General features: G+C 68.5%; 120 protein-coding genes and 2 pseudogenes (1 of these 122 only partly in view). 60 read left to right on the forward strand and 62 right to left on the reverse strand.

Features of this window, described 5'->3' with window-relative positions:
- Positions 1-208: 208 nt before the first annotated feature.
- Positions 209-979 (reverse strand): hypothetical protein, encoded by a 771-nt coding sequence (locus ABZ803_RS16365; protein ID WP_357038166.1) that lies wholly within the window; start codon positions 977-979, stop codon positions 209-211.
- A gap of 407 nt (positions 980-1,386) precedes the next feature.
- Between ABZ803_RS16365 and carD the strand changes: the two genes are divergently transcribed.
- The 6 genes from carD to ABZ803_RS16395 all read left to right on the forward strand — a co-directional run bounded on the left by carD (position 1,387) and on the right by ABZ803_RS16395 (position 6,071).
- Positions 1,387-1,875: an RNA polymerase-binding transcription factor CarD gene (carD, locus tag ABZ803_RS16370; RefSeq protein ID WP_011206964.1), complete on the forward strand. Its 489-nt coding sequence runs from the start codon at positions 1,387-1,389 to the stop codon at positions 1,873-1,875.
- 2 nt (positions 1,876-1,877) lie between these two features.
- Positions 1,878-2,603: a 2-C-methyl-D-erythritol 4-phosphate cytidylyltransferase gene (gene ispD, locus ABZ803_RS16375; protein WP_357038169.1), complete on the forward strand. Its 726-nt coding sequence runs from the start codon at positions 1,878-1,880 to the stop codon at positions 2,601-2,603.
- 2 nt (positions 2,604-2,605) lie between these two features.
- Complete coding sequence (gene ispF, locus ABZ803_RS16380; RefSeq protein WP_062968866.1) at positions 2,606-3,073, forward strand: 2-C-methyl-D-erythritol 2,4-cyclodiphosphate synthase; 468 nt, start codon at positions 2,606-2,608, stop codon at positions 3,071-3,073.
- A 64-nt stretch (positions 3,074-3,137) separates the two neighbouring features.
- A complete protein-coding gene (cysS, locus tag ABZ803_RS16385) occupies positions 3,138-4,544 on the forward strand; it encodes a cysteine--tRNA ligase (RefSeq protein ID WP_357038172.1) in 1,407 nt (468 codons plus the stop codon).
- Complete coding sequence (rlmB, locus tag ABZ803_RS16390) at positions 4,544-5,512, forward strand: 23S rRNA (guanosine(2251)-2'-O)-methyltransferase RlmB (RefSeq protein ID WP_357038175.1); 969 nt, start codon at positions 4,544-4,546, stop codon at positions 5,510-5,512. Before cysS ends, rlmB begins: the two co-directional genes overlap by 1 nt.
- Positions 5,513-5,792: 280 nt before the next feature.
- Positions 5,793-6,071, forward strand: a complete 279-nt coding sequence (locus ABZ803_RS16395; RefSeq protein ID WP_062968859.1) for a hypothetical protein — start codon at positions 5,793-5,795, stop codon at positions 6,069-6,071.
- A 90-nt stretch (positions 6,072-6,161) separates the two neighbouring features.
- Here ABZ803_RS16395 and ABZ803_RS16400 read toward each other — a convergent pair whose 3' ends face one another.
- From ABZ803_RS16400 to kstR, 7 genes and pseudogenes are all read right to left on the reverse strand, one after another.
- Complete coding sequence (locus ABZ803_RS16400) at positions 6,162-6,968, reverse strand: enoyl-CoA hydratase-related protein (protein ID WP_357038178.1); 807 nt, start codon at positions 6,966-6,968, stop codon at positions 6,162-6,164.
- A gap of 55 nt (positions 6,969-7,023) precedes the next feature.
- Entirely contained in the window at positions 7,024-8,196 is a 1,173-nt protein-coding gene (locus tag ABZ803_RS16405; protein ID WP_357038181.1) for an acyl-CoA dehydrogenase family protein, read from the reverse strand.
- A gap of 93 nt (positions 8,197-8,289) precedes the next feature.
- Positions 8,290-9,159 carry a metal ABC transporter permease gene (locus ABZ803_RS16410; RefSeq protein ID WP_357038184.1) on the reverse strand — a complete coding sequence of 290 codons (870 nt, stop codon included), beginning with the start codon at positions 9,157-9,159 and terminating at the stop codon, positions 8,290-8,292.
- Between the two features lie 254 nt (positions 9,160-9,413).
- Positions 9,414-10,277, reverse strand: a pseudogene (locus ABZ803_RS16415) (ATP-binding cassette domain-containing protein); the annotation flags it as partial.
- Between the two features lie 4 nt (positions 10,278-10,281).
- Positions 10,282-11,163 (reverse strand): zinc ABC transporter substrate-binding protein, encoded by an 882-nt coding sequence (locus ABZ803_RS16420; protein ID WP_357038187.1) that lies wholly within the window; start codon positions 11,161-11,163, stop codon positions 10,282-10,284.
- A gap of 161 nt (positions 11,164-11,324) precedes the next feature.
- Positions 11,325-13,898, reverse strand: a complete 2,574-nt coding sequence (otsB, locus tag ABZ803_RS16425) for a trehalose-phosphatase (RefSeq protein WP_357038190.1) — start codon at positions 13,896-13,898, stop codon at positions 11,325-11,327.
- 256 nt (positions 13,899-14,154) lie between these two features.
- Positions 14,155-14,805, reverse strand: coding sequence for a cholesterol catabolism transcriptional regulator KstR (gene kstR, locus ABZ803_RS16430; RefSeq protein ID WP_040864563.1), 651 nt, complete (start codon positions 14,803-14,805; stop codon positions 14,155-14,157).
- A gap of 144 nt (positions 14,806-14,949) precedes the next feature.
- On the opposite strand from kstR, the gene ABZ803_RS16435 reads away from it, so the two are divergent.
- The 7 genes from ABZ803_RS16435 to ABZ803_RS16465 all read left to right on the forward strand — a co-directional run bounded on the left by ABZ803_RS16435 (position 14,950) and on the right by ABZ803_RS16465 (position 22,505).
- Positions 14,950-17,100, forward strand: coding sequence for an acyl-CoA dehydrogenase family protein (locus tag ABZ803_RS16435; RefSeq protein WP_357038194.1), 2,151 nt, complete (start codon positions 14,950-14,952; stop codon positions 17,098-17,100).
- A gap of 22 nt (positions 17,101-17,122) precedes the next feature.
- Positions 17,123-18,190, forward strand: coding sequence for an acyl-CoA dehydrogenase family protein (locus ABZ803_RS16440; RefSeq protein WP_357038197.1), 1,068 nt, complete (start codon positions 17,123-17,125; stop codon positions 18,188-18,190).
- Complete coding sequence (locus tag ABZ803_RS16445) at positions 18,175-19,413, forward strand: acyl-CoA dehydrogenase family protein (RefSeq protein WP_357038200.1); 1,239 nt, start codon at positions 18,175-18,177, stop codon at positions 19,411-19,413. Before ABZ803_RS16440 ends, ABZ803_RS16445 begins: the two co-directional genes overlap by 16 nt.
- An 18-nt stretch (positions 19,414-19,431) precedes the next feature.
- On the forward strand, positions 19,432-20,367 hold the full coding sequence (locus tag ABZ803_RS16450) for an OB-fold domain-containing protein (RefSeq protein ID WP_357038203.1): 936 nt from the start codon (positions 19,432-19,434) through the stop codon (positions 20,365-20,367).
- On the forward strand, positions 20,364-20,783 hold the full coding sequence (locus ABZ803_RS16455) for a MaoC family dehydratase (protein ID WP_357038206.1): 420 nt from the start codon (positions 20,364-20,366) through the stop codon (positions 20,781-20,783). The genes ABZ803_RS16450 and ABZ803_RS16455 overlap by 4 nt, the downstream gene beginning before the upstream one ends.
- Positions 20,776-21,954, forward strand: coding sequence for a lipid-transfer protein (locus ABZ803_RS16460; protein ID WP_357038209.1), 1,179 nt, complete (start codon positions 20,776-20,778; stop codon positions 21,952-21,954). The genes ABZ803_RS16455 and ABZ803_RS16460 overlap by 8 nt, the downstream gene beginning before the upstream one ends.
- Positions 21,955-22,067: 113 nt before the next feature.
- The gene (locus ABZ803_RS16465) at positions 22,068-22,505 is read left to right on the forward strand and encodes an NUDIX domain-containing protein (protein ID WP_357038212.1); all 438 of its coding nucleotides are present in this window, start codon (positions 22,068-22,070) and stop codon (positions 22,503-22,505) included.
- 9 nt (positions 22,506-22,514) lie between these two features.
- On the opposite strand, the gene ABZ803_RS16470 is transcribed toward ABZ803_RS16465, so the two are convergent.
- Complete coding sequence (locus ABZ803_RS16470; protein WP_357038215.1) at positions 22,515-23,093, reverse strand: TetR family transcriptional regulator; 579 nt, start codon at positions 23,091-23,093, stop codon at positions 22,515-22,517.
- Between the two features lie 62 nt (positions 23,094-23,155).
- Here ABZ803_RS16470 and zapE point away from each other — a divergent pair, with 62 nt between their 5' ends.
- The 6 genes from zapE to ABZ803_RS16500 all read left to right on the forward strand — a co-directional run bounded on the left by zapE (position 23,156) and on the right by ABZ803_RS16500 (position 28,587).
- Entirely contained in the window at positions 23,156-24,172 is a 1,017-nt protein-coding gene (zapE, locus tag ABZ803_RS16475) for a cell division protein ZapE (RefSeq protein WP_357038218.1), read from the forward strand.
- Between the two features lie 178 nt (positions 24,173-24,350).
- Entirely contained in the window at positions 24,351-25,271 is a 921-nt protein-coding gene (locus ABZ803_RS16480; protein WP_357038221.1) for a DUF4129 domain-containing protein, read from the forward strand.
- 34 nt (positions 25,272-25,305) lie between these two features.
- Entirely contained in the window at positions 25,306-25,791 is a 486-nt protein-coding gene (locus tag ABZ803_RS16485; protein ID WP_357038973.1) for a hypothetical protein, read from the forward strand.
- A gap of 29 nt (positions 25,792-25,820) precedes the next feature.
- Positions 25,821-26,783, forward strand: a complete 963-nt coding sequence (locus tag ABZ803_RS16490; RefSeq protein ID WP_357038223.1) for a MoxR family ATPase — start codon at positions 25,821-25,823, stop codon at positions 26,781-26,783.
- Positions 26,780-28,054: a DUF58 domain-containing protein gene (locus ABZ803_RS16495; RefSeq protein ID WP_357038226.1), complete on the forward strand. Its 1,275-nt coding sequence runs from the start codon at positions 26,780-26,782 to the stop codon at positions 28,052-28,054. The genes ABZ803_RS16490 and ABZ803_RS16495 overlap by 4 nt, the downstream gene beginning before the upstream one ends.
- On the forward strand, positions 28,051-28,587 hold the full coding sequence (locus ABZ803_RS16500; RefSeq protein ID WP_357038229.1) for a hypothetical protein: 537 nt from the start codon (positions 28,051-28,053) through the stop codon (positions 28,585-28,587). The genes ABZ803_RS16495 and ABZ803_RS16500 overlap by 4 nt, the downstream gene beginning before the upstream one ends.
- Here ABZ803_RS16500 and ABZ803_RS16505 read toward each other — a convergent pair.
- Entirely contained in the window at positions 28,553-28,852 is a 300-nt protein-coding gene (locus tag ABZ803_RS16505; protein ID WP_357038232.1) for a hypothetical protein, read from the reverse strand. The two genes, ABZ803_RS16500 and ABZ803_RS16505, sit on opposite strands and share 35 nt — an antisense overlap.
- On the opposite strand from ABZ803_RS16505, the gene ABZ803_RS16510 reads away from it, so the two are divergent.
- Together ABZ803_RS16510 and ABZ803_RS16515 are read left to right on the forward strand one after the other, a co-directional pair.
- On the forward strand, positions 28,851-29,723 hold the full coding sequence (locus ABZ803_RS16510) for an SDR family NAD(P)-dependent oxidoreductase (protein WP_357038235.1): 873 nt from the start codon (positions 28,851-28,853) through the stop codon (positions 29,721-29,723). The two genes, ABZ803_RS16505 and ABZ803_RS16510, sit on opposite strands and share 2 nt — an antisense overlap.
- Before the next feature lie 19 nt (positions 29,724-29,742).
- Positions 29,743-30,216: a MerR family transcriptional regulator gene (locus tag ABZ803_RS16515; RefSeq protein WP_357038238.1), complete on the forward strand. Its 474-nt coding sequence runs from the start codon at positions 29,743-29,745 to the stop codon at positions 30,214-30,216.
- A 70-nt stretch (positions 30,217-30,286) separates the two neighbouring features.
- Here ABZ803_RS16515 and ABZ803_RS16520 read toward each other — a convergent pair whose 3' ends face one another.
- The 4 genes from ABZ803_RS16520 to kstD all read right to left on the reverse strand — a co-directional run bounded on the left by ABZ803_RS16520 (position 30,287) and on the right by kstD (position 33,843).
- A complete protein-coding gene (locus ABZ803_RS16520) occupies positions 30,287-30,760 on the reverse strand; it encodes an NUDIX domain-containing protein (protein ID WP_357038241.1) in 474 nt (157 codons plus the stop codon).
- Positions 30,744-30,941 carry a hypothetical protein gene (locus ABZ803_RS16525; RefSeq protein ID WP_357038244.1) on the reverse strand — a complete coding sequence of 66 codons (198 nt, stop codon included), beginning with the start codon at positions 30,939-30,941 and terminating at the stop codon, positions 30,744-30,746. The genes ABZ803_RS16520 and ABZ803_RS16525 overlap by 17 nt, the downstream gene beginning before the upstream one ends.
- Before the next feature lie 90 nt (positions 30,942-31,031).
- Positions 31,032-31,898 (reverse strand): MaoC/PaaZ C-terminal domain-containing protein, encoded by an 867-nt coding sequence (locus tag ABZ803_RS16530; RefSeq protein WP_357038247.1) that lies wholly within the window; start codon positions 31,896-31,898, stop codon positions 31,032-31,034.
- 232 nt (positions 31,899-32,130) lie between these two features.
- Complete coding sequence (kstD, locus tag ABZ803_RS16535; protein WP_357038250.1) at positions 32,131-33,843, reverse strand: 3-oxosteroid 1-dehydrogenase; 1,713 nt, start codon at positions 33,841-33,843, stop codon at positions 32,131-32,133.
- Between the two features lie 105 nt (positions 33,844-33,948).
- On the opposite strand from kstD, the gene ABZ803_RS16540 reads away from it, so the two are divergent.
- Genes ABZ803_RS16540 through dmpG form a run of 4 tightly spaced genes read left to right on the forward strand, consistent with a single transcriptional unit; the run spans position 33,949 to position 38,327 of the window.
- Positions 33,949-35,571, forward strand: a complete 1,623-nt coding sequence (locus ABZ803_RS16540; protein WP_357038253.1) for an FAD-binding protein — start codon at positions 33,949-33,951, stop codon at positions 35,569-35,571.
- A 1-nt stretch (position 35,572) separates the two neighbouring features.
- Positions 35,573-36,358, forward strand: coding sequence for a 2-keto-4-pentenoate hydratase (locus tag ABZ803_RS16545; RefSeq protein ID WP_357038256.1), 786 nt, complete (start codon positions 35,573-35,575; stop codon positions 36,356-36,358).
- Positions 36,359-36,368: 10 nt separating this feature from the next.
- Positions 36,369-37,277, forward strand: a complete 909-nt coding sequence (locus ABZ803_RS16550; protein WP_357038259.1) for an acetaldehyde dehydrogenase (acetylating) — start codon at positions 36,369-36,371, stop codon at positions 37,275-37,277.
- Positions 37,278-37,289: 12 nt separating this feature from the next.
- Positions 37,290-38,327, forward strand: a complete 1,038-nt coding sequence (gene dmpG / locus ABZ803_RS16555; RefSeq protein WP_062968815.1) for a 4-hydroxy-2-oxovalerate aldolase — start codon at positions 37,290-37,292, stop codon at positions 38,325-38,327.
- A 100-nt stretch (positions 38,328-38,427) separates the two neighbouring features.
- Here dmpG and ABZ803_RS16560 read toward each other — a convergent pair whose 3' ends face one another.
- The 4 genes from ABZ803_RS16560 to ABZ803_RS16575 form a co-directional block, all read right to left on the reverse strand.
- Positions 38,428-38,835 carry a hypothetical protein gene (locus tag ABZ803_RS16560; RefSeq protein ID WP_357038263.1) on the reverse strand — a complete coding sequence of 136 codons (408 nt, stop codon included), beginning with the start codon at positions 38,833-38,835 and terminating at the stop codon, positions 38,428-38,430.
- 12 nt (positions 38,836-38,847) lie between these two features.
- Positions 38,848-39,402 (reverse strand): YdeI/OmpD-associated family protein, encoded by a 555-nt coding sequence (locus ABZ803_RS16565; RefSeq protein ID WP_357038266.1) that lies wholly within the window; start codon positions 39,400-39,402, stop codon positions 38,848-38,850.
- Positions 39,403-39,490: 88 nt separating this feature from the next.
- Entirely contained in the window at positions 39,491-39,895 is a 405-nt protein-coding gene (locus tag ABZ803_RS16570; protein ID WP_357038269.1) for a type II toxin-antitoxin system VapC family toxin, read from the reverse strand.
- On the reverse strand, positions 39,892-40,167 hold the full coding sequence (locus tag ABZ803_RS16575) for a type II toxin-antitoxin system prevent-host-death family antitoxin (RefSeq protein ID WP_357038272.1): 276 nt from the start codon (positions 40,165-40,167) through the stop codon (positions 39,892-39,894). Before ABZ803_RS16575 ends, ABZ803_RS16570 begins: the two co-directional genes overlap by 4 nt.
- Positions 40,168-40,585: 418 nt before the next feature.
- On the opposite strand from ABZ803_RS16575, the pseudogene ABZ803_RS16580 reads away from it, so the two are divergent.
- From ABZ803_RS16580 to ABZ803_RS16590, 3 genes and pseudogenes are all read left to right on the forward strand, one after another.
- Positions 40,586-41,442, forward strand: a pseudogene (locus ABZ803_RS16580) (3-hydroxyacyl-CoA dehydrogenase).
- 118 nt (positions 41,443-41,560) lie between these two features.
- On the forward strand, positions 41,561-41,776 hold the full coding sequence (locus ABZ803_RS16585) for a type II toxin-antitoxin system VapB family antitoxin (protein ID WP_357038275.1): 216 nt from the start codon (positions 41,561-41,563) through the stop codon (positions 41,774-41,776).
- Positions 41,773-42,186, forward strand: coding sequence for a PIN domain nuclease (locus ABZ803_RS16590; RefSeq protein ID WP_357038278.1), 414 nt, complete (start codon positions 41,773-41,775; stop codon positions 42,184-42,186). The genes ABZ803_RS16585 and ABZ803_RS16590 overlap by 4 nt, the downstream gene beginning before the upstream one ends.
- On the opposite strand, the gene ABZ803_RS16595 is transcribed toward ABZ803_RS16590, so the two are convergent.
- The 5 genes from ABZ803_RS16595 to hsaA form a co-directional block, all read right to left on the reverse strand.
- On the reverse strand, positions 42,094-42,402 hold the full coding sequence (locus ABZ803_RS16595; protein WP_357038282.1) for a DUF433 domain-containing protein: 309 nt from the start codon (positions 42,400-42,402) through the stop codon (positions 42,094-42,096). The genes ABZ803_RS16590 and ABZ803_RS16595 overlap by 93 nt on opposite strands.
- Positions 42,403-42,488: 86 nt before the next feature.
- The gene (hsaB, locus tag ABZ803_RS16600; RefSeq protein WP_357038285.1) at positions 42,489-43,061 is read right to left on the reverse strand and encodes a 3-hydroxy-9,10-secoandrosta-1,3,5(10)-triene-9,17-dione monooxygenase reductase subunit; all 573 of its coding nucleotides are present in this window, start codon (positions 43,059-43,061) and stop codon (positions 42,489-42,491) included.
- A gap of 20 nt (positions 43,062-43,081) precedes the next feature.
- Positions 43,082-43,987, reverse strand: coding sequence for an iron-dependent extradiol dioxygenase HsaC (gene hsaC / locus ABZ803_RS16605; protein WP_357038288.1), 906 nt, complete (start codon positions 43,985-43,987; stop codon positions 43,082-43,084).
- A complete protein-coding gene (gene hsaD / locus ABZ803_RS16610) occupies positions 43,987-44,865 on the reverse strand; it encodes a 4,5:9,10-diseco-3-hydroxy-5,9,17-trioxoandrosta-1(10),2-diene-4-oate hydrolase (protein WP_062968805.1) in 879 nt (292 codons plus the stop codon). Before hsaD ends, hsaC begins: the two co-directional genes overlap by 1 nt.
- 9 nt (positions 44,866-44,874) lie before the next feature.
- Positions 44,875-46,038, reverse strand: coding sequence for a 3-hydroxy-9,10-secoandrosta-1,3,5(10)-triene-9,17-dione monooxygenase oxygenase subunit (gene hsaA / locus ABZ803_RS16615; RefSeq protein ID WP_040864585.1), 1,164 nt, complete (start codon positions 46,036-46,038; stop codon positions 44,875-44,877).
- A gap of 198 nt (positions 46,039-46,236) precedes the next feature.
- On the opposite strand from hsaA, the gene ABZ803_RS16620 reads away from it, so the two are divergent.
- From ABZ803_RS16620 to ABZ803_RS16630, 3 genes are all read left to right on the forward strand, one after another.
- Positions 46,237-47,508 (forward strand): Rieske 2Fe-2S domain-containing protein, encoded by a 1,272-nt coding sequence (locus ABZ803_RS16620; protein WP_357038293.1) that lies wholly within the window; start codon positions 46,237-46,239, stop codon positions 47,506-47,508.
- On the forward strand, positions 47,508-47,840 hold the full coding sequence (locus ABZ803_RS16625) for a hypothetical protein (protein ID WP_357038297.1): 333 nt from the start codon (positions 47,508-47,510) through the stop codon (positions 47,838-47,840). The genes ABZ803_RS16620 and ABZ803_RS16625 overlap by 1 nt, the downstream gene beginning before the upstream one ends.
- Before the next feature lie 170 nt (positions 47,841-48,010).
- A complete protein-coding gene (locus tag ABZ803_RS16630; RefSeq protein WP_357038300.1) occupies positions 48,011-48,829 on the forward strand; it encodes an MBL fold metallo-hydrolase in 819 nt (272 codons plus the stop codon).
- Between the two features lie 6 nt (positions 48,830-48,835).
- On the opposite strand, the gene ABZ803_RS16635 is transcribed toward ABZ803_RS16630, so the two are convergent.
- Together ABZ803_RS16635 and ABZ803_RS16640 are read right to left on the reverse strand one after the other, a co-directional pair.
- Positions 48,836-49,246, reverse strand: a complete 411-nt coding sequence (locus ABZ803_RS16635) for a cupin domain-containing protein (RefSeq protein WP_357038303.1) — start codon at positions 49,244-49,246, stop codon at positions 48,836-48,838.
- Positions 49,247-49,253: 7 nt separating this feature from the next.
- Positions 49,254-50,324, reverse strand: a complete 1,071-nt coding sequence (locus ABZ803_RS16640) for a saccharopine dehydrogenase NADP-binding domain-containing protein (RefSeq protein WP_357038306.1) — start codon at positions 50,322-50,324, stop codon at positions 49,254-49,256.
- A 96-nt stretch (positions 50,325-50,420) separates the two neighbouring features.
- On the opposite strand from ABZ803_RS16640, the gene ABZ803_RS16645 reads away from it, so the two are divergent.
- Complete coding sequence (locus tag ABZ803_RS16645) at positions 50,421-51,338, forward strand: AraC family transcriptional regulator (protein ID WP_357038309.1); 918 nt, start codon at positions 50,421-50,423, stop codon at positions 51,336-51,338.
- A 54-nt stretch (positions 51,339-51,392) separates the two neighbouring features.
- Here the strand turns inward: ABZ803_RS16645 and ABZ803_RS16650 are convergent, their stop codons facing one another.
- From ABZ803_RS16650 to ABZ803_RS16665, 4 genes are all read right to left on the reverse strand, one after another.
- Positions 51,393-52,145, reverse strand: a complete 753-nt coding sequence (locus ABZ803_RS16650) for a DUF427 domain-containing protein (RefSeq protein ID WP_357038312.1) — start codon at positions 52,143-52,145, stop codon at positions 51,393-51,395.
- Between the two features lie 92 nt (positions 52,146-52,237).
- Positions 52,238-53,485, reverse strand: a complete 1,248-nt coding sequence (locus tag ABZ803_RS16655; protein WP_357038315.1) for an MFS transporter — start codon at positions 53,483-53,485, stop codon at positions 52,238-52,240.
- On the reverse strand, positions 53,485-53,940 hold the full coding sequence (locus ABZ803_RS16660; protein ID WP_357038318.1) for a MarR family transcriptional regulator: 456 nt from the start codon (positions 53,938-53,940) through the stop codon (positions 53,485-53,487). The genes ABZ803_RS16655 and ABZ803_RS16660 overlap by 1 nt, the downstream gene beginning before the upstream one ends.
- Positions 53,941-54,113: 173 nt before the next feature.
- Positions 54,114-54,578 carry a cupin domain-containing protein gene (locus tag ABZ803_RS16665; protein ID WP_357038321.1) on the reverse strand — a complete coding sequence of 155 codons (465 nt, stop codon included), beginning with the start codon at positions 54,576-54,578 and terminating at the stop codon, positions 54,114-54,116.
- A 77-nt stretch (positions 54,579-54,655) separates the two neighbouring features.
- On the opposite strand from ABZ803_RS16665, the gene ABZ803_RS16670 reads away from it, so the two are divergent.
- Positions 54,656-55,249, forward strand: a complete 594-nt coding sequence (locus tag ABZ803_RS16670) for a helix-turn-helix domain-containing protein (protein WP_357038324.1) — start codon at positions 54,656-54,658, stop codon at positions 55,247-55,249.
- Between the two features lies 1 nt (position 55,250).
- Here ABZ803_RS16670 and ABZ803_RS16675 read toward each other — a convergent pair whose 3' ends face one another.
- The 6 genes from ABZ803_RS16675 to ABZ803_RS16700 form a co-directional block, all read right to left on the reverse strand.
- A complete protein-coding gene (locus tag ABZ803_RS16675) occupies positions 55,251-56,648 on the reverse strand; it encodes an FAD-binding oxidoreductase (protein ID WP_357038327.1) in 1,398 nt (465 codons plus the stop codon).
- A 211-nt stretch (positions 56,649-56,859) separates the two neighbouring features.
- Positions 56,860-57,915, reverse strand: coding sequence for an acyl-CoA dehydrogenase family protein (locus ABZ803_RS16680; protein WP_357038330.1), 1,056 nt, complete (start codon positions 57,913-57,915; stop codon positions 56,860-56,862).
- 220 nt (positions 57,916-58,135) lie between these two features.
- Positions 58,136-59,164 (reverse strand): acyl-CoA dehydrogenase family protein, encoded by a 1,029-nt coding sequence (locus ABZ803_RS16685; RefSeq protein ID WP_357038333.1) that lies wholly within the window; start codon positions 59,162-59,164, stop codon positions 58,136-58,138.
- The gene (locus tag ABZ803_RS16690) at positions 59,161-60,303 is read right to left on the reverse strand and encodes an acyl-CoA dehydrogenase family protein (RefSeq protein ID WP_357038336.1); all 1,143 of its coding nucleotides are present in this window, start codon (positions 60,301-60,303) and stop codon (positions 59,161-59,163) included. The genes ABZ803_RS16685 and ABZ803_RS16690 overlap by 4 nt, the downstream gene beginning before the upstream one ends.
- Positions 60,303-61,208 carry an enoyl-CoA hydratase gene (locus ABZ803_RS16695; RefSeq protein WP_062968774.1) on the reverse strand — a complete coding sequence of 302 codons (906 nt, stop codon included), beginning with the start codon at positions 61,206-61,208 and terminating at the stop codon, positions 60,303-60,305. Before ABZ803_RS16695 ends, ABZ803_RS16690 begins: the two co-directional genes overlap by 1 nt.
- Positions 61,208-62,761 carry a FadD3 family acyl-CoA ligase gene (locus ABZ803_RS16700; RefSeq protein ID WP_357038340.1) on the reverse strand — a complete coding sequence of 518 codons (1,554 nt, stop codon included), beginning with the start codon at positions 62,759-62,761 and terminating at the stop codon, positions 61,208-61,210. The genes ABZ803_RS16695 and ABZ803_RS16700 overlap by 1 nt, the downstream gene beginning before the upstream one ends.
- Before the next feature lie 75 nt (positions 62,762-62,836).
- On the opposite strand from ABZ803_RS16700, the gene ABZ803_RS16705 reads away from it, so the two are divergent.
- From ABZ803_RS16705 to ABZ803_RS16725, 5 genes are all read left to right on the forward strand, one after another.
- Complete coding sequence (locus ABZ803_RS16705) at positions 62,837-64,054, forward strand: acyl-CoA dehydrogenase family protein (RefSeq protein WP_357038342.1); 1,218 nt, start codon at positions 62,837-62,839, stop codon at positions 64,052-64,054.
- Positions 64,051-64,848 carry an SDR family oxidoreductase gene (locus tag ABZ803_RS16710; protein ID WP_357038345.1) on the forward strand — a complete coding sequence of 266 codons (798 nt, stop codon included), beginning with the start codon at positions 64,051-64,053 and terminating at the stop codon, positions 64,846-64,848. Before ABZ803_RS16705 ends, ABZ803_RS16710 begins: the two co-directional genes overlap by 4 nt.
- Positions 64,849-65,047: 199 nt before the next feature.
- Positions 65,048-65,821: a hypothetical protein gene (locus ABZ803_RS16715; RefSeq protein ID WP_357038348.1), complete on the forward strand. Its 774-nt coding sequence runs from the start codon at positions 65,048-65,050 to the stop codon at positions 65,819-65,821.
- Positions 65,822-65,866: 45 nt separating this feature from the next.
- The gene (locus ABZ803_RS16720; RefSeq protein WP_357038351.1) at positions 65,867-66,475 is read left to right on the forward strand and encodes a TetR/AcrR family transcriptional regulator; all 609 of its coding nucleotides are present in this window, start codon (positions 65,867-65,869) and stop codon (positions 66,473-66,475) included.
- 49 nt (positions 66,476-66,524) lie between these two features.
- Positions 66,525-67,679 (forward strand): acetyl-CoA C-acetyltransferase, encoded by a 1,155-nt coding sequence (locus ABZ803_RS16725; protein WP_357038976.1) that lies wholly within the window; start codon positions 66,525-66,527, stop codon positions 67,677-67,679.
- A 121-nt stretch (positions 67,680-67,800) separates the two neighbouring features.
- Here the strand turns inward: ABZ803_RS16725 and ABZ803_RS16730 are convergent, their stop codons facing one another.
- The 6 genes from ABZ803_RS16730 to ABZ803_RS16755 form a co-directional block, all read right to left on the reverse strand.
- Positions 67,801-68,412, reverse strand: coding sequence for a hypothetical protein (locus tag ABZ803_RS16730; RefSeq protein ID WP_357038354.1), 612 nt, complete (start codon positions 68,410-68,412; stop codon positions 67,801-67,803).
- Positions 68,413-68,565: 153 nt separating this feature from the next.
- Entirely contained in the window at positions 68,566-69,345 is a 780-nt protein-coding gene (locus tag ABZ803_RS16735) for an ESX secretion-associated protein EspG (RefSeq protein WP_357038357.1), read from the reverse strand.
- Complete coding sequence (locus tag ABZ803_RS16740) at positions 69,338-70,636, reverse strand: hypothetical protein (RefSeq protein ID WP_357038360.1); 1,299 nt, start codon at positions 70,634-70,636, stop codon at positions 69,338-69,340. Before ABZ803_RS16740 ends, ABZ803_RS16735 begins: the two co-directional genes overlap by 8 nt.
- On the reverse strand, positions 70,633-71,013 hold the full coding sequence (locus ABZ803_RS16745; RefSeq protein ID WP_357038363.1) for a hypothetical protein: 381 nt from the start codon (positions 71,011-71,013) through the stop codon (positions 70,633-70,635). The genes ABZ803_RS16740 and ABZ803_RS16745 overlap by 4 nt, the downstream gene beginning before the upstream one ends.
- Before the next feature lie 9 nt (positions 71,014-71,022).
- On the reverse strand, positions 71,023-71,631 hold the full coding sequence (locus tag ABZ803_RS16750) for a DUF3558 domain-containing protein (protein WP_357038366.1): 609 nt from the start codon (positions 71,629-71,631) through the stop codon (positions 71,023-71,025).
- 336 nt (positions 71,632-71,967) lie between these two features.
- Positions 71,968-72,273: a DUF4254 domain-containing protein gene (locus ABZ803_RS16755; protein WP_357038369.1), complete on the reverse strand. Its 306-nt coding sequence runs from the start codon at positions 72,271-72,273 to the stop codon at positions 71,968-71,970.
- Between the two features lie 38 nt (positions 72,274-72,311).
- Between ABZ803_RS16755 and ABZ803_RS16760 the strand changes: the two genes are divergently transcribed.
- Genes ABZ803_RS16760 through ABZ803_RS16770 form a run of 3 tightly spaced genes read left to right on the forward strand, consistent with a single transcriptional unit; the run spans position 72,312 to position 73,051 of the window.
- A complete protein-coding gene (locus ABZ803_RS16760) occupies positions 72,312-72,584 on the forward strand; it encodes a Scr1 family TA system antitoxin-like transcriptional regulator (RefSeq protein WP_357038372.1) in 273 nt (90 codons plus the stop codon).
- Positions 72,581-72,787: a DUF397 domain-containing protein gene (locus tag ABZ803_RS16765; RefSeq protein WP_357038375.1), complete on the forward strand. Its 207-nt coding sequence runs from the start codon at positions 72,581-72,583 to the stop codon at positions 72,785-72,787. Before ABZ803_RS16760 ends, ABZ803_RS16765 begins: the two co-directional genes overlap by 4 nt.
- Positions 72,788-72,832: 45 nt before the next feature.
- The gene (locus ABZ803_RS16770; RefSeq protein ID WP_357038379.1) at positions 72,833-73,051 is read left to right on the forward strand and encodes a DUF397 domain-containing protein; all 219 of its coding nucleotides are present in this window, start codon (positions 72,833-72,835) and stop codon (positions 73,049-73,051) included.
- Positions 73,052-73,172: 121 nt separating this feature from the next.
- On the opposite strand, the gene ABZ803_RS16775 is transcribed toward ABZ803_RS16770, so the two are convergent.
- A complete protein-coding gene (locus ABZ803_RS16775; protein ID WP_357038382.1) occupies positions 73,173-73,397 on the reverse strand; it encodes a hypothetical protein in 225 nt (74 codons plus the stop codon).
- Between the two features lie 24 nt (positions 73,398-73,421).
- Positions 73,422-73,904: a MarR family winged helix-turn-helix transcriptional regulator gene (locus ABZ803_RS16780; RefSeq protein WP_357038385.1), complete on the reverse strand. Its 483-nt coding sequence runs from the start codon at positions 73,902-73,904 to the stop codon at positions 73,422-73,424.
- A 111-nt stretch (positions 73,905-74,015) separates the two neighbouring features.
- On the opposite strand from ABZ803_RS16780, the gene ABZ803_RS16785 reads away from it, so the two are divergent.
- From ABZ803_RS16785 to ABZ803_RS16805, 5 genes are all read left to right on the forward strand, one after another.
- On the forward strand, positions 74,016-74,858 hold the full coding sequence (locus ABZ803_RS16785) for an NAD(P)H-binding protein (RefSeq protein ID WP_357038388.1): 843 nt from the start codon (positions 74,016-74,018) through the stop codon (positions 74,856-74,858).
- 50 nt (positions 74,859-74,908) lie between these two features.
- Positions 74,909-76,297, forward strand: coding sequence for an MFS transporter (locus ABZ803_RS16790; protein WP_357038391.1), 1,389 nt, complete (start codon positions 74,909-74,911; stop codon positions 76,295-76,297).
- Between the two features lie 262 nt (positions 76,298-76,559).
- On the forward strand, positions 76,560-76,907 hold the full coding sequence (locus ABZ803_RS16795) for a hypothetical protein (RefSeq protein WP_357038394.1): 348 nt from the start codon (positions 76,560-76,562) through the stop codon (positions 76,905-76,907).
- Between the two features lie 62 nt (positions 76,908-76,969).
- Complete coding sequence (locus ABZ803_RS16800; RefSeq protein ID WP_357038397.1) at positions 76,970-77,884, forward strand: hypothetical protein; 915 nt, start codon at positions 76,970-76,972, stop codon at positions 77,882-77,884.
- A complete protein-coding gene (locus ABZ803_RS16805; protein ID WP_357038400.1) occupies positions 77,860-78,084 on the forward strand; it encodes a hypothetical protein in 225 nt (74 codons plus the stop codon). The genes ABZ803_RS16800 and ABZ803_RS16805 overlap by 25 nt, the downstream gene beginning before the upstream one ends.
- Positions 78,085-78,176: 92 nt before the next feature.
- Here ABZ803_RS16805 and ABZ803_RS16810 read toward each other — a convergent pair whose 3' ends face one another.
- The 5 genes from ABZ803_RS16810 to ABZ803_RS16830 form a co-directional block, all read right to left on the reverse strand.
- Positions 78,177-78,641 carry a YbhB/YbcL family Raf kinase inhibitor-like protein gene (locus ABZ803_RS16810; RefSeq protein ID WP_357038402.1) on the reverse strand — a complete coding sequence of 155 codons (465 nt, stop codon included), beginning with the start codon at positions 78,639-78,641 and terminating at the stop codon, positions 78,177-78,179.
- Positions 78,642-78,902: 261 nt separating this feature from the next.
- Positions 78,903-79,997 carry a nitronate monooxygenase gene (locus tag ABZ803_RS16815; RefSeq protein WP_357038405.1) on the reverse strand — a complete coding sequence of 365 codons (1,095 nt, stop codon included), beginning with the start codon at positions 79,995-79,997 and terminating at the stop codon, positions 78,903-78,905.
- The gene (locus ABZ803_RS16820) at positions 79,994-80,752 is read right to left on the reverse strand and encodes a CoA-transferase (RefSeq protein ID WP_357038408.1); all 759 of its coding nucleotides are present in this window, start codon (positions 80,750-80,752) and stop codon (positions 79,994-79,996) included. Before ABZ803_RS16820 ends, ABZ803_RS16815 begins: the two co-directional genes overlap by 4 nt.
- Positions 80,752-81,627 carry a CoA-transferase gene (locus tag ABZ803_RS16825; RefSeq protein WP_157113875.1) on the reverse strand — a complete coding sequence of 292 codons (876 nt, stop codon included), beginning with the start codon at positions 81,625-81,627 and terminating at the stop codon, positions 80,752-80,754. The genes ABZ803_RS16820 and ABZ803_RS16825 overlap by 1 nt, the downstream gene beginning before the upstream one ends.
- Positions 81,628-81,639: 12 nt before the next feature.
- A complete protein-coding gene (locus ABZ803_RS16830; protein ID WP_039794869.1) occupies positions 81,640-82,404 on the reverse strand; it encodes an enoyl-CoA hydratase family protein in 765 nt (254 codons plus the stop codon).
- 62 nt (positions 82,405-82,466) lie between these two features.
- On the opposite strand from ABZ803_RS16830, the gene ABZ803_RS16835 reads away from it, so the two are divergent.
- From ABZ803_RS16835 to ABZ803_RS16855, 5 genes are all read left to right on the forward strand, one after another.
- Positions 82,467-83,249, forward strand: coding sequence for an SDR family oxidoreductase (locus ABZ803_RS16835; protein WP_357038413.1), 783 nt, complete (start codon positions 82,467-82,469; stop codon positions 83,247-83,249).
- A gap of 231 nt (positions 83,250-83,480) precedes the next feature.
- On the forward strand, positions 83,481-84,392 hold the full coding sequence (locus ABZ803_RS16840) for an SDR family oxidoreductase (RefSeq protein ID WP_357038416.1): 912 nt from the start codon (positions 83,481-83,483) through the stop codon (positions 84,390-84,392).
- Positions 84,393-84,525: 133 nt separating this feature from the next.
- Positions 84,526-85,824: a hypothetical protein gene (locus tag ABZ803_RS16845; RefSeq protein WP_357038419.1), complete on the forward strand. Its 1,299-nt coding sequence runs from the start codon at positions 84,526-84,528 to the stop codon at positions 85,822-85,824.
- A gap of 11 nt (positions 85,825-85,835) precedes the next feature.
- Positions 85,836-86,351 carry an ImmA/IrrE family metallo-endopeptidase gene (locus ABZ803_RS16850; protein ID WP_357038422.1) on the forward strand — a complete coding sequence of 172 codons (516 nt, stop codon included), beginning with the start codon at positions 85,836-85,838 and terminating at the stop codon, positions 86,349-86,351.
- The gene (locus ABZ803_RS16855) at positions 86,348-87,358 is read left to right on the forward strand and encodes a hypothetical protein (RefSeq protein WP_357038425.1); all 1,011 of its coding nucleotides are present in this window, start codon (positions 86,348-86,350) and stop codon (positions 87,356-87,358) included. Before ABZ803_RS16850 ends, ABZ803_RS16855 begins: the two co-directional genes overlap by 4 nt.
- Before the next feature lie 291 nt (positions 87,359-87,649).
- Here the strand turns inward: ABZ803_RS16855 and ABZ803_RS16860 are convergent, their stop codons facing one another.
- Positions 87,650-88,066, reverse strand: coding sequence for a helix-turn-helix domain-containing protein (locus ABZ803_RS16860; protein ID WP_011207048.1), 417 nt, complete (start codon positions 88,064-88,066; stop codon positions 87,650-87,652).
- Positions 88,067-88,425: 359 nt separating this feature from the next.
- The gene (locus ABZ803_RS16865; RefSeq protein ID WP_357038428.1) at positions 88,426-89,589 is read right to left on the reverse strand and encodes a steroid 3-ketoacyl-CoA thiolase; all 1,164 of its coding nucleotides are present in this window, start codon (positions 89,587-89,589) and stop codon (positions 88,426-88,428) included.
- Positions 89,590-89,691: 102 nt separating this feature from the next.
- Between ABZ803_RS16865 and ABZ803_RS16870 the strand changes: the two genes are divergently transcribed.
- Positions 89,692-90,993, forward strand: a complete 1,302-nt coding sequence (locus ABZ803_RS16870; protein WP_357038431.1) for a cytochrome P450 — start codon at positions 89,692-89,694, stop codon at positions 90,991-90,993.
- A gap of 54 nt (positions 90,994-91,047) precedes the next feature.
- Here the strand turns inward: ABZ803_RS16870 and ABZ803_RS16875 are convergent, their stop codons facing one another.
- The 5 genes from ABZ803_RS16875 to ABZ803_RS16895 are packed head-to-tail and all read right to left on the reverse strand — an operon-like array spanning position 91,048 to position 95,546.
- Positions 91,048-91,467 (reverse strand): nuclear transport factor 2 family protein, encoded by a 420-nt coding sequence (locus ABZ803_RS16875; protein ID WP_357038434.1) that lies wholly within the window; start codon positions 91,465-91,467, stop codon positions 91,048-91,050.
- A 25-nt stretch (positions 91,468-91,492) separates the two neighbouring features.
- Complete coding sequence (locus ABZ803_RS16880; protein ID WP_357038979.1) at positions 91,493-92,377, reverse strand: TIGR03619 family F420-dependent LLM class oxidoreductase; 885 nt, start codon at positions 92,375-92,377, stop codon at positions 91,493-91,495.
- A 5-nt stretch (positions 92,378-92,382) separates the two neighbouring features.
- On the reverse strand, positions 92,383-93,549 hold the full coding sequence (locus ABZ803_RS16885; protein ID WP_357038436.1) for a thiolase domain-containing protein: 1,167 nt from the start codon (positions 93,547-93,549) through the stop codon (positions 92,383-92,385).
- On the reverse strand, positions 93,546-94,583 hold the full coding sequence (locus ABZ803_RS16890) for a thiolase domain-containing protein (protein WP_357038438.1): 1,038 nt from the start codon (positions 94,581-94,583) through the stop codon (positions 93,546-93,548). Before ABZ803_RS16890 ends, ABZ803_RS16885 begins: the two co-directional genes overlap by 4 nt.
- Before the next feature lie 12 nt (positions 94,584-94,595).
- Positions 94,596-95,546: an OB-fold domain-containing protein gene (locus tag ABZ803_RS16895; RefSeq protein WP_357038440.1), complete on the reverse strand. Its 951-nt coding sequence runs from the start codon at positions 95,544-95,546 to the stop codon at positions 94,596-94,598.
- Between the two features lie 130 nt (positions 95,547-95,676).
- Here ABZ803_RS16895 and ABZ803_RS16900 point away from each other — a divergent pair, with 130 nt between their 5' ends.
- The gene (locus ABZ803_RS16900; protein ID WP_357038443.1) at positions 95,677-96,714 is read left to right on the forward strand and encodes an LLM class F420-dependent oxidoreductase; all 1,038 of its coding nucleotides are present in this window, start codon (positions 95,677-95,679) and stop codon (positions 96,712-96,714) included.
- A gap of 82 nt (positions 96,715-96,796) precedes the next feature.
- Positions 96,797-98,335 (forward strand): acyl-CoA synthetase, encoded by a 1,539-nt coding sequence (locus tag ABZ803_RS16905; RefSeq protein ID WP_357038446.1) that lies wholly within the window; start codon positions 96,797-96,799, stop codon positions 98,333-98,335.
- A gap of 108 nt (positions 98,336-98,443) precedes the next feature.
- Here ABZ803_RS16905 and ABZ803_RS16910 read toward each other — a convergent pair whose 3' ends face one another.
- Entirely contained in the window at positions 98,444-99,442 is a 999-nt protein-coding gene (locus tag ABZ803_RS16910) for a sigma-70 family RNA polymerase sigma factor (RefSeq protein WP_040864632.1), read from the reverse strand.
- A gap of 183 nt (positions 99,443-99,625) precedes the next feature.
- Between ABZ803_RS16910 and ABZ803_RS16915 the strand changes: the two genes are divergently transcribed.
- On the forward strand, positions 99,626-100,045 hold the full coding sequence (locus ABZ803_RS16915; RefSeq protein WP_357038451.1) for a VOC family protein: 420 nt from the start codon (positions 99,626-99,628) through the stop codon (positions 100,043-100,045).
- Positions 100,046-100,111: 66 nt separating this feature from the next.
- On the opposite strand, the gene ABZ803_RS16920 is transcribed toward ABZ803_RS16915, so the two are convergent.
- The gene (locus ABZ803_RS16920) at positions 100,112-100,894 is read right to left on the reverse strand and encodes a crotonase/enoyl-CoA hydratase family protein (RefSeq protein WP_357038454.1); all 783 of its coding nucleotides are present in this window, start codon (positions 100,892-100,894) and stop codon (positions 100,112-100,114) included.
- 60 nt (positions 100,895-100,954) lie between these two features.
- Between ABZ803_RS16920 and ABZ803_RS16925 the strand changes: the two genes are divergently transcribed.
- The gene (locus tag ABZ803_RS16925) at positions 100,955-102,604 is read left to right on the forward strand and encodes an acyl-CoA synthetase (RefSeq protein ID WP_357038983.1); all 1,650 of its coding nucleotides are present in this window, start codon (positions 100,955-100,957) and stop codon (positions 102,602-102,604) included.
- Between the two features lie 178 nt (positions 102,605-102,782).
- On the opposite strand, the gene ABZ803_RS16930 is transcribed toward ABZ803_RS16925, so the two are convergent.
- On the reverse strand, positions 102,783-103,970 hold the full coding sequence (locus tag ABZ803_RS16930; protein ID WP_357038457.1) for an FAD-dependent monooxygenase: 1,188 nt from the start codon (positions 103,968-103,970) through the stop codon (positions 102,783-102,785).
- A 101-nt stretch (positions 103,971-104,071) separates the two neighbouring features.
- On the opposite strand from ABZ803_RS16930, the gene ABZ803_RS16935 reads away from it, so the two are divergent.
- Positions 104,072-104,698 carry a TetR family transcriptional regulator gene (locus ABZ803_RS16935; protein ID WP_357038460.1) on the forward strand — a complete coding sequence of 209 codons (627 nt, stop codon included), beginning with the start codon at positions 104,072-104,074 and terminating at the stop codon, positions 104,696-104,698.
- Here the strand turns inward: ABZ803_RS16935 and ABZ803_RS16940 are convergent.
- The 4 genes from ABZ803_RS16940 to ABZ803_RS16955 form a co-directional block, all read right to left on the reverse strand.
- Positions 104,683-105,120: a type II toxin-antitoxin system VapC family toxin gene (locus ABZ803_RS16940; protein ID WP_357038463.1), complete on the reverse strand. Its 438-nt coding sequence runs from the start codon at positions 105,118-105,120 to the stop codon at positions 104,683-104,685. The genes ABZ803_RS16935 and ABZ803_RS16940 overlap by 16 nt on opposite strands.
- Positions 105,110-105,349 (reverse strand): AbrB/MazE/SpoVT family DNA-binding domain-containing protein, encoded by a 240-nt coding sequence (locus tag ABZ803_RS16945; RefSeq protein WP_357038466.1) that lies wholly within the window; start codon positions 105,347-105,349, stop codon positions 105,110-105,112. Before ABZ803_RS16945 ends, ABZ803_RS16940 begins: the two co-directional genes overlap by 11 nt.
- A gap of 175 nt (positions 105,350-105,524) precedes the next feature.
- The gene (locus ABZ803_RS16950; RefSeq protein ID WP_357038469.1) at positions 105,525-106,619 is read right to left on the reverse strand and encodes an acyl-CoA dehydrogenase family protein; all 1,095 of its coding nucleotides are present in this window, start codon (positions 106,617-106,619) and stop codon (positions 105,525-105,527) included.
- A gap of 19 nt (positions 106,620-106,638) precedes the next feature.
- Positions 106,639-107,832 (reverse strand): acyl-CoA dehydrogenase family protein, encoded by a 1,194-nt coding sequence (locus ABZ803_RS16955; RefSeq protein ID WP_357038472.1) that lies wholly within the window; start codon positions 107,830-107,832, stop codon positions 106,639-106,641.
- 207 nt (positions 107,833-108,039) lie between these two features.
- Between ABZ803_RS16955 and ABZ803_RS16960 the strand changes: the two genes are divergently transcribed.
- The 3 genes from ABZ803_RS16960 to ABZ803_RS16970 form a co-directional block, all read left to right on the forward strand.
- Positions 108,040-108,228, forward strand: a complete 189-nt coding sequence (locus ABZ803_RS16960; protein WP_040864641.1) for a ferredoxin — start codon at positions 108,040-108,042, stop codon at positions 108,226-108,228.
- A gap of 43 nt (positions 108,229-108,271) precedes the next feature.
- On the forward strand, positions 108,272-109,174 hold the full coding sequence (locus ABZ803_RS16965) for a 3-oxoacyl-ACP reductase (protein WP_357038477.1): 903 nt from the start codon (positions 108,272-108,274) through the stop codon (positions 109,172-109,174).
- A gap of 292 nt (positions 109,175-109,466) precedes the next feature.
- Positions 109,467-109,473: the beginning of an ABC transporter permease gene (locus ABZ803_RS16970; RefSeq protein ID WP_040864643.1), read on the forward strand. Its footprint extends 758 nt past the window's final position; only the first 7 of its 765 coding nucleotides appear in the window; its start codon is at positions 109,467-109,469; the stop codon falls past the right edge of the window.

Below are 109,473 nucleotides of genomic sequence, written 5' to 3' on the forward strand. Positions count from 1 at the left end.
CGCCGCGTACGCGACGAAGGAGCAAGCGGCGGCCGCGCAAACGCGAGCCGGGCCGCGAACGGCGCATGCTCGGTCTCGCTTCGCTCGAAACCGGGAGTTGAGGTGCGCCGGGCGCGTTGGTGACGGGCCTCGACACATAGTGCCGCGAACACGCAGCGACGAAGTCGCTGCGAATCGAACGCAGCGACGAAGTCGCTGCGAATTCGACTCAGTGGCCGCCGGTGTGCTCGGCTTCGGCCGGGCCGGACTTGTCGGACTCGTGGCGCTCGGTGTGCAGGCCCGCGTCGACCGGGACCTGGACCTGGACGGTGCCGTTCTGCTTGAAGTTGAACGAGACGTTGTAGGTGAGGCCGGGGGTGACGTCCCTGGTGAGGCCGGTGATCTCGATCAGGATCGGGTTGGTCTCGGGGTCGGTGGCTGCGGGCTGGGAGCCGTGCTCGCCCGCGCCGTGCGAATCGGCGGCGGTGGTCGGCGCGGCGGAGCGCTGCGCTGAGGTGGGGGCCGCGGCGCTCGTGGTCGGCGCGGCGCTGCTGCTGGGCGTGGCGCTGCTGCTGGGGGTGGACTCGTGCTTGACCGGCTGGTTCGCCGCGACGACGGTCTGCTGCGGCGCGAGCTCGACCACGGACTTGCCGGAGGCCGGGGTGATCTTGACGGTGCCCAGGTCGGTGGTGATGCTGGTCAGCTCGTCGGGGACGGACTCGCCGTTGTTGATGATGGACAGCGCGATGAGCGCCTTGCCGCCCTTGGCGTTGTTGTAGGCGGTGCCTTCGCCCGGGTACACGATGTGCACGTTGCGCAGCGCGATGCGGCCGACGTCGGCATGGTTGCCGTTCACGGCGGCGACCTGCTCCGCGGTCTGCGAGATCTGGCCCGCGCCGCAGCCGGACAGCGCGATCGCCGCTCCGGCGGCGAGTGCGGCAACCGTCACCATGCGACGTCGCGCCCCCTTCGGGGCGGTCACAGCTTTCAGGGCAGTCACGGGTTGTCCCTCCATGTCGACCGGGCTCTGCTCCGCGCGGGAGCGTAGTAACTAGGCAGCGTAGTAGTTCCCTCGGCGGACCGGGCGCGGGGGCTGGGACAAACGCGGAGTCCGCGCGGCACGCGCACGCGCGGTGTGCGGTGGGCCACGACACGTCCGAGCCGACACCCGGTACTTCGGTAACGGTTCGGTCGAGCTTTGGATGGTTGCCGCGAAGGTGCCGGCGCGCGGGAGGCGAGCGGCGCCGAACGAGCCGGGAGATAACCCCTTCTGGCACAACGTAATGCACACCACCTGGCATCTGTCAAGCCCCACGGTCGCCTCGTTGTGGCCCTGACCTGCACAGTTGATCGCGCCGTTATCGAGTCGCATGTTAAACTGTGAACATCGAAAGGGGCACGGGACACATGATTTTTAAGGTCGGAGACACCGTCGTTTACCCCCACCACGGAGCGGCGTTGATCGAAGCAATCGAGACTCGCACCATCAAGGGTGAGCAAAAAGAGTATCTGGTCCTGAAGGTCGCCCAAGGCGATCTCACTGTTCGGGTTCCCGCGGAGAACGCCGAATACGTCGGCGTGCGTGACGTCGTGGGTCAGGAGGGTCTCGATCGGGTCTTCCAGGTGCTTCGTGCGCCGCATACGGAGGAGCCGACCAACTGGTCCCGCCGCTACAAGGCCAACCTCGAGAAGCTCGCCTCCGGCGATGTGAACAAGGTGGCCGAGGTCGTCCGCGATCTGTGGCGCCGGGAGCAGGACCGCGGGCTGTCCGCGGGTGAGAAGCGCATGCTCGCCAAGGCTCGGCAGATTCTTGTCGGTGAACTCGCGCTGGCCGAAGGAACCGATGACGGCAAGGCCGAGACCCTGCTCGATGAGGTCCTCGCAGCGGCTTCCTGACCGTGAACAAACCTGACAACGGTGTCCGTCCCACCGACGGGCCCGTCGTTGCTCTGGTGCCTGCCGCCGGCCGTGGCGTGCGTCTGGGTGAATCGACACCCAAGGCGTTCGTCCCGGTCGGCGGCACACCTATGGTCCGGCTCGCCGTCGAAGGCTTGATCGCCTCCGGCGCGGTCGACCGGATCATCGTGATGGTTCCCACCGAACTCGTCGACAGCGCCGTTGCCCTGCTGCCGCCCACGGGTTCGGTTCAGGTGGTCGTCGGCGGCGCCGAACGCATCGACTCGGTGCGGGCGGGTATCGCCGCGGCGCCCGACGCCGCCTACTTCCTGGTCCATGACGCCGCCCGAGCGCTCACGCCACCCGAGCTCATCGCCCGGGTGACGGCGGAACTGCGCGCGGGCCGTCCCGCCGTGGTTCCCGGACTTCCGGTGACCGACACCATCAAGTCCGTCGACGCGGCGGGCGCGGTGACCGGCACTCCCGAGCGCGCCGGGTTGCGCGCCATCCAGACGCCGCAGGGTTTCGCGGCCGACCTGTTGCGCTCCGCCTACGCCACCGAGGGCATCCAGGCGACCGACGACGCGGGGCTGGTCGAGCGGCTCGGCGTCGGCGTGCACACCATTCCCGGCGATCCGCTGGCGTTCAAGATCACCACTCCGCTCGACCTCCGGCTCGCCGACGCGGTACTGGACGGCGCTGGCATCGGACGGGCGGTGGCGCCGTGACCATGCGCGTCGGTATCGGCAGCGACGTCCATCCGATCGAAGCGGGCAGGCCGTGCTGGATGGCCGGTCTGCTGTTCGACGGCGACGACGGCTGCGCGGGTCACTCCGACGGCGACGTCGCCGCGCACGCGCTGTGCGACGCGCTGCTGTCCGCGGCCGGCCTCGGCGATGTCGGCGCGGTCTTCGGCACCGGACGCCCGGAATGGGCGGGTGTCTCCGGTGCGGCCATGCTGAAGGAAGTGCGCAGGCTGCTGGACGAAGCGGGCTTCGAAGTGGTCAACGCCGCGGTGCAGGTGATCGGCAATCGCCCGAAGATCGGGCCGCGGCGCGCCGAGGCGCAGCAGGTGCTCGGCGAGTTGCTCGACGCCCCCGTGTCGGTGTCCGGCACCACCACCGACGGACTCGGCCTGACCGGTCGCGGCGAGGGTGTCGCCGCCGTGGCGACGGCCCTGCTGCAAGCTTGTCGTTGATCCTGCTCCGGCGGACCCGAGCCGGTCCGTGAACGACCTTATACACCAGCTAGGATCGACTGCCGTGACCCTGCGCCTCTTTGACACCGACACGCGGACCATGCGCGATTTCGCGCCCCTGGTCCCCGGCCGTGCTTCGGTGTACCTCTGTGGCGCCACCGTGCAAGGTGAGCCGCACATCGGCCATGTGCGCAGCGGAGTCGCGTTCGACGTACTGCGGCGCTGGTTGCTGGCGCACGACTTCGACGTCTGGCTCATCCGCAATGTCACCGATATCGAGGACAAGATCCTGACCAAGGCCGCCGAAGCGGGCAGGCCGTGGTGGGAGTGGGCCGCCACGCACGAGCGTGCTTTCGATCGCGCCTACGAACGGCTCGGTGTGCTGCCGCCGTCCGCGGAGCCCCGCGCCACCGGCCATATCACGCAGATGGTCGACATGATGCAGCGTTTGATCGACCGCGGTCACGCCTACGCCTCGGCGGGCAACGTCTACTTCGACGTGGTCAGCTATCCGGACTACGGCAAGTTGTCCGGCCACAAGCTCGACGACGTGCACCAGGGTGAGAGCGCGGGCGAGGGCAAACGCGACCCGCGCGACTTCACCCTGTGGAAGGCGGCCAAGCCGGGCGAGCCGACCTGGCCGTCGCCGTGGGGGCCCGGCCGCCCCGGTTGGCACCTGGAGTGCTCGGCGATGGCCGAGTTCTACCTCGGCCCGGAATTCGACATCCATTGCGGCGGTATGGATCTGGTGTTCCCGCACCACGAGAACGAGATCGCCCAGTCGAAGGCGGCCGGTGACGGCTTCGCCAGGTACTGGCTGCACAACGGCTGGGTGACCATGGGCGGGGAGAAGATGTCCAAGTCGCTGGGCAACGTGCTGTCCGTGCCGAACGTCCTCAAACAGGTGCGGGCCGTCGAACTGCGGTTCTACCTGGGCAGCGCGCACTACCGCTCGATGCTGGAGTACTCGGAGAAGGCGCTGCACGACGCGGCGCAGTCCTATCAGCGCATCGAGGCCTTCGTGACCCGGGTGGTGGACCGGGCCGGTGAGATTCCGGTCGGCAAGTGGACCGACGCGTTCGCCGCCGCCCTCGACGACGATCTCGCGGTGCCGAAGGCGCTGGCGGAGATCCACCGGGCGGTGCACGAGGGCAACAAGGCGCTCGAGGTCGGCGCGATCGACTCCGCGCGCGACCTGGCGAGCCAGGTGCGTGCGATGCTCGGCGTGCTCGGCGTCGATCCGCTCGATCCGCACTGGTATGCCCCGAGCGATTCCTCCGCCGCGCTCGGCGCTCTCGACGTGCTGGTGCGTGCCGAACTCGACCGCCGCCAAGAGGCGCGGGCCACGAAGGACTGGGCGACCGCCGACGGCGTGCGCGACCGTCTGCAGGCCGCGGGCATCGAGGTCACCGACACCGCCGATGGTCCCGAATGGGCGCTCGGCGAACCGCAATCCGGAAAGGCCGAGTAATGGCAGGCAATTCGCAGCGTCGGGGTGCGGTTCGCAAGAGCGGCAGCAAGAAGGGCGCCGTCGTCGGCTCGGGCGGCAAGCGCAGGCGCGGGCTCGAGGGTCGTGGCGCGACCCCGCCCGCCGAGATGCGGACCAAGCATCCCGCCGCCAAGCGCGCGGCCGCGAAAGCCAAAGCAGCGCAGGGGCGTTCGTCCTCGTCGGGCCGGCCCGCCGGGCGCAAGAGCGACGACGGCCCGGAATTGGTGCTCGGGCGCAATCCGGTGGTCGAGTGCCTGCGTGCGGGGGTGCCCGCGACGGCGCTGTACGTCGCGGTCGGTACCGAGAACGACGACCGGTTGACCGAGAGTGTGCGGATGGCCGCCGACACGGGCATCTCCATCCTCGAGGTACCGCGCACCGACCTGGATCGGTTGAGCGCCAATGGATTGCACCAGGGTGTCGCCCTCCAGGTGCCGCCGTACCGCTACGCCCATCCCGACGACCTGCTCGACCGGGCACGCGGCGCCGCCGAGCCCGCGCTGCTGGTCGCGCTGGACAACATCTCCGATCCGCGCAATCTTGGCGCGGTCATCCGTTCCGTGGCGGCCTTCGGTGGCCACGGCGTGCTGATCCCGCAGCGGCGCAGCGCGAGCGTCACCGCGGTGGCCTGGCGTACCAGCGCGGGCGCCGCCGCTCGGCTCCCGGTCGCGCGCGCGACGAATCTCACCCGCACGCTGAAGGATTGGGCGTCGCAGGGTGTTCAGATCGTCGGCTTGGATGCCGGGGGCGACACCACGCTCGACGACTTCGACGGCGGTGAGCCGACCGTGATCGTGGTCGGCTCGGAGGGCAAGGGCCTGTCCCGCCTGGTCCGGGAATCCTGTGACGCGATCTTGTCGATCCCGATGGCCGGCCCGGTGGAATCGCTGAACGCGTCGGTCGCCGCCGGCGTGGTGCTCTCCGAAGTCGCCCGGCAGCGCCGCGCCTGATCATTTGCGCCGGTCGCTCGATCACTCGGGTGTCCGCGTGCCGAGGCTGTGCCGTATTCGACGGATAACTTGCCGTCGATACCCAGCCTGCCTTCCGAGGTCACGATCTCGTGGGAAAGACAAAGCGCGCCAACTGGTCTCGCAAGGGCAAGGCCAACTCCCAGGGTGCGCCCCGGCGTGCGCGTCACCGAACGCAAGAGGCGCCCCGCAAATCTCGTCAGCCCCGACGCGTACGGCTTAAGAACACGGAGAGGCGGCACGGCACAGTAGAATTCGGCTGGTGGTGATACCCAATCAGCCCATCGGTCAGCCGGTCGAGCATCCGAACGCGACGGCGGTGTTGTTTCTCGGCGCGGCGAGCGTCCTCTGCTGCGGGGTGCTGGGGCCGGTGGCGTGGGCGCTGGGGAGGCGCGCGCTCGACCAGATCGAGGAATCCGGTGGCGCGTACGGTGGCCGCACCCAGGTGCTGGTCGGCTATGTCCTCGGCGTCGTCGGCACCGTCTTCATGATCATCTTCGCGGTGCTGTTCCTGTTCATCCTGCTCGGCGGTAACGCTTGAGCGGTGCCGCCGGACGGAGCCTGTCCACCTCGCCGGGTATGGGTTGGTACGCAGGCCGGCGGAGCGTCTGAAGCGCTGTCCTCGGCGGACCTAATCCAAACTGGGGCGTTCGCGCCCCGCGGCGTCCCACGCGGGCCATTCCGTGCTGACGCTGCCCGACCAGCTGGGCTGCCTGCGGTCGCGGAACGCGGCCATGGCCTCGCCGCCGTCGATGCTCTTGGTCGCGTGCTGGTTGAGGTCGGTTTCCAGTTGACCGACCACGGCCGGGCTCATCCCGAGCCCTTCCCAGAGCAGCCGCTTGGACAGGGCCACCGGTAGCGGCGCCGAGCCGTTCGCGATGTCGTGCGCGACGGCCAGCGCGGTGGGTAGCACCTCACCCGCGGGCAGTGAGCTGTTGGCCAGACCCATCGCCTTCGCCTCGTCACCGTCGAACGTGCGCCCGGTCAGCATGATGTCGGCGGCGTTGGCCATGCCGACCAGCCTGGGTAGGGTCCAGTGCGCGTAGCCGTCGGCCAAGACGCCGCGGCGCACCTGGTTCAGCCCGTACACCGCGTCGCGCGCCATGTACCGCAGATCGCATTGCAGGGCCAAGGCGAGGCCGATGCCGACCGCGTGACCGTTCACGGCCGCGATCACCGGTTTGCGCACTCGCCACGGCGGCGGATCGATGGTGGCGCTGACTTCGCCCACCCGGTTGGATAGGTCCGCGCCCGCGCAGAACGCGGGCGGGGTGCCGGTGACGATCACGGCACGGATGGCGTCTTCCGAATCGCAGCGCCGCAACGCGGCGCCCAATTCGGCGGCCATCGTGGGGGTGAAGGCATTCTGCTGGGCGGGCCGGTTGAGCGTGAGCACGGCGACGCCCTGAGAGACGTCGACGTGCAGTTCCGAACTCATGCCACAGGATGTTAGCCGACGGACGCGGAGCTGACCCGGGGCCGAAAGTCCTCGGCTATCCGCGCAGCACCTTGCGCCCGATGGCGTACTTGTGCACCTCGGTCGGGCCGTCGTAGAGCCGGAAGGCACGCATGTCCCGGAAGATCATCTCGACCACGGTCTCGTCGCTGATGCCGATGCCGCCGAGCACCTGCACGCACCGGTCGGCGACCTTGAACAGTTCCTCGGACACGAACGACTTCGCGATCGAACTCTCGTGCCGCGCCTTCTCGCCGTTGTCCATCAGCCAGCACGCGTGCCAGATGGTCAGCCTGCACTGGTGCAGCGCGATCTCGTTGTCGGCCAGCATGAACGACACGCCCTCGTGTTCGCCGATCGGCTTGCCGAACGCGGTGCGGGTGCGCGCGTGCTCGACCGCGATGCTCTGGGCGCGTTCGGCGGCGCCGAGCCACCGCATGCAATGGGTCAGCCGGGCCGGGGCGAGCCGGAGCTGGGCGTAGCGCAGCGCCTGGCCCGCCTCGCCGAGCAACGCCTCCCTGGGCAGGACCAGGTTGTCGAAGCGGACCACACCGTGCCCGGCGACGTAATTGCGGTCCATCGTGTTCATCGTGCGTTCGATGACGATGCCGGGCTCGTCGCCGTCGGCCAGGAACAGGGTGGGGCCTTCGGGCAGGTGCGGGTTCGAGGCGAGCCGCGCCATGATGATCCAGGTCTTCGCGCCGTTCGCCCCGGTGATCAGCCACTTGCGGCCGTTGACGGTGAAGTTCTCGCCGTCGAAGGTCGCCGCGGTGGACAGCTGGGCCGGGTCGGAGCCCGCCCCGTCGGGCTCGGTCATGGCGAAGACCGAACGCTGGTGGCCCGCGACCACCGGGGCCAGGAAACGCTGGACCTGGTCGGGGTCGGCCACCTTGGACAGCAGGAACATGTTGCCCTCGTCGGGCGCCGCGCAGTTCATCGCCACCGGGCCGAGCGTGGACCAGCCCGCCGCCTCGTAGATCACCGCCTGCTCGATGTGGGTCAGGCCGCGCCCGCCGAGCGACTCGGGCGCCTGCACGGTGAGCAACTTCTCGGCACGGGCGAGTTCGACGAGTTCCTGCCGCAGCTCATCGGTCGGGCCGTGCGCGGTCAGGCGCGGGTCCCGCTCGTACGGGACGATCTTGTCGATGACGAATCGGCGTACTCGGTTGCGTTCGGCGGCGAGGTCGGCGGGAATCGCGAAGTCGATCATCGTTGGTCACCATTCGTTCGGGGTCGCGGCGCCTCGAGCATACGAAAGCGCCCCGGGAGGACTGAAGGCGGCCGCCATCAAGTTCGCGGCCGCTCAGCGGGCGCGGGCGAGTCTGCGGTTGCGGGCGCCGAGCAGGCGGCAGGCGAGGTAGATCAGAAACGAGATGGTGGTGACGAAGGTCGAGACGGGCACGCCGGGCGCGAGCGACAGCAGGATGCCGCCCACGGCGGCGATCTCCGCGAACAGCACGGCGAGCACCGTCGCCCGGATCGGGTCCGCGGTGAGCTGCGCGGCCGCGGCGGCCGGCGTGATCAGCAGGGCGAGGACCAGCAGCGCACCGACGATCTGCACGCCGAACGCCGCCGTGATGCCGAGCAGCACGGCGAACACGATGGACAGCGCCCGCACCGGAACTCCGCGCGCCACCGCCACCTCCGGATCGGAACTGGCGAACAGCAGCGGCCGGTAGACGAACGCGAGCACCGCGATCACCCCGGCGGTGCAGACGGCGAGCAGGCCGAGGCCGTTGTTGCCGACGCTGACCACCTGACCGGTCAGCAGCGAGAACTTCGATCCCGCGCGGTCGGGGCCCAGCCACAGGAAAAGCACCGAGAGACCCAGGCCGAACGAAAGCACCACCGCGATCACCGAATCGCGCTCGCGCGCCCGGGTGCCGAGCAGGCCGAACAACACCGCCGCGACCACCGACCCCGCGATGGCTCCCAGGCCGACCCCCACACCGGCCAGCAGCGCGGCGGCGGCCCCGGTCAGGGACAGCTCACTGGTGCCGTGCACGGCGAACGACATCTGCCTGCTGATGATCAGCGGGCCGATCACACCCGACAGCAGGCCGAGCAGGGCCGCGGCGAGCAGCGCCTGCTGGACGAACCCGTAGGACAGCAGGTTCGCCGTGGTGCCGAAGTCCAGCATCTTGCCGAGGACGCTGGACAGCTTGTCGGTCACGAGCGCACTCCACTCTCGTCGGGATCGGCGGCCGACCGATCGCCGTTGCCGTTCACGAGGTCCGTCGGCACGGAGGGCGCCGAGGACGTAGCGACCGAACCCTTGCCGTTGCCGGAAATAGTGCGGTTGGACGCCGAGTCGGCCGAGTCCGCGTGCCCCCTCTGCGCCGAGTCGTTCGCGTCGCTCGGCGCCGTTGACCCATCGTGCGCGGCGCCACCGGGTGCGAACTCGTCGCCCGCGGGTCCGTGACAGTGACCGCCCGCGGTGCCCAGCGCGTCCATGGTGTCGCCGGTGCCGACGACCACCAGGCGACCGCGGACCCGCAGCACGTCCACCTGGGTGCGGTAGAGCTCCGACAGCACCGGCGAGGTCATCACTTCCTCCGGCGTCCCGATCCGGAACCGTCCGTCGACCAGGTACAGCACCCGGTCCACCAAGGGCAGGATCGGATTGATCTCGTGCGTCACGAAGAGCACCGCGGTGTCGTGGGTGCGCCGACGGCGATCGATCAGCTCGGCGACCAGTCGCTGATTCGCCAGGTCGAGGCTGAGCAACGGCTCGTCGCACAGCAGCACCTTCGGATCACCGACCAGCGCCTGCGCCACCCGCAAGCGCTGCTGCTCACCGCCGGACATGGATTCCAGCGGCGCGTGGGCGAAGTGCTCCGCTCCGACGTCGGCGACGGCAGCGGCCACCTTGCGTCTGCGTTCGGCGCGGGAGCGCAGACCGAGGCCCCAGCGATGCCCGTCGACGCCGAGTCCGACGAGGTCGACGCCGCGCAACTGCACCCCGGCATCGATCGTCTTCTGTTGCGGTACATAGCCGATGTCTGGGTTGCCGGTACGCGCGGGAGAGCCCGCGATCCGGGCTGTGCCGGAACTCAGGCCGACCTGGCCCAGCAATACTTTCAGCAGTGAAGTCTTGCCGGAGCCGTTCGGTCCGAGCACCGCGACGAATTCACCCCGTGCGACGGTGAGATCCAGCCCCTCCCAGAGGGTTCGGTCCCCGAACGACAAGCGGGCGGCCGCCAGCCGCACCGCGGCCGAGTCCGCACCGATGTTCGATCGCCGCCGTTCCACCGCGGCGGTGTGCTCGGTCAGCGCGGCTCCCTCGTTCATCTGCTCAGCCCAGCGCGGCGGCCAGCGCCTGCGCGTTCTTCGTCTGCCACTGAAGATAATCCACGCCCTCGGGCAGGGTCTCGGTCACCTCGACGACGGCGACGCCCGCGTTCCGCGCGGTGCCGCGCAGATCCTTGGTGATCTTGTCCTCGGTCTGCACGTTGTAGATCAGCGCGCGGACCCGCTTACCGGTGAGCAGGTCCTGGGTCGCCGCGACGGCCGCGGGCGCCGGGTCGGTCTCCTGCTCGATGGCTTCCTGGAACTCGTGCGGAGTCAGGTCATCCGCCCCGGCGGCGGCCACGAGGTAGTGCGCGAGGGGCTCGGTCTGCAACACCGGAGTTCTCGGGTGTTCGGCGGCGATTTTGCCGGTGATGGCGGTGACCGCCGCGAGCCCGTTCTCGAACGTCCTCGCGCGCTCGGCGTAGGCCGCGGCCTTGTCCGGATCCAGTTCGCCGAGCTGGGCGGCGATCCGGTGGGCGACCACGCCGACGGTGCGCACGTCGTACCAGACGTGCTCGTTCTGGTCGCTCTGGTCCACCCGCGAGGCGAACGCGTCCACCGTGCGCTTGTTCGTGCCCGCCACCGCCTTCTCGGCGAACTCGTCGTAGCCGCCGCCGTTGTAGACCACGAGGTCGGCATCGCTGAGTTCGGCCGACTCGACGGCGGAGGTCTCGTGCGAGTGCGGGTCGGCGGACGGATCGGTGATCAGCGACCGGACGGCGGCGTCGGGGCCCGCGATGGCGGCGGCGATATCGCCCCACACGTCGGTGGAGGCTACGACGGACGGCCTGCCGTCGTCGGTCGAGCTGCCGCAGGCGGTCAGCGTCAGGGCGGAGGCGACCCCCACGGCGATGCCTGCGCAGGTGATGGCAAATCCGGTTCTCACGTGGGGGTACTCCTGGCAGTGCTCTAGATCATAATGGAAATCGTTCCCGTTTAACTCTAGCAGGGATCGTCGCAGGCTAGGATGCGAAGCCCTCGAAAAGGCGAAATACGAAGGGCCCGTGAACGATTCCTCGTTCGCGGGCCCTCGTCGCGATGCGCGGGTCAGACCAGCGCGGCCTCCACCGGCTGGCCGAGCAGCTGCGCACAGCGCAACAGGCCGAGGTGGCTGTAGGCCTGCGGGTGGTTACCCAGCGAGCGTTCGGCCACCGGGTCGTACTCCTCGCTGAGCAACCCCGTCGGGCCCGCGACGTCGACCAGCTGGGCGAACAGCGCCTCGGCGTCGGAGCGCTTCCCGATCAGCAGGTACGCCTCGACCAGCCAGGCCGCGCACAGGTGGAAGCCACCCTCGCCGCCGGGCAGGCCGTCGTCGTGGTGGTACCGGTACACGGTCGACCCGCTGCGCAGCTCGGCCTCGGTCGCCACGACGGTCGCCGCGAAGCGCGGGTCGGAGGGGTCGATCAGGCCGCTCAACCCGATGTGCAGGGTCGCCGCGTCCAGGTCGGTGCCGTCGTAGGCCGCGGTGTAGGACTGCACCTCGTCGTTCCAGCCCTTCGCCTTCACCTCGTCGGCGATGGTGTCGCGCAGCACCGGCCAGGCCGGGTCGATCTCGCGGTCGAATTTCTGCGCCAGGGTCAGCGCCCGATCGACGGTCAGCCAGCCCATCACCTTCGAGTACACGTGGTGGCGGGGGTTGCCGCGGATCTCCCAGATGCCGTGGTCGGGCTCCTGCCAGCGCCTTTGCACCGCCGCGACCATGGCGCACACCAGGTCCCAGTCGGCGTCGGGCAGCACGTCCGCCGCGGCGGTGACGCCCCGCAGCTCCCTGGCGTGCGCCAGGGTGGCGATGAGGTCGACGATCGGGCCGAAGACGTCCAGCTGCACCTGCATGTTGGCCGCGTTGCCGACGCGCACCGGGCGCGAGCCCGCGTAGCCGGGCAGCTGGTCGATCGAGGCCTCCGGCGGCAGCGTCTCGCCGTAGAGCGTGTACAGCGGGTGCAGGCGCTCGGGGCCGGGCAACGTCTCCAGCACCCCGTGCACCCAGCCGAGGTAGGCCTCGGCCTCGGTGAGCGAGCCGAGCGAGACCAGCGCCTGCGCGGTGAGCGCCGCGTCACGCAGCCAGCAGTAGCGGTAGTCCCAGTTGCGCACGCCGCCGATGTCCTCCGGCAGCGAGGTGGTCGCGGCCGCGAGGATCGAACCGGACGGGGCGTGCACCAGGCCGCGCAGGGTCAGCGCGGAACGCTTCATCAGGTCGGGCTTCAGCGGCGGCAGCGTGAGTTTCGAGGCCCACTCCGACCAGTACCGCTCGGCTTCCCGTCGCCGCTCCGTCTCACCCGCGGCGGCGGGGTCGAGATCGCTGGTGCCGCAACGTAGTTCGAGCACGATGGGACCCTTGGACGGATCGACCACGGCCCGTGCCGATTCGTGGGTGCCGTCCGAGACGATCTCCCACCGCACGCCCGGGGAGCGCAGCACGATCGGATCGTTCGTGCCGTGCACGCGCAGCCCGCCCTCCTGCGCTTCGAGGTTCACCGGCACCTGGCCGAACTCGGGCCGGGGGGCGAAGGTGACCACGGCTTTCGCGTCGCCGGTGATCACCCGGGTGAGGTCGGTGCGGTTGGACGCCACATCGTGCGGCAGGTAGTCGGTGACCTGCAGCTTCGCCCAGCGGGTTTCGACGGTCATCGTGCCGTCGACGTAGCGCTGCGAGAGCGGCAGTCCGGGGCGCTCGGGCTCGATGGTGAAGTGACCGCCCTGCGGGCCGCCGAGCAGGTGGGCGAACACCGCGGCGGAATCCGGCTCCGGGTGGCAGAACCAGGTGACCGTGGCGTCCGGGGTGAGCAGCGCGACCGAACGCGGGCTGGCCAGCATGGTCAGCCGTTCGATGCGCGGCGCGCTCGCGCCCGCCAGCCAGGTCCGGCGCTCCTCCAGCAGGTAGGCAAGCGCCCAGGCGACGGCCTCGGTGCTGTCCACGCGGAACTTGGCCAGGCTCTCGCCCTCGCCGACCTTGATGCCGACGTCGGGACCCGACAGCACCCGGAACGCCTTCTCGTCGGTGACGTCGTCACCGAAGAACACCGCGGCCGAGGCCCCCGCCTGATGCCGCACCGTGTCCAGCGCCGTGCCCTTGTCGGTCTGCACCACGGCCAGCTCGATGACCGACTTGCCCTCGGTGACCTGCACGCCGAACCAGCACGCCGGACCGAGCCGGACCTGCGACAGCGCGCGATGACCGATCTCCGGGCTGGCGTTGCGCACGTGCAACGCGACGCTGGCCGGCTTGATCTCGACGGTGACCCCCGGATTGTCCGAGGCGACCTGGTTCAGCGCCGTCTGCACCTCTTGGAGCAGATGCTTGGCGTCGTTGTCGATCGCGTGCACGAAGCCCACGTCGAATTCCGAGCCGTGGCTGCCGATCAGTTGCACCTCGACGGGCAGTCTGGACAGCGCCGCGAGATCTCGCAGCGCGCGACCGGAGATCACGGCGGCCGTAGTCCCGGTCAGGCCGGCGAGGGCTCGTAACGCGCTCACCGATTCCCGATGGGGAAAGGCTTTGGCCGGGTCGGACACGATGGGCGCGAGTGTCCCGTCGTAGTCCGATGCGACCAGCAGCCGTGGCACGCGCGCGACCGTCGACAGTGCACGGCGAAGTTCCAGTGGCAGATCCTGTGCGCTCACGCATCCAACCTAGTGATCGGAGGATTTTTTCAGGGGGCGGGCAAAACAATACTGTGTTGAATTTGCCGCACAGAAGCGCGCCGGTCCGCGTGCGCACGATAACGCAGGTGCTGAACCGGTGTCCGGTGGATCTGCCCAGCTAACGGCGACGGGATCGGAGCGGGTGAGCTTCGTCCCAGCACAGGGGAGATCTTCGGGCCCGGCGGGTGGCCGGGGCCGAATTCGCTCGATGTGCGCTGAGAGATCCCGACAGAGCTTACTGGTTGCGTTCGCCGAGCAGGAGGTCGACGGTCAGTTCGAGTCGTTCGGTGACGTCGGTGGCCGAGGCGCGCCGAGTCAGCCAAGCGACCAGATTCGACAACCACACATCGCTGATCACCCGCGCGATGGCCAGCTGCCGTTCGGTGGGCTCGCCGTCGTTCATGGCCCGCGCGAAGACGCGGTCCATCACCTTGCCCACGCGGTCCACCTCGGCAGCGGCGGAGGCGTCGGCGAACATGAACGCCCGGGTCATGGCCTCGGTGAGCAGTGGGTCGCGCTGCATCATCCGGGTGATCTGGGTGAGCAGCAGGTGCATGCGCTCCTGCGGGGACTGCCCGGCAAGCGGCTTGCGTTTGCCTTCGATCTGCTCGAATTCGCGCGACAGCGCCGAGACCAGCAGGTGCACCTTGGACGGGAAGTAGCGGTACAGCGTGCCGACGGCGACGTCGGCGCGCTCGGCCACCGCGCGCATCTGGACCGCGTCGTAACCGCCTTTGGACGCGAGTGCCAAGGTCGCGTCCAGGATCCGCTTGCGTCGTTCACGCTGCGCCGCCGAACTCAGCTCGTCCTCGCTGAGCGTGGTGACCGTGGCCGCGGGCCGGGCCGCGCTCGAGTCGGCTGGCTGCGATCGGGACGGACTGGCCATTGATGAAAGTCCTTTCCGGAAACGTCGTTTCGTCGGCTGCGTGCGCGGTGTCGCCGCGGCGTGATGGTCTCTTGACTTCCGCCCGGCTAGGATATTAGAACATGTTCTAGGTGTGGGAGTCACGCCGGAAAGGCGGTATGGAGTGTGACCATCGCCACCACTGACGAGCATAAAGCCGTCCAGGAGTCGATGCGCGGATGGGCGGCGTCGGTCCGTCCAATTGCAACAATGCGGACCGGCGCGGCCGACTTCTGGCGGGCCTACTGGCCCGCCCTGGCCGAGATCGGGATCTTCCGGGTCGCGGTGGCCGAGGACGCGGGCGGTGCGGGCGGGTCGGTCTCCGATCTGGCCGTGCTGGTGGAGCAGGCGGCCCACGACCTGGTCGGCGGCCCCGTGCTCGCAACGGCTCTGGCCAATCTGATCACCGCGGGCAGGCTCGACGAGGACCTGCCCTGCGGGGTCGCGCTCGACTTCGTCGTCGGTTCGACGGTGAGCGTACCCGCCGCAAGCGACGGTGTGTTGCTCACGGGTGCCTGGGATTCCGTGCTCGGCGCCGCCCCCGGCACCGCCGTACTGCTGCCGATCGACCAGCCGCAGGGGCAACGGTGGTGCCTGGTCCGGCCCGATGCCGTCGGCCTGCGCGTGGAGGCGCTCGCGCCGCTGGATCCGAGCACGCCGCTGGCCCGGGTGCACTGCGCCGATCTGCGCGTGCCCGCCGAAGACGTGTTCGTCGCGCCGCACGCCGCCGGGGATCTGCTGGTCGCGCTGGTCGCCGCCGAACTGTCCGGCCTGGCGGGCTGGTGCCTGGAGACCGCGGTCGAGTACGCCAAGGTGCGCGAGCAGTTCGGACGCAAGATCGGTTCGTTCCAGGCGGTCAAGCACATCTGCGCCTGGATGCTGTGCCGCACCGAGCTCATCCGCGCCGTAGCGGCCGACGCCGCGGCCGCCGTGGACGACGGCGGCGCCGAACTGCCGATCGCCGCCGCCATCGCGGCCGCGATCGCCCTGGACGCCGCGGTCGAGACCGCCAAGGACTGCATCCAGGTGCTCGGCGGTATCGGCTTCACCTGGGAGCACGACGCGCACCTGTACCTGCGCCGGGCGACGGCACTGCGGCAACTGCTCGGCGGCTCGGCGCGCTGGCGGGCGCGGGTCACCGAGTTGACCCGTCAGGGCCTGCGGCGCACCACGGGGGCGGACCGGGTCTTCGCCGAGGAGGGCGTGGCCGTCGACGGCGACAGCGCGCAGGAGCTGGCCGCCGAAGTCGCGCGGATCGCCGCCCTGCCCGCCGATCGGCAGCGCGACGCGTTGGTCGAGGCGGGTCTGGTCATGCCGCATTGGCCGCGGCCGTATGGACGCGCCGCGGACCCGATGACCGGTCTGGTGATCTCCGAGGAGCTGCGCCGCGCCGGGCTCACCGCGCCGGATCTGACCATCGGCGGCTGGGCGATTCCGACGCTGTTGCAACACGGGACCCCGGAGCAGATCGAGCGCTTCGCCTGGGCGACCTTGCGCGGCGAGGTGGTCTGGTGCCAGCTGTTCAGCGAACCCGAAGCGGGCTCCGATCTGGCGGCGTTGCGCACCACCGCGAAGAAGGCGGACGGCGGCTGGGTGCTGCGCGGCCAAAAGGTGTGGACTTCGCTGGGGGATAAGGCGAATTGGGCCATCTGCCTGGCGCGCACCGATCCGGATGCGCCCAAACACCGTGGCATCACGTATTTCTTGGTCGACATGCACAGCGCCGGACTCGAAGTGCGGCCGCTCGTGCAGATCACCGGGGAGGCGCGTTTCAGTGAGGTGTTCCTCGACGACGTGTTCGTGCCCGATGATTGCGTGGTCGGCGCGTTGAACAATGGATGGAAGATCGCCCGCTCGACCTTGGCGACCGAGCGGGTCGCCATGGGTGGAAATGGGATCGGTCCGGTGCTCGAAGAGCTGATCGCGAAATCGCCCGCCACCGGCCCCGGCGCCGAAATGGTGAACGACCGGCTCGGCGGATTCGTCGCCGAGGCCGTCGCCGGGCTTCTGCTCGAGCAACGCGCGGCAGTGAAGTTGCTGGTGGGGGGTGATCCCGGCGCGCAGAGTAGTGTTCGCAAATTGGTCGGGGTGCGCCACCGTCAAGCGGTCGCGGAATTCGCTGTCGAGACGACAGGGCCTTCCGGCGCTCAGGATTCCGAAGCAGCGAAGGAATTCCTGCTGACGCGCTGTCTATCGATCGCTGGTGGAACTGAGCAGATCTTGCTCACCGTTGCTGGTGAGCGGATTCTCGGGCTGCCTCGCGACGTGAACAGCTAGTCGCCGACAACCGGGAGAAAACATGGATTTCACCAGGGACGAGGGCCAGGACGCGGTGGCCGAAGTCGTCGTGAGTTTGCTGGAGCGGGAACCCGCTCGCGATATGGAACTGTGGCCGAAATTGGTCGACTCCGGATTGCTTGTCGTCGCGGTACCGGAGCGGCACGGCGGTGACGGCATGGGGCTGCTCGAGGTGGCGGCTCTCCTGACCGAGCTGGCGACGGACGCGGTCGCGGTACCCGCCCTTCCGACGCTGGGCTTCGGCGTGCTGCCGCTGGTGGCGAGCGCGCCGGAGAGCGTCGGGGCGCGGGTGCTGCCCGACATCGCCAAGGGAACGGTGGTCACGGCGGCGCTGAGCGAAGCCGCGGCGCCGTTCACCGTCGAACCGAAGACCAGCGCGGTCACCAGCGGCGGGAACACCGTGCGCATCAGCGGGCGCAAGGTCGCCGTGCCCTACGCCGAGCAGGCGAGCTGGCTGCTCGTGCCGACCGATTCCGGGATCGCCCTCGTCGACGCGCAGGCCGAAGGCCTCACGCTGACGCCGACTCCCGCCTCCGGCGGCATCCCCGAATACACCGTTCAGCTGGACGGAGTGGAGATACCCGCCGAACAGTTGTGGCCGAACGGCCTGGCCGAACTGCACCGGTTGGCGCTCGCTTCCATCGGCTCGGTGGCCGATGGTCTGCTCAGGGGGGCGATCACGCTCACCGCGGAACATCTGCGCACCCGTCACCAGTTCGGCAGGCCGCTGGCCGAGTTCCAAGCGGTGGCCCAGCAGATCGCGGACCTGTACGTCGTCTCGCGGACCCTGCACGTCGCCGCGGTCTCGGCGAACTGGTCGCTCGCACAGGACGACACGAGCCAGGAGCACCGCGAGCGCACCGACGACGACCTGGCGGTCTTGGCCTACACCGTCGCCGAACAACTGCCCGCGGCCATGCAGAAGTGCCATCACCTGCACGGCGGTCTCGGCGTGGACGTGACCCACCCGATGCACCGCTACTACTCACAAGCCAAGGACATCGCCCGCTGGCTGGGCGGCGCGTCGTTCCGGCTCGATCGATTGGGGGCCGGATGTTCATCGACCTGACCAGTGAGCAACGCCGGCTGCGCGACGAACTGCGCGCCTACTTCGCCGATCTCGTGACTCCCGAGGAGGAGGCCGAGATGGCGGTGAACCGGCACGGCGACGCCTACCGCGCCGTCGTGCGCCGGATGGGGCGCGACGGGTGGCTCGGCGTCGGCTGGCCCAAGGAATACGGCGGCCAGGGTTTCGGGCCGGTCGAGCAGCAGATCTTCTTCAACGAGGCGGTCCGGGCCGACGTCCCGCTGCCGCTGGTGACGCTGCTGACCGTCGGACCCACCTTGCAGCAGTTCGGCACCGACGAGCAGAAGCAGCGGTTCCTGCCCGGGATCCTGGCCGGTGACATCCATTTCGCGATCGGCTACTCCGAGCCGGAGGCGGGCACCGACCTGGCCTCGCTGCGCACCTCGGCGGTGCGCGACGAGTCCGGGGACTGGATCGTCAACGGGCAGAAGATCTTCACCACGGGCGCGCACGAGGCCGACTTCGTCTGGCTGGCCTGCCGCACCGGTTCGACCGAGTCACGCCACCGCGGCATCACGATCCTGATCGTGGACACCACCGATCCCGGCTACTCGTGGACGCCCATCATCACCTGCGACGGCGCGCACCACACCAACGCGACCTATTTCGACAATGTGCGCGTCCCGGCGAACATGCTGGTCGGCGAGGAGAACCGGGGCTGGAAGCTGATCACGACGCAGCTCAACCACGAGCGGGTGAGCCTGGGGCCGTCCGGCAAGATCGAGCAGCTCTACGACCGGGTGCGCGACTGGGCGCAACCGCGCGGCGTGCTCGCCGAACCGGACGTGCGGCGCGCGCTGGGCCGCATTCACGCCATGGTGCGGCTGAACGAACTGCTGAACTGGCAGGTGGCCGCCGCGTCCGATGGGCGGCGTTCGCAGGGCCCTGCGTGGTCACGCTCCGCTACCGCCTCCGGGCCCGGCGCGACCGCCGCCGGCGTGGATGGTGACCAGGCCCAGGTGATCGCCGACGCGTCGGCCACCAAGATCTACTCGACCGAATCGCTCCAGGAGGCGGGCAGGCTCGCCGAGGAGATCATCGGCCGCTACGGCGACCCGGCCGACCCGGCCACCGGCGAACTGCTGACCTGGCTGGACCGCAGGACCAAGCAGAACCTGGTGGTCACCTTCGGCGGTGGCGTCAACGAGGTGATGCGCGAACTGGTCGCCTCGTCCGGACTGCGGTTGCCGCGAGTACCCCGATAACGAGTGAAGGAGCCGCGCGTGCCGGAAACCACTACTCCGGAAGCGATCATCGCCGCAGCCGAGGCCATTCGGGCGGCGGGTGAGTGCGCGCCCCGTTTCGGGCGTGATCCGGTGAACCAGCCGATGATCAACAACTGGGTGGAGGCGCTCGGCGACGCCAACCCGATCTATGTCGACGAGGAGGCGGCCCGTGCGGCGGGTCATCCCGGCGTCGTCGCGCCGCCCGCCATGGCCCAGGTGTGGACGATGTTCGGGCTCAACGGCTCCCGCCCCGCCGACGACCCGATGGGCGCGGCCACCGAGCTGCTCGACGCGGCGGGTTACACCTCCGTGGTCGCCACGGATTGTCAGCAGACCTACCACCGCTACCTCGAAGTCGGCGAGCAGGTCTCGGTCACCAGCACGCTGTCGGATATCCGCGGCCCGAAGCGCACCGCGCTGGGCGAGGGATGGTTCGTCACCTTCCGGACCAGTTGGCGGGTGGGTGACGAGGTGGTCGCCGAGATGCTGTTCCGCCTGCTGAAATTCGCCCCCGGCACCGCGGCGCCGAAACCCGCCGCGGGTGAGCGGGTCAAGCCGCTGGTCTCCTGGGACACCGAATTCTTCTGGGAGGGAACGAAAGCGGGCGAGCTGCGCATCCAGCGGCTGCCGGACGGATCGTTGCGGCATCCGCCCATTCCGGCCATCTGGCAGGACAAGTCGAAGCCGACCGACTACGTCGTCGCCTCCGGGCGCGGCACCGTGTTCAGTTACGTCGTGCACCACGCGCCGAAGGTGCCGGGGCGGCAGCTGCCGTTCGTGGTGGCGCTGGTCGAATTGGAGGAAGGCGTGCGCATGCTCGGTGAACTGCGCGGCATCGACCCCGCCGAGGTGCGGGTCGGCCTGCCGGTCGAGGTGGGCTTCGAGAAGCTCGACGACGAGGCGAGCCTGCCGGTCTGGCAGGTGGTCTCATGACCGCCGCCGTGACACCGGACGCCGTGCGCGTCGGCACGGTGCTGCCCGAGCTGGTGATCCACGCCGACCCGACGTTCGTGATCAGCACCGCCTTGGCCACCAGGGACTTCCAGGACGTGCACCACGACCGGGACAAGGCTGTCGCTCGCGGCTCGAAGGACATCTTCGTCAACATCCTGACCGACACCGGTTTGGTGCAGCGTTTCGTCACCGACTGGGCGGGCCCGCGCGCCGTCGTCAAGTCGATCGCGCTGCGCCTGGGCGTGCCGTTGTACGCCGGTGACACGCTGACGCTCACCGGCGCGGTGACCGCGCTGGAGGGCGACGACATCCACATCGACGTGGTCGGCAAGGACAGTCTCGGCGACCACATCACGGCCACGGCCGTCATCGCATTGCGGAGGGCCGATGTCTGAGCAGAGCATTTCCGGCCGCGCCGCCATCGTCGGCATCGGGGCCACCGACTTCTCCAAGGACTCCGGCCGCAGTGAACTGCGACTGGCCGCCGAGGCGGTCACCGCCGCGCTGGCCGACGCGGGCCTGACGCCCGCCGACGTGGACGGCCTGACCACGTTCACCATGGACACCAACACCCAGGCCGCCGTCGCAAGGGCGGTCGGCATTCCGCAGCTGAAGTTCTTCAGCCACATCGGCTACGGCGGCGGCGCGGCCTGCGCCACCATCCAGCAGGCCGCCATGGCGGTGGCCACCGGAATCGCCGATGTGGTGGTGGCCTATCGCGCGTTCAACGAACGGTCGGTGTCGCGGTTCGGGCAGTTCTCCACGGCGCTGGCCACCGCGCCCACCTCGTCGGGCATCGACGCGGGGTGGTCCTACCCGCAGGGGCTCGGCACGCCGGCCGCGCAGGTCGCGATGGTCGCCCGGCGCTACATGCACGTCTACGGGGCCACCAGCGAGGACTTCGGCCGAGTGGCCGTGGCCGATCGCAAGCATGCCGCGGTGAACCCGGCCGCCTTCTTCTACGGCAAGCCGATCACGCTGGAGGAGCACCAGAATTCCCGGTGGATCGCCGAGCCGCTGCATCTGCTGGACTGCTGCCAGGAGTCCGACGGCGGCGTCGCGATCGTGGTCACCAGCGCCGAGCGGGCCCGCGATCTGCCGCAGCGTCCGGCCGTGATCGCCGCTGCCGCCCAGGGGTCTGGAGCCGACCAATACGTGATGACCAGCTACTACCGCGACGCCATGACCGGTCTTCCGGAGATGGGTCTGGTCGGTGACCAGCTGTGGGCGCAGAGCGGATTGCGCCCGCAGGACATGCAGGCCGCGATCCTCTACGACCACTTCACCCCGTTCGTCCTCATGCAGCTGGAGGAGCTCGGCTTCTGCGGCCGGGGCGAGGCGAAGGACTTCATCGCCGGCGGCACCATCGAGGCAGGCGGCCGCCTGCCGCTCAACACCCACGGTGGCCAGCTCGGCGAGGCGTACATCCACGGTATGAACGGCATCGCCGAGGCCGTGCGCCAGATTCGCGGCACCTCGGTCAACCCGGTCTCCGACCTGACCAACATCGTGGTCACCGCGGGCACCGGCGTCCCCACCTCCGGCCTGGTCCTCACCACCGGCTGATCCTCGCTTCGCGCACTCGGGTCTCGCTCCGCACCCGCTACGGCGGGTGCGAAGTGCTGACCGGGTGTCGGTCCCGCCTCGGGTGAATCGCGGCGGCGCGTAGGTTGGGGCCGGTGGTGGTCCGGCATGTAGTGGACGTGCATGTGCTGTTGCTGCGCGGCGCGGAGTTGTTGCTGAGCAGGCGGCGCAGCGCGGACGAGTTCGACGGGTTGTGGCACCTGCCCGCCGGGAAGTTGGAGGCGGGGGAGTCAGCGCTCGCCGCGGTGGTCCGCGAGGCGGGCGAGGAGGTCGGCGTGCTGATCGATCCGGCGGATCTGCGGCACGTCCATTCCGCGCACGTCGTCGATACCGGGCGAGAAGCCCGGATCGGGTTGTTCTTCGAGACTCGCCGCTGGGCGGGTGAGCCGATCAACCGCGAGCCCGACAAGTCCTACGAGCTACGGTGGTTTCCGCTCGCGCGGCTGCCGGAGAATCTCATCCCGTATCCGGCCGCCGGTATCCGCGGCTACCTCACCGGCGAGACCTACAGTCAGCGGGGCTGGCCGCGCTGACGGCGGCGGTCACGCGCTCAGGTGTGCGGCGAGGATGCGGGCGAGCTGCCGCACGCTTTCCGGTGTGTCCGGTCGCAGGGCGGTGCGGTTGCCCGCGAAGCGGTCGAAGACGGCTCCCTCGACGACGGCGACGAAGTCGTCCGCCCGGGTCTCCGGGTCGGCCGCACCTATCGCGCGGAAGAGGTCTCGGGCCCGGTCGGTGGAGAACAGACTGCGTACGAGCCGGGGATGCAGGTCCCGATCGTCCAGCAAATCGATGAGCAGAGCGTGCCGGGTGATCAGGTGCGCGCGCCGTTCGGCCAGTAGCCGGTCCAGCCAGGAGGCGATGGCCACGGCGATCGATTCCGGCGCCATGGCACCGGTCGGCGCGAGTGCGGCGGCGGCGAAATCGTCGCGGGATCGGGTGGTGATCCGGTCCACGATGGCTTCGATGAGCGCGCGTTTGCTGCGGAAGTAGTAGGAAGCCGATCCGGCGGGCAGGCCCAATTCCGCGTCCAGCGCGCGGTGCGTGAGCGCGCGCAGGCCCCTCGCCGCGATCAGTTCGATAGCCGTGTCGACAAGGAGCACGCGCCGGTCGCCTGTGGACATGATCACCCTTCCTGCCGCGAAGCGGACTCGTCCTCTACAAATGTAGAGGACGAGGAGGTGTCATGGAACCCGAGATCATCCAGTGGGATTCCGATCAGGCGCGGGCGGCGGCGCGGTTGCGCGAACTGGTGGATCGGCGCGGCCGGCCGGCCCGGCGCCGCCGCGGCGTCTATCTGCACGGCAGACCCGGTCGCGGCAAGACCATGCTGATGAATCGGTTCTTCGCCGAGGTCGCCTCGGAACGTAAGCGGCGCTACCACTTTCACCAGTTCTTCGCCGGTCTGCACGCCGCGGCGCATGCGTCCGGCTCGATCGACGCCGCGGTGGACGCGCTGCTCGGCGATGCGTTGCTGGTCTGCTTCGACGAATTCCACGTGCACGACATCGGTGACGCGATGCTGATCGCGCGACTGCTCGACGCGCTGTTCGCCCGCCGGATCGCACTGGTGGTGACCTCGAACTATCCGCCGGGCGAGCTGTTGCCGAATCCGCTGTTCCACAACCGGTTCGTGCCGACGATCGAGCGGATTCTCGCGAACATGGACGTCGTGGCCGTAGACGGCGCGACCGACTATCGCTCCTTGGGCTCCCGTTGTTCCCGTACCGGATTCGCCGCCGGTCGATATCTCGTGGATCCCGCGGCTCGCAAGACGCTGTCGACGGCGGCCACCGGTGTCTGGAAACGTGCTGCGGCACAACGCCTCGATGAATCACCGGTCGAGATTTCCATCGGCACGCGGAGATTGCGCGCCATTGCCGTAGACGGCGGCGCTCTCGTCATCGACTTCGCCGAATTGTGCGGTGTCCCAACATCCGCGGCGGATTATGTGGCGCTGGCCCAACGATTTCCGCACTGGGAAATACGAGATGTACCCCCGCTGCGCGAAGTTCCGCCCGCCTGGTCGATGCGTTTCGTGAACCTCGTCGACGTTCTCTACGACACCGATCGCGAACTCGTCGTCGTCGCGTCTTCGGTGCTCGATGAGCTGGTGCGGGACGTCCGGGAAGTGCCGGATATCTCACGTTTGGCGAGTCGGCTTTGTGAATTGTCCCAGTCCTCGACCGAAATGGCCCGGTAGTCGCCGCCGCTCCGGAGTGCCCGCCGGAGCCCCACACAGGTGCGGTTTAAGAGGAGGGACTCCGAAGTATTCCATTCCATCCCGAGCGGACCGCCCGGCATGTAACTATGTGGCTGTTTTGTGCAGTACTCAGATTTGGTGGTAGCCAGTGGCCCGGGCGCGAGCGCCGATATCGCGCGTGATCGTCCTGATCACGCTGCTGGCTTTTGCCGCCATCGCTCTGCACGGATACATCCCAGGAATTGCCGAATCCGGGCCGCGCAGGCACATACCGTCGGCGTTGTCGGTCGCGCTGATGCCGGTGCTGCTCAGCGTGTCGATCGTGATCCTGTTGGCGGGGGTGATCGCCAGTCAGCACCGGTTGCCGCTGGCCATGCCCGAGCCGGAACGGGAGGAGGAGCGCAGGCAGTGGCGTCTCGGGCGGACCGGCCTGGTGGTGCTCGGCGCGCTCGCGCTGCTCGGGGTGCTGTTCGCGGCGGCGTCGGCGATCTACTTCATCGGCGCGAGCAGGCCGAGCGAGCCCGCGCGCCCGGCGGCGCCCGCCACCACCACGGGCGCCGCCCCGGAGCCGGGGACACCGGCGCCGCCCACCGAATACGACCCGAGGTCGGCGGAGCTGACCGGGACGGCGCTGGTGCTGGCCGGAATCGCGGCGGCGGGCCTGGTGACGGTGGCGATGAGCGGTTTGGTCGTGGTCGCGGTGTCGTCGCGGCGCAAGCCCGCGCCCGCGGCCGCGCCCGCGGCTCCGGCGGCTCCCACCGTGGCGGACTCGCTGGCCCGCGCGGCCGAGATGGGCTTGGCCGCGATGAACGCCCCGGGCCAGGATCCGCGCACCGCGATCATCGCCTGCTACGTCGCGATGGAGCGCGGCTTGGCCTCCGACCGCTCCGCCGCTCCGCTCGCCTCGGACACCCCGATGGAGGTGCTGGCCCGCGCGTTCGAACGCGGCGCGCTGCACGACGCGTCCGCCCGCGAGCTGGTCGCGCTGTTCGAGGAGGCCAGGTTCAGCCCGCACGCCATGCTCGAATGGCAGCGCATGCGGGCCGAGCAGTTACTGCGCATCGTGCTCGCCGACCTGCAAGGGGAGGTGCCCGCGTGACCGGGCGGGCGAGGAAGGACATCCCGTGAACCGGATGGGGGTGGTGATCACCGGCGTGATCGTCGTCGCGGTGATCGAGCTGGTGGCCGTCGAGCGCGCCCGCGGGCTGCTGCTGATCGTCGCCGGGATCCCGGTGGCGGTGGCGCTGGGCTGGTTGGTCTGGTCGCTGTTCGAGCGTTCCGAGGCCGGGGACGACGAGGTCGAGGACATGGAGAACGGTCCGGCGGAGATGCTGCAACGCTGGCACGCCAGGGCGCAGATGCTCGCCGACCGCGCGGACGGTACCCGTGCCGATTGGGACCGGCACCTGCGTCCGCTGCTGGCCAAGGAGTTCGAGCTCTCCAGCGGCCAGCGCGTGGCGAAGAACCGCCGAGCGGTCGAGGCCGCGGGCATCCACCAGTTCGGGCCCGAATTGTGGCGCTGGGTGGATCCGGCCAATTCGGCCCTTCGTGATCAGACCAGCAGGGCACCGGGACGTGCGGCGCTGGACGAGATCCTGAGCCGCCTGCAGAGAATGTGAAATGGGTTGAGGCAAGTGCGGGTACACAAATGACCATGCCGATGGACGTGACCATCCAGCGCAGCGAGGCCGTGCTCCGGGAGCTGTCCCGGGTCGTGGTCGGCAAGCAGGACGAGTTGCAGTTGATCATGATCGCCGTGCTGTCCGGTGGGCACGTGCTGATCGAGGACTTACCCGGCCTCGGTAAGACGCTCATCGCGAGATCGTTCGCGGCCGCGCTCGGGCTGCAGTTCAACCGCGTGCAGTTCACCCCCGACCTGCTGCCCGCCGACCTGCTGGGGTCGACGATCTACGACATGTCCACCGGCCGGTTCACCTTCCGCCGCGGGCCGGTGTTCACCAACCTGCTGCTGGCCGACGAGGTGAACCGCACCCCGCCCAAGACGCAGGCCGCGCTGCTGGAGGCGATGGCCGAGGGACAGGTCAGCATCGACGGCGAGACGTTCCTGCTGCCGCAACCGTTCGTCGTGCTGGCCACCGACAACCCGATCGAGTACGAGGGCACCTACCCGCTGCCGGAAGCCCAGCTCGACCGGTTCGCCATCCAGCTGCGGCTGGGGTATCTGTCCGAGCAGGACGAGACCACGATGATCCGCCGCAGGCTGGAGCGCGGCTCGCAGCAGCCGCAGGTCAACCAGGTCGTGGACGCGAACGGACTGCTGGAGATGCGGCAATCGGTCGAATACGTGACCGTGCACCCCGACGTGGTGAGCTATGTCGTCGCGCTGGCGTCGGCCACCAGGGGGCACCCGCAGGTCGAAGTCGGCGCGAGCCCGCGCGCGGAACTCGATCTGGTGCAGATGTCCCGGGCGCGGGCGTTGCTGCTCGGCCGCGACTACGTGATCCCCGAGGACGTGAAAGCGCTGGCGATACCGGCCATGGCGCACCGGATCACGCTGCGGCCGGAGATGTGGGTGCGCCGCATTCGCGGCGAGGACGTGATCACCGAGCTGCTGCGCCGTCTGCCGGTCCCGCGCGCCACCGTGACATGAGGCACCGCGACGCCAGCTCCGCGGTCGACGCCGAATTGCGGTGGCGGCCCGCACCGCTGGTCTTCATGCTCGCCGGGTGCGCGGCGGTCGCCCTGGTGCTCGCGGTGGTCTTGGGCAGATGGCAGCTGCTCGTGTTCGCCGCGCCGCTGCTGGGCGTGCTGGCCACCGCGCGGTTCCAGCAGTCCTCGACGAGGATCCAGGTGGACGGCGGCGGCACGCTGCGCTGTTTCGAGACCGAGGAGGTGCTGCTCACCGTCGCCGCCTTCGTCGAGAAGGGGCACGCGCTGCTGCGCCTGAAACCGCAGAGCTGCACCGGGCTGGCGATGCAGGTCGAGGAGGCCAGCGATTCCGGAATCGCCCCCGCCGGGTTGCGGCTCGCGCTCTCGGCGAGCAGATGGGGGCGTTACCCGGTGTCGGTGCGGGTCTCGGCGCTGAGCCCGGCCGGGCTCGCGGTCGCCACCGTAGTACTGCCCGCGGGTCAGCTGTTCGTGTATCCGATCACCGATCCGCAGCGAATGCGTCTGCCGCGCACCGAACTTCCCGAGCGGCTCGGCACCCACCTGACCCGCAGGCACGGCCCCGGTGTCGAGTACGCCGACATCCGCGCCTACGCGCCCGGCGACCAGTTGCGCATCGTGAACTGGCCGGTGAGCGCGCGGCGCGGGCGGCTGTATGTCACCGAGCGGCTGACCAACCGTTCCGCGGACGTCGTTGTGCTGGTGGACACCTCACAGCAGGCGCCGGGGCCGGCCACCGACTCGCTGGAGCTGTCGGTGCGCGGCGCGGCGCAGGTGGTGCAGTCGACCTTGCAGGCCGGCGACCGGACCGCGGTGGTCTGCCTCGGACAGGCGCCGCGCTGGCTGCGCCCGGACATCGGACGCCGTCAGTTCTACCGCATCGTCGACACCGTGCTCGACGTCGGCGACGAGCACATTCCGACCACCGGCACCCTCGCGCCGCACGCGGCCGTACCGCTCGGTGCCATCGTGGTGGCCTTCTCCACGCTGCTGGACACCCAGTTCGCGCTCGCGCTGATCGACCTGCGCAAGCGCGGCCACGTGGTGGTCGTGGTGGACGTGCTACGCGGCACGCCGTTCCGGGACGACCTCGACCCGATCCTGGCCAAGATGTGGCAGCTCGAGCGCGCGGCCATGTACCGGGACATGGGCACCGTCGGCGTCGACATCGTGGCGTGGCCGCAAGACTCGCGCCTGGACCAGATCATGCGGGCGCTTCCCGAGCACCGCAGGACCGTGCGGGTGCGCCGATGACCAAATTCCTCGCCGTTCTCTCCGGCGTGCTGCTGGCGACGTCGGTGGCGCTGCTGGAGCCGTGGATCGGCGTTCCCGCCCTCGTCGTCGTCGGGCTCGGCTGGTGGCTGCGGTCGCTGGCGGTCTGCGCGGTGCTGCTCGCGCTCGGCGTGCTGGTCATCGCCGACGCGGGTGTGCTCGCCTCCGCCGCAACGGGATTGGTGGCCACGACCTACCTGCTCAACGCCGCCACGGTGACCGCGCCGCACGGCGTGGTACCCACCACGATCCCGTCGGTGGCCGGCGCGGTCGGCTTCACGGCGGCCGCTGTCCTCGCCGCCCTCGTACCCCTGCGCCTGGCCTGGGCGCCGCTGGCCGCCCCGGTGCTCGTGCTGGTGCTGTACGCCCTGGTGATCCAGGGCGTCGCCGCCCGACGCGGGCGTGGCGATCGGGAACTAGGGCAAACAACGAAGTTGCCTGGACCAGCGGGTCCGGCGGATGTCAGTAAGCGGCGGGATGCTACTGGGGGTGGTCGGGGCCGAGCAGGCTGGTGACGCCGCGCATGGCCGCTGCTGGCTGACGTGCACTCCGCCGCGACGACCACGGCGTCACTCGCATCCTGCGTTCCTCGAGCTCGCCGACGGCGGCCACCTGCACCGGCACCTCGCTGAGCGCATCTGCGCGCTCCCCGGCGTGCACCGTGCCGAGATCGAGATCGAGATCGTCGCAGTGGATCAAGCGGGCCGACCGCTCGTCGCCTCGCCGAGCCTGAGCGCGACTTGCCTTCGAGCGCGCTCGAAGCTTTAGCGTCGGGGTCATGACCACGACGAGCGAGACAAAGACATGGATCATCACGGGTGCGAGTTCGGGCCTCGGCCTGGCGCTCGCCGAGGCGGCACTCGCGGCCGGCGAGCATGTGATCGGGACCGCGCGGCGGGCCGGCCGGTTCGACGGGCTCCAGGCGCGGTACGGGGATCGGTTCCTCGCCATCGAGCACGATGTGCGCGACACGGCGGGAGCGGCTGCGGTGGTGCAGCGGGCGCTGGAGGTGTTCGGGCGCGTCGACGTGCTCGTCAACAATGCCGGTGCCGGACAGGTCGGTGCCGCCGAAGAGATCACGGATGCCGAGCTGCGGGCCATGCTCGAGCAGCACCTGTTCGGCCCGGCCGCCTATGTGCGTGCCGTGCTGCCCCACCTGCGGGAGCGTCGCTCGGGTGCGATCGTGCAGATGAGCAGCCAGGGCGGGCGGATGTCGTTCCCCGCCGTCGGCAGCTACTCAGCTGGCAAGTTCGCGCTCGAGGGCTGGTCGGAGGCGCTCGCGGGCGAGGTCGCACCGTTCGGCATCCGCGTCCTCATCGTCGAGCCCAGTCGCTTCCGCACCGCGTTCAATGCCGCCGACGTGCTCAACACAGCGCAGCAGAGCTCTATCTACGATCAGGTGATCGATGCCGTGCGCGCGAACATGGCCGAGGCCGACGGCATCCAGGAGGGCGATCCGGCACGCGCCGCCCGGGTGATCCGCGACATGCTCGACACCCCCGGCGCGCCGCTCCGGCTTCCGCTCGGTGCCGAGGCGGTTCGCAATCTCACCCGCGTCTACCGTGGTGCGCTCGAGGACGTCGAAAAATGGGCGTCTGTGAGCGAGTCGGCGGACTTCCCGGGCATGCCGCCCGCGGTGCGCGCGTTCTGATCGCCGTACGCTGTGGGCCATGGCCACCGAAGCGCTGATCGAAAGCATCCTCGCTGCCGGCGACGGGCCATCCTCGTCGGCGATCGATGCGCTGCATGAGCTGTTCGACGACGCCACGATCGAGGCCGCGGCGGTGCCCAAGGGTATCGCCGCAGCCGCCAGGCTGGTCGGACTGTCGACACACACCCTCCGGTACTACGAGCAGGAGGGACTCGTGCGGCCCGCTCGCAACGCCTCCGGGTACCGCGAGTACTCCGCGTTCGACCTGCGCCGCCTCATCTTCCTCACTCGGATGCGCCTGTCCGGCATGACCATGACCGACCTCAGGCGCTACATCCTGCTCGTCGAGCAGGGCCCGAGCACCATCCCGGCACGCCGCCGCATCATGCTCGACCAGCGAGACCGAATCACGCGGCAGATCCGTGAGCTCGGCCTGGCGCTGGAGACCACCGAATACAAAATCCGCGTCTACGACGGACACCCGGAAGGCTGACGCCCGCGGCCGCTTCGCGACGACATCGAACGCGCGGCCGTAGAAAGTGATCTCTCGGCTGAACTCGCGGTCAACCCAGATACGGAGTCGTGCGCTGTTCGGCGTGGTGCTGCAACCGGAGCCGAACAGTCTCGTGTACGGGCAGCGTCTCGAGTTCTTCGAGTCGTAGGAATTCGACAGAGGTCGATTCATCAGACACGGAGATCCTCCCACCGGTCACTCTGCCGTAGTAGACCACTGCGAACTCTTGCCGGACCTCACCGTCCGCGTGTTCGATCACGTGCTCAGGGTCGGTGTAGATACCGAGCAAGCCGGTGATCTCGATGTCCAGTCCGGTCTCTTCGCGGGTCTCCCGAACCGCGCAACCCTCCAGAGTCTCGCCCACCTCCATGATTCCACCGGGTAGAGACCAATTACCCGAGTCGCCACGGCGTTGCATCAGCACCCGCCCGTCCTCGTCGGTCACCAGCGCGGAAGCTCCCGGCTTCAGCGAGTTCGGCCGTGGCGCGTTCGGATCTCGGTAGTAGTCACGCCGTGAGCCCATTGGGAAATCCTTGCGTCGTCGAGTACGGGGTGACAGTGCCCCATATCTGTTCGAACTGGTCGGCGAACGACTCGAATATCCCGTGCTGCGACAACTGGCGCAGATGCAGCGCCGTGTGCTGGTAGCCACGGGCACGGAACAGGTACGGCGTCACGATCATCTCGGAGTCGAACCGGAACACAGAGTTATACAGATGGGTCGAGTGAAGTCCCACGGTGCAGCCGGGGGTATCCGCAAGCGGTCCCAGCATCGACAGCGCGCTGCGTATGGCTCAGGCGGGGCCGATCCGTAGGGAGACGTCGCCGAGGACAGGTGCGTCGTCGCGTTCTACTACGGTCGCGGCGATGGTGAGTACGTCGTCCTGCCGCCAGATCCGGGTGCGGATCGTCTCGCCTGGGTAGAGCACGCCTGCGAACCGGGCGCGGAATCCGATGACGCGGCCGGCGTCGGAGTCGAGCACGGTGTCGGTCGCGGTCTTGCAGACGATGCCGTAGCTGCACAATCCGTGCAGGATGGGCGCGGGAAACCCGGCCGCGCGGGCGAATTCCGGGTCGGAGTGCAGCGGGTTGCGGTCGCCGGACATCCGGTAGAGCAGCGCCTGCTGCGGCAGCGTCGGCGTGGTGACGTCGAAATCCGGTGCCCGGTCGGGCAATTCCGACTTGGTGCCGGGGCCGCGCTCGCCGCCGAAGCCACCCTCGCCCTTGGCGAAGATCGAGGAGCGCTCGGTCCACAGCGGCGCTCCGTCCGAACCGGTCACCGTGTGCTCCTGGACGATGACCGCCGCCGAGCCCTTGTCCCAGATCTCGGCGATCCGGCTGACCTTGGTCGCCTTGCCCGCCGCCGGGATCGGCCGGTGCACCTCGACCTCCTGATGACCGTGCACCACCTTCGCCAGGTCGATCTCGATGCCGGGGAAGCTCACCCGCGGCGGCTCGGTCTCGCGCACCGTCGCCGCCACGGTGGCGAAGGTCGGCAGAACCTGCGGGTCCCGATCGTCGAGATAGCGCAGCTCGGCGGAGTCGGTCCAGCGCGTGCCCGCTCCGAGGCCCAGCTGGTAGAGCTGCACGTCCGAGGGGGTCCAGGCGAACTCCCGGCTCGGCAGCTGCGCGCCGAGCGCGATCTTCGGGTCGATGGGCATCAGTTCTCCTTGTGCATGAGTGTGGATGGATCCGGACCGCCCGCGCCGCGAGCGAGGCCGGGGCCGGAACCCGCCGGCGCCTGGGTCCGATCCTGCGCTTCCGGGACACCGGCCCGCCAGTGCGTCGTCCGTTCCGCGGGATCGTTCAGCGGCTACGCATCGGCCTGTGGATGGATCGCGGGCCGAGCGCACTCCGGCGGGCACTGCCTGTGAGCCGTGGTTCGTACCGCGGTCACGCCTCCGCGGTGGCGGTGGCGGCGGGCTGGTCCTTCTTGCGCTCGACGATATCCAGCACGGCGAGGTAGCCGAAGGCGATCGCGGGGCCGATGGTGGCGCCGGGCCCGGCGTAGGTGTGGCCCATCACCGGCGTGGAGCAGTTGCCTGAGGCGTACAACCCCTCGATGGCGCTGCCGTCCTCGCGCAGCACCCGCCCAGCGATGTCGGCCACCAGCCCGCCCTTGGTGCCCAGATCGCCCGGCACGATCTTGGCGGCGTAGTACGGGCCATCCACCAGCGCGGCCAGGCACGGGTTGGGTCGTACGGTCGGATCGCCGTAGTACCGGTCGTAGTGGCTGTCGCCGCGGCCGAAATCCTCGTCCTTCCCGGTCTCGGCGAAGCCGTTGAACCGGGTGACGGTCGCGGCCAACTGGTCGGCGGGCACGCCGATCTTGCCTGCCAGTTCCTCGATGGTGTCGGCCTTGACGATGAAGTCGTTTTCCATCCACCGGGATGGAAAACGCTGACCGGGCTGTAGCCCGGCGAAGATGTAGCGGTTCCGGTAGCGCTGGTCGAACACCAGCCACGCGGGGATGTTCTCGCCCGGTCCCTCACCCTGCCCGTACTCGCCGCCGTACATGGTGTGCACCGCCTCGACGTAAGGAGCGGACTCATTTCCGAATCGCTTGCCGTCGGCGTTCACCATGATGCTGCCGGGCAGATTCCGTTCGGCCAGCGCGAACCACGGTTTGCCGCCCTTGAAGATGGTCGGCCCCCACCAAGCGTCCTCCATGAAACCGATGGCCGCGCCCGCCGCCATGCCCGCTTGGATGCCGTCGCCGGTATTGGCGGCCGCGCCGGTGGTCCACTCGGTGGTGATGGGCTGGCGCTGGTATTTGGTGCGCATCTCCGCGTTGTGCTCGAAACCGCCGCTGCCGAGGACGACCCCGTAGCGCGCGGTGAAGGTGACCGGCTCGCCCTCGTGCAGCGCGTGGACGCCGGTGACGACGCCATCGGTCACGACGAGGTCGGTCATCGGGGTGTTCAGCAGAAGCGGCACGTTCGCGTCCATGAGCCCCTTGCGCATGCCCGCGATGATGGCCTGCCCCATGCCGACGATGTGCTTGCGGGTGAACTTGGCCCAGTAGGTGCGCGCGCCGACGCGCATCGCCCGGAGCATGCCCTTCGGATGACGCCGGATCAGATTGAGCCGGACGAAGTCGGCCTGCATGACCACTACGTTCAGCGGAGCCTTCGCGTACGGCGGCTCCAGGTTGAAGCGCTCGTCGCCCAGGATCTTCGTGTCGAACGGCCTCGGCTCGCACGAGCGACCCTCGGGCCGCCCGCCCGGCGCCTCCGGATGGTAGTCGGAGTAGCCGGGCACCCATGTCATCTTCAGCGGCGAGTGATCGAGCACGAAGTCCAGCGCTTCGGCGCCGCGATCGATGTAGGTGTCGATCCGTTCGGAGGGCACGACGTCGCCGATGATGCTGTGCAGGTAGGTGCGTGCTTCCTCGCGGTCGTCGGGCCGACCGGACGCGCGCAGCGCCTTGTTGCCCGGGATCCACACGCCGCCGCCGGAGCGCGCGGTCGACCCGCCGTAGTGCGCGGCCTTTTCGATGACAACCACGCTCAGGCCGTTGTGGGCCGCGGTGAGGGCGGCGGTCATGCCGGCGGCGCCGCTGCCGACCACCACCACGTCGTATTCCCGATCAGTCATGTAGAACACGTTATAGAATGGACGCGCCATTGGTCTATGTTGTGTGGCAGAAGACTTGCTCGACGTTCCGTTTGTCGAGGAAACTTGTTTCAGTTTCAGACCGGAGTTAAGGACATGGGCCTCGAATGGGACCTGGCCACCGACGTTGTGGTGGTCGGATACGGCGCCGCGGGTGCGGCGGCCGCGCTGGAAGCGACCGCGGCGGGCGCGCAGGTGCTCGTGCTCGAGCGGTTCGCCGGAGGTGGGACGTCGGCGCTGTCCGGCGGCATCATCTACGCGGGCGGCGGCACCTCGGTGCAGCGGGAGGCGGGGGTCGAAGACACCCCGGAGGCGATGTACGCCTACCTGGAGCGCGAGGTCGGCGACGCGGTGGCCCCGGAGACGCTGCGCAAGTTCGTCGACGAGAGTCCGCAACTGATCGAGTGGCTGAAGTCGCACGGCGTCCCGTTCGAAGCCTCGCTGTGCCCGTACAAGACCTCCTACCCCAACGACCGCTACTACCTCTACTACTCCGGCAGCGAGATCTCCGGCGCGTTCCGGGACATCCCGGCCGCCCAGCGCGGCCATCGGGTGAAGGGCAGGGGCACCTCGGGCAAGAAGCTCACCGGACCGCTCGCCGCCGCGGCGTCCCGCGCGGGCGTCCGGGTGGAAACCCTCACCCGGGTGACCCGATTGATCACCGATGCGGCGGGCGCGGTGATCGGCGTCGAGTGCAACACGCTGCGTGACGCGACCGGCCGGGTCCGCGACCGCTACACCCGCATGGCGAAGGTCGCTGCCAAGCCGGGCATCTATTACCCGCCGCTGCGGCGGGCGCTGGAACAGCGGCTGGACCGGCTGGAACGCCGATACGGCAGCACGATTCGCGTTCTCGCGCGGCGCGGGGTGGTGCTCAGCGCGGGCGGATTCATCGCCAATCGCGACATGGTTCGGCAGTACGCGCCCGCCTTCCACGGTGGTCTCGCCCTGGGCACCAGCGCCGACGACGGCAGCGGCATCCTGATGGCCCAGCAGGCCGGCGCGGCGGTGGACCACATGGACAATGTCTCCGCCTGGCGTTTCCTGCTCCCGCCCAGTGCTTTCACCGGCGCGCTGCTGGTGGACGCCGCCGGTCGCCGGGTGATCGACGAGACGCGCTACGGCGCCGCGGTGGGCAACGCGCTGATCACCGAGCACGACGGCAAGGGCTGGCTGCTGGCCGACGACCCGCTGATGCGCACCGCGATCGGGCAGATCGGCAAACAGGGCGCCTGGTTCCAGCGCGGGCAGTTCGAAACGATGCGGCGCACCGCGATTCGCGGCGCCACCTTGGAAGAGGCCGCCGCGAAGGCGGGCATCGACCCCGCAGGGCTGCGCGCGACGGTCGAGGCGCACAACACCGCGATCGAGACCGGAGCCCCCGACCCGGTCGGCAAGCCCGCGGAGTTCACCAATCCGGTCCGCACCGGCCCGTTCTGGCTGTTGGATGTGGGCATCAAACCGAGCCTGACCAACCCGTGCCCCATGCTCACCCTCGGCGGCGTCGTCGTGGACGAGCGCACCGGCGCGGTCAAGACGGCCGAGGGCGACGACATCCCAGGGCTCTTCGCGGCCGGACGCACCGCGATCGGTATCTGCTCCAGGTCCTACGTCAGCGGGCTGTCGCTGTCGGACTGCGTCTTCTCCGGCCGCAGGGCAGGCCGGTCCGCCGCCGGCGAGCAGGTCTCGGCGCTCGAAAAAGCAACGGAAGGAAACTAGCGTGCTGTCCGACGCGGTACGAACGGAACTGGCCGACGAACTCGAGCGCGCCGAGCGCGAACGGGTGGCGATCGATCCGCTGATCGCCCGCCACCCCGACATCGATGTGGTCGACGCCTACGAGATCCAGCTGATCAACATCCGGCGCAGGCTCGACGCGGGCGCACGCGTGGTCGGGCACAAAGTGGGCCTGTCCTCGAAGGCCATGCAGCAGATGATGGGCGTGGACGAACCCGATTACGGGCATCTTCTCGCGGAAATGGAAGTCTACGAAGACGTTCCGGTCGAGGCGGGCCGCTACCTGTTTCCCCGGGTGGAGGTGGAGGTCGGGTTCGTGCTCGGCGCCGACCTGCCCGGCGCGGAATGCACCGAAGCCGACGTGCTCGCCGCCACGGTCGCCTTCGCACCCGCGATCGAACTGATCGACTCGCGGATCAAGGACTGGAACATCGGCTTGGCCGACACCATCTCCGACAACGCGTCCTCCGCCGGTTTCGTGCTCGGCGCCGAGCGCGTCGCGCCGGCGGACATCGACATCAAGGCCATCGACGCGGTGCTCACCCGCAACGGCGAGGTGGTCGCCGAGGGCCGCAGCGACGCCGTGCTCGGCGACCCGGTGATCGCGGTGGCCTGGCTGGCGCGCAAGGTCGCGAGCTTCGGCGTCCGGTTGAAGGCCGGTGACATCGTGCTGCCCGGCTCGTGCACCCGCGCGATCGACGCCCGTCCGGGCGAGGAGTTCCACGCCGAGTTCGCCGGACTCGGCTCTGTCCGTCTGCAATTCACCTAGGGAGGCTGTCGTGTCCAACGGGACCGTCACCGCCGCGATCGTCGGGTCCGGCAATATCAGCACCGATCTGCTCTACAAACTGCTGCGCTCGGAGAAGATCCAGCCGCGCTGGATGATCGGGATCGACCCGGACAGCGAGGGCCTGAAGCGGGCGCGCGGGCTCGGGCTGGAAACCTCGCACGAGGGCGTGGACTGGCTGCTCGGGCAATCCGAGCTGCCGGATCTGATCTTCGAGGCGACCTCGGCGTACGTGCATCGCGCCGCCGCCCCGCGCTACGCCGAAGCCGGAATCCGCGCCGTCGACCTCACTCCCGCCGCCGTCGGCCCCGCCGTCGTGCCGCCGGTGAACCTGGGCGCGAATCTCGACGCGCCGAACGTCAACATGATCACCTGCGGCGGCCAGGCGACGATTCCGATCGTCGCCGCGGTGTCACGTGTCGTCCCGGTGCCGTACGCGGAGATCGTCGCGTCGGTGTCATCGGTCTCCGCGGGCCCCGGCACGCGGGCGAACATCGATGAGTTCACCAAGACCACCAGCCGCGGCGTCGAGACCATCGGCGGAGCGCAGCGCGGCAAGGCCATCATCATCCTGAATCCGGCCGAGCCGCCGATGATCATGCGCGACACCATCTTCTGCGCCATCCCCGACGACGCCGACACCGACGCGGTCGCCGACTCGATCCACCGGATGGTCGCCGACATCCAGCAGTACGTCCCCGGTTACCGCCTGCTCAACGAGCCGCAGTTCGACGAGCCCTCGGTGGTCTCCGGCGGGATGGCCAAGGTGTCGGTGTTCGTCGAGGTGGAGGGCGCGGGCGACTTCCTGCCCCCGTACGCGGGCAACCTCGACATCATGACCGCCGCCGCCACGCAGGTCGGCGAGGTCATCGCCGAACAGATCGTCACGGCCCGGGTGTAAGGAGCTTTCGACATGGCCTACTCAGCAGAACTCGACATCCGCGTCACCGATACCTCGCTGCGCGACGGATCCCACCACAAGCGCCACCAGTTCACCGCCACCGAGGTCCGTGACATCGTGGCCGCGCTCGACGGCGCGGGCGTCCCGGTCATCGAGGTGACCCACGGCGACGGCCTCGGCGGCTCGTCGTTCAACTACGGCTTCTCCAAGACGCCGGAGCAGGAACTGGTCACCATCGCGGCCGAGACGGCGAAGCGGGCGAAGATCGCCGTGCTGATGCTGCCCGGCGTCGGGGTGAAGGAAGACATCAAGATCTCGCAGGACAACGGCGCGTCCATCTGCCGCATCGCCACCCACTGCACCGAAGCCGACGTGTCGATCCAGCACTTCGGCCTGGCACGCGAACTCGGGCTGGAGACCGTCGGGTTCCTGATGATGTCGCACACGCAGCCGCCGGAGGTGCTGGCCAAGCAGGCACGCATCATGGCCGACGCCGGATGCCAGTGCGTCTACATCGTCGATTCGGCCGGAGCGCTTGTGCTGGAACAGGTTTCCGACCGGGTCGCGGCCGTGGTCACCGAACTCGGCGACGACGCGCAGGTCGGCTTCCACGGCCACGAGAACCTCGACCTGGCCGTCGCCAACTCGGTCTACGCCATCCGCGCGGGCGCCACCCAGATCGACGGCAGCGCACGCCGTTTCGGCGCGGGCGCGGGCAACACGCCGGTCGAGGCGCTGGTCGGGGTGTGCGACAAGCTGGGCGTCAAGACCGGCATCGATTTCTTCGCGATCGCCGACGCCGCCGAAGACGTCGTCCGCCCCGCCATGCCGCAGGAATGCCTGCTCGACCGGCAGGCCCTGATGATGGGCTACGCGGGCGTCTACTCCAGCTTCCTCAAGCACGCCGAACGGCAAGCGGAGCGCTACGGCGTCTCGGCCGCCGAAATGCTCGTCCGCGCGGGCAAGCGCAAGCTCGTCGGCGGCCAGGAGGACCAGCTGATCGACATCGCCCTGGAATTGCAGCGAGAGAAGGCGACCGTCACCGCCTGACCGGACGGTCTCGGGCCGCGAACGGGAACTACCCGTTCACGGCCCGGTCCGCCCAGAAAGCGAGTTGTGTGTCGGTGACAATGTACGAGTGCGGCTCGGGCTAATCGGCGGAGTTTCCTAGCTGTCCGTACTGGACGAGATACGCCCGGTCCGCCAAACTTTGCCAACCGCGTTCGGTCGGTTCCAGCGATCGCCCACTCGCGGTCGGGTCCTTGGGCCACGGCTCCCGGATATGGATCTGGATATCATCCTGCAGAATTTGAGCCAGTTCCATCGCGAACTCCTCTGCGGTCGCGCTGCCTGGTTCGGTGGGGTCAAGGGCCGCGGCAGTGCCGACATCAGGCACAGCAACGCGCACCAGAGCCTTCGGTTCTGGGCGTCCGGTCCGCTCGGCGAACCTGCGCCACTTATCGGTAGTTCCGGTTTCTACATCCACCGCAAATCCGAGCGAAGTTTCGATGTCGGAGGCGAGCAGCCTTGCGCCTCGAACGGCGTCATCTAAGTCCACGTGTCGAGACTGTCATCCGCTCAGCTCCGCGACGATCCGGCGCAGCTGGGTGGCGCGCTCGGCGGACGTCCGCGCCTTCATCAGCCGTAGGAACACCGCGTATCGCGCAGTGCGGTCGAGTTGATCGAAACGGGCGCGTGCGCGGGGGTTCTCGGTGAGAGCGGCGGTCAGATCACCTGGGCAGGTGGCGGTGCGCTGGGGCGCGTAGGCGGCCTGCCACCGGCCATCGGAGCGAGCCGCGGCGATGGTGGCCGAACCCGGCGCACGCATGCGGCCCGCGGCGATGAGCGCTTCGGCTTTGGCGACGTTGACTTGCGACCAAGGACTGTTCGAACGCCGCGGCGAGTATCGCTGAAGGTAATGCTCGGCGTCGAGGCCGCGGCGGTGACTGTCGATCCAGCCGAAGCAGAGCGCGCCGTCGAGCGCCTCGCCATTGCTGATCGTCCTGCCCGCCGCCCCCTTCTTGGCGATCTTCAACCAGGCCTCGGCAGCCCGGTGGTGATTGGCCGCGAGCCACTCCTCCCACTGCGCGACGTCGGCGCAAACGAGGATTCCTGCTACGTCCAACTGACCCACGATGCCCTCCGGAGATGCGGTGTTGTTCTACACCTCATCCTCCGACCCGAAGTGCTCATCAACTGAGCACTTTTGTGCACTAAACCGCGACGACCTCGAGCATGCCTTCGAGTCCGCGGAAATCAGCACTGTTGCGGGTGTACAGCGGTAGCCCACGTGCTGACGCGATCGCCGCGATGAGCAAGGCCATCCGGCGGGGCCGCGGGTCACGCTTCGCGGCCAGAGTGAGTGCTACCAGGGTGCCGTAGCGTGTCGCGGCGTCTTCATCGAAGGGCAGCGGATCGAAATCCACGATGGCGGCGCCGAGTTGCTCGGATCGTGCTGCCCGAGTGGCGGTGTCTTTCGCCATGGCAACGCCCTGGTGCAATTCGGCCAGCGTGATCGCCGTGATCTCGGGTAACTGCGGCAAAGAAGCGGGATCGAGCGCGTATAGGTCGATGTAGGTGCAGGTGTCCAATACGCCCGATGCGTGCCGCTCGGTCATGAACGTGAGCCCCAAGCATCGTCGTCGCCAACTCGATCTTCCGTTCCGAAGAAGTCGTCGGCTTCCTGTCGCATTCGGGTGTAGTCGACCCGCGGCAGTTTGCGATGCCGTTCGACGAGTTCTTCCGCGGCACGGCGGCGCTGTCGGCCGACCGGCCGGACCTCCGCAACCTCGACGCCGTTGCGGGTGACGCGGAAGGTCTCCCCAGCCTCGACCGCGTTCATCACCGCCGCCGAATTATTGCGGAACTCGCGCTGCGTGATCACCTTCATGACGACATTGTAGCCATATGTAGCACGTGGGGCTACATGCTGTTCGCCGGTCAGGTCTACCGAGGTTGGGCTTGCTGGAGTCGGCCATCTATCTCGAGATCGTTCATGACTCCAAGCGGGTCGAAACGCGCTCTACGGGAGAGTGAAGCCGATTGCGGGATCGCGGTGAGTCGGCACGCCTGATCGGTCGGATTGCAAGTCGGCTAGGGTGGTTTCGTTGGTGAATTATGGTCCTCGACATACGCCTGAGCGGTCTCTCCGGAGCTGTGAACAGCGATGTCGCGAAAGCCATCATGCCGACGGCAGCGCGACAGTCGCCGGTCGGAACCTCCGGCTGCCCCACGCCACCGCAGACCTGCGGGCGCAGATCGCCCAGGCCGTCGCGGGCCTTCTGTACGACGGTCGAGAGGAGAAACGAATGACCATCGACATTCGCAAGGTGGCCGTTCTCGGCACCGGGGTGCTCGGTTCCCAGATCGCCTTCCAAACCGCCTTCCGCGGTTTCGAGGTGACGGCCTACGACATCGACGACAAGGCGCTGACCGCCGCCAGGGAGCGACTGGACAAGCTCGCGGCGGTCTATCGTGAGCAGGTGCCCGGCGGCGGGGACGACAAGGCGGAGCAGACGGCGGCAGGCATCGCGCTGACCTCCGATCTGGCTGAAGCGGTGCAGGACGCGGACCTGGTCATCGAGGCCATTCCCGAGGTGCTGAGCATCAAGCAGCAGACCTATGAGAAGCTCGGCCAGGTGGCGCCGGAGCGCACGATCTTCGCCACCAACTCCTCCACCCTCCTGCCCAGCGCCATGAAAGACTTCACCGGCCGCCCGGACCGGTTCCTCGCGGGCACTTCGCGAATCAGGTGTGGCACTTCAACACCGCCGAGATCATGGGCACGGCCGACACCGACCCGGCGGTGTACCAGGCCGTGGTCGACTTCGCCTCGAACATCGGCATGGTGCCGATCGAAATCCACAAGGAGAAGGCCGGTTACGTCCTGAACTCACTGCTGGTGCCGTTGCTCAACGCGGGCATGGGCCTGGCGGCGGGCGGCTACGCAGATCCCGAAGCGGTGGACAAGACGTGGCAGATCGGCACCGGCGCACCGGCCGGGCCGTTCCGCATCCTCGACATCATCGGCCTGACCACGCCTTACAACATTCTCGTCAACAACGACGACGAGGACTCCCAGCGGCTTGCCCAGTGGTTGAAGGAGAACTACATCGACAAGGGCAAGCTCGGCATCGCCACCGGCGAGGGCTTCTACAAGTACTGACCGGCGAGGACGCCTAGCATCACGGACGACTCGGGATAGCACCCCTCACGTCCTGCAATGGTGTTGCCTGGCGGTGATATCATTTATTCAGTTTCAGATATCATTCGGGAGGTGCCGCATGACTCGGACCGTGATAGACCTCGATGACCAGCTCGTGGCCGATGTCTCCAAGGCGCTGGGCACCGGAACGAAGAAGGAGACGGTGAACGCAGCGCTTCGTGAGGTTCTGGAAACTCGTCGCCGCGCGTTGGCTCTTACTCGTCTCCAGGATGCCGCCGCAGACGGTGCGTTCGACCTGGATGTCCTCGGGGACAAGCGGAAATACCGTCGGTGAGCGCGGCCCAGTTCCTCATCGACACGAGCGCTCTCGTCCCCCTTCTCAGGCGCGATGCCGACGCGCTCGGGTGGCAGCGCGCCGCTGCGGCCGGACTGATTGCGGTCTGCCCGATCACCGAACTCGAGTTCTTCTTCAGTGCGCGCTCCATGGCCGACCGTGAGCGAGCGGTCGAAGACATGCGGGCGATCTTCGGCTGGGAGCCCGTCGATGACCGCGCGTATGACCGAGCCTGGACAGTCCAAGGAGAATTGACGAAACGAGGTTTACACCGCAGCGCTGGCCCGGTCGATCTGGTCGTGGCGGCTACCGCCGAGCTACGTGGGCTGACATTGCTGCATCGAGACCACGACTTCGACTGCATCGCCGCGGTGACCGGCCAGCCCCACCAGTGGCTCGGTTCCAGCTAGTGCGCCGGAATTGCTCCGGACGACAGCGGCAGCGTATTCGAGCGCTGCCAGAATGTCCTCGTGTTCTAGATCCGGATAGTCGCCCAAGATCTCATCGGGCCGCATCCCTGAGGCGAGAAGCTCCAGCAGCATCTCGACCGGATACCGCAAACCCCGCACCACGGGCTTGCCGTGGCAAATTTCGGGGTCCGTGGTGATACGGCCTGACAGCGACATGTCTCGACTGTATCCAGTGCCCTCGATCAGCGGGTCCATCGCCGATCGCGGCGCGGGCGAAGGACGCGAGCCGCATCGGATTGCAGCTACAACCAGGTGTCCAACGTCGTCGTGGTGAGGAAGTGTTCGAGGTCGGCACGCCACGGCGCGGGGGTGGTCTTCTCCGGTTCGATGGCGGTGTACTGGCCGCGGTAGAACAGCAGGGGGCGGCCGGTGGTGGTCGTTTCGGAGAGGGCTTGGACCCGGCCGATCACGATGTAGTGGTCGCCGCCGTCCACCACGCTGTCGACGGTGCACTCGATGGTGGCGAGGGCCTCGTCCAGGACCGGGAGGTCGCGCTCGGAGGTGTGCCACGCCGCGCCGGCGAACTTGTCGGGTTCGCGGGAGCCGAAGCGGGCGCACAGTTCGCGCTGCTGTTCGGCCAGGACGTTCACGCAGAAACGCCCGGTCTTCTCGATCGCCGCCCAGGACCGGGACGCCTTGGTGGGGCAGAACAGCACCAGGGGCGGTTCGAGGGAGAGGGCGGCGAACGATTGGCAGGCGAAGCCGACCGGGGCCTGATCGCCGTCGAAGGTGGTGATCACGGTGATCCCGGTGCAGAACTGCCCCAGCACATTCCGGAACTGCCGTGGATCGATCCCGGATCCGTCCGCGGTCATCGTTTCGCTCGCCCTCTCGGTCACTGCTGCCGCTGTCCGACGGTGAAGTCGTGGCCCCACAGGCTCACCGCGGTGGATTCCCGCGCGATCCAGTCGTGATCGTCCACTTCCAGTCCCTCGCAACCGAATTCGACGTCGAATCCGCCCGGTGTCTTCATGTAGAAGGAGAGCATCTTGTCGTTGACGTGCCGTCCGAGCGTCGCCGACATCTTGACCTTCTTGCGCAGCGCGCGGTCCAAGGCCAGCCCCACGTCGTCGGCGTTCTCCACCTCGATCATCAGGTGCACGATGCCGCTCGGCGTCGGCATGGGCAGGAAGGCCAGCGAGTGGTGGCGCGGGTTGCAGCCGAAGAAACGCAGCCAGGCCGGCTCGCCGTCGGCCGGGCGCCCGACCATCTGCGGTGGCAGCCGCATCGAGTCGCGCAGCCGGAAGCCGAGCACGTCGCGGTAGAACTCCAGCGCCGCCTTGTCGTCCTTGGTGCTGAGCACCACGTGCCCGAGCCCCTGCTCCTCGGTGACGAACTTGTGCCCGTAGGGACTGACCACCCGGCGATGCTCCAGCGCCGCGCCGTGGAACGCCTCCAGTGTGTTGCCGGAGGGGTCGTCGAACCGGATCAGCTCGTACACCCGGCGATCGGCCAGTTCGGCGGCGGTGCCCTCCTTGAAGGGCACGCCCGCCGCGTCCAGCCGGTTGCGGATGTCTTGCAGCTCTTCGGCATTGGCGGTTTCCCAGCCCGAGATCTGCAACCGGTCCTTCTCGCCGGGGACGATCACCAGCCGGGCCGGGAACTCGTCCATGCGCAAGTACAGCGCGTCGGGGTGGGTGCCTTTGCCCTCGACCATGCCGAGGACCTTCAGGCCGTACTCCCGCCAGGCGGCCATGTCGGTCGCCTCGATGCGCAGATATCCCAGTGAACGGATGCCCATCACTTCTCCTTGACGCCCGCGAGGAAATCGATCGCGAGCCGGTTGAATTCGTGGAACTTCTCCAGCTGTGCCCAGTGTCCGCATCCGCCGAAAACATGCAACTGCGCCCTGGGGATCACCTTGGTCGCCACCAGCGCCCCGTCGAGCGGGTTGACCCGGTCCTCGCGACCCCAGATCAGCAACACCGGCTGGCGCAGCTTGTAGGCGTCGCGCCAGAGCATGCCCTTCTCGAAGTCCGCGCTCGCGAACGACTTGCCCATCGCCCGGGTCGCGGCCAGCGCTTCGGGCGTGCTCGCCGAGGCGAACCGCTCGTCGATCAATTCTTCGGTGATCAGCGACTGGTCGAAGACCATGATGCGCAGGAACGCCTCCAGGTTCTGCCTGGTCGGCTCGTAATTGAACTTGGAAAGCAGCTTCACGCCCTCGGTCGGGTCGGGCGCGAACAGATTGGTGCTCAGCCCGCCCGGACCCATCAGGATCAGCTTGCCTGCCCGATCCGGATAGTCCAGCGCGAACCGGACCGCCGCGCCGCCGCCGAGCGAGTTGCCCAGCAGGTGCACCCGCGTGGTGATCTCCAGGTGGTCGAGCAGATCCTTCAGGGCCGAGGCGCTGTGCACGAAGTACTGCGGATGCTCGGTCGGCTTGTCCGAGCGGCCGTAGCCGGGCTGGTCCACCGCGATCACGTGGAAGTGCTCGGCCAGCACCGGGATGTTGCGCGCGAAGTTCGACCACGAGGACGCGCCGGGCCCGCCGCCGTGCAGCAGGACGATCGTCGGCCCGTTGCCCACGCCCGCTTCGTGATAGTGCAGCCGCAGGTCGGGCCGCACCTGCGCGTAGCGCGAGGTCGATTCGGCGGTGAGTTCCGCGGTAGAGGTCACGCCGTCCTCCTAGACCATGCCGTCGGTGACGGGCAGGCCGAATTCGTGGGTGCCGTACATCAGGTACGCGCGCTCGGGATCGTTGGCCGCGTGCACCCGGCCCGCGTGCGCGTCGCGCCAGAACCGTTGCAACGGAGTGCCGTTCGACAGCGCGGTGGCCCCGGAGCTCTCGAACAGCTTGTCGATCGCCGCGATCGAACGACCGGTCGCGCGCACCTGGTCGCGCCTGGCCCGCACGCGCAGGTCGAACGGGATCTCCTCGCCCGCCACCAGCAGCGCGTACTCGTCGGCGACGTTGCCCGACAGCTGCCGCCACGCGGCGTCGATATCGCTGGCCGCCTCCGCGATGCGGACCTTGGCGAACGGATCCTCCTTGGCCTTCTCGCCCGCGTAGGCCGCGCGCACCCGCTTGCCCTGGTGCTCGACGTGCGCCGCGTAGGCCCCGTAGGCCATGCCCACGATCGGGGTGGAGATGGTGGTGGGATGGATGGTGCCCCAAGGCATCTTGTAGACCGGGTCCGGATTCTGTTCCAGGCCGGGCGACTTCAGCTCGCTCATGGCACGGAAGCTGAGGAACCGGTGCGACGGCACGAAGACGTCCTTCACCACGACGGTGTTGGAACCGGTGCCGCGCAGGCCGACGACGTTCCATACGTCATCGATGCGGTAGTCGTCGCGCGGGATGAGGAAGCTGCCGAAATCCACCGGCTTGCCGTCCTTGATCACCGGGCCGCCGAGCACCGCCCAGGTGGCGTGATCGCAGCCCGACGACCAGGCCCACGCGCCGTTGACCAGGTAACCGCCGTCGACGACCGTGCCGGCGCCCATCGGTGCGTAGGAGGAGGAGATCCGCACTTCGGTGTCCTCGCCCCAGACGTCTTCCTGCGCCTGCTGCGCGAACAGCGCGAGGTGCCAGTTGTGCACGCCCACAATGCCCGCCACCCAGCCGGTGGACCCGCACGCACTGGCGATCTTGCGCACGGTGTCGTAGAAGACCACCGGATCGGCGGCGTGACCGCCCCACTGCTTGGGCTGGAGCAACCGGAAGAAGCCGGTCTCCTGCAACGCCTTCATGCTTTCGTCGGGGATGCGCCGCAGGTCCTCGGCCTCCTGTGCGCGTTCGCGCAACGTCGGCAACAGCGCTTCGACCCGTTCGGTCACTTCTTGCGTCATCTCGGGACCTGCTCCTGCCTGGTCGGTTGATGTCCGAAATCTCATTTGCCTCTGAGACTAGAACAGGTTCCTATTTATGTCGAGAACCGGTGTTCACCCCCACCCGGACATGCGCTCATGCAGGAAGTGAGGTGAATCGCTGGCGTCGAGGGCGTCAGTTTTGTAACGTGTTCTAGTACAGAAGGAGGAGGAATCGCGATGGCAGTTACCCCACCGCCGCCGAGCGACGGGCCCGGAGGCGGCAGCGTGCGTCACCACGGAGGGCACCGGGAGGCGGCTCAATCGACGCGGAGCGGTGCGAAGGTCCGGGAGCTGGATGTCGGCACCGCACCGACCCGGTATGCGCGGGGATGGCATTGCCTGGGTCTGGCCAAGACGTACCGGGACGGCAAGCCGCACGCGGTGAACATCTTCGGCACCAAGCTCGTCGTCTGGGCCGACAGCAACGGTGAACTGCGGGTGCTCGACGCCTACTGCAGGCACATGGGCGGCGACCTGAGCATGGGCGAGGTCAAGGGCGACGACATCGCCTGTCCGTTCCACGACTGGCGCTGGTCGGGCACCAACGGCAAGTGCACCGCGATTCCGTACGCGCGCCGGGTGCCCCCGCTGGCGCGCACCAGGAAGTGGACCACGCTGGAGCGCAACGGCCAGCTGTTCGTCTGGCACGATCACGAGGGCAGCCAGCCGCCGCCGGAGATCACGATTCCGCACATCGAGGGTCCTTATACCGACGCGGACGGCAACCCCACCGAGCAGCTCGACAGCGGGTGGACCGACTGGACCTGGAACTCGATGCTGATCGAGGGCGCCAACTGCCGCGAGATCATCGACAACGTGGTCGACATGGCCCACTTCTTCTACATCCATTTCGCCTTCCCGACGTACTTCAAGAACGTCTTCGAGGGGCACATCGCCACCCAGTTCCTGGAGACCAAGGGCAGGCCGGACATCGGCATGGCCTCCAAGTACGGGGGTGACACGCTGCTCAAGTCCGAGGCTTCCTACTTCGGACCCTCGTACATGATCAACCCGCTGATCAACATCTACAGCGGTTACGAGGTGAAAAGCGTCCTGATCAACTGCCACTACCCGGTCACCCAGGACTCCTTCGTCCTGCAATGGGGCATCACGCTGGAGAAGCCCAAGGGTGTCGAGGGCGAGATGGCGACCAAGCTGGCGGAGAAGATGACCGAGGGCATCAGCGTCGGCTTCCTGCAGGACGTCGAGATCTGGAAGCACAAGTCCAAGGTCGAGAATCCTCTGCTGTGCGAGGAGGACGGGCCGGTCTACCAGCTGCGTCGCTGGTACGACCAGTTCTACGTCGACCTGGCCGACGTCACCGAGAAGATGACCCAGCGTTTCGAGTTCGAGGTGGACACCACCAAGGCGAACGAGGCATGGGAGGCCGAGGTCGCCGAGAACCTGCGGCGCAAGCGCGAGTCCGAGGAAGCCGAGGCAAGCGTCTGATGTCGGCCACCTGGGCGAAGGCACCCGATTTCGCCGACCAGCCCGCTCGGCGAGCCGAAGTGCGCGCCCAGACGGTGGTCGACCAGCAGCGCTACCTGGAGGACGGCCTGACCCCGCTGCGGTGTCAGGCCTGCCACAGTCAGGTGCTGGTGCGCAAGAGCAGCCCGCACCAGACCTCGGTGCAGTGGACCGGCGATCCGGCCGAGCGCTGCCCGGTTTTCGCCGAACTCAGTGCGAGCGGTCACGGGCCGGGCCGCCCCGACTCGTGTCCGAACCTCGAGCGCACCATCGCCTGGGCCGTGGACGAGGGCGTGCTCGAAATCCCCGAGTAGGCGGGGTATTCCGGGGCGGTCGGCGCTGCCCGGTTTGCCCGCCGATCGCCGTGGCGGTGACCGTGCTGTCGCGGGCGAGTCGTGCTCGGGCTACGTTGACGGGAACAAAAAGGACCTTCGTGCCGGAACGGACCGCGTCCGATCCGGCGCCGTAGGAGGGAGTTTCCGCGATGCTGGTGCGGCATCTGGACTGCGCGACCATGTGCCCGGTCGGCGGGCGCGCGCTGCTGGGCAGCGGTGGGCTGCTGACCGGCGGGCTGGTCGGCCATTGCCTGCTCGTCGAATCCGATGACGGGCTGGTGCTGGTGGACACCGGGTTCGGCATGGCCGACGTGCTCGACCGCGGCAGGCTCGGTGCAGGCACCGCGCAACTGCTGCGACCCCGGCTGCGTCCGGAACTCACCGCGCTGCACCAGATCCGCGGACTCGGCTATCGGCGCGAGGATGTCCGGCACATCGTGCTGACCCATCTCGATATCGATCACGCCGGGGGGCTGTCCGACTTCCCCGACGCGACAGTGCACGTCTTCGCCGACGAACTCGACGCGGCGATCCAGCGCCCCACCCTCGGGGAGAAACTGCGTTACCAGCCGCGCCAGTGGGAGCACGGCCCGCGCTGGCTGGCCCACGAAACCGGCGCGGACACCTGGTTCGGTTTCACCGCCGTCCCGGTGCTGGAGGACATCATGTTGATTCCGCTGGTCGGGCACACCCGCGGGCACAGCGGCGTCGCGGTCCGGCAGAGCGACGGGTGGTTGCTGCACTGCGGTGACGCCTATTTCCACCACCGGCAGCTGGCGGCGGGAAGGTCGCGCCCGCCGGTCGGGCTGGGCGTCTTCGAGATCCTCGCGAGCACGCTGGGCCGCGAGCGGGTGGAGAATCTGGAGCGGCTGCGCACGCTGCGCGCCGACCACGGTGACCGGGTGCGGATGTTCAGTGCCCACGACCCGCACGAACTCGCCCAATTCGCCACCATGCCGGTGCGCTGAACCAGCTCAGTCCAGCCGGAAGTCCGCGAAGTCGAATCCCGGCGCGACGATACAGCTGACCAGCACGTATTCCGCGCCGGCCGGTCGCGCCGACTGACTGACGCCACCCGGCACGACGGCGTGGAGCGCCTGACCGCGCTCCAGGTCGGGGCCGAGGATCACCACCTCGCCGCCGATGTCCAGCGCCAGCGGCCCGCCGCGATGCCAGAGCCACAGCTCGTCGGAGCGCACGGTGTGCGGGGCCGACTGCTCGCCCGGCAACAGCAGGAAATGGATCGCCGTGGCGGCGGCGCGCGGGCCCGGGTAGCCCTCCGGGGTGAATTCCACCGGGCTGCGCCAGGTTTCGCGATACCAGCCGCCCTCCGGGTGCGGCGCGAGATCGAGTGCGACGGCGAGCGGTGGCCGGTTGTCGGTCATCGTTCGACTATGCCCGATCACCGGCGCGATCGGTTTCCTCGATACGCCAGGTGATGCCGAAAGGAGCGAGCGCGTCGAGGAAATCGGTCGCGTCGAACGCCTCGGCGGCCGCGAGCGCCCCCGCTGCGGTGGCGCCCTCGGTCAGCCGGACGGCTGTCTCCACCGCCATCAGCGCCGAATCCCGGTAGGAGTCGACGCCGCTGAGCACGCCCCGGACGCGACGTCCGTCCGCGCCGAACGCGTCGACGACGAGGTCGTAGCGCAGGTCCGCGCTGGGCGCGTCGGGTAGCGCGTCGATGAGTTCGGCGGTGAACCCGCCGAGCGTGTCGAGGATCGAGGTGGCGAGGACGCCTTCGACGTAGGAGACGTCCGAGTGCCGGGGGATGGTGAGGACCGGGGGCTGCGGGAATTTCGCGACCGCGGTCGGCTCGGTGTGGCCGGGGAAGGTGATTTTGTCGTGGCGTGCGGTAGCGCCGGTGCGCAGTTCGCCATCGGCGTAGTGCCAGCCGCCGCCGCGGAACCAGTCCAAGCTGGCGAAGACCGTCTTGGCGCTGCCTTTCGAGCCGTTGCCGCCGCTGTTGCTCAGGTGGCTCAGCACCACCTCGGCCGGGCCGGTCACCCGGCGCGTGGCGAGGTGAGCGAGCAGGTCGCCGGGGAGATTGCTGTCGGTGATGCCGGACACCACGGTGACGCCCGCCGCCGCCGCGCGCGGGCCGAACTCGTCGAAGACCCGCTTCAGGAACAGTTGTTCGCCGGACATGTCGGTGTAGTGGGCACCGGCCTCGATGGCCGCGGCGAGCACCGCCGAGCCGTGCTCCACGTAGGCGGGCAGGCTGCTGATCACCACGTCGGCTCCGGTGACCGCGGTGACGAGGGCCGCGTGGTCGGTCAGATCGGCCACCCGGACATCGGCGCCGGGCAGATTCACCGCATCGGCGGCGGCGCGAATGCGATCGGCATCCCGGCCGACCAGGATCGGAGCGAGGTTGCGGCGGCGCAGTTCCGCGAGCAGGTAGCCGCCGGTGTGTCCGGTGGCTCCGTAGACGGCGATGGTGGGGGAGGCTTTGGTTGATGTCATGAGAACGAATCTATTGCCATCAGTCGAGTAGACCAATGCTTATGAGGCGCAATAATTTGTCTCAAACGCTCACAGAAAGAGTGTTACGGTTTGCAAGTGGACATCCTCAGCGAAGCCATCGCGGCCATCCGCACCGGCAGCCCCACCTCCGGCCTGTTCATCCGGCACGCCCCGTGGGGCCGCCGGTATCCCGTGGTGCCCGGCGCGGGTTTCCACGTCGTCTTGCAGGGCTCCTGCTGGGTGGTCCCGACCGGCGGCGAGCCGATGGCGCTCGGTGTGGGGGACGTGTTGTTCATGCCGCGCGGAGCCGACCACGACCTGGTGGACAGCTTGGACAGTCCGGTCACCGAGACCGCGCTGCCCGGCGAGCCCAGGGAGATCGTGGGGCCCGGCGTCCGGACCGCGCTGCTGTGCGGCGCCTATGAGCTGGGACGCGGGCGCAGCCACCCCATCCTCGACGAATTGCCCGAGTTCATTCATCTGCCCGCGCGTCCGGGGCGTCATCCGGCGCTGCGCGGCGCCGTCGACCTGCTGGCCGCCGAGATCGCCGAGCCGCGTCCGGGCAGCGACGCGGCCGTGCCCGCGATCCTCGAGACGTTGCTGCTGTTCATCCTGCGCGCCTGGTTCGACGAGCAGGCCGATGTGCGATCCTCCGGCTGGGCAGGCGCTTTCGCCAACCCCGCGGTGGCCGCGGTGCTGCGCGCCGTGCACGAGCAGCCCGCGCGCGCATGGACCGTGACGGATCTCGGCGACATCGCGGGCGTCTCCCGCGCGACCCTCGCCCGCCGCTTCACCGCGACGGTCGGCGAACCGCCGTTGGCCTACGTCACCCGCTGGCGCATGCTCACCGCCGCCCGCCTGCTCCGCGACACCGACAGCAGTCTCGGCGCCGTGGCCCGCCGGGTCGGTTACACCTCGGAGTTCGCCTTCGCGAAGGCTTTCAAGCGCGAATACGGCCTGGCCCCCGGGCAATACCGCCGCGCGGGCGACAACACGCCGCTGGTCGCGGTCTGATCCGGCGCGCATGCCCCGCAGGGTGCGAGCGAGCCGGGCGGGCTGTCGCCGAACTCAGCTGAACGGCGAGCGCGGGCGTTCCTGGAGTTCACCGTCCACGTAGATGTCGACCTTCTCGTTGTAGAAGCAGACCAGCCCGGCGACCTTCTGGCTCTCCGGAAGCGGCGTGCGGTAGCCCCACACGTAGTCGGGATACTCTTTGCCCTCGACGCGGACGGTCCAGTAGTCGGCGGTGCCCTTGTACGGGCAGCTGGTGTGGGTGGCCGACGGGTACAGCAAATCCATGCGGACATCGGTCATCGGCAGGTAATACCGTGCGGGCAAACCGGTTTCGAAGAGGATGCGCGGCGCACGGGAGTCGGCGACGGTGACGCCGTCGATCTCCACCCGCACATGCCGTGAGCTGGCCAGGATGTCGACGCGCGAGTACGGGTTGCGCGGATGGACGTAGATCGGCTCGTCCTCCTCGAACCACTCGTCCATCGCGTTCCACTCCAACCGCACCAGATCGCGCAATTCGGTGAGCGGCGAGTCGTGATATCGCAGCGCGGCGCCGCCCGCCGTGGTGCCGTCGACCATGACGTCGTAGACGGTCGCGTCGCCGCGGCTGGCGGAGTGCTGGGTATGTCCGTTCGGTTCCAGCTTCGCGCGCAGATCCGCGACCGGCAGGTAGTAGGCGGGATAGTGCGGGTTCTCCCACACGAGCACCGGCCGCGCGCTGTCGGCCACGAGATGACCGCCCAGATAGACGCGCACCCGCTTCCGACTGGTCTCGACGCTGACGCGGCCCCGCTTCGCTTCGGTCATATTTCTCGACCGTACTCCTCGCACCGGCAGGCGCCAGGGGTGGAAACGCCGGAGGCGGCCACGCTGATGGCTGCCTCCGGCGGGGTATCGGGTCAGTCGTCGCCGACCGTGATGGCCTGGGCTTCCTCGACGCTGTGCGGTGCGGGATCGTGGTCGTCGAGGTGGGCCAAGGCGGTGCGCCCTGCCAGCAGCACGACCACCGCGGCGGCGGTGCATGCCGCGCCCACCCAGAACGGCAGCGCGATGCTGTGCTCGCCGAGCTTGCCCGCGAGGTAGGGCGCGGCTGCGCCGCCCGCGAAGCGGACGAAGCTGTAGGCCGCCGAAGCGGTGGACCGCTCGACCGGCGCCGAGATCATCACGGCCTCGGTGATCAGCGTGTTGTTCACGCCGAGGAACAGGCCCGCCAGCACGGTGCCGATGATCAGCACCGGTTTGTGCTCGGCGAAGACGGCCATCATCGCCAGATCCGCCGCGAACAGCCCCAGCGACAGTCCCATCATCGGCAGCGAACCGAACCGGCGCTGCAACCGGGGAGCCAGGAACACCGACGCGATCGCCAGCAGCACTCCCCAGCCGCAGAAGATGAAGCCGATCGCGTAGGTGCCCATGTCCAGCGGGAACGGGGTGTAGGCGAGCAGCGTGAAGAAGCCGAAGTTGTACAGCAGGGCGGTGATGCTCACGATCAGCAGACCGCGGTGACGCAACGCGCGAAACGGCGCGGCGATCGAGGTGCGGTGGGCAGGTTTGGGGCCTTCCGGAAGCAGGACGACGATGCTGACCAGCGCGACGGCCATCAGCGCCGAGACACCGAAGAACGGTCCGCGCCAGCTGATTCCGCCGAGCACGCCGCCGACCAGGGGGCCGGTCGCGATGCCGATGCCCAGCGCCGCCTCGTACAGGATGATCGCGCGGGCCACGCCGCCGCTGGCCGCGCCGACGATGGTGGCCAGCGCCGTGGCGATGAACAGCGCGTTGCCCAGACCCCAGCCCGCGCGGAAGCCGACGATCTGCGCCACCGTGTCGGACATGCCGGCCAGCGCGGCGAACACGATGATGATCGCCAAGCCCGCCAGCAGTGTCTTCTTGGCGCCGAAGCGACTGGACACCACGCCGGTGATCAGCATGGCCACGCCCGTGACCAGCATGTAGCTGGTGAACAGCAGCGACACCTGGGAAGGTGAGGCGTGCAGCTGTTCGCCGATCGGTTTGAGAATGGGATCGACCAGGCCGATGCCCATGAACGCGATCACGCTCGCGAACGCGACCGCCCAGACGGCTTTCGGTTGCTTGGTGTCGTCCGCGGCGGGTGCCGCGGCGCGGGTGGGAGCCAAAGTGCTCATCAATGTCCCCTCGAGATCGGATCGTGCTGTCGCGTAGCCGTTTTCAAGGCCTCCAGCAAGTCGTGTAGTTCGGTGTCCAGCCGCGCCAGGCGTTCGGCATCGAAGCCGGGAAGATGTCCGCCGATCGCGGCGGCGAATGCTCGGCGGAATTCGGCCAGACGGGCCCGCCCGGCCGGGGTGAGTTCGACGATCACGGCCCGGAAGTCCTCCGGGTCCTTGCGCCGGCTCGCGAAACCTTCCGCGACCAGCTTGCCGATCAGCGCCGTTGCCGCCGGCTGTGAGCATCGGTCGATCCTGGCGAATTCGCTGACCCGCAGCGCTCCGTGTTCGTCGAGCACCGCCAGTGCCCGCAACATCGCGCGCGGCAGGTCGTCGCCGCTGATCACCCCGGCCAGCCGAGTGAGCCTGCCCGCGGTGACGAGAAGGTCGACGACGATGTCATCCGCTGTGTTCACCTGAGCTTGCTGCACAGGAAATATTATTACATAGGCTAACTATCTATTGCGGTGAAGTCGGCCACATGATCCGAAGCGGGGTGCCCCCGGTGGAGCGGCCTGCTCCATCGGGGGCTATCGCAGGTGAACCGACTGACGTCAAAGCTGTTGTCCGACAGGCTCGATCGGACGGATCAAACCGTTTCCTCGTAGCGGATGTCGTATTTCGCCGCGATCGGATTGATCTTCACCGGGTCCAGCGCTCCGTCGGTCAGCACCGACGCACCGGCTTCGAAGAGGTCCTCGAGGTAGCACTCCCAGCCGCCGGGTGAGGAGATCTGGAGTACCCGTGGCGGTGGCTGTGATCCGCAGCGCAGAGCGTGGGGAACGCCGTGCGGCAGCAGTACGAACATGCCTCGGGTCGCGGAGAGTGTCCGATCGTCGAATTCGACGTCGAGCGTGCCTTCGAGTACGTAGACGCACTCGTCGGCGACGTGATGGGTATGCCGGGGGATGTCGCGGGCGAGGGTCACCTCCAGCAAGGAGAACCTGCCTTCGGTGTCGGCGGTGGTGGCTTTCACCGCGAAGGCGGGCGGCAACGGCACCCGGCCGGCCTGTGCCTCGCCTGGGTCCAGGACGCGGAAACGATTGTGGGACATGAACTGCTACCCTTCGATGAGATGAAACGGAATCGGATTCCGCTTCCGATTGAAGGGTAAACATGGAGGGATCGCCGGTGTCAAGGCCACCATCGCCCAGTCCGCGGCGCGCGGACGCCGCGCTCAACCGCGCTCGCATCCTGGCAGCGGCTCGCGCGCTGTTCGCCGAGCGCGGCAGTGCGGTGCAACTGCCCGAGATCGCTCGCGCCGCGGGAGTCGGAATCGGTACCGTCTACCGTCATTTCCCCACCCAGGCCGACCTCATCGAGGCAGCGGCCGCGCAGCGCTTCGCCGAGATCGAGGAATTCGCCCGCACCGAATGCCTGCGTGCCGCGCCAGGGGAAGGGCTCGCCCGCTACCTGCGCCATGTCGGCGAGGTGCTGACCGCCGATCGGGGCTTGTCGGCGGCCATCGAGGCGGCGCGACAGTCGGCGGGCAGCGCGCCGCGCGGCGAATCGCGCAGCAGGCTCGAGGAGGTGATCGGCGAACTCGTCGAACGGGATCGGGCGGCCGGGATGGTGCGCGACGACTGTACCGTGACCGACGTCTACATGATCGTCGGCGCGATGTCCGCGACCATCGGCTCTGGTAGCGGTGATTGGCGGCGGCTCGTGGAGATCGTTCTGGACGGCCTGCGCCCCGGCGCGGCCGGTAGACGCTCGAACGAGTGAGTCAGCCGGGGGCGATGTTCGCGTTGCGGTGGAAGACGTTGCACGGGTCGTAGGCGGCCTTGATTCGGGCCAGCTTCGCGTATTTGACGCTTCCGTAGGACTCGCGGACCCGGTCGCGGTCCGTGTCCGCCATGAAGTTCACATACCCGCCTCGGTTGGAAGCCATCGGGCGCAACGCTTCCCACGTTCTGCGCACCCAGTCCCGGTCGAGGGCCAGCGTTTCGGCGTCGGGAGCCATCGCGGTGATATTGCACCCGTAATGCGGTGTGCGCGCGCCGCCGAATGCCGTGTCGTCCTCACCGACGGTGCTGAACGCGCCGCTGAGCGGAAAGATCGGCATGAACGACAGCGGCGCGGTCTTCTCGGCGGCGTTCGCGGTCAGGACCGCGATCACGTCGTTCGAGAAATCGCCGAGGTCGAGTGCCTTCTCGTATCCGCGCAAGCCCCACGGCGCCGCGCCGTCGAGCATCCGTTGCAGCCCGGCGTACGGGACGGGGCCGAGGAATTCGAACAGCGGCGGCAGTGCTTCGCGGATCGGTGCCGCCGCGGCGGTGTGCTCCTCGGCTGTGCCGAAACCCGCGACGATCAGGGCGTGTCCCGCTCGGCCGTGGTATCGCTCCGGAACGAAAGGCGCCGACGGCGCCGACATCGCCAGCGCTATCAACGCGCCCGACCGACGCGGCAGAGTGGGAATGAACTCCCGGATCAGGCGCAGAGCATCCGTCCCGTCCGGCATATCCCAGAAGAACAGGCCGAGGTGCACTTCCGGCCCGACGTGATGCAGGCGGTATTCGAATTCGGTGACGACGCCGAAATTGCCGCCGCCCCCGCGCAATGCCCAGAACAAATCCGCGTTCTCGTTCTCGGACGCCCGCAGCACCTGGCCGTCGGCGAGCACCACCTGCGCCGAGACGAGGTTGTCGATGGCCAGTCCGGCCATGCGGGTCAGCCAGCCCATTCCGCCACCGAGGGTGAGGCCGCCGACGCCGGTGTCGCTGACCACCCCGCCGGTCACCGCCAGCCCGTATGCCTGGGTGGCGGCATCCAGATCCGCCATCGTCGCTCCGCCGCCGACCCGGGCTCGCTCGGCCTCCGGATTCACCACGACGCCCTTCAGCGCGCTGAGGTTGATCATCAGCCCGCCCTCGCCGACCGCGGTCCCGCTGTAGGAGTGGGCGCCGCCGCGAACGGATATCTCCAGCCCGCGGTCCCGGCCGAAGGCCAGCGCCGCGGCCACGTCACCGGGCGACACGCACTGGGCTATCACCGCGGGGTGCCGGTCGATGTCGGCGTTCCAGATGGCGCGAGCCCGGTCGTACCCGGTGTCGCCGGGGCCGAACACCGGCCCGTCCATCGTGGAACGTAGTACCTCGAGATCGGAATTCACTGTTCGCGTCATGGCATCCTCCCAGCTGGTGGGCCCCGACGACTTGTTGGGTGACGAGCAGGCAATTCGACTCGTGACGGCACCGATCCCGACCTGCGGTGCCACTGAAAACGCACCCCCGCCTATGCGCATGTGGCGCGTGTCACATCTTAGTTCATCGGCTCAGCCGCCGACAGCCACTCGGGACGGGGCGCGCCGTCGACCCGGCGCGCCCTGCCCCGGCTCAGGCGGGCTGCGCCACCGGACGGTGCGCGGCGCCGAACAGTTGCGCGTCCCCGTGGGCGCGCTTGAAGAACAGATGCGCGTCGTGTTCCCAGGTGATCGCGATGCCGCCGTGCAGCTGAACGGTCTCGGCCGCGATCGCGGTGAGCGCCTCCGAGCAGTGCACGCGGGCGGCCCAGACGTCTTCGGCGGCCGACGGGCTGTCCGCCGCCACCGCCGCGGTCGCCGCGATGGACGCGGACCGGGCCGATTCCAGCAGCACGTACATGTCCGCCATCCGGTGCTTGAGCGCCTGGAAGCTGCCGATCACCCGGCCGAACTGCACCCGGGACTTGGCGTATTCCACCGTCATCTCGAGGCAGCGGTCGGCGGCCCCGACCTGCTCGGCGGCCAGCGCCGCCCACGCGATGCGGCGCAGCCGGGCGACGGCCGCCGCCTGGTCGCCCGAGCCGAGCCGTCGGGCGTGCACGTCGGCGAAATCGACTTCGGCCAGCTTGCGGGTGGGGTCCATGGTGGGCGCGGATCGCCGGGTGACACCCGGCGCGGCGGGCTCGACCTCGAACAGGCCGGTCCGGGTGACGACGACGAGGGTATCCGCCGACATCCCGTCGAGCACGTAGTGCGCGGTCCCGGTGAGGGCGCCGTCCGTCTCCCGCACGCCCGGTTCGTCCCAGCCGCGCTCGTCCGCCCAGCAGACCGCGATGGTGCGCGTGCCCTCCGCCGCCTCGGGCAGCAGCCGCGCGCAGGCTTCGGCGTCGCCCGACAGCAGCACGGCCTGCGCGCCCAGCACGGCCGAGCCGAGCATCGGCACCCCCGCGAGCGTGCGGCCCAATTCGCCCACCACCAGCGAGGATTCGACCAAACCCGCGCCGAAGCCGCCGAACTCCTCGGGGATCGCCAGCGCGGCGACGCCGATCTGCTCGCACAGCAGCCGCCACAGGGCCGGGTCGTAGCCGAGTTCGGTGTCCATCGCGGCGCGCACCGCCGCCGACCCGGCGTGCTTGGTCAGCAGCGCCCGCACCGAGGCGAGGAATTCCTGGTGTTCGGCGGTGCTCATCGGTGTCCTTTCGCGCATGAGGGGGAGCCTTGCGTGGTGACGCTTCGCTGCCGCCTCCGGGCCTGACCGCTCATCGGTGTCCTTTCGCGCATGAGCGGGAGCCCTGCGTGGTCACGCTTCGCTGCCGCCTCCGGGCACTGACCGCTCATGCTGTGGTTGTTGGTCGCATGAGCGGGGCCCTGCGTGGTGACGCTGCGCTGCCTCCTCCGGGCCTGACCGCTCATGCGATGCCTCGCGCGGCGCGATCGGAGTCGGTGTCCTCCCGCAGCGCCCGTGCGATCCGGGCACGGTGCAGATCCGGTGTGCCCCAGGCCGAACGCAGTGCGGTCACCTTGGTCAGCCACAGGGAGAGGTCGTACTCGGCGGTGTAACCGATCGCGCCGTGCACCTGGAGGGCGGCGCGAGCCGCGCGGTAGGCGGCGTCGCCGCAGGCGATCACGGCGGCCGACACGTCCCGGCTCCGGGTGGGGCCTGCCATGGTCAGCGCGGCACGGTGGAGCAGCGGCTCGGCCAAGTCCAGCGCGATCAGCACGTCCGCCAGCTTCTGCTTCACGGCCTGGAATTCGCCGATCGGCTTGCCGAACTGCTTGCGTTGCTTGGCGTATTCGGTCGACGCGTGCAGCAGTGCCTTTCCCGCGCCGAGCAGCTGAGCCGCGCAGGCCAGCGCGCCGGTGTCGAAGCCGGCGGCGGCGGCCGCGCGGACCCGATCGCCCTCGGCGACGGTCTCGGCCGCGGCGACCGTGAACAAGCGGCGGGCGGGATCGACCGATCGCACCAGGCCGGTGCGGTTCCCGGTGGACAGCTGATTCTCGCCGGCCAGCAGGACCACCTCGGCGGTGTCGGCGTCCAGGGCGACGCCGGGGCCGGGCGGCGCGAAGGCGACGGTGCCGAGCGCCGCGCCCTCGGCGAAGCCGGGCAACCACCGTGCCGCCAGATCCTGGTCCGGAAGCGCTTGCAGCAGGGCCGGAATCGCCGCGGCGGTCTCCACCAGCGGTCCGGGCACGGCTGCGCGCCCGAGTTCCTGGAACGCCACGACCAGATCGATCGGCTCGGCGCCGATGCCGCCGTGCTGCTCCGCGACGGCCAGCCCGAGCACACCGGCATCGGCCAGCTGCCGGATCAGCGCGCGACCCGGCCCGCTGTCGCCCGATGCCCACGCGCGCACGGCGGAGGGCACGCGGCCCGCCTCCAGCAGTTTGCGCAGGCTGGCGCCGAAATCGAGTTGTTCGGGGCTGAGCGCGAATCTCATCGGCTGCTTCCTCTCGGTAGTCCGAGCAGCCGCTCGGCGATGATGTTGCGCTGGATCTCGTTGGTGCCCGCGTAGATCGGGCCGGACAGCGCGAACAGGTATCCGTCGGTCCACGGCCCGGAACGTTCCGCGGCCGCGCCGAGCACGTCGAGCGCGGTCTCGTGCATGGCGATGTCCAGCTCGGACCAGAAGACCTTCGTGATCGAGGATTCCGCGCCCAGCTTGCCGCCCTCGTCCAGGCGGGTGACCGTGCCGAAGGTGTGCAGCCGGTAGGCCTCGCTGCCGATCCACGCGTCCACCACGGCGTCGCGTTGTGCGGTGTTGTCCTCGTCGCCCGCCTCGCGCCAAAGATCGATCAGCCGCTGGGTGGTGGCGCTGAACCGGCCGGGGCTGCGCAGCGAGAGGCCGCGTTCGTTGCTGGAGGTGCTCATCGCCACCCGCCAGCCCTCGCCGGGTGCGCCGATCACGTCGCGGTCGGGCACGAACACGTCGTCGAGGAAGATCTCCGCGAAGCCGGGTTCGCCGTCCAGCTGCGGGATCGGGCGCACCGACACGCCGTCGGCGGTCAGCGGGAACATCACGTAGGTGAGTCCCTTGTGCCGCTCGGCCTCGGGATCGCTGCGGAACAGCCCGAACGCCCAGTCCGCGAAGGAGGCACGCGAACTCCAGGTCTTCTGGCCGCTCAGCAGCCAGCCGCCGCTGGTGCGCCGGGCCGTCGAGCGGATACCGGCCAGGTCGCTGCCCGCCTCCGGCTCCGACCATGCCTGCGCCCAGATGTCGTCGCCGCGCGCCATCCGCGGCATGATCCGCTCCAGCTGTTCGGGCGTGCCGTGTTCGAACAGCGTCGGGGCCAGCAGGAATATGCCGTTCTGGCTGACCCGCCCCGGCGCGCCCGCCGCGTAGTACTCCTGCTCGAACAGCACCCATTCCAGCAGCGAGGCGTCGCGCCCGCCGAACTCCTCCGGCCAGGCGACCACCGAGAGCCGGGCGTCGGCGAGGGTGCGCTCCCAGGCGCGGTGCGCCTCGAATCCGGCCTTCGTGTCCATCGAGGCCAGCGGTTTCGCGGGTTTGTTCGCGGCGAGGAATTCGCGGACCTCCCGCTGGAATTCCTGGGTCGCCTGGTCGAGATCCAGATCCACTACGTCGTTCCGTTCTGTTCTGCGGTACCCGCCGACGCCTTCATCGACTTGGCGTTCATGCCGCCGAGGGAGTCGGCGCCGACTTCGGCGTTGTGCGCGTGCGCGAAGTGGTGCAGCCCGAAGACCGAGTCCATGCCCGACCGCATGCCCATCAGATCCTCGGCCTGGTTGACCGCCTTCTTCGTCAGCGCGAGACCGAACTGCGGCATCATGGCGATCTTCTCGGCCAGCGCCAGCGTCTCGGTCTCCAGCTCGGCGCGGGGCACGACCCGGTTGACCATGCCCCATTCCTTGGCCTGCGCGGCGCCGAACCGGTCGCCGGTGAACAGGAATTCCTTGGCCGCGCGCGGGCCCATCACCCACGGGTGCGCGAAGTATTCGACGCCCGGAATGCCCATGCGCACCACGGGATCGGAGAAGAACGCGTCGTCGGAGGCGATGATCAGATCGCACACCCAGGCCAGCATGAGCCCGCCCGCGATGCAGGCGCCCTGCACCATGGCGATGGTCGGCTTCGGGATCTCCCGCCAGCGCCTGCACATGCCGAGGTAGACCTCGAGCTCCCGGGCGAAGCGCTGATCGCCGCCGGCGCGGTCCACGTGGTCCCACCACAGCGCCGCTTTGTTCTGGTACCGCACATGGTGATCGCGGCCCGGCGTGCCGATGTCGTGCCCGGCGCTGAAGTGTTTACCGTTGCCCGCCAGCACGATCACGCCGACCTCGGGGTCCTCCACGGCGCGCTCGAAGGCGGCGTCGATGGCGTAGGTCATCACCGAGTTCTGCGCGTTGCGGTAGTCCGGCCGGTTCAGCGTGACGATCGCGACACGACCGCGCCGCTCATAGGTGACGACTTCACCTTCGTCCGGGATCGCCGGACCCTCGTTCGGGGTTGCCGGTTCCGACATTACGACTTCTCCTCACGTAGTTGACGCTTGAGCACTTTCCCGGCGGCGCTGTAGGGCAGCTGGTCGCGGAATTCGACGACTCGCGGCACCTTGAAGTTGGCCAGCACGGTCGCCGCGTGGGCGCGCACCTGCTCCTCGGTGAGCGCCGAGCCGGGTTTGCGCACCACGTACGCCTTGCCCACCTCGCCCATCCTGGTGTCGGGCACGCCAACCACCGCCGACTCGGCCACGCCGTCCAGCCGGGCCAGCGCCTGTTCGACCTCGGCGGGATAGACGTTGAAGCCACCGGAGATGTACATGTCCTTGAGCCGGTCGGTGATCTTCAGGTACCCGCGCTCGTCGATCGTGCCGATGTCGCCGGTGTGCAGCCAGCCGTCGGCGTCGATCGTCTGCGCGGTGCTGTCCGGGTCGTCCAGGTAACCGAGCATCACGTTCGGCCCGCGCAGCAGGACCTCGCCCGCCTCGCCGAGGCGCAGCTCGAAATCCGCGATCGGCCTGCCGCAGGTGTTCGCGATGGTCTCGGCGTCGTCATCGATCCGGCACATGGTGCCGAAGCCTGCGCTCTCGGACAGGCCGTATGCGGTGATGACGACGTCGAAGGCCAGCTCCGAGCGCATCCGCTCGATCAGCACCACCGGCACCGTCGCCGCGCCGGTGACGGCCACCCGCAGCGAACTCAGGTCGAATTCGGCGCGGCGCGGGAAATCCAGGATCGTCTGATAGATCGTCGGCGGGCCGGGCAGCACGGTAACCCGCTCCGCGCCGATCAGCCGCATCGTCTCCGGCACGTCGAAGGTGGCCTGCGGAATGATCGTGGCCCCGGTGACCAGGCAGGCGAGAATGCCCGCCTTGTATCCGAAGTTGTGGAAGAACGGGTTCACCACCAGATACCGGTCGTCGCCGCGCAAGGTGGCGCACTCGGCCCAGGCCCGCACCACCGACAGCGCCTGCCGGTGGGCGACTAGGGTGCCCTTGCTGCGGCCGGTGGTGCCCGAGGTGAACAGGATGTCGGAGATGTCGTCGGGGCGCACCGACTCGGCGCGCTGCTCGGCTTCGGCCACCGGCACCGGCGCGGCGACGGTCGCGAGTTCCGACCAGTCCAGCGCGGCGATGTCGGTGTTCTCGGTGCCCGGCTCGACCGGGATCACCACCACGGTATCGATGGCCAGCTCAGGCGCGGTCGTGCGCAATTCGGCGAGCCGGTCGCGGCCGAGGAACGGCCCCGCGATGAACAGCGCCTTCGCGTCCACTCGTCCGAGCACGTCGGCGGCCTCGTCGGCCACATAGCGGGTGTTCAGCGGTACCAGTGCCGCTCCGGCGTAGTGCGCGGCCAGCGCGGCGACCACCCAGTGGTGCGTATTGGGCGCCCACATGGCCACGCGGTCGCCCACCCGCACGCCACGCGCGATCAGCGCCCGCCCCACTTCCTGGACCGCCTCCAGCAATTGGGTCCAGTCCAGCCGGACCTCGCCGTCGGCGATCGCCGGGGCGTCGCCGAAGGTCCGAGCGGCGTGGTGCAGTGCCATCGGTGTCGTCTGTGCAGGGGTTGTCACGGTTGTCCTCACCGTCCGCGAGTCACTTATGCGAGTGCTCTACAAAGCAAGTGCTTGGTAGGTTATCCTACCGGCGTGGGTGCGATCCAGACCTCAGAATCCGACACCGCCGCTCCGGACGGGCGGTTTTCCGCTGCGCAGGACGAGCGATTCGCCGCCGAAGTGCGCGAGTGGCTGGAGGAGAATCTCAACGGAGACTTCCGCGAGCTGCGCGGCCTCGGCGGTCCCGGCCGCGAACACGAGGCGTTCGACGAACGCCTCGCCTGGGACCGGCACCTGGCCGCGGCCGGGTGGACCTGCCTGGGCTGGCCGAAGCAGTACGGCGGCCGCGAGGCCACGGTGCGCCAGCAGGTGATCTTCCACGAGGAGTACGCCAAGGCGAACGCGCCCGCGCGGGTGTCACACGTCGGCGAGGAACTGCTCGGCCCGACCCTGCTCGCGTTCGGTACCCAGGCGCAGAAGGACCGGTTCCTGCCGGGCATCCGCGATGTCAGCGAGCTGTGGTGCCAGGGCTATTCGGAACCGGGCGCGGGCTCCGACCTGGCCGCGATCACCACCGCCGCGCACCTGGACGGCGACGAGTGGTCGATCAACGGGCAGAAGATCTGGACCTCGCTCGCGCACGTCGCGGACTGGTGCTTCGTCGTCGCCCGCACCGAGCGCGGGTCCGCCAGGCACAAGGGCCTGTCCTACCTGCTGGTTCCGATGAAGCAGCCGGGCATCGACGTGCGCCCGATCATCCAGCTGACCGGCACGTCGGAATTCAACGAAGTCTTCTTCGACAACGCCCGCACCGCGGCCGACCTGGTGGTCGGCGAGCCGGGTGACGGGTGGCGCATCGCCATGGGCACGCTCACCTTCGAGCGCGGCATCTCCACTTTGGGCCAGCAGATCCGGTTCGCCCGGGAGCTGGCCGACATCGAGGCATTGGCCCGCCGCACCGGCGCGGCCGACGACCCGCTGATCGCCGACCGGATCGATCGGGCCTGGGTCGGGCTGCGAGTGCTGCGCGCGCACGCCATGCGCACGATGGAAGGCGCGGGCGTGGACGACGGCGCGGGCCAGGCCTCGGTGGCGAAACTGCTCTGGGCCAATTGGCATCGCGGCCTCGGCGAGCTGGCGATGGCCGTGCTCGGCGCCCGCGGCCTGGTGGCGGGCGAGGACGATCTCAACGAATGGCAGCGGCTGTATCTGTTCACCCGCGCCGACACCATCTACGGAGGTTCGAACGAAGTGCAGCGCAACATCATCGCCGAGCGCGTGCTCGGCCTGCCCCGCGAGGCGCGCGCGTGACCGGCCCGCTGTCGGTCGCCCCCGCGCCCGTCGCCGGGCACGGCCTGCTGACCGGGCGCGCCGCCGTGATCACCGCGGCCGCGGGCACCGGCATCGGCTCGGCCACCGCGCGCAGACTGCTGGCCGAGGGCGCGGACGTGGTGGTCTCCGACTGGCACGAGCGGCGTCTGACAGAGACCGCGGCCGAGCTGGCCGGCGAGTTCCCGGACCGGCGGGTCGCCTCGATCCCGTGCGACGTGCAGCGCACCGAACAGGTGAACGCGCTGGTCCGCGGTGCCGCCGAAGCACTCGGCCGGATCGACGTCATGGTCAACAACGCCGGGCTCGGCGGGGAGACGCCCGTGGTCGACATGACCGACGAGCAGTGGGACCGAGTCCTCGACATCACCCTCAACGGCACCTTCCGCTGCACCCGCGCCGCGCTCGGCTACTTCCGAGACGCGGGCCACGGCGGCGTCATCGTGAACAACGCCAGCGTGCTGGGCTGGCGCGCGCAGCACGGTCAGGCGCATTACGCCGCGGCGAAGGCGGGCGTCATGGCGTTGACCCGATGCAGCGCGGTCGAGGCCGCCGAGCTCGGCGTGCGGATCAACGCGGTGGCCCCGAGCATCGCCAGGCACGCTTTCCTGGACAAGGTCAGCTCCACCAAGCTGCTCGACCACCTGTCGGAGCGGGAGGCGTTCGGCCGCGCGGCCGAGCCGTGGGAGGTCGCCGCGACGATCGCCATGCTTGCCAGCGACTACACCACCTACCTGACCGGCGAGGTGGTCTCGATCAGCAGTCAACGCGCCTGAGCCGCAGCGATTCCCGGGCTCGTCCGCGCCGCGCCGGGCGGGCGAGCCCGCCCGGCGACCACCGAGCAGCCGGTTGCCCGCCGCCCCGGGCGAGTCTCCGCGCGCCGTATTGCGATCGCCTTCTCGCATCGCGCACGCCACCCGAAATGGGCGGCTGATCAGGTAGAAAAGGGCAAGCCGCGAGGGGTCGGGGTGTGCCATGCTGGATGAGATCGGATCCGCGCTCGACAAGGGGGCGATGGCTATGGGCCTGGATCGCCCACCTGCCCGCGAACAACTGGAACTCGATGTGGTGCGCGAAGTCGTGCTGGCCAGGCGACGGCTCGACAGCCTCGTCCTCTCGGCGCTCACCCTCGGCGCCGAACTCATCGAGCACACTTCCGCGAGGGCCGTCGCCACGGCCGCCATGCGCATTCTCGCGCAGCACGCCGTCGACGAGGGGGAGGTCGCCCGCGACCCGCGCCGCGCGCTGCGCGCCGATCTGGCGCGCGATCGCGAGCGTGCCCGGCGCATCGGCCTCCGCGCCGACGGGACGGAGAGCGAGCAGGAGCGGCGCAGGCAGCGCCAGACCGCCCTGCTGTGCGAGGTGCGCTCGGATCTGCTCGCGGTGGTCGCGAAATGCCGGAAGTTCCGCTTCGACCAGGTGACTTTCGCCGACGAGATCGCGCAGGGCCTGTGCGCGGCCACCGACAAGCTGGTGGTCGAGGCCGATATGGACGCCTACCACGCCTGGCAGCGCGGCATGGTGCTCAAGCTGAGCGAGGAACCCGTGCGCGGCGGCCCGCCACGGGTGATGGCCACGGTGGACGCCGGTCCGGATCGCGGTCAGCTCACCGTGGAATGGGACAGTTGCGAACGCCGTCTCGCACTCGTCGCGCGAATGGCGCGGGCGGGCGTCTCGCCCGTGATCATCTGCGATCGCCTGCTGGCCGATCTGTCGGTCTCCTCGCCGCTGCGCTACTCGGAGCGCTGAGCAGTACCTCTCGACCAAGCAAATGCTTGGTTGTATGATGGCCGTGTGCCCGCAACAGACGCCTCTAAATCAGCTCGGCGCAGTGAGTTGCTCGCCTTGGCGGCCGAATTGTTCGCCGAGCGGGGATTGCGCGCCACCACGGTGCGCGACATCGCCGACGCGGCCGGAATCCTCTCGGGGAGTCTCTATCACCACTTCGATTCCAAGGAGTCGATGGTGGATGAGATCCTGCGCGGCTTCCTCGACGAGCTGTTCGGCCGCTATCGCGAGATCGTCGCCTCCGGCCTGAGCGCGCGAGACACCTTGGAAGCCTTGGTGCTCGCCTCCTACGAGTCGTTCGACCGCTGGCACGCCGCGGTGGCGATCTACCAGACCGAGGCGAAGCGACTGCGCGAATCGGAGCGGTTCACCTACATCGCCGACTACAACCGCGAATTTCGCGAGCTGTGGCACCGCGTGCTCACCAACGGCGTGCGGGACGGCGCCTTCCGGCCGGAACTCGACGTCGAACTGGCCTACCGCTTCCTGCGTGACACGGTCTGGGTCGCGGTGCGGTGGTACCGGCCGGGTGGGCCGATCACCGTCGAGAACCTCGCAAAGCAGTACCTGACCATCGTGCTCGACGGACTCACCGTCCCCGAGCGCACCACGTAGGAGTCCTTACATGTCAGCACCTTCCGCGTCCCGTCGTCCGTATGCCCCGCTGCGGGACGCCTACGTGATCGATGCGGTACGCACCCCCGTCGGCAAGCGCGGCGGCGCGTTGGCGAGCGTGCATCCGGCCGATCTGGGTGCGGCCGCGCTGCGCGGCCTGCTGGACCGCACCCCGATCGACCCGGGCGTCGTGGACGACGTCATCGTCGGTTGCGTCGACAATGTCGGCCCGCAGGCGGGCAACATCGGCCGAACCATGTGGTTGGCCGCCGGATATCCCGAAGAGGTTCCCGGCGTCACCGTGGACCGGCAGTGCGGATCCAGCCAGCAGGCCATCAATTTCGGCGCGCAGGCCATCATGAGCGGTACCGCCGAGGTGATCGTCGCGGGCGGCGTGCAGAACATGAGCGCGATCCCGATCTCCGCGGCCATGCTGGCGGGCAGGGAGTACGGTTTCGACACCCCGTTCGTCGGCGCGCAGGGCTGGGACCACCGCTACGGCACCGGTGAGGTGACCCAGTTCCGCGCCGCCCAGCTGATCGCCGAGAAGTGGGGCATCAGCAGGGAAGAGATGGAGCGCTGGGCGCTGCGCAGCCACGAGCGGGCCCGCGACGCGATCAAGAACGGCCGCTTCGACAACGAGATCGTGCCGGTCGGCGATTTCTGGATCGACCAGGGTCCGCGCGAGACCAGCCTGGAGAAGATGGCTTCGCTGCCGCCCCTGGCCGAGGGCAGCCCGCTCACCGCCGCGGTGGCCAGCCAGATCTCCGACGGCGCCAGCGCCACCCTGCTCGCTTCGGAGTGGGCGGTGCAGGAGTACGGCTTGACCCCGCGAGCGCGCATCCACCATGTGAGCGCGCGCGGCGCGGACCCGATCTTCATGCTCACCGCACCGATTCCGGCGACCAAGTGGGCGCTGGAGAAGACCGGCCTCACCATCGACGACATCGACGTGATCGAGATCAACGAGGCGTTCGCGCCGGTGGTGCTGTCCTGGCTGAAAGAGACCGGGGCGGACCCCGAGAAGGTGAACGTCAACGGCGGCGCCATCGCGCTGGGCCACCCGCTCGGTGCGACCGGTGCGAAACTGTTCGCCACGCTGCTCAACGAACTCGAACGGATCGAGGGCCGCTACGGGCTGCTCACCATCTGCGAGGGCGGCGGCACCGCCAACGCGACGATCATCGAGCGCCTGCCCCGCTGACCGGCACCGAGCGGCACGTCGGCGAATTCGCGTCGCACGACGTGCCGCTCGGCCTGCGCATCGTGGGCGCCTCAGTCGGATGGCACGTCGTGATCCGACTGTCCTTCTGACGAAACGTCGTTCACGACGCGCTGCTCGTAGAACCGTTGGCGGATTCGCTGTCTCCGTCCCTGCGAGCGTCCGGTTTCGCGGACGAGTCCGTCACGGCGTCGCGGGCGGTGGGTCCTGCTGACGAGTCGGTTTGTCCGTCGTTGCGGGCGTCGGGTTTTGTGGACGAGTCCGTCACGGCGTCGCGGGCGGTGGGTCCTGCTGACGAGTCGGTTTGTCCGTCGTTGCGGGCGTCGGGTTTTGTGGACGAGTCTGTCTCGGCGTCGCGGGCGGTGGGTGCCGTTGACGAGTCGGTCTGTTCGTCGGTGCGCGCGTCGGGTTCTGCGGGCGACTGCGGCTCGTGCTCGCCGAGGGCGGTCGGCTTGCCCTCGCTGCCCTTACCCTTGCCTTTCCCCTTGCCCTTCCCCTCGGACTTGCCCTTTCCTTTGCCCTTCCCCTTGCCTTCGCCTTCTTCGGCGCCACTCGCGTCGGAGGGTTGACCCTGCTCTTCATCCTGCGCCAGGTAGGCGACCGAATCGCCGCCGATCGTCTCGCTCGTCGCGGGCTGCGCGACGAGACCCATCGTCAACGTGCCCGCGGCGACCGCCGCTGCCGTCACGATGACCCGAACGGTTGTCTTTCCCACTACCAAACCTCCCTGGTGATCGGTTTCGTCGGTGGAGCAGCGCGAAATTAGCACCGGGAACGAGCCGCGTATCCGGGCTCGCCGCGCCCGAATGCCCTCGTGACGAGGCCGACATCCCGCTGTGACGTAGCCCGGGAGGCCCGGATTCGTCCGCTATCGCTGCGACCGCAGGTATTCGTCGTGTTCGCGATCTTCGCGGTAGTAACGCTGGGTCAGCGCGGTGAGCCGGTTGATCTCGGCCACCATCGCGGACGGCTCCAGCGGTTTGGCGACGATGGGGTCGCCGGTCTTGACGTAGTAGCGGCCGTCCGCGTAATCCATCCACCAGAAGCCGCGTCCGAAGCTCGGGCGCGCGTCGACGGCCGGACCGGCGAGCACCGTGATCTCACCGAGGCCGAGGCGTTCGCGTTTGAAGATTCGGTCCAGTTGCGCGACGACGCCGACCTCATACGGCTTGCGCACCGGCCGTTCCCGGTCGGCGCTCACTTCTTCCCGCCGCGCTTCGATCGGCGGATGGGTGCCCGCAGGCATCTTGGGCAGCGCGGCGACCGCTTTGGCGGCCACTCGTTGCGCGGCGCAGAAACTCACGATCACGTCACCGCCGGTGTCCGGCGCGGTACCGGGAAGCTGGACCAGGGTGGCGCCGATCTGTCCGCGTACGGCCCCGTGGAAACGGAAGACGATCGACATGTCCGGGCCGCCCATCCCTTTGGACTCGACGCGCGCCTCCGGTTCCAGCAATACGTCGAGCGCCCGTTCCAGTTCGACGGCGTATCGCCCGAGTAGCGCGTCCACGGCTGCCTCGCGCTGACGCTTCAGGTCGGCGAAATCCATCTCCTCCGGCCGGTATTGCAGCGGGTAGGGCAGGCGGTCGCGACCGTAGGCTGCCCAGAGGATTTCGAACTCCTGCCCGGTGAAGCGCCAGTCAGCCATTCGGGTTTTCTCCGATGACCGGAGGGACGGACTTCGGCAAAGAGTCCAGACCGGTGAGTTCCGCACCGTTGTGCTGGCTGATCAGGTAGTCCTTGACGCCGGAGGTCTCCCGCTCGTCGTCCTTGCCGCGAGCCCCCATTCCGGGGGCCATGCCGGTCGTGCCTGCCGCGCCGGATCGAGCCGCTTGGCTGCCGGTTGCCGTGGCCGCTGGAAGGGCGTTCGGCTGCTGTGGACCGGCGGGAACGTTGCGGCCCGGTGCCGGAGTGGCGGTGGAATTCGGCGTACCGGGACTGCTCGGGCTGCCGGATCGCCGGGGCGCGCTCGGGCTCGTGGTACCGGGTCGACCCGGTGTGGCGGTAGTGATGTTCGGGCTCGGTGTGGTGGTGCTGCTCGGCGTCGTGGACGGGGTGGTCGAGGTGGTCGGTTGCACGCTGGCCGGCTGGTCCACCCCCGCCGGAGTGACCGACTGGGGCGTGGTGGCTGCGGGGTCGGCCAGGGGCGATTCCTGCGGGTCACCGCCGGACGGTTCGGTGGATTCCGGCTCCGCGCCCGCAGGATCGGCCGAACTGGAAGTCGCTTGTGGTGCAGCAGAATTCGATGTACCAGGTGACGACGGGACTGGCTGCCCGCTATCCGCCACGATCTGCGGAGCGGTGGGCAGGACAGGTACGCCGTGGTCGGTTTGAGTGGCGACCTGCCCGTACACCGTGCGAAGGATCCGCCGCGCTTCCTGCGTGGCCTCCTCCTCGGTGTAATCACCCGCCTTCATGACGCCGTCCTGCGGCAACGTCTTACCCGTCAGGTCCGGGCGTTCGGTGGCCTGCGGCATCAACGCCTGCGTCTGCTCGAGACCGGTATGCATCTCCGACAGTTTGAAACTCACCAGACAAGCGGCATCGGCCAGGTTCTCCGACTGATTGCGGTAGTTCGTGACCGCGTCGGCCGCCGCCTTGCCGGATTGCCCCGTCCACCCCGGATTCGTGCCGTCACCGGTCACGGTGCGGCCGAACTGCTCGTTGAACGCCTGAATCGCACCGGTCAGGTTCATCCCGATGTTCAGCCAAGCCTCGGACGCCTCCCGCACCGTCCCCGGCCGCATCGCGTTCACGGCATCGACCATCTGCGCCAACGTCATACTGTCGTAGTTGTCCGGTCCGGGAATCCGCGGCGGCTCGTATTCCCCTTGAAACGACGTGCCCAACCGACTGGTGAAGTCGTAGATCGTGTCGCGCTCCCGATTCCACTGCTCCTGCGCGGCGATGATCCGGTTCCGGTACTCGTCGTAGGTCATGGCTGGGCATCCAGACCGGTGAACTGGTCGGCCCTGGACTGATCCAGCTCCACGAAGTTCGCAATAGCCTTGGCCACAACCTCTTTCGCGATCTTCACCGCGTCGATGTGCTGCATGAGGACGGCGTCCAATGACGCAGCTGTTCCGGATGCCTTCAGCTTGAACTTGTCTTCCAGTGCCTGACCTGACGGAAACGTACCGAATCCCGATATCCGCTGGATGTAGGCGGACGACTCCAAAATCCCATCGAGCTTGTCGAGATAGTCGTCGCAGGCCTTGTCCAGACCCTTGCCGACTTCCGGATGCAAAGTGAGTTCGCCGGCATTGGCTGAGTCCAGAAGTCCCCGCCACTCGACCGGATCTACGCCGAGATACACATCCCCTCCTCAACTACCCGGCAAGTAACTGGCCAGATCCTGCGCGTGGCTGCGCGCTTGGACGCACGGATCCCCTTGCTTGCCGACGGAGTATCGAGTAGTTACGTAGAACATCACAGTGCCGCGCGGGACTTCTACCGCAACAGTGCAATTGAGTCGTTGAGCGTCTCCGGCGTCCAGGAATTGGACGGCCTGGCGCGTGCCCACCGCAAGTGGTGAGAACGCCTCGAAATCGGAGCGTTTCCGGATGTCGTCCATGGTCGGCGCTCCGGAAAGGACGCCGAGGCTGTACCAACGCGCTGTGGCCCGCCAGCTACAGACCTTCCAGCCGGTGAATTCGACTCCTGCGACATCCTTCGTCTTGGTCGCGGCATCCAAACCGGTCCCAGAGATGGTTGACTCCGGAAGGCTGCATGGGTCCCACAGAGAAGCGTCGGGGTCTGCTGATTTCGTAGCGGCGGAGGTTGTCACCGAGGCGGGAGTAGTCGATTTCGGAGTGTCCCCGGTGCTGTCCTCACATCCGGCCAGCACCACCACCGCACCCATCGCGAGTGCGGCACCACGCAGAAACTTCCCCCAGCTCGTCATCGGTTCCTCACCGCCGGTGCCGTAACGCATCGACGGGGGCCGGACCGGCTTATCCGCCCCCTGCAAGCTGGGATCGACGCTACTGGCCGGTCCTCTTGGGTGCAACCAGGTCGGTGCTGATTCACGCCATCGCAATTGTGAAGTTGTGCAATACACCTCACCAGCCACGATCGGGTGCGAGGGTGAGCGCCTCACGCCCTCAGTGCTGTCTACGTCTCGGCCAGGAAACCGGCCTTCTTCGGCGCGGGCATCGCAGCAGGCGGCATCAGCTCCAACCTGCGCGACAGGCGAGCTCCCCGATACGACTCCACGTGAGTTCGGTGGTTTGTATCCTGTCTCCGCCGACCCGCCGGGAGCCGTACCGCGCTACGGCCCGCCCGGCAGGCGCCGTTGTCCCGTCCCCACTTCGTCCTTCAAGTCTTCGTAGCCGACCGCCAGTTCCGCCAGACGTTCCCATGCGTCGCCGAGGACCCAATTCGAGCTGCTTGCCAACGCCGCGTAGGCGAGTGCGGTGTACTCGGCGAGGCGGTCTACCACCGAGCCGACCGTCTCGGTGTGGACGCGGGCCGCCCCGAGAGATGGTCGGAGCTGGGCGGTGACCCAGCGGTCGATGTCGCGGACCAGGCGGGCGCGGCATTGATCGATCGACTCGGCTTGCGCCAGTCCGGCCACAACTGCATCACCTGGCTGAGGTCGGGAAATTGCCCAATGTGACAATCCGAATCCTGCCGTTCTCGGCTGGAGCGCCAGTCGGTGATCCTGTAGGGCAGTTCGCGATTCTGGAGTTCGAAGAGAACCTTCAAGGGGTGTCAGTGTCACCTCCGGTCGCCTATCTCGAAACCTTCACGGGCTGCATGTATTTGGAAAAACCAGACGATGTGCAGCGGTACGATCGAGTGCATGACAGTCTCCGACGGGCGGCGTTTGATGAAGCGGCCAGCAGGAGTCTGCTCCGCCAGATAGCGAAGGAGTTCTCAGCATGACTGCCGATCTATCCAAGGCCGACTGGTTCAAGAGCAGCTACAGCGCGACTCATTCGGATTGCGTCGAAGCCGCGTTCTTGGACGGTGGCCAAGTCGGCGTGCGGGACTCGAAGAACCCGACCGGCCCAGCGCTTGTGTTTCAGCCTCGCGCATGGGATGTGTTCACCGCTGGCTTCATCGCTGATGACCTGCATCGGCGATAGTCGTCACATTCTGCTGTTCATTGGGTCGAGTCAAGGCGGTTTGGCGTGGTAGTCGGAGATGTCGAGGGCGGGGCCGAATGGTTCAAGAGCAGCCATAGTGCAACCCAAGCCGATTGTGTCGAGGTTGCTTTTCTCTCGAGCGGCCAGGTCGGCCTGCGAGATTCCAAGGATCCCGACGGCCCCACGCTCGTCTTCGACCCTGGCGAGTGGGACGCCTTCACCACACGCGTGCACGCTGGAAGGTTCGCTCGCACACGGGCCTGAGTAACCGAGCCGCAGAGCTTTCGGCGCCTCGGGGTCAGACGACTTCGGGGCGCCGCCTTCTATTGGTGTCCGGCGTGGCCCGCCCTCTTCCGGTTGGTCCGCTTCTGGTCACGCCGCTGGGTCAACCAAGCGCTGACCGGCGGAACCGGATGGTGGCTTGCGTCAGGTCCAATATGTCCAGGTCGTCGAAGCGGTTGCGGCCGAGCTGGAGACCGCCGAGGAGGCCACCCTCACCACCGTCGCCACTCGACTCGGCCTCGATCACTCCGGAGCCAGCCGCATGGTCCGTGATGCCGTCGCGGCGGGCGATCTCACCCGCGCCGACTCCGACGAGAGGCAATCTCATGAGTGCCCCGCCGTCTCGGGGGTTCTAGGCGTTTTTCTCCGGCCCCCGGTCCTTCAGCACCGCAAGTGAATCCACGTACTGGAGCAGGAGGCGGGCCAGTTCCAGACGGTCGTGCTCCGACCAGTCGGCGGTGATGTAGTCGTAGGCGTCGCGCTGGTGCTTGCGGAAGCGGGCCATGAGGTCTCGGCCGGCATCGCTGAGTTCGAGGATCGTGCGGCGGCCATCTTGCTGTGAGGCGGCGCGTATGAGATAGCCGGCTTTGATGTTGTCGCTGACCATGCGGCTGGCCACGGACGGGTCGACGCCGAGCATCTCGGCGATCATGCCAACGGTGATCTCGTTGCCCTGACTGTGCTCCAGTACCAGATTGAGCACCAGTGTGCGGTTCAAATCCTTGGCGGAGATGGGGTTCGCCACATCCAGCATCGAGGTCCGCCGCAGTTTTCCGAACGCCGGGCCCACCGCGTTGAGCAGGTCGTCGGCGGTCGGCCCATCCTTCGCAGTCATGTGCACATGGTAACTCCATGTTCAAGTTTCGATGTGTGTTGACAAGCAAATGCGTGCATAGCAACATGTATTTGTGCACAAGCACAGATCATTCCTCGAACCGGAGAACTCATGACCTTCCTTGTCACCGGCGCCCGCGGCCGGATCGGCCAGGCGATCATCACCGCCCTGCATGCCGCCGACCTGCCTGTCCGTGCCGCCAGCGCCGACCCGGCCGCCCTCACCGTCCCCGCAGGAGTCGAAGTCGCCGAACTGCGCCTCGACACCCCCGAAACCTTCGGCCCCGCGCTGGAGGGCGTCACCGGGGTCTTTCTCTATCCCGAACCCGCCGGCATCGACGCCTTCATCACCACCGCCCAGCGCGCCGGTGTCGAACACATCGTGCTGCTGTCGTCCTCGGCTGTCCTGTCCCCCGACGCCGAAGACGACCCCCTCGCCTCCCACAACCTTGCCGTCGAAAGGGCCTTGGCCGCTTCGAATCTCACCGCCACCGTGCTGCGCCCCGATAGCTTCGCCACCAATGCCCTCGGCTGGGCCCACCTCATCAGCAACGGCATGCCCGTCGAGCACGCCTACCCGGATGCCGCCATGGCGGTCATCCACCCCACCGACATCGCCGATATCGCCGTCGCCGCTCTCACCGCGGACGAGCTGCGCGGCCGAACCGTCACCCTGACCGGCCCGGAGCTGCTCACCTTCCGCGAACAGCTCGCCATCGTCTGCGACGTCCTCGGACGCGACATCCCCATGGTTCCCATCACCCGCGCCGCGGCCGAGCAGCAGATGAGCCGGCACATGCCGCCCACCTTCGTCGGCTCCCTGCTCGACTACTGGGCCACCGCCACCGAACGACCCGCCCCTGTCGCCGAGACCACGGAATCCCTGCTCGGCACGCGTGCCCGCGGCTTCGAGCAGTGGGTCCGCGAGAACGTCGGCGCCTTCTCCCCGGCTTGATCCAATCTCGTGCCTCCTATCCGAGGCTCGTGTCCTGAAAAGGCATTTCCATGTCCACAGACCTGGCCCCCGACCTCCGCGCTGCGGCGCGCGCTCGCTGGGCCGTTCTCGCTGTCATCCTGTTCGCGTCCGTCCTCGACCTGCTTGATGCCACCATCACCAATATCGCCGCACCCACTATCGCCGCCGATCTCGGTGGCGGGGCGGCTCTCGTGCAATGGCTCGGCGCGTCGTACTCCCTTGCCATGGGGGTGCTGCTGGTGGTCGGCGGGCGGCTCGGCGACAAGTTCGGGCGCCGCAGACTGTTCCTCATCGGCATCATCGGCTTCACCTTCGCCTCCATCGCCTGCGGGCTTGCGCTCGGTCCCGCTTCCGTCGTCGTGTTTCGCGTTCTGCAAGGTGGTTTCGGCGCACTGCTCATTCCGCAGGGGTTCGGCATACTCACCGCTGTCTTCCCCCGCAATGAACTGGCCAAGGCCTTCGGTGTCTTCGCACCCGCCCTCGGCCTGTCCGCCGTCGGCGGACCGCTTCTCGCCGGGTTTCTCATCGACGCAAACCTTTTCGGATTCGGCTGGCGGTCGATGTTCCTGATCAATATCGTGCTCGGCGGCCTGGCCATCGCGCTGGCCGCCCGGCTGCTGCCCCGTGACGACGGCGATCGCTCCGTCACCGTGGACGGACTCGGTTCTGTTCTGCTCGCAGCAGCCATGTTCGGCGTGCTCTACGGATTGATCGAGGGCTCAGCACACGGATGGTCGGTCGCGCCGATCCTGTCATTCCTTACCGGACTCGTCTTCTTCGCGTTGTTCGGGCTACGCCAGCACAGTGCCGCAAGCCCCTTGATCGAGCCCTCGCTGCTGCACAATCGCGGGTTCACATCGGGCCTGTCGCTGGGCTTTCTGTATTTCGCCGCGACATCCGGGTTGCTGCTCGTACTGTCGCTGTACCTACAGGAAGTGCTGCGCCGCAGCCCGACCCAGACCTCACTCGGACTCGCGCCGGTCGCCGTCGGGATCATCGTCTCTTCCATCGCGGCACATCAACTGCTCGAACGGCTCGGTCGCACACTGGTCACCGCCGGGCTCCTGCTCACCCTGCTCGGCACGCTCACGCTACTGGCCCTCGTCGCGGCGATCGATCCCACACCACCGATGCTGATCGTGCCTGCATTTCTCACCGGCCTCGGTCTGGGAGCCTGCTTCGGCAGCATCTACCAGGTCACCCTCGGCGATATCGATCCGAGCGAATCCGGCAGCGCCAGCGGTTCACTGTCCGCTGTCCAGCAGTTGGCCAACAGCCTCGGCGCGGCCGCTGTCACCACCGTGTACTTCCACACCACCGGCACAGCCGCCGCCCTGGCCGCGGTCGTCGCCATCACCGCGCTGTGCTGCGTCGTGCTCCCGTTGCTACCACGACATGCGCCACCGCAATCTCGCTGAGACCTCCCGCGCCCCGCGCCCGTCCTGCCTGGCGGGACGGGCGCGAGGTGCGGGCCATCCATCCGCGATAGCGTGGTCTATTGCCATTCATGCACGCTGACCAGGTCGAACGCCGTGTCGGCGCATGTGTCGGGCCGGTGAGTGGGGATGCCAACCGGTCGGAGAACGCCCGAGTCGCCAGGGTCCGGCATTGATCGCAAACGTGTCGTAGCGTCGGACTGTTCGACGAATATTGATCATCCATTTCTGTAAAATCGCGGGGATGGCGAACACCGTTGCGCTCGAATCGCTTTCCTTCGATCGCGATGCCTTGGACGCGATCGGCGGGAGCGGAGCGCTGATCGGGTACGCCCGCGTCTCGACTCAGGACCAGCCTTCGGGCCGGGAGACCCGCGCCCTGAAAGCCGCCGGACGCCTGGCCACCGCACCGGCCCGCGGGCAACGCCTCGGCCTGCGTACGGCGGTGCCCGACGAACAGGTCCGCCGAGCCCGCGCTCCGCGTACCCGGCCCGACGAGTCGGTGTCGTCGATCACGCGACTTCTGGGTGTCTCCCGCATGAGGTGGTACAAGTACGTACGCGACCCGGGGCAGGGATCGCCGATCCGGTGAGGGGCGCGGGGGCCAATGCCGTCTGGGAGTTACTCAGGCGACTCCGTGACGATCTGCGCGGAATGCTGCGCCGCCAGGCCGAGGGCCACAACGCTTGGATACACGGCAAAGCCGAAGGCGTCAGAGAAACCGATCGCGTCATCCGGAGAAGCGACCAGGAGGGATACGACCGGATCGCGGGCACCCGAAATCCAAGCGATGCCGCGGACGGTTCGGCTCCTGACGCCGCGCGCTCCGGGCGGACACCGCTCACTGATTTGTCGCATATGCGGCCGCTGGGTGACCTCTTCGACCGCGCTCGGCGCGGCGATCTCGACGACTACGACCTGACCCGGGAGCTGGGAGGACTACAGCGGAGGTACGGCCCCTATCACCTCGAGGATCTCGACGCCTGGTACGAACAGCCTTGGGAACGCGAGGACGGAAGCATGCACCCCGACAACGTGGGGTTCACCGCGAAGATCTCCGGCCCCGGCGGAGAAGACGCCGGATCGCTGCTCTATAGCTTCACGCGCGACAACGACGGGAGGCTCGTAGTCACCCATGATTTCACCGAACTGAACGAAGGCTTCACCGGCAAAGGATTCTCCACTGCCTTCGCCGCATCCACCGAGGACTACTTCCGCCGATCGGGCGTGGACAGAATAGAGCTGACCGCCACGCGGCTACGGGAAGGCGACGCACTCGACGGCGCGGTCGCCTGGGCCAAGGCCGGTTACGACTGGAACCCGGATCCGGGGAAACTGGCGAAGTCCGTCAACAGCATGAGATCCAGGATCGATTCACTGCTCGACGGGGACATAGGCACGCTGAGCCCCGCCGACACAGCGCTACTTCAGGACATGCGCACCCGATTCGACGGACCGCCGGCCGGATTCCCCTCACCTCAGGAACTGGTCATGCTCACCGGCGACAACCTGAAACTCGGCGAGGAACTGATGAAAGGATCGTCATGGCACGGGATGAAGAAACTGTGACTCCCACCCCGGAGGAACGTGAGTTCATCGAGGCCCGCGGCAAAGCGACCTCCACCCACTTCATGCGGTTCGTCACCGAACGCGGCCTCGACACCGACCCCGATACCTGGCCCGCGGCCGACCGGGAAGAATTCGACCGGCAAGCACGCCGGCTCATCGAGGAATGGAAACACCGCGCACGCGAAACCTTCGGCCTGTGAACATCACCCACGGCGCGGCGCCCCACCGGCTGCCCCTGCTGATGTCGATCTGGCCACCGCGCCCGATCTGGTCGGAACCGGAATGCGGGCTGCTACCGGTCGACGGTGTAGGTACCGATGAGGCGGCCATCTCCCATGCTGGCGTCGACGATGGCGGATCTGGCGTCTGCCGGTGAGGTCTGGGAGTCGACCCGGACGGGGTGGGAGAGGGCGTACACGATGAAGCGGTAGTGGTGGGTGCCGGTTCCCGCGGGTGGGCACGGGCCGAAGTATTCGGCTCGGTTGGCGCTGTTCAGGCTGACCACCCCGCCCGCGGGCGTCTGCCCCTCCTCCGTGGACGTGGTGGCCGGTGGGATATCGCTGACCACCCAGTGGGTGAACAGGCCGCTGGGGGCGTCGGGATCGTCCACGATCAGGGCGAGACCGGCGGCCTGCGGGGGAGCTGTCCAGGCCAGCGGAGGCGACTCGTTTCTGCCCTCGCAGGTGTAGACGGCAGGGATCGGATCGCCATGGTTGAAAGCGGTACTACGCACCGAGATCTCGGTCGTCGCGGGCATCGCGGCCTCCGCTCGGGTCGAGGATTGGAGTCGAGTCCTGCGATTCGCCTGTTCCGGTCCGTACGGACGAGCCCGGCGCGCGACGGCGGCGGATACCAGGCGAACCCGGTATGTCGTTGTCAGTCCAGCGTAAGCCGCCGAGGCTCGACCGACCAGGCACGGCCGCAAACACGCCGTTACCGGCGGGCTTCGCGGGCCGTCGCCTGTTCTGGCCCGATGCCGATAGAAGGTGATGGCGGCCGCGATCGCGGCCACCATCCGTCAGTCGGACCCCGTCGCCGCCGCTTGTTGCGTTCCGGCGAGCGCCGCGATCGTCTCGATCCGCGCCACCGCGTCGGTGACGATCCTGTCGATCAACTCTTCGCACGTCGGCAGGTCGTCGATGATCCCGGTGACCTGACCCGCGGCGAGCACGCCCGCCTGAGTGTTGCCCTCGACCAATCCGGCGCGCAACAGCATCGGCGTGTTCGCGGCCATCACGACCTGGGACCAGCTGAGGTCCTTGGTCTTTCGCATGGCCAGGCCGTCGCGAATCATGGTCGACCACTTCATGCCGGTCATGCTCTTGAACCGGGCCGCGTTGCCCACGGCGGCGGTGAGCCCGCGCCAGCGGCCCGAATGCTCCAGCCGCTGCACCAATTCGGTGTTCAGCACGCGGTGCGGCATGCCGTCGACCTTGAGTGACACCACGGTGTCCTGGAGCTGTCGCCGCAGGTACTCCTGCTTGACCGTGTCGGGAACGGTGCTCTCCTGGGTGAGCAGGAACCGGGTGCCCATCGCGACACCCGCCGCGCCATAGGCCAGGGCGGCGGCCAGGCCGCGCCCGTCGAAGAACCCGCCCGCCGCGACAACGGGGATGTCCACCGCGTCCAGCACGGAGGGCAGCAGCAGGGTGGTGGCGACCGGGCCGGTGTGCCCGCCGCCCTCTCCGCCCTGCACGATCACCGCGTCCGCGCCCCAGGACGCCACTTTGACCGCGTGCTTGGCCGCGCCGATGGACGGGATGACCACCACGCCCGCGTCTTTCAACTTCGCGATCAGGTCCTGCTTGGGCGCGAGCGCGAACGACGCGACCGCCACCTTCTCCCGGATCAGCAGATCGATCCGGTCGGGCGCGTCCGCCGCGTCGGCGCGGATGTTCACGCCGAACGGCTTCGCGGTGTGCGATTTGGTCTTCGCGATGGCCGCCTCGAGCTCGGCGAACGTCATGGTGGCGGAGGCGAGGATGCCGAGCCCGCCCGCTTCGGCGGTGGCCGACACCAGGCTCGGGCCCGCGACCCAGCCCATGCCGGTCTGCACGATCGGGTGTTCGATGCCGACCAGATCGGTCAGCGCGGTGCGCAGGCGCGGGCTCATGACGGGACCTCGGTTTCGCGGATCTTCTTGGGGTCGAGCACCTCCCGGATCAGCCGCAGCTCCTCGGCGCTGGGCTGCCTGGTCTCGCCGGCCTCGGCGAGACCGGCGATCTCGAACGAGGTGTTCTCGGCGACCTCGTCGGCGGTGACGCCGGGATGCAGGCTGCGGGCGCGCATGGTGTGGCCGGCGCCCTCGAAATCGAAGACGCCCAGATTGGTCACCACGCGGTGCAGGTGGTGGAAGCGGTAGGCCGGGTCGGCGGCGTCGACCTTGTCGTAGCCCACACCGGAGACGATGTCGACACTGTCTGTGAAGACGCGATTCGTGTGCCGCGCGACCCAGTAGCTGGTGGCGTGGTTGATCGTGTTGCCCGGCGCGCCGCGCACACCGAACATCTGCCGGGTCGGCTGCTGGAGCGAGCCGAACGCCGAGAGGTTCTGGTTGCCGAACCGGTCGATCTGGTTGGCGCCCATCACCACGTGCCGCCGGCCGGAGGCCACCACGTCGAAGACTCTCCGGAACGGAATCCAGCCTTCGATCGGTGCCTTTCCGCCCAGCGGGGGCGTGTCGGCGAACAGCAGCGCCTCCCCGTCGGACAGCAGCAGATCCGGTTCGGTGGTGAGTTTGGCCAGGCGCGCGCCGATGATCGACATCGGCGACATCGGGCTGGCCATGATCTCCCCGGCGCCGCTGAAGATCTCGGCGCAGGCGACGGCGCAGATCTCGGCGCGGGTGACGGTTTCGGTGCTGGTCATCACGCCTCCTCGGCGAATCGGCGGACGGCGGCCTGGTACTGCTCCTCGGAGCCGGCCAGATAGGTGTCGACGAACCGCTGCCACGCCTCCGGCGTCTTCGCGGATTCGACGTAGTGCTTCTGGAACTTCTCGTCCCGGCCGTAGTCGTCTCCGGCCAGGGTGAAGTGCGCGCCACCCGGCGCCTCGACCACGCCGTCCACCATCATGCGGTTGAGCAGCAGTGCTTGCAGCGGAACGGTTTTCACCAGTTCCTCGGTCTCCACCACGCGCTCGACCGAGACGTAGCGGCGCTGCGCGGCCAGGCAGAACAGGTCGTCGAAGTACGGGTCGACGCCGGTGTAGGCGGCGTTGCCGTGCGCGTCGCCCAGGTTCAGGTGCACCAGCGCGGCATCGAGATTCAGCGCGGGCATGGCGATCAGAGTCTCGGGCGCGCCGTCGACGGGGTAGGGCGATTCGACCGTCTTCAGCTCGCCCTCCCAGAAGTTCGGCACGTCGGAGCCGAGCCCGGCGCGGATCGGCAGGAACGGCAGTCGCGCCGCGGCCGCCTCCAGCCCGCACTTGAGCATGCCCTCGTCCATCTCGCGGGCGGTCAGCGCGCCGGAGGTGCGCGCCTTGGCGAACCACGGGTCGTAGAACGGCGGCGAATCCAGCGACACGAAGCCGTAGTACGCCTTGCGAACCTTCCCCGCCGAGCACAGCAGCCCCAGGTCGGGCCCGCCATAGCCGACCACGGTCAGATCCGTGATGTCCGAACGCAGGATGGCTCGCACCAGCGCCATCGGCTTGCGCCGCGACCCCCAGCCGCCGATGCCGATGGTCATCCCGCTGCGCAGCTCGCCGACGACCTCGTCGAGCGACATCCGCTTGTCTCGCATGGAAATTCCTCTCTACTGCCCGCTCTTGCGCGCCGCGAGATCGTCGTCGAACCGGGCGCGGATCTCGTCGGCGACGCCGGCGAGGTTGAGTTCGAAGGTGAAGCCCTGCTCGTACCGGTAGCTGCGGTGCACGTCCTGCACGTCGATGCCGTTCAGGGCCCGCTTGGCCGCCCGGATCACCCGGCCGTCCTTGGCCGCGATGTTCTTGGCCAGTTCCAAGGCGGCGGCGTCGAGTTCGGCGCGCGGCACCACCTGGTAGACCGAGCCGTAGTGGTGCAACTGCTGTGCGGTGATGGTGCTCGCGGTGTAGAACAGCGCCCGCATCAGGTGCTGGGGTACCAGCCGTGCGAGGTGGGTCGCCGCGCCGAGGGCGCCGCGGTCGACCTCGGGCAGCCCGAAGGTGGCGTCGTCGGAGGCGATCACCACATCCGCGTTGCCCACCAAGCCGATGCCGCCGCCGAGACAGAAGCCCTGGACCACCGCGATCACCGGCACCTGGCACTCGTACACCGCGGCGAACGCCTCGAAGCAGCCGTGATTGGCGTCGATCAGCGCCTGGTGGCCCGGCTTGCTCTGGATCTCCTTGATGTCCACGCCCGCGTTGAACCCGCGGTTCTCCGCGCGCAGCACCACCACCTTGGTGTCCGGATCCCGGCCCGCCGCGCGCACTTCATCGGCTATGGCGAACCAGCCGTCGGTAGGGATGGCGTTGACCGGCGGATAGTCCACCGTGACCACGCTGATGCCGGTCGATTCGGAGTGGCGGTTGATCCCCATGGCACTTCCCGTCGTGTGTGAACGCATTGGCAAAGCAAGCAGTTGCTTGGTAGGTTAGCACGGTGGCACTCGAAATCGATCTGGCCGAGCGCGTCGTTCTGGTGACCGGCGGCGTGCGCGGCGTCGGCGCGGGCGTGAGCAAGGCGTTCCTAGCCGCGGGCGCGACCGTCGTGGCGTGCGCGCGGCGACCGGCGGACGCGCCCGTCGAAGTCGACGGGCGCGCGATCGAGTACATGCCTTGCGATGTGCGGGACGCGGACGCGGTGCGCGCGCTGATCGAGGGGATCGTCGAGCGCCACGGCCGCCTCGACCACCTGGTCAACAACGCCGGTGGCGCTCCCTTCGCGCTCGCCGCCGACGCGAGCAAGAACTTCCACACCAAGATCGTCGAGCTGAACCTGCTCGCTCCGCTGCTGATGGCGCAGGCCGCCAACGCGGTGATGCAGCGGCAGGACGAGGGCGGCTCGATCGTGAACGTGTCGAGCGTCAGCGGGCACCGTCCGTCGCCGGGCACCGCGGCCTACGGCGCGGCCAAGGCGGGCATGGACAGCCTCACCGGTTCGCTCGCCGTCGAGTGGGCTCCGAAAGTGCGGGTGAACTCGCTGGTGGTGGGCCCGGTGAACACCGAACTGAGTCAGCTGCACTACGGCGATCAGGACGGCGTCGACGCGGTGGGCCGAACCATCCCGCTGGGCCGCATGGCCCGCCCCGACGACGTCGGCCGCTGCGCGGTGTTCCTGGCCTCGCCGCTGGCCGCCTACGTCAGCGGCGCGACTCTGCTGGTGCACGGCGGGGGTGAGCGGCCCGCCTTCCTCGCCGCCTCCACCGCCGACCAGCAGTCCTGAACACAGGAGCAGTCATGAGCGGTCGGTCGCGGCAGCGGAGCGGGACGATGAAGAGTCCCGCTCATCGCGGAAAGGGCCACCGAGCGCGAGCGGTCGGGTCGGGAGCCGGGAGCGGAGCGTAACCACGGAGGGCCCCGCTCATGCCGAAATCGGAAGCAGCATGAGCGATCAGGCCCATCGGCAGCGGAGCTGACCACGAGGAGCCCCGCTCACATCGGAAAGGGACAAAGTATGGACACCGAGCAGATCTGCGCGGGGCGCGTCGTCATCGTCACCGGCGCGGGCCGGGGCATCGGCCGGGCGCACGCTCTCGCCTTCGCCGCGGCGGGCGCCCGCGTGGTGGTCAACGACATCGGTTCGACGCTGGACGGCGCGGCCACCGCGGAAACGCCCGCCGCCCAAGTGGTCGCGGAGATCGAGGCGCTCGGCGGCCAGGCCGTGGCCAACGGAGACGACGTCGCCGACTGGGAAGGCGCCCGCAATCTCGTCCGCCAGGCCGTCGACACCTTCGGCAGGCTGGACGTGCTGGTCAACAACGCCGGTTTCGTGCGCGACCGGATGTTGGTCAACCTGAGCGAGGACGAGTGGGACGCGGTGGTCCGCGTGCACTTGAAGGGGCATTTCGCCACCATGCGGCACGCGATCGAGTACTGGCGCGCGGAGGCCAAGGCGGGCCGTCCGGTCGAGGGCCGGATCATCAACACCAGCTCCGGAGCGGGTCTGCAAGGCAGTGTGGGGCAGAGCAACTACGGCGCCGCCAAGGCGGGTATCGCGGGCCTGACGCTGACCGCGGCGGCCGAATTCGCGCGCTACGGCGTGACGGTGAACGCGATCGCCCCGTCCGCGCGCACCAGGATGACCGAGACGGTGTTCGCGGACATGATGGCCAGACCGGAGGACGGCTTCGACGCGATGGCGCCAGAGAACGTGTCTCCGCTGGTGGTGTGGCTGGGCAGCACCCAGTCGGCGGCGGTGACGGGACGGGTGTTCGAGGTCGAGGGCGGCAAGGTGGCGCTGGCCGACGGCTGGCGGCACGGGGTGGCCGTGAACCGCGGCGCGCGCTGGGATCCGGCCGAACTCGGCCCCGTCGTGGCCGATCTGATCGCCAAGGCGACTCCGCCGGAGCCGGTGTACGGGGCCTGATCGGCTTCGCCCTTCCGAGGCGCGTTCGCGGAGCGGGGTCTAATATGGGCACCCATTCGTTCGGAAAGTCCCGTGTGAGAGTGGCGACCGGGCACAGAACTGCGCTTCGACTGATGAGGGGAAGGCTCGGCGCATGGCAGGAGGTCGCGCATTCCGTGCGCTGGCAGCAGCCTGCGCCGTCGCGGGTTGCGCCCTGCTCGGCGGCCCGGCCGTCGCCGCCGCGCAACCTTCCTGCCCCTCGTGCGTCGTGGACCCCGCCCCGCCGCCCTATGACAGCGGTGATCCCTGGTATTCGCTGACCGTGCCCGGGCAGGAGGCGCAGATCAGCGCGGCTCCCGCCCAGCCGACCGCCGGAACCGGTTCGGCCACAGCGGGTTCGGCGGCGGCTGGATCCGCCGCCGGTTCCGCCGGGCTGGGTGTGGTGCTGGGTTCCGGCTCGGCCGGTCTCGGGGTGGTGCTGGGTTCCGGTTCCGCCGGTCTCGCGCTCGCCCTCGGTTCCGGTTCGGCCGGTCTCGGCGTAGTGCTCGGTACCGGGTCGGCGGCCCTCGGTTCCGCTGCGGCTGGTTCCGGCTCCGCGATCCTCAGTACCGGTTCGGCCGCAGTGGCGACGGGCTCCGCCGCACTGGGTGCCGGTTCCGTCTTGCTGGGCGGTACGGGTTCTGCCGCGTTGGGTGCGGGTTCGGCGGTTGTGGGTGGTACCGGTTCGGCTGTACTGGGTACGGGCTCCGCCGCCTTGGGCACGGGTTCCGCCATCCTCGGCGGCACCGGTTCCGCCGCGGTCGGCTCGGCAGGCCTCGGATCCGCAGGTGTCGGTTCGGCTGCCACGGGTTCGGCCGTGACGGGTTCTGCCGCAACGGGTTCGGCTGCGACCGGTTCGGCCGTGACGGGTTCGGCCGTGACGGGTTCTGCCGCGACCGGTTCTGCCGCGACCGGTTCGGCTGCCACGGGTTCTGCCGCAACGGGTTCGGCTGCGACCGGTTCTGCCGCGACGGGATCCGCCGCGCTGGGTTCGGCTGCCGTCGGATCCGCGAGTCCTCTACTGCTGTTGTTGATTCCGCTCCCGCAGGTGACCGCTCCGCCCGCCCCCACGCTGCCGCCGGTGACCGTTCCGCCGGCGCCCGCCCCGGTGACACCGGGAATCTCGTCGATTCCGATTGCCGTGCAGACACTTCCGCCGCTCGCCGCGCGGGCACCCGATCTCGCCGCCCCGGCGCCCGATCTCGCCGCGCCGCCGCAGCAGCCCGCGACTCCGGCGGTCCTCCCGACCGGCTCCACCGACGCCCTTCCCGCGACGAAACTGCTGCCGGTGATCGGCGGCCTGATCGCGCTCGGCCTCGCTGGAGCGGGATCCGGCGTGATCAGCTTCCGGAGCGCGGCGGCCGCGCAAGCCAGGATCGACGCCGCCCGCGCCCAGTTCTTCCCGAGGCCGTGAGGGGGCAGCCGATGAGCGTGAGCCGCATACGCGGCGACCTGCGGTCCTACCGCCGAGTCGCCGCCGCCGTCGACGCGGTGTGCGCGGTGGCGGCCGACTTCGACGCGACCACCCTCGACGAAGTCGTTCACGCGATCGCGGGCGAGCGGCGTCGTGCGATCGAGATCGCCAGTGCGCGATTGGGTCCCGGCGTGTGCGGGCAGCGTCGTCTCTATCCCGACCGCGACGTGATCGTGCTCGCCGAGACACTGCCGAGCCGCGAGCACACCCTCGCGCACGAACTGGGTCACATCGTCTTCGATCACGAAGGCGCGCCCGCGCCGGAAGTGACGCTGGAGGCGAGCGACGACCTGATCGCCTACATGCTCAGCCAGCGCGCGCATCAGCGGATCGTCGACGACGGCGCCGACGAACTCGCCGAATGGGAGGCCGAGACGTTCGCCGCCATGCTGATGACCCGATTGCGCGTGTTCAACAGCCGGGGCGCGGGCGTCTCGGTTCTCCGATTCGACGAGGCGCTCGGATGATCCTGTGGTCGACGGCTCTGCTGGTCTGGATGGCCGCCGGCGCTCGAGTGGGTCGCGTCCTGGTCAAGCCCGCGACCACGGCCCGGGTGGCCATCGTCGTCGCGGTCGCCGCCGTCGCGCTCGCCGCGACTGTGGCGGTGCCCGAGATCGCCGTCGCGCTGGACAATCTCGCCCCGGGCGGCGTGCCCGCGGGCCGGCTGTCGGACGGCGTCGTCACCGCGAGCTGGATCGCCTTCACCACGGCCACCTCGGTGGTCGCCTCGGCCGCCTGGCCGGTGGTGTCGCGGCGCAACCTGCGGCAGGTCGCCCTGGTCGTCTACGGTGTCGGCCTTTGCGCGGCGATGGTCACGCTGATCTGGTCGTACACCTGCGGGTGGTCGGCGGTGGCCGCGGGGAGCGTGTTCGTCGTCGTCACCGGTCTGCGCACTCTGGACTGGACCGCGCTGGGTCGCGGTATCGCGTTCTACACGGCGGGCACGGCGGTGGTCGCGCTGCTCGCGGCGGGTCGGGTCCGGCGCGCGTTCCAGCACGCGCCCCCGGCCGCGCCAGGTACTCCCTCCTGGGCATGGCCGCTCTGGGGGCTCGCGAGCCTGCTCATCGCGCTCGGCGCGGTGTGGATCGTGGTGGAACTCTGGGTGCGCGCGCGGGTGCTGCTGCGCCGGATCCGCCCGCTGCACCGGACCATGGTCGGCCGCTTCCCCGAGGTGGTCGCCCACGAACAGAGCGGATTCTCCACGCAGCTCAAAGCTTCCGACCAGGTGGCGCAGATCATCGACGCGTTGTATCTACAGTCCGGCGGCGGTCTCGTGCTGGCGGAACTGGCGTCGCCGCCTGCCTCGGTGGCGGACCGGGCCGCCCGGGTGGCGCGGTGGGCGCACGACCCGGCGGGGGAGACCGTCGTAGACGCACGGTGGATTGCTCCGCCCGAAGGCATTAGTCCCCGCGGCTGGGTCCAGGCCGTAGCACGGGCCTATCGAGCGAGCGCATCCGCACCCGCGCGAAATTGATCAACTTCGCGCGAATCCGATCAATCTGACGCAAATGGGCGCGACCGATCGGACTATTCGGACAGACCGGTTGGATCGGGAATCTCCTTCGGGGCGAAGCGCGGCCGACGAACCACCCCCGAATGTACTTATCCGACGCCCGATCCGAACCGCAGCACTAACCGACGCGCGTCCGTGCCCCAATTTCTCGGGGCACGGACGCGCGCCGGTTGTGTGCTGTGCCCGCCTACGCGTGCATAACACAGCACAGTGCGACCCTGGGGGCCGCACTGTGCTGCCGTGCAGGAGAACCTATTCGGTGCCGTCCGGAGGAATTTCGGGCAAGCCCTCGCTTGCCCGCAACTTCTCCGCCATAGACGTGAGTAGATTCTGTGATTCTTCGGACAAGTCGAACGCTCTACTCGACAGCCGTCGCAGTCCATAGCCCTGCAGCTGGGACAGCAGTTCCAGATCGTGATCGATCTTGGCGGCATAGATGTCGTTGAAGAAGTAGTCCGGCTTGACTTTGAAGAACTTCGCCAGGGCGGCCACCGTCTCATCCGACGGGTTCGTCCGTTGTCCCGACCGCAACTGCGACAGGTACGGTTTCGAGATCGGATGTCCGGAGGCCGTCAGCGCCGCCGCAACCTCCGCGTTGGTGTGCGGCTTACGCCCCGGGGGATGCACGGTTTCGAACAGCTTGTTCAGCCGCGCCGCGAAATCAGCCATTGTGAGCCGCCCAATTCCCTTCGCTGTACTAACAGTCGTTATCTCGGATACGTATCATTGATATTAGCGGCTCAGTAACTGAAAACCTACGCCTGATTCCGGATTTCCTTGAAGCTTCTAGGTCGGATGGCGGCGAAGGGGCTGGGACGGTCGGGTTTGCGGGTCACCCCAAGGCCTCTCGAGAACCCGCGGTACGAACCGGTTCTGGCCCGTCGCTGCGGTCTCGGGAGAGGGGGTCTTGATAGCCGCAAGATAGCTGACATCTCATGAACTGGGCGGTACATGGGTTTGTGTGGCGTACGACACGTTTGCGCCCGTGGGGGATGAACGTTCAACCAACGCGCGCGAAATGGTTGAAGTCACAAACGTTCGATGATCGTTCCTGTCGCGAGTGCGCCACCGGCACACATGAGAACCATTGCGGTACTGCGATCGGAGCGCTCCAGTTCGTGCAAAGCCGTTGTGATGAGGCGCGATCCGGTGGAGCCGACCGGATGTCCGAGGGCGATGGCACCGCCGTTGACATTAACCCGGTCCATGTCGGGCTGGTGGACAGAGGCCCACGAAAGTGCGACCGACGCGAACGCTTCATTGATCTCGAAAAGGTCGATGTCGCCGATATTCATGCCGGACCGCTCCAGCAGCCTGCTGCACGCCTGCACCGGGCCGTCGAGGTGGAACTCCGGCTCCGCGCCGACCACCGCTTGGGTGACGATCCGCGCTCGCGGCCGCAATCCGGCTCGCTGCGCCGCCTTTTCGTCCATCAGCAGCACGGCGGCGGCGCCGTCGGAGATCTGCGAGGACGATCCTGCGGTGTGCACGCCGCCCTCCAGCACCGGCTTCAGCTTCGCCAGGCCCTCGGCGGTGGTCTCGCGCAGGCCTTGATCGCGCGACACATCGAGCTTTTCGCCGGTGGGGTTGCCTTCCTTGTCGACGGCGGGCGCGGTGACGGTGAGCACCTCGCGATCGAACCGGCCTTCTGCCCATGCCTGCCCGGCCAGGCGCTGCGAGCGCGCGCCGAAGGCGTCCACATCCGCGCGAGTGATGCCGCGCCGCTTGGCGATTCGTTCGGCTGCCTCGAACTGGTTGGGCAGGTCGATGTTCCACGAGGCGGGCCTGCGCGGCCCGGCGTTCTCGCCGACGTTGGCGCCCAGCGGAACCCGGCTCATCGCCTCCACGCCGCAGGCCATGCCGATCTCGATGGCGTCGGCCGCGATCAGGCCCGCGATCAGATGGTTGGCCTGCTGCGCCGATCCGCACTGGGTGTCGATCGTAGTGGCGCCGACCTGCCACGGCAGGCCCGCGTGCAGCCAGGCGACCCGGGTGACGTTGTTGGACTGCTCGCCGGCCTGGGTGACGCAGCCGCCGATGACCTGTTCGACCAGTGCCGGGTCCAGATGCGCCCGCTCGAGCAGCCCGCGCTGGGCCGCGCCCAGTAGTTCGGCCGCGTGCAGCCCTGACAGCCAGCCGCCGCGCTTGCCGATCGGGGTGCGTGCGGCCTCGACGATCACGGGTGTGCCCATGTCCAACCTCTCTTTATGGGACAGAAAACTGAAACGCGTTCATAGCACTTGCCAAGGGCGGATCTGTCCGGTTTCTTTCCTCATTCTCCCGCCTGTGCTTCAATGATTATAGAACGTGTTTCAGTTTGTCGAAGGAGACATCTGGTGGTAGACACTCGGAACGCCCGGCCGAATCTCCCGGACGGGTTCGACGTTACGGACCCGGACATCTACGCCGAGCGTGTTCCGGTCCAAGAGTTCGCCGAGCTGCGCCGGACGGCGCCGATCTGGTGGAACCCGCAGTCGCCGGACGTCAGCGGCTTCCATGACGAGGGCTTCTGGGTGGTGAGCAAGCACGCCGACGTCAAGGAGGTCTCGCGGCGCAGCGATGTGTTCTCCAGCTACGAGAACACCGCGATCCCGCGCTTCAACGACGACATCGCCCGGGAGCAGATCGAACTGCAGCGGATCGTCCTGTTGAACATGGACGCGCCCGAGCACACCAAGCTGCGCAAGATCATCTCGCGCGGCTTCACCCCGCGCGCCATCAACGGCCTGCGCGCGGAGCTGTCGGCCCGCGCGGAATCCATCGTGAAGGCGGCCGCCGAGGCGGGCTCCGGTGACTTCGTCACCCAGATCGCGTGTGAACTGCCGCTACAGGCCATCGCCGAGCTGATCGGCGTCCCGCAGGAAGACCGGATGAAGGTCTTCACCTGGTCGAACGACATGACCGGCTACGACGACCCGGAGAGCACCGCCGACCCGGTCGCGGCGTCCGCCGAGATCCTGGGTTACGCCTACCAGATGGCGGCCTCCCGCAAGCAGTGCCCGGCCGAGGACCTCGTCACCACGCTGATCGAGGCCGATGTCGACGGTGACAAGCTCAGCGAGGAGGAGTTCGGCTTCTTCGTGATCATGCTCGCGGTCGCGGGCAACGAGACCACCCGCAACGCCATCTCGCACGGCATGATGGCGTTCCTGGAGAACCCCGACCAGTGGGAGCTGTTCAAGAAGGAGCGCCCGGCCACGGCCGCCGACGAGATCATCCGGTGGGCCACGCCGGTCACCTCGTTCCAGCGGACCGCGCTGGAGGACACCGAGCTCGGCGGCGTGCAGATCAAGAAGGGCCAGCGGGTGGTCATGCTCTACCGCTCGGCCAACTTCGACGAGGACGTCTTCGACCACCCGGAGAAGTTCGACATCATGCGCACGGACAACCCGCACCTGGCCTTCGGCGGTACCGGCGCGCACTTCTGCATCGGGGCGAACCTCGCCCGGCTGGAGATCGATCTGATCTTCAACGCCATCGCGGATCACCTCCCCGACATCAGCAAGGTCGCCGATGCGAAGCGGCTGCGTTCGGGCTGGCTGAACGGCATCAAGGAGTTCCCGGTGGACTACAAGACCTGCCCGGTCGCGCACTGAGACACGAGAGAGGGCCCTCGCACCAGCACGGTGCGAGGGCCCTTTCGTATGACCTCAGCCGACCGGACGCGCGGTCTTCATGGCGCGATCGACCTCCCAGAACGCGCGCAGCGCGGTGATCTTGCCGTCGTCGTCCACCCGGTAGGTGAACACGCCGTCGGCGTCGATCAGGTGCCCGCCGATGGTGCTGCGGATGGTGCCGGTGAAGGCGACTTCGTTGCCGCAGGCGAACGAGTCGCCGAACAGGAACTCGATCAGCTCGGTCTTCGCGATCGCCATGTCCCAGAACGCGGCGATGGCGTCGGTGCCGCGGTGGCCCTTGCCCTCCGGATCGAAGCCGGACGGGCCGATCGGGTCCTCCACGATGCCGTCGGCGGCGAACAGCGCGACCCAGGCCTGTTTGTCCCGTGCTCGCACGGCGGCCTGTGAGGCCAGGCCGGCTGCCCTGGCCGGATGCTCGGTTGCGGTGGTCATACGGCCTCCCTCGGCCAGCGGGTCGTCATCGTTCGGCGAGGACGGGTTGGGCGATGTATTGTTCGGCGAATTTGCGCAGCGAGTCCTGCTTGGCGGACAGGTCGCCGTCGAATCCGATGCCGTCGGCCAGCCAGGGCACCACGATCGCGTCGGTGACGCCCGCGTCGGCCAGGTCCTGATAGCCGGAGCGGCCGAACCGGTCGACGCACACCGCCTGGATCTCGAACGGGTCGCCGGATCGGCCGAACTCGACGCGCAGCGCGTCGAGCTTGCCGATGGTGCCGCGCAGCTCCTCGTAGGTCATCATCGCCGAGGTCCAGCCGTCGCCCACCCGCGCCGCGCGCCGCAGGGCCGCGTCGGTGTGCCCGCCGATGTAGAACGGCACCGGCTCGCTCGGCGCCGGGCTGATCTGCAACGGATCGAAGTCGAAGAACTCGCCGTGGTACTCGGCCATGCCACCGGCCAGTACCAGTTTGATGACCTCGATCATCTCGTCCACCCGGGCGCCGCGCCGCGCGAAGGGCACCCCGCACCACTCGAATTCCTCGGGCGCCCAGCCGATTCCGACTCCGAAGCCGAAGCGGTTACCCGACAGGTTGGCCACCGAGCCGACCTGCCGGGCCAGCAGCAGCGGATTGCGGGAACCCAGCTTGAGCACGTTCGTGTAGAAGCGGATGCGGCTGGTGACGGCCGCCATGGCGGTCGCGCCGATGAGCGGGTCGACCCACGGCGTGTCCGGGCCCCAGAACCTGCTGCCGTCGGCGGTGTAGGGGTACTTCGCCGCCGCCGACTTCATGTAGAACAGCGAGTCCGGTAGCGCGATCGACGAGAACCCGCACTCCTCTGCGGTTTTCGCGAGTTCGGTCAACTGGTCCAGTGGACTCAGCGCGATACCGACGGTGAACTTCAGCGGCGTCACCGCCGCTCCGATCCGACCACCCACATCGAGAAGTACTGCGACCCGCCGCCGTAGGCGTGGCCGAGCGCTTTGCGCGCGCCCTCGACCTGATAGTCCCCGGCCCGCTGCATGACCTGCTTGGCGGCCTCGGCGAACCGGATCAGTCCGGAGGCGCCGATCGGATTGGACGAGAGCACACCGCCGGACGGATTGACCGGAAGAGCGCCGCCGATCTCGGTCTCGCCCTTGTCGGTGAGCTTCCACCCGTCGCCCTGCGGCGCGAAGCCGAGGTTCTCCAGCCACATCGGCTCGAACCAGGAGAACGGGACGTAGATCTCGGCCACGTCGATCTCTTCGAGCGGATTGGTGATACCCGCCGTCTCCCACAGCGCGGCGGCCGCGTCCCGGCCCGCCTGAGGATTGACCTGGTCGCGCCCGGCGAAGGTGGTCGGCTCGGTGCGCATCGCGGTGGCGTGCACCCAGGCGACCTTGCGGCCGGTGGCCTCGACCGCCTCGGCGGCCTCCGCGTCGCCGAGCACGATCGCGCACGCGCCGTCGGAGGAGGGGCAGGTCTCGTCGAAGCGGATCGGATCCCACAGCATCTGCGAGGCGAGCACCGATTCCATCGTGATGTCGGGCTGCTTCAGATGCGCGAGCGGATTCTTAGCGCCGTTGCGGCGATCCTTCGCCGCGACCATGGCGCCGATATGGCCCGGTGCGTTGGAGCGCCGGATGTAGGAGCGCACGTGCGGAGCGAAGTACCCGCCCGCACCCGCGCCGACCGGCATGGTGAACGGGACCGGAATCGACAACGCCCACATGGCGTTCGACTCCGACTGCTTCTCCCACGCCACCGCGAGCACGCGCTTGTGCACGCCCGCCTGCACCAGATTGGTCGCGACGATGCCGGTGGAGCCGCCCACCGAACCGGCGGTGTGCACCCGCAGCAGCGGCTTTCCGGTAGCGCCGAGCGCGTCCGCCATGAACAGCTCGGGCATCATGACGCCCTCGAATCCGTCCGGCGCCTTGCCGACCACGACCGCGTCGATATCGGCGATGGTGAGACCGGCGTCGGCGAGCGCACGATCGATGGCCTCGCGGCACATCCCCGCCATGGACACGTCGGTCCGTTTCGTCACGTGATGGGTTTGTCCGGTGCCGAGCACCGCCGTTGGCAAGCTCATCGGTTCTCCGATCCCAGGACGGTCACAAGGTTCTGCTGAAGCGCGGGGCCGCTGGTGGCGTGGGCCAACGCGCGATTCGCCGAGCCCGCGATGATCGCCTCGGCGGCGAAGCCGATGCGCTCCAGGCCCGCGGCGAACATCGGGTGGGCCGCGAGCGCGCCGCCGGACGGATTCACCTTCGTGCCGTTCTTCAGCCCGATCGCCTCGGCGAGGATCAGCTGCTGATGACTGAACGGCGCGTGCAACTCGGCGATGTCGAAATCGCTGACGTCACCGCCGGTGACCGCCTTGGCCGCGGCCGCCGTCGACGGCGAGACGGTGAGGTCGCGCGCACCGAGCACCGGAGTGTCGATTCGATGCGCCATGCCGGTGATCCACGCGGGGCGCTCGCACAGTTCGCGAGCGCGGTCGCCGACGGCGAGCACGATCGCGGCCGCGCCGTCGGTGATCGGCGCGATGTCGTGCGCGCGGAGCGGATCGGCGACATAGGGCTGGTCGAGCAGGCTGTCCGCGTCACCGGACGCCCCGGCGGCCACGGCCGCCATGTCCCGTTCGGTCCAGCGTCCCGCGTCGAGGCCGGCGCGCGCCTGCAGGCCGGCGATGGACCATGCGTCCGGCCACAGCGGCGCGACGACGTACGGGTCCAGTTGCATGGTGAGCACCTGGCGCAGCGTGCCCGCGGAGGACTTGCCGAAGCCGTACACCAGCGCCGTCTTCGCCTGTCCCGAACGCAGTTTCACCCACGCCTCGTACAGCGCCCATGCCGCGTCCATCTCCACGTGCGATTCGTTGATCGGCGGCACCGCGCCGATGGCGTCGATCGCGGAGATGAACGAGAAGGCCCGTCCGGCAAGGTAATCGGACGAGCCCGAGCACCAGAAGTCGATATCGGACTTGGTGATGCCGAGCCGGTCGTAGAGCTGCTGGAAGCAGGGCACCAGCATCTCGACACCGTTGGTGGTGCCGAAGGTCTCCGGCACGTGCGGCGCGTGGGCGAACCCCACGACCGCGATGTCGGTGGCGTTGTCAGTCAACGTGCGCCTCTCTCAGAGGTGATGGGAGTAGGTCTCGTAATCGGCGTCCGGCTCGCCGGTGGGACGGAAGTGGTCCACGTTCTCCAGGCCGTAGCCCCACTCCTCGCGCGGCTTCCACACCGCCTCCACCCGCATGCCCATGCGCACCTCGCTCGCGTCGCAGCCGAGCACCAGGTGCAGCACCGGGATGTCCGCGCCGTCCAGCAGCACATAGGCCGCGACGTACGGCGGCTTGATCCGCTGCCCGAGGAACGGCACGTTGACGATGCAGAATGTGGTCACCGTGCCGCGGTCGGACAACTCGATGTACTCGTCGGTCGGCCTGCCGTCGGTCGGGTTCGCGCCGCGCGGCGGGAAATAGACCTTGCCCTCGGCGTCGGTACGCGCGCCGATCAACTTGCCTTCGGCGAGTCCGCGCAGGTAGACGGTCTCCTGCGGCGAGGCGGTGTGCTTGTAGGACAGATCGACCGGCGTGACGAGCATGGTGACCGGATCGGCCCCCGCGGACGCCACCGGCGCGGCGGGCTTCTCGCCCGGCTCGAAGCAGACGATGTCGCGGATGCTGCCCTCGGTCTGCTCGGCCCACCGGGCGGTGACCCGCAAGCCTTTCCGAATGTCCTCGGGCCCGGCGACGTCGACTGCGTGCAGCAGCGTCGTGTCCGCGCCGTCCAATCGGATCAGCGCCCAGGCGAAGGGGCGGTCGAACGGCTGTCCGGGCAGCGGCTCGCGCACCCAGGTCCAGGATTCGACGGTGCCCGTGTCGGCGACGTCGACGAATTCGGTCAACGGTTCGGCGGTGATCGGATCGTATTCCGGCGGTGGCACGATCACCCGTCCGTCCGAGCCGCGCGCGCCGACGATCTTGTGATCGCGCAACCGGGTCAAGAATGTCCCGATGGTGGAGCCGACGGAGCGGGTGTAGTCGAAACGCACCCGCAGGGGCGCGCTGAGTACATCGGGCACGGCCGCTGTGTTCAACGCCGTGCCGCTACCACCAGCGATTGCCGTGGATGCAGTATTCCCCTGAGTCACGATATCGAGTAGAACAGGTTCTAACTCTGGTGGCAAGCAGTTGACTGGAAAGGGGTCCGGCGTGAAGTTCGGATTGCAACTCGGGTACTGGATGGCCCAGCCGCCCGCGAACGCGGGGGAGTTGGTGGCGGCGGCCGAGGAGGCCGGGTTCGACGCCGTGTTCGCCGCCGAATCGTGGGGGTCGGACGCCTTCGGCCCGCTCACCTGGTGGGGCTCGTCGACGCGGCGGGTGCGCCTCGGCACGTCGGTGGTGCAGATGTCGGCGCGCACGCCCGCGGCGACGGCCATGCACGCGCTCACCCTCGATCACCTCAGCGGTGGCCGCGCGATCCTGGGCCTGGGCGTCTCGGGTCCGCAGGTGGTGGAAGGCTGGTACGGACAGCCCTTCGCCAAGCCGTTGCAGCGCACCCGCGAGTACGTCGGGATCGTGCGTCAGGTGCTGGCTCGGCAGGGGCCGGTCACCAGCGACGGCCCGCACTACCCGCTGCCCTACACCGGGCCGGGTTCGATCGGGCTCGGTAAGCCGCTGAAGCCGATCGTGCATCCGCTACGTGCGGATCTGCCGATCTGGCTGGGCGCAGAGGGGCCGAAGAACGTCGCGCTCACCGCCGAGATCGCCGACGGCTGGCTGGCCATCTATTACGCGCCACGGCTGGCCGGGATGTACAACGACTGGCTCGACGAGGGCTTCGCGCGGGCGGGGGCGCGGCGTAGCCGGGACGATTTCGAGATCGCCGCCAGTTGTCAGGTGGTGGTCACCGACGACCCTGCGAGTGAGCTGGAGCGGATGCGCTGGATCATGGCGCTCTACATCGGCGGCATGGGCGCGCCCGAGCTGAACTTCCACGCCCAGGTGTATCGGCGGATGGGATACGAGCGCGAGGTCGACGAGATCGGCAGGCTGTTCCAGTCCGGCAAGAAGGCCGAGGCGGCGGCGGTGGTGCCGGACGAGCTGATTCTGGACACCGCGATCATCGGCGACGAGGAGCATGTCCGCAAACAGCTGCGGGTCTGGGAGTCCGCGGGCGTCACCATGATGCTGGTGTCGGTTCCCGATGTCGCGCAATTGCATCGGCTTGCCCCCCTTGTCGAACAGTAGAACACGTTCTAGATTCAATGGGGTGACTGCCTCACCCGCCCCGTCGGCTCCGCCTCCTCACCATCCTCCCGCGCAGGAGTCAGTGAAAATTCTCGGTCTGTGGAACATCGCCGAAGCCGAGCCCGATCGGATCGCGATGGTCGATCCCTGGGGCCGGGAGGTGACGTATCGCGAATTGGCCACGCTCGCCAATCGCTACGCCACCGGCCTGCGCGGGCTCGGCCTGCAAACCGGTGACGTGCTGGTGAGCATGGTGCACAACTGCGTGGAGGCGATCGCGGCGTATTTCGCGGCCTACCAGTCCGGGTTGTACATCGTCGCGGTGAACTGGCATCTCACCGGTCCGGAGGTCGCCTACATCCTGGCCGACAGCGAGGCGAAGGCGTTCATCGCCAGCGATCGCTTCGCCGCCGCCGCCCAGGCCGCCGCCGACGAGGCGGGGCTGCCCGCGACGGCGCGCTTCGCGGTGGGCGAGATCGAGGGTTTCAAGTCGGTGGCCTGGCTCGGCGCCGCGGACACCGGGCGTCCATCCGACCGCAGCACGGGCGCCCCCATGCTCTACACCTCCGGAACCACCGGGCGGCCCAAGGGAGTGCGGCGGCCGCTCACCGGCGCGGACCCCGATGTCGTCCCGCCGCACACCACCGCGTTCTTCGGCCTGTTCGAGCTCGCGCCCTACGACGACCACGTGCACATCTGCGGCTCGCCGCTGTACCACACGGCGGTGCTGAACTTCGCCACCATCTCGATCCAGCTGGGCCACAAGCTTGTTCTGATGGATCGCTGGGACGCCGAAGACATGCTGCGGCTGATCGACAAGCACCGGGTGACGCACAGTCACATGGTGCCCACCCAGTTCCACCGCCTGCTGGCCCTGCCGGAGGACGTGCGCGCCAAGTACGACGTGTCCTCGCTGCGCAGCATGGTGCACGGCGCGGCGCCCTGCCCGCAGGAGACCAAGCGGCAGATGCTCGAGTGGTGGGGTCCGACGGTCACCGAGTACTACGCGGCCACCGAGGGCGGCGGCACGGTGATCAACGGCGCCGAGTGGCTGCGCAAGCCGGGTTCGGTCGGCAAGGCGTGGCCGTGGTCGGTGATCAAGGTGCTCAGCGAGGAGGACGGCTCCGAGGTGCCCGCCGGCGAGACCGGCCTGGTGTACATGCGGATGGGCGCTTCGAGTTTCGAATACCACCACGACAAGGCCAAGACCGACGACTCACGCGTCGGTGACCTGTTCACCGTCGGGGACATCGGGCACCTCGACGAGGACGGCTACCTCTACCTGCACGACCGGCGCTCGGACCTCATCCTGTCCGGCGGTGTGAACATCTACCCGGCGGAGGTCGAGAACGTCTTGATCACCCACCCGAAGGTCGTCGACGTGGCGGTTTTCGGTGTGCCGCATCCGGATTGGGGCCAGGAGGTGAAGGCGGTCGTGCAACCGGCCGCCGGAGCGGAGGGCGGCGACGCGCTCACCGAGGAACTGCTGGCCTTCGCCGCAACGCAATTGGCGAAGTACAAGATGCCCAAGTCGATCGACTATCTGCCGGAACTGCCGCGCGACCCGAACGGAAAGCTCTACAAGCGCAAGCTGCGTGAACGGTACATCCCCGCGTCCTGAGGAGACGAGGCGGCCGCGTAGCCGGTCCGCTGGGGCTGCGGCCCGGCCGCGCGACGACGCCGAAAGCGAATGCGCCCTTCACGAAGGGCGCATTCGCGCGTTCGGGGGTCAGATACTCTCGCGCAGTTCGGGCGCGAGGCCGAAGAGCGGGAACAGCTTCTCGGTGTCGAGGAAGAAGTTCAGCCCGGCGATGGTGTCGCCGTCGAGTTCCAGCACGGTGATCGACCACGGCACCCACACGCCCGGCTCGTCGCCCGGCTTGTAGTGGCCGAAGGCGGGCAATCCGTTGGCGCCCTCCAGGCGGACCAGTCGCGAATCGCGGCAAGCGCTTCCGTGGCCGAGCATGAACGCGGCGACGTTTTCCGGACCCGAGATCCACAGCTCGATCGGCGGCATGGACAGTGCCACATCCGCTTTCAGCAGGGTGGTGAGGGTGTCCATGTCGTAGGACTCGAACGCCTTGACGAAGTTGTCCACCAGTCTGCGCTGATCTTCGTCGGACTCGTCGAAGGTGTCGGTGGCCGCGGGCTGGACCTTGGACATGGTCGCGCGCGCCCGTTGCAGCGCGCTGTTGACCGACGCGGGCGACATGGTGAGCGCCTCGGCGGTCTCGTTGGCGGAGAAACGCAACACCTCGCGCATGATCAGGATCGCGCGCTGGGTGGCGGGCAGATGCTGGCAGGCCGCGACGAAGGCCAGGCGCAGGGTGTCTTTCGCGCTGGCGTGATCGGCCGGATCGGCGCCGAAGGCAAGCGCGTTCGGGATGGGCTCGATCCACACGTAGTCCGGCTGCGGTGCGGGCAGCGGCGAATCCGGCCGCGACGGACCGGACAGGTCCATCGGCCTGGCCCGGCGCTGCGGGCCGTCGAGCATGTCCAGGCAGACGTTCGTGGTGATCTTGTACAGCCAGGAGCGGAGGCTGGCGCGGCCCTCGAACGAGTCGTAGGACTTCCACGCCCTGGTCAGGGTCTCCTGCACCGCGTCCTCCGCTTCGAAGGAGGAACCGAGCATGCGGTAGGCGTACGCGCACAGCTCTCTGCGATGGGTCTCGAACGCGGCGAGCACCTCGGGGGCGAGGCCGGCGGAGGAGCCGGGCGAGTCGTTCATGGGTGTCACCATGCCACAGGCCACCGACACAGAACAGGACCGCGAACTCGAGGGCGGGGCTGATCAAGATCGTTAAACCTGGCCGGCATGTGGGATGCGACACCGACGCTTCCGCGATGAGTTCGCCGTCCGGGGCACGTCCTATCCAGTGACACGAACGGACTTGCTCGAGAGGAAGAGGCCATGAGCAGCAAGATGATCTTCATCAATCTCCCGGTCGCGGATCTACACCGGTCGATGGCGTTCTACGAGGCGCTGGGGTGGAAGGTCAACCAGGAATTCACCGACGACAACGCCGCCTGCATCGTGGTGGACGACAACATCTGCCTGATGCTGCTCATCAGGGATTTCTTCACCACCTTCAGCAAGCGGCCGGTGGCCGATACCGAGACGGCGATCAACGCCGCGTACGCGCTCGCGCTCGGCAGCGCCGAAGAGGTCGACAGCCTGACCGAAGCCGCTGTCGCGGCGGGCGCGACCGAAGAGGTGAACGAGGACAAGCGGGCGCAGGAGGCGCAGGTCGGCATGCACGGCCGCACCTTCATCGACCCGGACGGCCACCAGTGGGAGCCGTTCTGGATGGACTACCCGGGCGCCGACTGAGCCCGGGCGAGGGGTCGCCCCCGGATGCGGGAGCGCATCGGGGGGCGTCGGGCTCCGCCGGGATTCTCAGTTTCCGGTGAAAGAGGGCTTGCGCTTCTCCGCGAACGCCCGCGGCCCTTCTTTGGCGTCCGCCGAGCGGAACACCGACATGCCGAGCTTGGCGTCGATCTCGAAGGCGTCCTCCTCCGGCATGGCCTCGGTCTCCCGGATGGTGCGCAGGATGGCCTGCACGGCGAGGGGTCCGTTGGCGGCGATCTGCCCCGCGATCTCCAGTGCCTTGTCCAGTGCGGTGCCGTCCGGGACGACGTGGCCGATCAGGCCGATCTCCTTGGCCTCGGCGGCGGTGATGTGCCGGCCGGTGAGCAGGATTTCCGCGGCCACGGTGTAGGGGATCTGGCGGACCAGCCGCACCGCCGAGCCGCCCAGCGGGAACAGGCCCCACCGTGCCTCGGACACACCGAATTTCGCGCTCTCCCCGGCCACCCGGATGTCGGTGCCCTGCAGGATCTCGGTACCGCCCGCGATGGCCGGGCCCTCGACCGCCGCGATCAGCGGCTTGGTCAGCCTGCGGCCCTTGAGCAGCGCCTCCAGCTTGGCCGGATTCCAGCCGCCGCCCTCGATGGTGTCGCCGGGGTGCTCGGAGGTCATGCCCTTGAGATCGGCGCCCGCGCAGAACGCCCCGCCCGCGCCGGTCAGGATCGCGACCCGGATCTCCGGATCCTCGTCCACCTGATTCCAGGCGTCTTTCATGATCGCCATCATCTCCCCCGACAGCGCGTTGCGCGCTTCGGGCCGGTTCATGGTGACGATGAGGACATGGTCGCGCTTCTCGACGAGACAGTGCGGCATCGCTGATTCTCCTGACTTCTAGCCTTGTCAGAAACAGTAACACGTTCTATTTTTATGGCTGTGAGCTACAACATAGCGGACCTTGTCGAACATGCCATCGACCTGATGCCCGACCGCGTCGCGCTGGCCGACGACGGCCGCGAGGTCACCTACGCCCAGTTGGAGGAGCGGGCCAATAAACTCGCTCACTACCTGCAAGAACAGGGAGTCCGGCCGGGCGACAAGGTGGGTATCTACTCACGCAACACGATCGAGGCCGTCGAGGCCATGGTCGCGATCTTCAAGGCGCGGGCCGTGATGATCAACGTGAACTTCCGATATGTCGAGAACGAGTTGCAGTACATCTTCGACAACTCGGACATGGTCGCGCTGATCCATGAGCGGCGCTACAGCGACAAGGTCGCTGCCGTCCGAGCGAAGACGCCGCAACTGCGCACGGTCGTCGTCGTCGACGACGATACGACCGGCACGATCGCCACCGCAGCCGATTCGGTGGATTACGAGACGGTGCTCGCGCAGTCCTCGGGCGAGCGCGACTTCGGCGAACGTTCCCCGGACGACCTGTACATGGTCTACACCGGCGGAACCACCGGCATGCCCAAAGGCGTGATGTGGCGTCAGGAGGACGTCTGGCGCGTGCTCGGCGCGGGCATCAACTTCATCACCGGCGAATACGTCCAGGACGAGTGGGAATTGGCGAAGGTCGGCGCGGGCAGCCCGCCGATGGTGCGGTTCCCGATCCCGCCGATGATCCACGGTGGCGCGCAGTGGGCCACGTTCCACAGCCTGTTCGGCGGCGGTAAAGCCGTGATGATCCCGGAGTTCTCCGGGCACGGCGTGTGGCGGGCGATCGACAAGCACAAGATCAACTTGATCTTCATCACCGGTGACGCGATGGCGCGCCCGATGCTGGACGCGCTCATCGAAGGCAACCCGGAGACCGGTCGGCCCTACGACCTTTCCAGCCTGTACGTGATGGCCAGCAGCGCGGCGCTGTTCTCGCCCTCGCTCAAGGACCAGTTCCTCGAGCTGCTGCCCAACCGGATGATCTCCGATTCGATCGGCTCCTCGGAGACCGGTTTCGGCGGTATCGCGATCGTGGCCAAGGGCGCGACGCACACCGGGGGGCCGCGGGTGAAGATCGACGCTTCCACCGATGTGCTCGACGAGAACGGCGATCCGGTGCGGCCCGGCTCCGGTGAGGTGGGCATCCTGGCCCGTCGCGGGCACATTCCGCTCGGCTATTACAAGGACGAGGCGAAGACCGCCGCGACCTTCAAGGAGTTCAACGGGATCCGCTACGCCATCCCCGGCGACTACGCGCGCGTCGAGGAGGACGGCACGGTCACCATGCTCGGCCGTGGCTCGGTCAGCATCAACAGCGGCGGCGAGAAGATCTACCCCGAGGAGGTCGAGGGCGCGCTCAAGACGCACCCCGAGATCTTCGACGCGCTGGTGGTGGGCATCGAGGACGAGCGCTGGGGGCAGCGGGTGGTCGCGGTCGTGCAATGCCGCGGCGCGTCCCGTCCCACCCTGGAGGAGCTGCGCCCCATGCTCACCCAGGAGATCGCGCCGTACAAACTGCCCCGCAGCCTGTGGTTCGTCGACGAGATCAAGCGCTCCCCGGCGGGCAAGCCCGACTACCGCTGGGCCAAGGAGCAAACCCAGTCCCGTCCCGCCGACGACCACACGGTGGCGAGCGCGAAGTAGCAACCCGGCCTCATGGTCGGCCCCCGTCCCTCGGACAGTGGCCGACCGTGAAGGCATCCGCCCGGCTGTCAGCGCCGCCGATCGGTCTGCCGGGGATGCCCGGTAGCGGCGAGTGTCAGGTACAGCGTCCGGTTGGCGTCATTGATCGCGTACCTCCGCTCGCTGGGGCTCGCAAACCTCAGCGGTTGGCGAGTTCGGCCAGCTGGTAGGCGAGGCGGTGGCGGAAGGCGGGGATGCGGGACACGGTGGTGAGGATCAGGTTGCGCGCGGTGCGTGCGGGGCGGCGGCGCAGGGTCGCCATCTTGGTCATGCGGTCGGTGAACGAGACGACGCCGAGGGCCACGGGGCGGCGGGTGGTCTCGTACTCGTCCAGCAGGGTGTCGGGCTCGCCCGTGAGGACTCGCGCCAGCAGCGGGCCGAGGGTGGCGGCGTCCTGGATGCCGGTGTTCATGCCCTGCCCGCCCGCCGGGCTGTGCACGTGCGCGGCGTCGCCCGCGAGCAGGATGCGGCCGTTTCGGTAGTGGTCGGCGACCCGGTGGTGCACGCGGAAGCGTGAGCTCCACAGCACCTCGCGAACCCGCACCGCGCCGCCGGGGCCGCGGGCGTCCAGGAGGGCCTGGATCTGTTCCGCGGTCGAGTGCTCGGGCGCGGTTTCCAGAGTGGCGACCACGCGGTAGCGGTTCGGCTCGGCCTCGTCGGGCAGTGGCGCGACCACGGTGACACCTTCCGGCGAAAGATGCAGGGCCACCTCGTCGCGCGAGATCGGCCAGTCCATCCGCACATCGGCGAGAACGAAGGATTCCGGGTACGACGCGCCGGTGAATCCGATGCCCGCTTGCTCGCGGACGACGCTGTGCATGCCGTCGGTGCCGACGACGTAGTCGGCGCGGATGCCGCCGGCGGTGCCCGCGGCGTCGGTGTATTCGACCGTGACGCCGTCGCCGTCCTGGACGACCCGGCTGACCTGGTACGGCCGCTGCACGTCACCGCCCGCCTTACGCAGCCGCTTCAGCAGCACCGCCTCGGTGGTGTCCTGCGGCGTCATCAGGGTGTAGGGGTAGCGCGTCGGGAGACCGTCGAAGTCGATGGTGGCCAAGGTCTTGCCGCCGTCGTGGACGGTGAAGCGCGCGACGATGTCGCCCGTCGCGACCAGTTCGTCGGCGATGCCGAGTTCCTCGAGCACCTCGAGCGTCCTGGCGTGCACGACCGCCGCGCGGGAGGTGTTCGCGCCTTCGCTCTGCCGGTCGAGCAGGACGAAATCCACCCCCGCGTCGGCCAGCGTGATGGCGGCGGTCAGCCCGGCGGGCCCCGCGCCGACGATCACGACGGAAGTGGTGGCGGGCAGCGGGTTCGGTGTGGCGTTCATCGGAACTCCTCATGTCAACGTTTGTAGGCCAACGTTTGTTGGCACAACCGTAGCTCCATCCGGACTAGGAAGTCAACAGTTGTTGGCCTACACTTGTTGGCATGACCGTAGAGCCTGATCAAGCCCCCGTTCGCCGCTCGGACGCGACGCGTGCGGCGATTCTGGACGCGGCCCGCGCACGGTTCGCCGCCGAGGGATTCCGCAAGGCGACCATTCGCGCCATCGCCGCCGACGCGGATATCGACCCATCGATGGTGATGCGGTACTTCGGCAGCAAAGACGGACTCTTCGCCGCCGCGGTCGACGTCCGGTTGGATCTGCCCGACCTCGCCTCCGCGGAGCCGGACAGCCTGGGCGAGCTGCTGGTGCGCCGCTTCTTCGAGATCTGGGAAGAGCAGCCGAACAAGGAGGTGCTGCTGACGCTGCTGCGCTCATCGATCACCGACGAGGCGGTGGCGGAACGCGTCCGCGCCATCTTCGCCGAGCAGATCTTGCCCGCCGTCCTGCGTTTCGGCGATCCCGCCGACGCCCCCCGCCGTGGCGGCCTGATCGTCACCCAGATGCTCGGCCTCGCCCTGTGCCGCTACGTCCTGCGCCTACCGCCGGTCGTCGCCCTGACCCGCGACCAGATCATCGCCGAGGTAGGCCCCACCCTCCAGCGCTACCTGACGTCGATCCCGGCCGAGGGATCTCGGGCAGTGCCACCGCCCGCTCAGGAATCGGGGTAAATCAGTCCGACTGTGGGGAAATAGCCGCGGTACCGGGCGACGTCCCTGGTCAGCAATTGGTAGCCCGTCACTGCGGCGTGCGCTCCGATGTAGATGTCGGGCATGGGCGAGCGCTTCTCGCCGCTGTTCTTGCGGTAGCGCTGGTACGCCTTGCCTGCAAGGAAGCCAGCGCGAAACGGTAGCGCTTCGCGCTCGAACTCGTCGGAGGGCAGCAGATAATCGAGGTCTTCGACCGCGTCGTATCCGACCGAGACTTCGGCGTAAATGATCGGATTGATCACAACCCGGCCCGCGTCGAGCGCCTCGGTTATCCGGTCCGCCGACCACGCCGCCCAGTGCTTGTCATTGGTCATGACGTCGAGCAGGACGCAGGAGTCGACAAGAACGGCAGGTCCACCGATGGGTGTCGGGCTACTCGCCACGGAGCAAGTCCATGATCTGGTCGGTGCTCAAGCCTTCGATGTCCCTGCTGTCTGCGGTGCCACGCAGTCGTCGTACGAGGCGTTGGCCTCGAGTCGAGGCGCCCTCGGCGCGCACGATCTGCAAGGTGCCGTCGACTTCGATGATCTCCACATCGTCACCCTCGTGAAGATTGTGTTTGGCGCGAAGGTGGGCGGGGATCGTCACTTGTCCCTTGCTGTTCAGCAGCATTGCAGCCTCCTCTTGCAGTCGTAGTAATCGTATTACGTAATACGATTACCGCACATCCCTCACGTCGACCTACGCGTTCCAGAACTGCTGGAGCTGAACCGGCGACTGGTCTGAGCGCAACGCGATTCGGCCCGCAGGGCGTGGTGCCGTGCGGGCCGAATGTGCTCGGGTGCGGTTACGTGGCCAGCAGCGCGCCGAGGGCGCGCAGGTGGTCGGTGCTCGCGCCGAGGGCGAACTCGTTGTGTTTGGCGGCGGTGAAGTAGTTGTGCGCGATGTGGTCGCGGTCGATGCCGACGCCGCCGTGCACGTGGACCACGGTGTGGGCGACGCGGTGGCCCGCGTCGGCGGCCCAGAACTTGGCGGTGTGCACCGCCTCGGCGGCGGGCAGGTCCTCCGACAGCAACCACGCCGCCTGGGTGACCGCCAGGCGCAGGCCCTGCACGTCGATGTAGGCGTCGGCGAGCCGTTGGGCGACGGCCTGGAAGCTGCCGACCGCCTTGCCGAACTGCTCCCGCTCCCTTGCGTATTCGGCTACCAGCTCGAGCGCCCGTTCCAGGGTGCCGAGCTGTAGGGCGCTCAGGCCGAGCCAGGCACGGGTGAGGATCCAGTCCAGGATCTCCGCCCCGTCGGCCACGGCGCCGATCAGTTCGGCTGGCGCGTCGGTGAGCTCGACCGCGAACTCCGGGCTGCGGTCGACCACCTGTTGCGCGGTCACCGTCGCCGCCGCGGGATCGACCAGGAACACCGCGGTGGTTCCGGAGACCGTGGCGGGCACCAGGATCCGCTCGGCCCGGTTCGCGAAGGGCACGGTGGTCTTGGCGCCGGTCAGTCGCCAGCCGTCGGCGGTCTCGACCGCGCTGGTGGTCGGCGCGGCGGGTTCCCAGTTGCGCTCCTCGGCCAGCGCCACCGTGAGGATGACGCTGCCCGCGCCCGCCCGCGTGGCCAGATCCTGTTGCGCCGCATCGCCGAACCGTGCCAGCGCGCCCGCGCCGAGCACGATCGACCACAGGTACGGCACGGCCGCGAGGTGCTTGCCCAGCTCGCGCAGGACAGCGGTCTGTTCGAGCGAGCCGAGGTCGCTGCCGCCGACGGATTCGGGCAGGGCCGCCGCGAGCACGCCGGTCTCGGCCAGCGAACTCCACAGCGGCCGGTCGAATCGCTCTTCGGCGGTATCGAGTTCGCGCAACCGGTCCGCGGTGACCAATTTCCCGCACACCTCGCCGGTCAGCCGGCCGAGATCGAGTTGAGCTTCGGTGGGGGTGAAATCCATGGTGGTCTCTCAGCTTTCGTCAGCGCGCGGCGGCAGGCTGCTTCAGGGCGGTCATGGCGATGATGTCGCGCTGTACCTCGTTGGTGCCGCCGCCGAAGGTGAGGATGAGCGCGGCGCGGTGCATCCGCTCGAGGCGGCCGCGCAATTGCGCGCCGGGGGAGTCCTGGCGCAGGTAGGCCTGCGGGCCGAGCACCTCCATGAGCGACCGGTAGGCCTCGGTGGCCAGCTCGGTGCCGTACACCTTGCAGGCGGAGGCGTCCCACGGGCGCGGAGCCGCGTCACCGCCCGCGTCGGCCCGGCTGGCGATCTCCCAGTTCAGCAGCTTGAGGTATTCCACCTTGGCGTGCGCCTTGGCCAGGATGAGCTGCACCCATTCGCGGTCGATCACGCGGGAGCCGTCGCTCGCCTTGGTCTCGCGCGCCCATTCGGCGGTCTGGCGCAGCGCCAGCGCCAGCGGCGCGGCCGAGGTGAGCGCGACCCGCTCGTGGTTGAGCTGGTTGGTGATCAGCGCCCAGCCGCCGTTCTCCTGGCCCACCAGCGCGCTCGCGGGCACGCGAACGTCCTGGTAGTAGGTGGCGCTGGTGTCCGGCCCCGCCATGGTGTGCACCGGCGTCCACGAGAAGCCCTCGGCGGTGGTCGGCACGATGAGCATGCTGATGCCCTTGTGCTTCTTGGCGGTCGGATCGGTGCGCACGGCCAGCCAGACGTAGTCGGCGTAGGCGATCAGGCTGGTCCACATCTTCTGGCCGTTGATCACGTAGTCGTCGCCGTCGCGCACCGCGGTGGTGCGCAGGCTGGCCAGGTCGGTGCCCGCGCCCGGCTCGGAGTAACCGATGGAGAAGTGCAGTTCACCGGCCGCGATCTTGGGCAGGAAGAACTTCTTCTGCTCCGCACTGCCGTAGTGCATGATCGTGGGCGCGACGGAGTTGATGGTCAGGAACGGCACCGGCGCGCCCGCGATCGCCGCCTCGTCGGTGAAGATCAGCTGGTCCATGGTGGGGCGGTCCTGGCCGCCGTATTCCTCGGGCCAGCCCAGCGCCAGCCAGCCGTCGTGGCCCATCTGCTGCACCACCTCGCGGTACACATTGCCCTGGCCGTACTCGCCGGTCTGCGCGCTCAGCGCCTCCCTGCGCTCAGGGGTGATGAGTCGCGCGAAGTAGTCGCGCAACTCCGCGCGCAGCTGCTCCTGTTGCGGCGTGTACGCAATGCGCATGGCAAAACCTCTTGGGGGATGGTCGGCCGACGGGGCTGACGGAGTCGGCGGGGTGGGCAGGACGAGTCTTCGTCGGATCGGGTTTCCCCGATCATTGCATATGGACTGAAACATGTTCCAGTATTGATACTGAATCCCCCCGATGACGCCCCGGTGGAGCGGATCGGCTTGTTAGGCTTCGGCCAGAGTGGTGGTAAAGGAGTTGCCATGAAGATCAGTGTCGATCCAGACCAGTGCGAAGCGAATGGAATCTGTGTCGGAATCGCCCCCGACGTGTTCGAACTCGATGACGAGGACGTCCTGCACATCGCGAACGCCGACGTGCCCCCCGATCGGCTCGCCGATGTCGAGGACGCCGTCGCGCAATGTCCGAAGGCGGCGTTGCGGTTGCAGTGAGCGTTGCTTGCCGTAAGTTGGAACACGTTCTAGAGTCGGCCGCGTGAGCAATGATCTGAGCCTTGCGGGCCGTGTAGCGATCGTGACCGGCGGCGGCGCCGGACTTGGGCGGGCCGAAGCGCTCGCGCTGGCCGGAGCCGGCGCGTCGGTGGTGGTCAACGACCTCGCGGAGTCGGAGGCGGTCGCGAGCACGCTCGGTGACATCCGGGCGCTGGGCGCCAAGGCGGAGTTCGTCGCGGGCAGCATCGCCGAGCGCGCGACCGCCGACGCGCTGATCCGCACCGCCGAGGAGTCGTTCGGATCGGTCGACATCGTGGTCAACAACGCGGGCATCACCCGCGACCGGATGCTGTTCAACATGTCCGACGAGGACTTCGACGCGGTGCTCGCGGTGCATCTGCGCGGCCATTTCCTGCTCTCGCGCAACGCGGCCGCCTATTGGCGCGGCAAGTCGAAGCAGGCGGGGGCGCCGGTCTACGGAAGGCTGATCAACACCTCCTCGGAAGCCGGATTGCTCGGCCCGGAGGGGCAGGCCAACTACGGTGCCGCGAAGGCGGGCATCACCGCGCTGACCCTCTCGGCCGCGCGGGCCCTGTCTCGCTTCGGTGTGCGCGCCAACGCGATCGCGCCGCGGGCGCGCACCGCGATGACCGAGGCGGTGTTCAGCCCCGCCCCGGAGGGCGAGGCCGACCCGCTGTCGCCCGATCACGTGGCCCGGCTGGTCGCCTACCTGGCCTCGCCCGCGGCCGATTCGGTCAACGGACAGCTGTTCGTCGTCTACGGGGGAATGGTGGCGCTCATGGCGGCGCCGGTTGTCGAACGCCGGTTCGACGCGGCCGCGGGGGAGTGGTCGGCCCAGGATCTGGCCGACACGCTGGGCGACTACTTCGCCGATCGCCCGGAGGGGCGCACCTTCTCGGCGTCTTCGCTGGCAGAGCTGGGGTGAGCCGCGGCGGCTCGCCGCGGACCCGCTACTGATCAGCTGTCCAACTGTTGATCATGGGATCGGCGCTTGGTAGACATAGGGACGGGTTATGTCCTACCTCACAAAGGTGGGATCATCACCCGATGACACCGGTTCCAAATTTATATGCCGACTTTTCGGGAAATTGCACTTCAAAAGTATGAAAAGTGCTACCGGCAACACGGTGAACGTGTTCTAATCGTTCCGGCGGTGCGGCCACGGTGGAGATTCGCGCCGTGGGCTGTGTACGCCGGTTGAGCAAGGAGGATCGTGGATGAACG

The sequence above is a fragment of the Nocardia sp. NPDC047648 genome (assembly GCF_040642815.1).
In the GTDB taxonomy this organism is placed as follows: domain Bacteria; phylum Actinomycetota; class Actinomycetes; order Mycobacteriales; family Mycobacteriaceae; genus Nocardia; species Nocardia gamkensis.

What these genes read in the sequence shown, in the direction of transcription:
- carD (WP_011206964.1), top strand. Translation starts at nt 1,387, where the DNA reads ATGATTTTTAAGGTCGGAGACACCGTCGTTTACCCCCACCACGGAGCG.
- ispF (WP_062968866.1), top strand. Translation starts at nt 2,606, where the DNA reads ATGCGCGTCGGTATCGGCAGCGACGTCCATCCGATCGAAGCGGGCAGG.
- rlmB (WP_357038175.1), top strand. Translation starts at nt 4,544, where the DNA reads ATGGCAGGCAATTCGCAGCGTCGGGGTGCGGTTCGCAAGAGCGGCAGC.
- ABZ803_RS16400 (WP_357038178.1), bottom strand. Translation starts at nt 6,968, where the DNA reads ATGAGTTCGGAACTGCACGTCGACGTCTCTCAGGGCGTCGCCGTGCTC.
- ABZ803_RS16405 (WP_357038181.1), bottom strand. Translation starts at nt 8,196, where the DNA reads ATGATCGACTTCGCGATTCCCGCCGACCTCGCCGCCGAACGCAACCGA.
- kstR (WP_040864563.1), bottom strand. Translation starts at nt 14,805, where the DNA reads ATGGCCAGTCCGTCCCGATCGCAGCCAGCCGACTCGAGCGCGGCCCGG.
- ABZ803_RS16440 (WP_357038197.1), top strand. Translation starts at nt 17,123, where the DNA reads ATGGATTTCACCAGGGACGAGGGCCAGGACGCGGTGGCCGAAGTCGTC.
- ABZ803_RS16445 (WP_357038200.1), top strand. Translation starts at nt 18,175, where the DNA reads ATGTTCATCGACCTGACCAGTGAGCAACGCCGGCTGCGCGACGAACTG.
- ABZ803_RS16455 (WP_357038206.1), top strand. Translation starts at nt 20,364, where the DNA reads ATGACCGCCGCCGTGACACCGGACGCCGTGCGCGTCGGCACGGTGCTG.
- ABZ803_RS16460 (WP_357038209.1), top strand. Translation starts at nt 20,776, where the DNA reads ATGTCTGAGCAGAGCATTTCCGGCCGCGCCGCCATCGTCGGCATCGGG.
- ABZ803_RS16470 (WP_357038215.1), bottom strand. Translation starts at nt 23,093, where the DNA reads ATGTCCACAGGCGACCGGCGCGTGCTCCTTGTCGACACGGCTATCGAA.
- zapE (WP_357038218.1), top strand. Translation starts at nt 23,156, where the DNA reads ATGGAACCCGAGATCATCCAGTGGGATTCCGATCAGGCGCGGGCGGCG.
- ABZ803_RS16485 (WP_357038973.1), top strand. Translation starts at nt 25,306, where the DNA reads ATGGGGGTGGTGATCACCGGCGTGATCGTCGTCGCGGTGATCGAGCTG.
- ABZ803_RS16490 (WP_357038223.1), top strand. Translation starts at nt 25,821, where the DNA reads ATGACCATGCCGATGGACGTGACCATCCAGCGCAGCGAGGCCGTGCTC.
- ABZ803_RS16495 (WP_357038226.1), top strand. Translation starts at nt 26,780, where the DNA reads ATGAGGCACCGCGACGCCAGCTCCGCGGTCGACGCCGAATTGCGGTGG.
- ABZ803_RS16500 (WP_357038229.1), top strand. Translation starts at nt 28,051, where the DNA reads ATGACCAAATTCCTCGCCGTTCTCTCCGGCGTGCTGCTGGCGACGTCG.
- ABZ803_RS16510 (WP_357038235.1), top strand. Translation starts at nt 28,851, where the DNA reads ATGACCACGACGAGCGAGACAAAGACATGGATCATCACGGGTGCGAGT.
- ABZ803_RS16505 (WP_357038232.1), bottom strand. Translation starts at nt 28,852, where the DNA reads ATGACCCCGACGCTAAAGCTTCGAGCGCGCTCGAAGGCAAGTCGCGCT.
- ABZ803_RS16515 (WP_357038238.1), top strand. Translation starts at nt 29,743, where the DNA reads ATGGCCACCGAAGCGCTGATCGAAAGCATCCTCGCTGCCGGCGACGGG.
- ABZ803_RS16520 (WP_357038241.1), bottom strand. Translation starts at nt 30,760, where the DNA reads ATGGGCTCACGGCGTGACTACTACCGAGATCCGAACGCGCCACGGCCG.
- ABZ803_RS16530 (WP_357038247.1), bottom strand. Translation starts at nt 31,898, where the DNA reads ATGCCCATCGACCCGAAGATCGCGCTCGGCGCGCAGCTGCCGAGCCGG.
- ABZ803_RS16540 (WP_357038253.1), top strand. Translation starts at nt 33,949, where the DNA reads ATGGGCCTCGAATGGGACCTGGCCACCGACGTTGTGGTGGTCGGATAC.
- dmpG (WP_062968815.1), top strand. Translation starts at nt 37,290, where the DNA reads ATGGCCTACTCAGCAGAACTCGACATCCGCGTCACCGATACCTCGCTG.
- ABZ803_RS16570 (WP_357038269.1), bottom strand. Translation starts at nt 39,895, where the DNA reads ATGACCGAGCGGCACGCATCGGGCGTATTGGACACCTGCACCTACATC.
- ABZ803_RS16575 (WP_357038272.1), bottom strand. Translation starts at nt 40,167, where the DNA reads ATGAAGGTGATCACGCAGCGCGAGTTCCGCAATAATTCGGCGGCGGTG.
- ABZ803_RS16585 (WP_357038275.1), top strand. Translation starts at nt 41,561, where the DNA reads ATGACTCGGACCGTGATAGACCTCGATGACCAGCTCGTGGCCGATGTC.
- ABZ803_RS16595 (WP_357038282.1), bottom strand. Translation starts at nt 42,402, where the DNA reads ATGTCGCTGTCAGGCCGTATCACCACGGACCCCGAAATTTGCCACGGC.
- hsaB (WP_357038285.1), bottom strand. Translation starts at nt 43,061, where the DNA reads ATGACCGCGGACGGATCCGGGATCGATCCACGGCAGTTCCGGAATGTG.
- hsaC (WP_357038288.1), bottom strand. Translation starts at nt 43,987, where the DNA reads ATGGGCATCCGTTCACTGGGATATCTGCGCATCGAGGCGACCGACATG.
- hsaA (WP_040864585.1), bottom strand. Translation starts at nt 46,038, where the DNA reads ATGACGCAAGAAGTGACCGAACGGGTCGAAGCGCTGTTGCCGACGTTG.
- ABZ803_RS16620 (WP_357038293.1), top strand. Translation starts at nt 46,237, where the DNA reads ATGGCAGTTACCCCACCGCCGCCGAGCGACGGGCCCGGAGGCGGCAGC.
- ABZ803_RS16625 (WP_357038297.1), top strand. Translation starts at nt 47,508, where the DNA reads ATGTCGGCCACCTGGGCGAAGGCACCCGATTTCGCCGACCAGCCCGCT.
- ABZ803_RS16630 (WP_357038300.1), top strand. Translation starts at nt 48,011, where the DNA reads ATGCTGGTGCGGCATCTGGACTGCGCGACCATGTGCCCGGTCGGCGGG.
- ABZ803_RS16635 (WP_357038303.1), bottom strand. Translation starts at nt 49,246, where the DNA reads ATGACCGACAACCGGCCACCGCTCGCCGTCGCACTCGATCTCGCGCCG.
- ABZ803_RS16640 (WP_357038306.1), bottom strand. Translation starts at nt 50,324, where the DNA reads ATGACATCAACCAAAGCCTCCCCCACCATCGCCGTCTACGGAGCCACC.
- ABZ803_RS16650 (WP_357038312.1), bottom strand. Translation starts at nt 52,145, where the DNA reads ATGACCGAAGCGAAGCGGGGCCGCGTCAGCGTCGAGACCAGTCGGAAG.
- ABZ803_RS16655 (WP_357038315.1), bottom strand. Translation starts at nt 53,485, where the DNA reads ATGAGCACTTTGGCTCCCACCCGCGCCGCGGCACCCGCCGCGGACGAC.
- ABZ803_RS16665 (WP_357038321.1), bottom strand. Translation starts at nt 54,578, where the DNA reads ATGTCCCACAATCGTTTCCGCGTCCTGGACCCAGGCGAGGCACAGGCC.
- ABZ803_RS16675 (WP_357038327.1), bottom strand. Translation starts at nt 56,648, where the DNA reads ATGACGCGAACAGTGAATTCCGATCTCGAGGTACTACGTTCCACGATG.
- ABZ803_RS16680 (WP_357038330.1), bottom strand. Translation starts at nt 57,915, where the DNA reads ATGAGCACCGCCGAACACCAGGAATTCCTCGCCTCGGTGCGGGCGCTG.
- ABZ803_RS16685 (WP_357038333.1), bottom strand. Translation starts at nt 59,164, where the DNA reads ATGAGATTCGCGCTCAGCCCCGAACAACTCGATTTCGGCGCCAGCCTG.
- ABZ803_RS16695 (WP_062968774.1), bottom strand. Translation starts at nt 61,208, where the DNA reads ATGTCGGAACCGGCAACCCCGAACGAGGGTCCGGCGATCCCGGACGAA.
- ABZ803_RS16715 (WP_357038348.1), top strand. Translation starts at nt 65,048, where the DNA reads ATGCTGGATGAGATCGGATCCGCGCTCGACAAGGGGGCGATGGCTATG.
- ABZ803_RS16735 (WP_357038357.1), bottom strand. Translation starts at nt 69,345, where the DNA reads ATGGCTGACTGGCGCTTCACCGGGCAGGAGTTCGAAATCCTCTGGGCA.
- ABZ803_RS16740 (WP_357038360.1), bottom strand. Translation starts at nt 70,636, where the DNA reads ATGACCTACGACGAGTACCGGAACCGGATCATCGCCGCGCAGGAGCAG.
- ABZ803_RS16750 (WP_357038366.1), bottom strand. Translation starts at nt 71,631, where the DNA reads ATGCGTTACGGCACCGGCGGTGAGGAACCGATGACGAGCTGGGGGAAG.
- ABZ803_RS16765 (WP_357038375.1), top strand. Translation starts at nt 72,581, where the DNA reads ATGACTGCCGATCTATCCAAGGCCGACTGGTTCAAGAGCAGCTACAGC.
- ABZ803_RS16775 (WP_357038382.1), bottom strand. Translation starts at nt 73,397, where the DNA reads ATGAGATTGCCTCTCGTCGGAGTCGGCGCGGGTGAGATCGCCCGCCGC.
- ABZ803_RS16780 (WP_357038385.1), bottom strand. Translation starts at nt 73,904, where the DNA reads ATGACTGCGAAGGATGGGCCGACCGCCGACGACCTGCTCAACGCGGTG.
- ABZ803_RS16785 (WP_357038388.1), top strand. Translation starts at nt 74,016, where the DNA reads ATGACCTTCCTTGTCACCGGCGCCCGCGGCCGGATCGGCCAGGCGATC.
- ABZ803_RS16790 (WP_357038391.1), top strand. Translation starts at nt 74,909, where the DNA reads ATGTCCACAGACCTGGCCCCCGACCTCCGCGCTGCGGCGCGCGCTCGC.
- ABZ803_RS16795 (WP_357038394.1), top strand. Translation starts at nt 76,560, where the DNA reads ATGGCGAACACCGTTGCGCTCGAATCGCTTTCCTTCGATCGCGATGCC.
- ABZ803_RS16800 (WP_357038397.1), top strand. Translation starts at nt 76,970, where the DNA reads ATGCTGCGCCGCCAGGCCGAGGGCCACAACGCTTGGATACACGGCAAA.
- ABZ803_RS16805 (WP_357038400.1), top strand. Translation starts at nt 77,860, where the DNA reads ATGGCACGGGATGAAGAAACTGTGACTCCCACCCCGGAGGAACGTGAG.
- ABZ803_RS16810 (WP_357038402.1), bottom strand. Translation starts at nt 78,641, where the DNA reads ATGCCCGCGACGACCGAGATCTCGGTGCGTAGTACCGCTTTCAACCAT.
- ABZ803_RS16815 (WP_357038405.1), bottom strand. Translation starts at nt 79,997, where the DNA reads ATGAGCCCGCGCCTGCGCACCGCGCTGACCGATCTGGTCGGCATCGAA.
- ABZ803_RS16820 (WP_357038408.1), bottom strand. Translation starts at nt 80,752, where the DNA reads ATGACCAGCACCGAAACCGTCACCCGCGCCGAGATCTGCGCCGTCGCC.
- ABZ803_RS16825 (WP_157113875.1), bottom strand. Translation starts at nt 81,627, where the DNA reads ATGCGAGACAAGCGGATGTCGCTCGACGAGGTCGTCGGCGAGCTGCGC.
- ABZ803_RS16830 (WP_039794869.1), bottom strand. Translation starts at nt 82,404, where the DNA reads ATGGGGATCAACCGCCACTCCGAATCGACCGGCATCAGCGTGGTCACG.
- ABZ803_RS16840 (WP_357038416.1), top strand. Translation starts at nt 83,481, where the DNA reads ATGGACACCGAGCAGATCTGCGCGGGGCGCGTCGTCATCGTCACCGGC.
- ABZ803_RS16845 (WP_357038419.1), top strand. Translation starts at nt 84,526, where the DNA reads ATGGCAGGAGGTCGCGCATTCCGTGCGCTGGCAGCAGCCTGCGCCGTC.
- ABZ803_RS16850 (WP_357038422.1), top strand. Translation starts at nt 85,836, where the DNA reads ATGAGCGTGAGCCGCATACGCGGCGACCTGCGGTCCTACCGCCGAGTC.
- ABZ803_RS16855 (WP_357038425.1), top strand. Translation starts at nt 86,348, where the DNA reads ATGATCCTGTGGTCGACGGCTCTGCTGGTCTGGATGGCCGCCGGCGCT.
- ABZ803_RS16860 (WP_011207048.1), bottom strand. Translation starts at nt 88,066, where the DNA reads ATGGCTGATTTCGCGGCGCGGCTGAACAAGCTGTTCGAAACCGTGCAT.
- ABZ803_RS16865 (WP_357038428.1), bottom strand. Translation starts at nt 89,589, where the DNA reads ATGGGCACACCCGTGATCGTCGAGGCCGCACGCACCCCGATCGGCAAG.
- ABZ803_RS16870 (WP_357038431.1), top strand. Translation starts at nt 89,692, where the DNA reads ATGATTATAGAACGTGTTTCAGTTTGTCGAAGGAGACATCTGGTGGTA.
- ABZ803_RS16875 (WP_357038434.1), bottom strand. Translation starts at nt 91,467, where the DNA reads ATGACCACCGCAACCGAGCATCCGGCCAGGGCAGCCGGCCTGGCCTCA.
- ABZ803_RS16885 (WP_357038436.1), bottom strand. Translation starts at nt 93,549, where the DNA reads ATGAGCTTGCCAACGGCGGTGCTCGGCACCGGACAAACCCATCACGTG.
- ABZ803_RS16910 (WP_040864632.1), bottom strand. Translation starts at nt 99,442, where the DNA reads ATGAACGACTCGCCCGGCTCCTCCGCCGGCCTCGCCCCCGAGGTGCTC.
- ABZ803_RS16915 (WP_357038451.1), top strand. Translation starts at nt 99,626, where the DNA reads ATGAGCAGCAAGATGATCTTCATCAATCTCCCGGTCGCGGATCTACAC.
- ABZ803_RS16920 (WP_357038454.1), bottom strand. Translation starts at nt 100,894, where the DNA reads ATGCCGCACTGTCTCGTCGAGAAGCGCGACCATGTCCTCATCGTCACC.
- ABZ803_RS16930 (WP_357038457.1), bottom strand. Translation starts at nt 103,970, where the DNA reads ATGAACGCCACACCGAACCCGCTGCCCGCCACCACTTCCGTCGTGATC.
- ABZ803_RS16935 (WP_357038460.1), top strand. Translation starts at nt 104,072, where the DNA reads ATGACCGTAGAGCCTGATCAAGCCCCCGTTCGCCGCTCGGACGCGACG.
- ABZ803_RS16945 (WP_357038466.1), bottom strand. Translation starts at nt 105,349, where the DNA reads ATGCTGCTGAACAGCAAGGGACAAGTGACGATCCCCGCCCACCTTCGC.
- ABZ803_RS16950 (WP_357038469.1), bottom strand. Translation starts at nt 106,619, where the DNA reads ATGGATTTCACCCCCACCGAAGCTCAACTCGATCTCGGCCGGCTGACC.
- ABZ803_RS16955 (WP_357038472.1), bottom strand. Translation starts at nt 107,832, where the DNA reads ATGCGCATTGCGTACACGCCGCAACAGGAGCAGCTGCGCGCGGAGTTG.
- ABZ803_RS16960 (WP_040864641.1), top strand. Translation starts at nt 108,040, where the DNA reads ATGAAGATCAGTGTCGATCCAGACCAGTGCGAAGCGAATGGAATCTGT.